Source organism: Burkholderia lata, from assembly GCF_902499025.1.
In the GTDB taxonomy this organism is placed as follows: Bacteria; Pseudomonadota; Gammaproteobacteria; order Burkholderiales; family Burkholderiaceae; genus Burkholderia; species Burkholderia lata_C.
Genome location: NZ_CABVPW010000011.1, coordinates 112,806 through 217,841, shown reverse-complemented (window position 1 = coordinate 217,841; position 105,036 = coordinate 112,806). Strand labels below are relative to the sequence as shown.

The window sequence follows — 105,036 nt, the reverse complement described above, 5'->3', positions numbered from 1 at the left end:
GTCACGCTCGTGCTCGGCGACCAGGCCGGCGGCCTGCGCGCGCTCGCCGAAGCCGCGCGCGTGCTCGACGGCACGCGTTACCGGTTCCGCTGGGCCAACTTCCAGGGTGCCGCGCCGCTGTTCGAGGCACAGCGCGCGGGGGCGATCGATCTCGCGCCGGCCGGCGACCTGCCCGTGCTGACGGCCGCGCTCGGCGACCCGTCGTTGCGGATCGTCGCGACGCGCGTCGGCTCGCCGGCGTCGCTCGGCATCGTCGTGCAGCCCGAATCGCCGGTCCGCACCGTCGCCGACCTGAAGGGGCAGACCGTCGTCGTGTCGTCCGCGCGCGGCAGCATCTCGCAGTACCAGTTGTACGGCGCGCTGCGCGAACACGGCCTCGCGCCACGCGACGTCGACGTGCGCTTCGTATTGCCCGTCGATGCGTTCGCCGCGTTCGAGGCAAAGCGGATCGGCATCTGGGCGACGTTCGACCCGTACTACGGGCATGCGGTACGGCGCGGCGCACGCGTCGTCCGCGACGGCAGCGGCATCAATTCCGGGCTGGCCTTCCTCACGTCGCCGGTCGAAACGCTCGACGATCGCGCCAAGCGCGCGGCACTCGCGGACGTGCTGGCGCGGCTCGCCGGCGCGGGCCAATGGGCGCTTGCGCATCCGGCCGACTATGCGAGCGTCTATGCGTCGCTCACGCGCCTGCCACCCGACGCGGCCACCGACATCGCGCGCCGGGCCGCGCTCGCGCAGCGCAGCCTCAGCGGCGCCGACATCGACGTGCTGCAGCGTGTCGCCGACCGCGCGGCGGCCGACGCGATCCTGCCGCGACGGGTCGATGTCGCATCGATCGCGATCCGGAACGTGTCGGCCTGAACGATGCCGCAGCGTGGCTGCGTTCAGCGTGGCCGCGCCATGTCGAGATCCGGCACGTCGTCGCCGAACGTCGACGCGACGAGCGTGCGCATCGCGGCAACCAGCAGCGTCGGCCCGGACTGGCTGAACGTGCAGCGCTCGCCCGCGGCCGGCACGGCCCGGTGCAGCACGGCCCGCCACGCACCGCGCCCGCCGTCGCGCTCGAATGCGGCGAACGGCACACGCTCGACGATCGGGCCACCGTCGGCCCATGACGACGACGGTGCGAACGGCGTCGGCGCCCCGCCCGCCGCGCGAACCGACGTACATCCGGCTGCATCGGCACGCGGGGCGTCGTGGCCTTCCGCGACCGCGACCCAATAATCCAGCCGCGCACCTGTCAGATCCTGGACTTGCATGACTGTCTCCGTGACCATCGTCGTCAAGTCGACATGCTAACCGTTGCACTCGCGTCCGTTGCGGCCTCCGAGGGCGCCACGGCGCCCAGCCAGCGCACCGGCCATATGGCTGAAGCGTGACGCCCTGCATCCTCTGCACGGGGCGGCCAGCCACCGGAACCCGCCGCGTCACGCAACCTCGACGTGCCCGTCTACGCATCCGCCGCACCGGCATCGATTCGTGTTACGAATCCCCGATTCCTGCCTACAATGATCAGACGCCAGTCGTCCGGCCTGCAACGGACGGCAACCGGATCCATACGGTGCAGCACAGGCCGGATCTCTCGGGGGACGTATGTCCGCGCATACCAGAAAGCCACTGGTCTCGCTCGTCGTGCCGTTCCACGACGAGGACGAAGCAATCGACGCGTTCTTTGCAACAACGCTGCCCATTCTCGAATCGGTCGAGTCGGTCCGTTTCGAGATCGTCTGCATCAACGACGGCAGCCGCGACGATACGCTCGGCAGGCTGATCGACGTCGCGGCCGGCGACGCGCGCGTGCGCATCGTCGATCTCACCCGACGCTTCGGCAAGGAAGCCGCGCTCACCGCCGGCATCGACGAAGCCGCCGGCACCGCGGTGATCCTGATCGATGCCGACCTGCAGGATCCACCCGCGCTGATCCCCGCGATGATCGAACGCTGGCTCGCCGGCGCCGAGGTCGTTGCCGCGAAGCGCACCGATCGCCGGTGCGACCCGCTGATGCAACGCGTGGCCGCCTCGCTCTACTACCGCGTGCACAACCGGCTCTCCGAAGTCGAGATGCCCGAAAACGTCGGCGATTTCCGGCTGATGGATCGCCAGGTCGTCGACGCGCTGCGCGCGCTACCCGAGCGGCGGCGCTTCATGAAAGGCCTGTTCGCGTGGGTCGGCTATCGCACCGAGATCATCGAATACACGCGTGCGCCGCGCAGCGGCGGCCGCTCCAAATTCTCCGGATGGCGGCGCTGGAACTTCGCGCTCGAAGGCATCACGAGCTTCAGCACCGTGCCGCTGCGCGTGTGGACCTACATCGGTCTCGCGTTCGCCGCGCTATCGTTCGTCTACGGCACGTTCATCGTCATGCGCACGCTGCTGTTCGGCAACCCCGTGCACGGCTACGCATCGCTGATCTCCGTGATGCTGTTCGTCGGCGGCATCCAGCTGATCGGCATCGGCGTGATCGGCGAATACCTCGGCCGCATCTATCACGAGTCGAAGCAGCGCCCGGTCTATCTCGTGCGGTGGCGCTATCACGCGCAGCGGGACGCCGCCGCACCTCCCGCGTCGAAACTGCTGCAGTTCCCGCTCAAGCGCACGCACGTGGCCCGCCGCCGGACGGCGCTGCCCTCGGCTGCCGGCCACGGTGCTGCGCGGAAAGCGTCCGTCAAGTAACCGCGCACCCGACGCATGGATCTCATCCGGCAATCGATACGATCGGCGGACCATCCCGTCCGTGCCTGGCTGACACCCCGGCGCGTCGTTGCGTACAGTGCGGTCGCGCTCGCGTGCTACGCGCTGTTCGTCGCGATCTGGGTAGCCGTCGTCCGTCACGCGCCCGCCACCGCGCTGTCGCGCCCGGGCCCCGATTACGCCGTGTTCTGGACGGCGTCGCACGTGATGCTGCACGGCTCGCCGTGGCAAGCGTACGACTTGCCGACCTTCTCGCGGCTGGCAGCGGAACTGTTTCCGCAGTTCCGGCGCGAAGACCTCGTCGCGTGGCTGTACCCGCCCACCAACCTGCTGCTCGTGACGCCGCTGGCGTTGCTGCCGTATGCAGTCGGCTATCCGCTGTTCGTCGCGTTCGGCGTCGTCGTGTTCGGATTCGCCGCGTCCCGCGTATCGGGCCTCGGCGCGATCCCCGGCGCCTCGCGCATCGTCGGGTTCGCGCTGGTCGCCGCCCCGTGCGTGTTCGTCACGGGGATGTTCGGGCAGAACGCGTTCCTGACCGCGTCGTGCGCGGCGCTGGCCGTCTACTGGGCGGATCGCCGGCCCATGTGGGCGGGCCTCTGCATCGGCCTGCTGTCGGCCAAGCCGCAGATGGCGTTGCTGTTCCCGTTCGTGCTGGTCGCCACGCGCGCATGGCGCACCATCGCGTGGGCCGCGCTGGCCACCACCGCATTCGCCGCGTCGAGCGTCCTGATCTGCGGCGTCGAGTCGCTACGCCTGTTCGTCGCCGGCACGGCGCTCGCGCGGTCACTCCTCCTCGAGCAAGGTGTCGTGTTCTGGCTCGCGTCGCCGGCGCCGTTCGCCGCGTTCCGCCTCGCCGGCCTGCCGCCGGGCGTCGCGTATGCCGCGCAAGCGTGCATCGCGGCACTGGCGATCGCGGTCGCGTGCCTCGTGTGGACGCGCTCGCGCGACATCCGCTTGCGCGCGGCGGTGCTGGCGGTCGCGACGCTCGCGGCGAACCCGTACGTGTGGCACTACGAGCTCGCCTGGCTCGGCATCGCGATCGCGTGCATGCTGGCGATCGGCTGGCAGGTCGGCTGGCTGCGCGGCGAGCAGACCGCGATCGCGCTCATGTGGCTGCTGCCGGCGGTCGAATACCTGAACCCGTGGCTGCACTGGCCGCAGATCGGCCCGGCCGTGACGCTGTTCGCGCTCCTCGTGCTGCTGCGCCGCGCCGGCCCCGGGGCTCAAAACGCGAGCCGCGGCGGCACGTATATGCCGTAGTACGGCCCGACGCCGGTCGCGACGCCCGTCATCTTCACGCCGGCGACGAAGTGGCCCTGGACGTACTTGTAGGTGCCGCCGAGCGACACGTCGATATGGAACGGCGCGAACGCGACGATCGGCACGGTGGTGCTGGTCGAGGTCTGCGTGACGACCGGCAGCACCACCGTCGTGCCGACCGGCACCGACGTATAGAGCGTCGCCTTCACGCCGGTCGCGAGATTGATGCTGTCGCCGATGTTGAGCGTCGTCGGATTGCCGGTCACCATCAGGCCGCCCATCGTCGTCGTGTCGGTCGCGGTCGACTGGAACGACGTCCACTGCCCGCCCATGCACAGCAGGCCGTAGACCTGGCCGTTCGTGATCGAGAATTCAAACGGCTGGCCCGTCAGCGGATTGATCAGCGGCTGGTTGGTCGCCGCGTTCCAGTACAGGTTGTACACGCACTGGTCGATCGCGATCGGAAACAGCCCGCCTGCCCCGACCCCGCCCGGCGCCGCCAGCACCGCCACGGCGGTCGCGCTATCGGATGCGCCGGGAATCCCCAGCAGCCCGCCGAGCAGCAGTGGAATCGAGCCGCCGTTCACACCGGGTGCGCGCGACACGGTGACCTGCACCGCCGGCACGTCGTACTGGCCGGGCGTGATGGTCGTCGGCTGCATGGATGCAGGGGTGCGCGTGACGTTCCAGTATCCGGCGGTCACCGTGCCGGTCGACAGCGCCGCACCGGCCGCCGAATTCTGCGCGATCACGCCATTCGCCGCCGGCGCGGCCTGCGACCAGTTCACCGCGCCGCCGCTCGGCGACATCATCGCATCGGCCCCCGCGAGCGCGGCCGCGTCGGCCGCGTTCTGCAACTGGTTGTTCACCGTGACCACCCACGCGATGTCGATCGCCAGCGCGCCGAACGACAGCAGCGGAATCAGGAACAGCAGGAAGAACAGCGCGACCGAACCGCGCTGCCGCACGGGGCCGTCGGGTTGCGTGGCGGTCACGTCATTCATAGAGCATCACCGACGTCGCCGAGACCGTCACCGGGCCGGTGAGCGCGCTGAACGCGGAACCCAGCACGAGCCCCGAATACGTGTAGGTCACGGTCACCGTCAGCGCGGTACCCGACGTCGTGCCGTTCGCCTGCGTCACGGTCACCGCCGGTGTCGTCGCGGCACCGCCGGTGATCAGGCTGTTCTGCATCGCGTTCTGCGCAATGCCGGCGATCTGCGTCGTGGTCAGCATCGGCACGCGCAGCATGACGCCGGCGCGCGCCGCCTCGCGGCTCGCGTTCGTGATGACGGCCTTGTCGCACAGGAGCAGGCTCGTATCGATGATGCCGATCAGCACCATCAGCAGGAACGGCAACATCAGCACGAATTCGAGGGACACGACGCCGCGCGCGTGGCGGGCGCCCGTCGCCCCGCGTGTCATTTTGCGGCCCCCGCACCCGGTGGTACGACGCCCGGCTCCAGCGCGGCGCCGGACAACGGCGGCGCGCTACCAGCCCCCCCGGCAACCCCGGCGCCCCCGCGTGACGCGAGCCGCGCGCGCACCGCCTGGTAGAAGCGCAGGTTGTCGGCCACCGCCGACGCGGGCATATCCGCGGACAGCAGCTTCTTCGCCGAATCGGTGTTGCCGAGCACGCCGTACGCGAACGCGAGATTCTGGCGCGCCTGCCACGGCGCGGACGGCAGCCCGGCGACGTCGAGCAGCACGTTCACGCCTTCCCGCGGCCGGTTGCTCAGCACGAGCGACAACCCGAGGTCGACGCGCAGCCCCTGCGCGTCCGGATGCGCGCGCAGCGCGTCGCGATACACGACCTGCGCATCCGCATGACGCCCCTGCAGGTCGAGCACGGTGCCGAGCCCTTCCGCCGCGAGCGGATGGTTCGGCTCTGCGGCCAGCAGATCGCGATAGCGCTGCGCGGCTTCGTCCAGGCGCCGCTGCCGCAACGCGACGCGCGCCAGCCCGAGCCGCGGGCCGAGCTCTGCCGGTGCCTGCCGCTGCGCTTCGTCGTACAGGATCCGCGCGCGCTCCAGGTCGCCGGCGCGGTAGTTCACGTCGCCGAGCCCCAGGCGCGCCGCAAGCGAATCGGGATGCTTCGCGAGCACCTTCTCGTACAGCGTCGACGCGAGATCGACGTTGCCGCCGGCGAGCGCGCTGTCGGCGATGCGCAACTCGGCCTGCGGGTCGTCGCTCTTGTGCGACAGCACCGGCCGCGTCTGGATGCCCGGCGCGCCGCAGCCGCCGGCCAGCACCGGCAGCACGGCCGCGAGCGCGAGCGTGCGTACGACGGATCGTGTCATCTGAATACCTCGAGCAGGCGAATCGCCGCCGGGCCCGCCGCGATCAGGCAGACCGTCGGCAGGATGAACAGCATCATCGGCAGCGTGATCTTCGGCGCAAGCTTCGCGGCCCGTTCCTCGAGCGCGACGATCTGCTCGGTGCGCTCGGTGCGCGACAGCGTGCGCAGCGCCTGCGTGATCGGCGTGCCGAACCGCTGCGACTGCGTCAGCGTTGTCGCGAGCGAGCGCGCCGACGTGAAATCGACGCGCGTCGCGAAATGCGCGAGCGTCGCGGACACGTCGCCGCTCAGCGTCAGCTCGTCCGCGCACACGGTCAGCTCGTCGGCGAGCGGCGGGCAGATGCGCGCCAGTTCGTGCGCGACGCGCCGGATGCCCGACGCGAGGCTGTTGCCGGCCATCGTGCAGATCACCAGCAGGTCGAGCGCATCGGGAAAGCACGCGGCGATGACGCGCCGCCGCCGCCGGATCATCGCGCCGAGCACGTATTCCGGCACGATCACGCCGATCACGAATGCGGCGATCATCGCCAGCGCGCGGATCACGAAGTATTCGCCGAAGCGCGGAATCAGCGGGCTGAACACGATCGCGCCGCACGCGAACAACACGCCGCAGCTCAGCTTGATCCCGATCATCACCGACACCGCGCGGCGTTCGCGAAAGCCCGCGCGCGTCAGCTGCAAGCCGAGTTTCACGCGCTGCATCGGGTCGAGCACCGGCAGCCGTTCGCCGAGCTGCGCGAGCCGTCGCGTGAGACCCAGGCGGACGCCGCCCGGCTGCAGCCACCCCGCCACCGGTGCCGGCGGATGCTGCCCGGCGGCCAGCCGCACGCGCGCGGCGATCCGCTGGCGGGTACTGCCGCCGGGTGTGGCGAGCGCCACCGCGACACAGCCGAGCAACAACAGCAACTCGAAGGCACGGGCGGCCAGTATCGACATCGTCATCGCGCGGTATCCAGTTTCGAGATCTTGCGGATCACCAGCAGGCCGACCGTCAGCAACCCGGCGGCGAGCGTCAGCATCGTGTGCCCCGGGTGCGTCGTGAACAGCAGCATCACGTAGTCGCGGTTCACGAGGAACAGCGCGCCGATCATCACGAACGGCACCGCCGAAATGATGTTCGTCGTGATGCGCCCTTCGGCGGTCAGCGCGCGGGTCTTCAGGCGGATGTCGCGGCGCGTGCGGATGATGCTCGACAGCTCGTCGAGCGTTTCGCCGAGGCTGCCGCCGGTCTCGCGCTGCAGCAGCAGGTAGACCGTGAAGAACGAGAAGTCCGCGATCATCAGCCGATCCGCCGCCTGCGTCAGCACGTCCTTGAGATCCGCGCCGACACGCAGGCTGTCGCCCATCGAGCGAAACGTCGCGCGTACCGGCTCGGCCGCGCTGTCGCCGACCATGCTGATCGCCTGCGTGACCGGAATGCCCGCGCGCACGGCCCGTACGATCACGTCGATCGCGTCCGGGAACGCTTCGAGAAAACGAATCCGGAAGCGCTCCACCAGCGCGCGGTAGCTGGCGCGCATCGCGACCAGCGGCAGCCCGGCGTAGATCAGCGGACGCAGGAAGCCCGGTGGCCCGATCAGCTTCACCGCGACGATCGCCGAGATCGCGCCGGCGATCGTGCTCGCGATGACGATCCTCACGCCGCCCTTGCCGCCGACCGCGCGCACGCGCGTCACGCGGCGCTGCAGCCACGCGCGCAGGCGGCCTTGCCGGCGCTCGAGGTTGAACAGCGCGACACCGGGCGTGGCGGACGCGTGCCCGTCGTGCCCGGCGAGCGACGGCGACAGCCGGCGCATCCGGGCGCGGATGCGCTGGGCCGGCGTGTGGCTCGCGCGATCGAACCACGACGACAGCGCGAGCCCGATCGCGAGGATCATCACGAACGCGCCCGCCGCGAACAGGTCGGCGGCCCTCATTGCCGGAACACCTCGGCGAGCGCATCCTCGACGCCGTAATACGCGGCGCGCGCCGCGAATCCCGGCCGCAATGGCGACGCGTCGAACACGCCCTTCACCGCGTCGCGCGTCGTATCGCCTTCCTGACGGAACATGAACAGGTCCTGCGTGATGACCACCTCGCCTTCCATCCCGACGATCTCGGTGATCCGCGTGACGCGCCGCACGCCGTCGCGCATTCGCTCGATCTGCACGAACAGGTGCACGGCGCTCGCGATCTGGCGCCGGATCGACAGCAGTTGCAGGTTCGCGTTCGCCATCATGACCATGCTCTCGAGCCGGCTGATCGCGTCGCGCGGCGAATTCGCGTGAATCGTCGTCATCGAGCCGTCGTGCCCCGTGTTCATCGCCTGCAGCACGTCGAACGCCTCGGGGCCGCGAATCTCGCCGAGGATGATGCGGTCGGGCCGCATGCGCAGTGCGTTGCGCACGAGATCGCGCTGCGAGATCCCGCCGAGCCCTTCGGTATTCTCCGGTCTCGTCTCGAGGCTCACGACGTGCGGCTGCAGCAACTGCAGCTCGGCCGCATCCTCGATCGTCACGATCCGTTCGTGCTGCTCGATGTGCTGCGACAGCGCGTTGAGCAGTGTCGTCTTGCCCGAGCCGGTGCCGCCCGAGATCACGATGTTCAGCCGGCACGCGCACGCCACCTTCAGTACCTGCAGCATCGGATGCGAGATGTTGCCCTGCTGCGCCATCCGCGCGAGCGTGATGTCGCGCTTCGCGAACTTGCGAATCGAGATCGACGGGCCGCGCATCGCGATCGGCGGCAGCACGACGTTCACGCGACTGCCGTCGGCGAGCCGCGCATCGACCATCGGGCTGCTCTCGTCGACGCGACGCCCCACCGCCGCCGCGATCCGCTGCGCAACGCTCGCCACGTGCGCATCGTCGCGGAACTTCAGCGACGTGAGTTCGAGCCGGCCCGCGCGCTCGACGTAGACCTGGTCGGGCCCGTTGACGAGGATGTCGGTGACCGTGTCGTCGGCGAGCAGCGGCTCGATCGGCCCGACGCCGAACATGTCGTTCAGGATCGCATCGACGATCAGCACCTGCTCGCCGGCGGTGATCTTCAGGCGCTCGCGCTCGACCGTATGCGCGGCCACCTGCTCGATGCCCGTGCGCACTTCGTCACGCGTCTTCATCAGCGCCGCCGACATGTTCATCGACGCAAACACCGCACTGCGGATCGCGTCGAACTTGCTCGACCGGATCAGCGCTTCGTGGGTATCGGCGGCCACCGGTGTGCGGGTCGGGGTCGGGGTCGGGGTCGGGGTCGGCGCAGACGCGGGCGAAGGCGCGTCCACCGGTGCCGGGTCAGGCTCGCTCGCCACGGCGGGCGTCGCGGCCTGCACCGGGGCCGCCGGCGGGCGGTTGCGGGTACCGAAACTCACGATCCCTTCCTCCACTTGACGAGCCGCGCGTACCACGGCTCGGCGACGACCATCGGCTCGCCGGTGATGCCGTTCGCGAGCTGCCGGATCTGGTCCACGAAGCCGTTCCGCTTCGCGCCTTCGATCGGCTCGCCGAGGTTCTCGGCAACGGCGAGCGTCTGCGGCTCGTGCGGCAGCTCGTGCAGCTTCGCGCCACCGAACGCGTCCTCGAAATCGACCGGCTCGACACGGCCCGCGACCGGCGCGAGCGGATTGTTCAGCACCATCGACAGCAGCCGCTCGCCGGGCAGCTCCCGCACGAAACGCACGAGCCGCGCAGCTTCGTACGCGGCGTGCACCGAGCGGTCGACCACGACATGGACGAGATCGGACGCCGCGAGCGCGTCCTCGAGCAGCCTGCCGGCGCCGCTCCCGACGTCGAACAGCACGTAGTGGAAGCGGTCCTTCAGCATGTCGACCAGGCGCGCGACGGCCTCGTCGCCCACCGGCGCGTCGGCGCCATAAGCCAGCTCGGCGGACAGCACGTGCAACCGGTCGCCCTTCGTCACGAACATGCGCTCGAACAACGCGTCGTCGGGACGCTGCCCCATGTTCAGCAATTCGATCAGCCCGTTGTTGCTGGACAGCCCGAACATCGAGTTCGCGCCGCCGCCATGCAGGTTCAGGTCGACGTAGGCCACGCGGCGGCGCTTCTCGCTCGCGAGGAAGCGCGCGAGGCTCACCGTGATCGTGGTCGCACCGACGCCGCCGCGCGCGCCGACGAAGCTGACGACCTTGCCGGTGCGCGCCTGGACGACCGATTCCGTCGCGGTCAGCGCACGCCGCATCAACTCGACGGTCAGCGGCTTGACGATGTAGTCCTGCACGCCGATGCCGAGCAGGTTGCGAAACAACCCGACGTCGTTCTGCGTACCGATCGCGATGACCCGCACCGACGGATCGCACACGTCGGCGAGCCGCATCAGGTCCGACACCGGCAGCACCGAATCCGACACGTCGATGACGAGCTGGCGTGGCGAACGCTCGTACTGCTGCAGCAGCCGGATCGCATCGTCGCAGGTGCCCGCCTGCAGGTGGGTGCGCGTGATCGACAGCTCCTGCGTGACGCGGCGTATCACGTCCTCGCTGCCCGAATCGGCGACGACCGCGACGAGATCGGCCGCGCCCGCGGTCACGGCGCGCCGGGCGTTCTGACGGTCGAGGAGGTTCATGGGCGGCATCGTGATGGCATCCGGGTCCGGTCAGTGGCTGGGCGAGCCGGTCGTCAGCGTCTTGCCTGGCGTCGGCTGCTTCACGCGATCCTCGACGTAGCGGCGCACCGCGTCGGCCGCGGTCTGCGCATCCGCGCCGCCGTACGGCACGGGCGCGACGAGATCCTCCGGCCGCGCGAGCATCGCCGCGAGGTTCGAGTAGGTCGCGCAGCCGAACGGCATGCCGGGCCGCGCAAAACCCGCGTCGACGAGATGCGACGGCTGCATCAGCTTCGCGCAATCGGGCGGCACCGCATGCGCGCCGTCGAAGCCGATCGACCGCGCATCGGGCAGGTTGACCGGCGGCGGCGCCGACAGGCAGCCCGCGAGCACCAGCGGCAGCAGGACGGCAACGGTCGATCGGGTTCGCATATGCGCTCCTCCGGTTCAGTACACGAAGCCCGCCGCGCCGACGAGGCGCGGCGTGTCGCCCGACAGCAGGTCGAGCCCCAGGTTGTGCTGCACCGCGAACTCCAGGTCGCTGCTCGGCCGCGCGACGGTGTCGATCGCCTGCTCGAGCTGGCCGGGCCCGGCCGGCTGCACGATGTACGGCGTAACGATCACGACCACCTCGGTCTTGCTGTCCTGGAAGTTCTTCGACGAAAACAGTCGGCCGATGATCGGCAGCCGGCCGAGCCCCGGAATCTGCGACACGGTGTCGGCCGTCTGGCTCTGCAGCAGCCCGCCGATCGCGAAGCTCTGCCCGCTCGACAACTCGACCGTCGTCTCGACGCGCCGCACCGTGAGCCCCGGCACCTTGACGCCGCCGGTCGTCACGCTGTTGTTCGCATCGACCTCGCTCACCTCCGGCCGGACCTTCAGGCTGATCCGGTTGTCGGCGAGCACGGTCGGCGTAAAGTCGAGCGACACGCCGAACGGCTTGAACTCGACCGTGATCGCGCCGGTCGACGAACCGGCCTGCGCAACCGGGATCGGAATCTCGCCGCCCGCGAGGAAGCTCGCGGTCTCGCCGGACATCGCGGTGAGGTTCGGTTCCGCGAGCATCGTGATCAGGCCCTCCTGGTCGAGTGCGTCGAGCACGACGTCGATCGACCAGCGCCCCGCGCGGAACCCGCCGAGCACCGAGAAGGCGCCCGTCGGCGACAGGTTGAACAGGCCGCTCGTCGGATCGAACAGCGTGCGTCCGTTGAACAGCCCGCCGACGAAGTTGCCGGCACCGCCCAGCGAACTCCAGTTGATGCCGAGCTGCTGCGTGATGTTGCGGCTCACCTCGGTCACCCGCACGCGCAGGTTCACCTGGATCGGACGCGACAGCGTGAGCCGGTTGACGATCTTCTCCTTGTCGTGCAGGTACGGCGTGAGCGACTGCATCACGGCGTCCGCGTCGGCCGCGCTCGGCACCTTGCCCGACACCATCAGCGAGCCCGGCGCACCGGACACCGACAGCTTCAGCTGCGGAAAGCGGCTGTCGAGCACGCCCTGCAGCGACGCCGTATCGACCTGCACGATCACGGTCTTGCGCAGGATCGGACGATGGTTCGCGCCAAGTGCGATCAGCGTGGTCGTGCCCGCCTTCTTGCCGAACACGAACACGGTGCGCGGCGACGGCACCTGGATGTCCGCGATGGCCGGATCGGCGACGAACATCGCGGTCGCGGGCTCGGGCAGCGACAGCAGTTCACCCTTGCCGGTCGCGATCGACAGCGCCGCGCCCGCGTCCGGCGCGCGCGCGACCTGCGCGAACGCGCCCCCGGACGCGACGATGCAGGCCAGGCACCCCGAAGCGATCCAACCAACCATGCGCACCATGCGTGTTCCCGTCAAATGCCGGCCGCCGGGCGGCCGGCCCGAATCGTCAATCCGTCACTGCGCCGCCGCGCCTGCCGGCTGCGCAGTGGCATCCGCCGCGACATTGGCGCCGCCCGTCGTCGTGGGCATCGCGGGCATCGCCGGCCAGGCCGACAGCCCGGACGGCAGCGGCGGCAGGCCCGGAGTGCCGGTGCCGCCGCCACGCGATCCGTCGTCGACCGACGAACCGCGATAGATCACGACCGCGTTGCTCCGCCACGCCGGCCGCGCGCCCGTCTCCGGCCCGGCGGACGGTTCGCGCGCGACCTCGCGGGCCGCGCGCGACACGTCGCCGGCCCACACGGGCTGCGTATCGGGCTCCTGCTCGTCGCCGCCCGCCGGCTGCCGCCGGTCGCTCGTCGCGAAACTGCGCAATGCGAGCGACAGCGAGCCGAGGCGTGTCGCCACCAGCACGACCTGCGCGGTGCGCGGCGCGACCTCGAGCGTGACCGTGCGTGCGCGGGCCGTCGCGTCCGGCGCGCTCGCCGGCGCCTTCGTGCGCTGGAATTCGGAGCCGACCGCGAGCACGCGTGCGCGCCGCACCACCGTCTCCGCTTCGAACGTGCCGGGCGACGTCGCCGAGCCGCCGATCTGCTGCGTCAGCAGCACGTCGACGAAGTCGCCCGGCTGGATCAGGCCCGCGTTGCCCGACACGTCGTCGACCGGCACCGAGATCGCGCGCATGCCGGGTTGCAGCGCGGCCGCGAGAAAATCCGGCGCACCGGCCGGTATCACGTTCTCGACGCGAATCGGTGCGCCCACGCCGACGTGGTTGCGCAGCAGCGCGCCTTTCAGGTCCGCGCCCGGCTGCGACTCGACGAACGCGCCAGCCGGCACCTGCGCGCGCGGCATGCGCTTCCACGCAAGATCGTTGTCGCGCAGCAGCAGCCCTTCCGGCAGATCGGCCGCGGCAACCCGCACGCGCGCCTGATCCGTTTCGGCGGGCACCGATGGCGTCGACGCGGCGACGTACAGTTCGCGCAGGATGAACGCACCGATGCCGGCGGCAACGACGAGCACGGCCAGTCTCAGCGGTTTGGGCATGGCAGCGTGCGTCCCCCCGGCTAGGTCAGCGAAACCGTGTGCGGAAACGATACCCAGACGGCCAGCGTGCCGCCGAGCGCGAGCGCAACGCCATACGGCACGCTGCGCGCGGCGACCGCGCGAACCGACGCGGCACGCCGCGGCCGCGACGCGAGCAACGCGAGGCCGCACAACGCACCGCCCGCGCCGATGCCCGTCAGCACCGGAACCACCAGTGCCGGGCCGGCCCACAGGAATACCGCCGCCGCCAGCTTGACATCGCCTCCGCCGATCCAGCCCGCATGGCGCATGCCGCCGAACAGCAGCAGCATCGCCGCGCCGGTCGCGACATGGCCGGCCAGCGGCGCGAACCCGTCGCGGGCGAGCGCCGCCGCGACGAAATACAGCGCGGCGAACGCCAGCACCACGCGATTGGACAGGCGCCGGTCGCGCAGATCCTGCGCGGCGAGCGAGGCCAGCAAGACCGTGGCCACAGACTGCACGAGCGTGAGCATGGGAGAGCCGTCCGTCGACACGCCCCGGCCGGATACGTTCTACCGCTGCGGATCCCGGTGTTCGTCGGTGGCGCGCGGGTTCAGGGGATCAGATCAGGCTCGTCACCTTGTTGATCAACGTCGTGAACACGCTCGGCAAACCGCCGCTGGTGCTGCTGAGGATCACGCCGACCGCCGCCAGCGCGACCACGACGATTCCGGCCAGCACCGCGTATTCGAGCGAGCTGACGCCACGTTCGTCACGCAGCAGGGACTTGACGTATTGCAGCATGGCAACCTCCGTGTAACGGGGTCGGTGACCGACCGTTGAACGCAAAGACGCTCCGTTGCTCCGGTGGTTGCGCAGGACATTCGCCCATTGCGATCCATGCGCGCGACCCTGGCACGACGTCGCCCGCATCCCCCGGAATCCTCTCGATCACTACGTCACGCGGCGTGCAACGACGACTTCGATCGTTGCGTGCATGCATCCGTACTGCCCCATTTCGCACGATGCCAACCGCGCTGATTCGTCTAGGGTATAGACAATTTTTCAGGCGAATTCAAATTATTTGGCGTCGGAATGTATTTATGGATGACACGCTGCAACAGTGAAAGCGATCGCGTTCATTTGCCGTCATTTCCTTGCGTCTTTTTTACATCGTCCGCGTAGCGAAGCAGTCGCATTGACTGTTGCGCCGCATTATTTACCGACCGGCGACTGAACCGTTTCCATTCGATTTATCGGCATGCCGGAACGATTCACATTCATGCGCTTCGCCGCGCCCGGCCTGCCGTCCAGGCAATCATGATGAATGGGAATCTCGCTCCCCGATTATCCGGCGCCGTCACTATTCCCTGATTCGACAAGCGATCTCCACGCGAATCCACGCTCGTCACCGTCGTGATTTTCCAATCGGCATTTGCCTGATTCCGTGTCCGGATTAAATCAACAGGATTGGAATCCTGATTGAATTTCAGATGCATGTGAATGCGCTTCGCGTTCGTATGGAACGGTGTGCCCGGCGCGGCAACCCGCAAAGCGGCGATAAGCATAGTTCAAATCGTTTCTTGTCCGGCCCCGGCACGCCATCGAGAATGCGTCGACGGGCTGCGGCCCGGCCTTGTTCCCCCAACGTTCCGGATCCATCGATTCATGCTTCCACTGCGCCTGCTGCGATCGCTGCTGATCGCGTCCCTCATTGCGTTGCCGGCCGCCGCCGCGCACGCCGACAAGCCTGCCACCATCCGCATCGGCGTCGCCCAGCAAGGCGCCGGCGATCCGCCGACCTTCGGCGGATCGAGCGCCGCCACCGCGCAGCTGCAGCAGCTGGTCGAAAAGGAATTCGCGGCCGACGGCATCAAGGTGCAGTGGCTGTTCTTCAAGGGCGCGGGGCCGGCCGTCAACGAGGCGATCGCCAACAAGGCGCTCGACTTCGCGTACCAGGGCGACCTGCCCGCCGTGCTCGCGCGGGCGAACGGGATCAAGACGCGCCTGCTGCTCGCCGCGAGCGTGCGCTCGGGCGTCAAGATCGCGGTGCCGCCCGACTCCACGATCCGCTCGATCAAGGACCTGAAGGACCGTCGCGTGTCGATCTTCCGCGGCACCAACCTGCAGCTCGTCGCCGACAACGCGCTCGCGAAAAACGGCCTCAACGAACGCGACCTGCGCGTGATCAACCTCGACTCCGCGAGCGCGCTCGCCGCCCTCGCGTCGAAAGGCATCGACGCGTCGGTGGGCGACTATCAGCTGTACAAGCTGCGCGACGCGGGACTCGCGAAGATCATCTACGAATCGCAGAACGACGGCCCGCAGCTCACGCGCCAGACCCACCTGCTCGTGCTCGACGATTTCGAGCGCGCGCATCCGGACATCGTGCAGCGCGTCGTCAACGCGCTCGTGAAGGGCGCGCAATGGTCGTCCGACGAAGCGAACCGCGACGCGCTGTTCAAGCTGTGGGCAAAGAGCGGCGTGCCGGTTTCGTCGTGGCAGGCCGACTATGCGAACCAGCGCCTGAAGGATCGCTTGTCGCCGCTGATCGACCCGTTCGTCATCGCGCGCTACAAGTCCGTCGCGCAGGATGCGCTCGCGCTGAAGCTGATCCGCCAGCCGGTCGACGTCGACGGCTGGTTCGAGCCGAAGTATCTCGACAACGCGCTGCGCACCCTGAAGCTCGAAAGCTACTGGCAACGCTACGACGCGGCCGGCAAGCCCCTTTCCTGACCCGGACCCGCCCCGATGAGCGACACCGCGTTTTCCATCCCGTCGTCCGAGCGCCACGCGCTCGCCGCGCCGCCGCACCGTGCGCAGGTTGTGAAACGGTGGTCGTGGCGGCTCGCGCCGTGGCTGCTTCCCGCGCTGCTGTTCACGCTGTGGAGTGTCGGCAGCGCGCGCGGCTGGATCGCGCCGCAAATCCTGCCGCCGCCCGAACGCGTGTTCGATGCGCTCGAGGATCTCGCGACGAGCGGCGATCTCGTGCGCCACACGCTGATCAGCCTGCAGCGCGTGCTGGTCGGGTTCGCGGCCGGCACGCTGCTCGGCTTCGCGACCGGCGTCGCGCTCGGCCTGTCGCGCACGCTGGAAGCGTACGTGCTGCCGAGCTTCAACGCGCTCGTGCAGATTCCGGTGCTCGGCTGGCTGCCGTTCCTGCTGCTGCTCGTCGGCGTCGGCGAACCGCTCAAGTACCTGCTGATCGCGCATGCGGCGCTGGTCCCCGTCACGCTGAGCACGTTGCAAGGGTTTCGCCAGACACCGCCCGCGCTCGACGAAGTCGCCCGCGTATTCGGCTACACGCGCCGGCAACGCATCGTGCACGTCGTGCTGCCCGCCGCGATCCCGACGCTCGCAACCGGCGTGCGGCTCGCGTTCACGAAGTCGTGGCTCGCACTCGTCGTCGTCGAGCTCGTCGCATCGTCCGAAGGGCTCGGCTACCTGATCGTGTACGGGCGGCAACTGTTCCAGCTCGATCTCGTGATGGCGGCCGTGATCGTCGTCGGCGCGGTCGGCCTGCTGATCAACCGGCTGCTCGACGCGCTCGAAGCGCGCCTGCGCCGCGGCGTGCCGTCCGCGTTCCGCGGCTGAACCACCCGCCCTGCCCGCGCCACCGAAGGAGTCCTGCCCTTGACGTATCCTGCTGCCGCGCCCGATGCCACCCCGCATGCCACCCCGTCCGCCCGTCGCCTGCGCGCACCCGACTGGCGCGGCTTCGTGCTGCCGCTCGTCGCGTTCGCGCTGTGGTGGGCGATCGCTTCCGCCCACCTCGTGAGCAGCGGGCTGCTCGTCGGCCCGGCCGACGTGCTGCGCACCGCATGCGCGCAAGCCACGAGCGGTGCACTCGGCCGTGCGCTGTCCGCGTCGCTCGCGCGTGAAGCGTGCGGTTTCGCGCTCGGCGCGACCGGCGGGCTGCTGCTCGGCGCCGCGCTCGGGCTGTCGCGCGTCGCCGCGCGAATGGTCGGCCCGAGCTTCGACACGTTCAAGCAGATCTCGCTGTTCGCGTGGATTCCGCTGATTTCCGTGTGGTTCGGCCTCGGCGACGTCGCCAAGGTCGTGTTCCTGTCGCTCGCCGCGCTGCTGCCCGCCGCCGCGCATACCTGCGACGGCATTCATGCGGTGCCGCGCGCGTATGTCGACGTTGCCCGCGCGCTGCGCTACTCGCGGCTCCAGCTCGTCCGCTACGTGATCCTGCCGGCCGCGCTGCCGTCGATCTTCACCGGGCTGTATCTCGGCCTGATCTATTCGTGGCTCGCGACGCTCGGCGCCGAATACCTGCTGGTCGCCGGCAGCGGGATCGGCAACACGCTGATCGACGGCAGCGAGCAGTTCCGGATGGATCTCGTGCTGTTCGGGATCATCGTCGTCGGCGTGACCGGCTGGGCCCTGAACGCGATCGCGCGTGCGATCGAGCGCAAGGTGCTGGCCCGGCGCGGCGACCTGACGCGTTGATCGCCCTTTCCTTCCTCGACATCCACTTCCTCGCCCTGCCATGACGACCCTCGCCTCCGATTCGCTCGACGTCCTCCACGTGAGCAAGCACTACGCGCAACGCGGCGCCGCGCTCGCCGTACTCGACGACGTGTCGCTGCACGTGCGCGCCGGCGAATTCGTCACGATCGTCGGTGCGAGCGGCTGCGGCAAGTCGACGCTGCTGCGGCTGATCGCCGGTCTCGACACCGACTACGCGGGCGAGATCCGCGCCGGTGCCGAACGCGTGCGCGACACGTCGCTGCAGCGCGGGATCGTGTTCCAGGATCACCGGCTGTTCCCGTGGCTGACCGTCGCGCAGAACATCGAGGCCGCGCTGCGCAACGCGCCGCTCGACGCGGCCGCGAAACGGCGCGCGGTTGCCGATCACATCGCACTCGTCGGGCTGAACGGCTTCGAGCACGCGTATCCGAACCAGCTGTCGGGCGGGATGGCGCAACGCGTCGCGATCGCGCGCGGCCTCGTGAACCGCCCGCGCGTGCTGCTGCTCGACGAGCCGTTCGGCGCGCTCGACGCGCAGACGCGCGCGCGGATGCAGAATGAACTGCTGCGCATCTGGGAACAGGAGCGCATCACGATGATCCTCGTCACGCACGATGTGGACGAAGCCGTGTATCTCGGCGACCGCGTCGTGACGATGGCGCCGCGCCCGGGGCGCATCGAACGCATCGTCGATGTCGCGTTGCCGCGCCCGCGACGGCGCGATTCGCCGGAATTCGCACGATTGCGCGACACCGTGCTCGCCGATTTCGACGACAGCGAACCGCCGGGCGACGGTCCCCCGGGCGGCAAGCGCATCGACCCGCCGCGCCCGCACCGGATCGGCGAATGGCGGCTTGCGTGGTAGCCCGCATGTCGTGTCGATTTGCTCAGCATGACGATGCATATCGATCATCGCTGCGCACACGCTAAGGTTGTGACGATTCATCGGTTCCGATTGCGCGCGGTCCCTGCTTGAATGGAGACTCGACCGACCCGACTCCAGGAGACTCCCGATGTCCGAAGTCCAGCACGCCGCTCACCCGTCTTCGCATGCTTCGCACGCCGCGCCGCGCACGGCCACCGCCCCGCTCCAGATTCGCCAGGTCGCCGGCCGGATCGGCGCCGAGATCGCCGGCGTGCGGCTGTCGGGCACGCTCGACGACGCGACGTTCGATGCGATCCAGGCCGCGCTGCTGCGCCACAAGGTGCTGTTCTTCCGTGGCCAGCACCATCTCGACGACACGACGCAGGAAGCGTTCGCGCGCCGCTTCGGCGATACCGTCGCGCACCCGACCGTGCCGTCCGTCGACGGCAGCGCGCACCTGCTCGAACTCGATTCCGCACACGGCGCGCGCGCCAATTCGTGGCACACCGACGTGACGTTCGTCGATGCGTACCCGAAGATCTCGATCCTGCGCGCGGTCGTGATCCCGCCGTTCGGCGGCGACACGGTATGGGCCAACACGGCCGCCGCGTACGCGAACCTTCCCGACCCGCTGCGCGCGCTCGCCGACACGCTGTGGGCACTGCATACGAACGCATACGACTACGCGTCGACGCACGTGCATGCCGACGATACGCAGCTGAAGCGCTACCGCGAAGTGTTCACGTCGACCGTCTACGAAACCGAGCACCCGGTCGTGCGCGTCCATCCGGAAACCGGCGAACGCACGCTCGTGCTCGGGCATTTCGTGCAGCGGCTCAAGGGGCTGTCGGCACAGGATTCCGCGCACCTGCTGCAGGTCTTCCACGAACATGTGACGCGCCTCGAGAACACCGTGCGCTGGAACTGGCAGGAAGGCGACGTCGCGATCTGGGACAACCGCGCGACGCAGCACTACGCGATCAACGACTACGGCGATGCGCGCCGCGTCGTGCGCCGCGCGACCGTGCACGGCGACGTGCCGGTCGGCATCGACGGCCGCCAGAGCGTCGTATTGAAGGGGCCGGGCGCGACGCTGCAATAACGCCCGCATTCGGGCCGGCGGCGCCTTGTGCGCGCCGCCGCCCCTGCGCGGCTTTCCGCCACCGGACACCCGACCATGCCTATCCCGCCTCCGGACCGACGCCCGCACGCGCAACGATGTCGGCCCTTCGCCCCGTTCACTTCCGCCAGGAGCGACGCATGAGCGCCCTACCCGAACCCGCCGCCCAGCCGGTCGACGTGATTCCGCTGTCTGCCCATATCGGTGCGGAAATCCGCGGCGTCGACCTCACGCAACCGTTGACCACGCCGCAGATCTCGGCGATCCGCACCGCGCTGCTGAAATGGCGCGTCGTCTTCTTCCGCGAGCAATTCCTCACGCACGAGCAGCACGTCGCGTTCTCCGCGCAATTCGGCGAGCCGACGGTCGGCCACCCGGTGTTCGGGCACGTCGACGGGCATCCGGCCGTCTACTCGGTCGCGAAGCATCGCAAGGCCACGCGCTTCGAAGGCGAACCGGTGCGCCGGCCGTGGACCGGCTGGCATACCGACGTGACGGCCGCCGTGAACCCGCCGTGGGCGTCGATCCTGCGCGGCGTGACGATCCCGCCGTACGGCGGCGACACGCACTGGACGAACCTCGTGCGGGCATACGAAACGCTGTCGGCGCCGCTGCGCGGCTTCGTCGACGGCCTGCGCGGCGTTCATCGCTTCACACCGCCGGCCGGTGCGCGTGCGACCGGTGCGTTCGACGACGCGGTCGAACGCCGCCCGCTCGTCACCGAGCACCCGCTCGTGCGCGTGCATCCGGAGACCGGCGAACGCGCGCTGTACGTGAGCCCGAGCTTCCTGAAATCGATCGTCGGGCTGACGCCGCGCGAGAGCCAGGCGCTGCTCGAACTGCTGTGGGAACACGTGACGCGGCCGGAATTCACGATCCGCTTCAAGTGGGAGCCGCGCAGCATCGCGTTCTGGGACAACCGCGCAACCGCCCACCTCGCGCCGGTCGACATCTTCGATCTCGACTTCGACCGCCAGCTCTATCGCACGACGCTCACCGGCGATGTACCGGTCGGCCCCGACGGCCGGCCGTCGGTCGCGCTCGAAGGGTCGCCGGTCGAAGCCGCGGCGGCGGCCGCGCTCAACTGAACTGACCTGACGGCACAGCCGGCGCGCACTGCATCGCGCCGGCCTTTCCTGGCTCCTGTCACACCACGCGGACGAAAGTGCAAGGCGCTGGCCGCGCACGTCCGCGCGGCCCGTCCGTCAATCCAGCCAGACCCCGTCGAAGCGGTGCCCGCCGAGCGGCGAGAACGTCAGCCCGTGCACGCGCTTGGACACGGGCAGCGACACGATCGACGTCGCGATCGGCGTGAACGGCACCTGGTCCTTGAACACGACCTGCGCCTGTTCGTAAAGCGCCGTGCGCTTCGCGACGTCCGCATTGGAACGCGCCGCGTCCACCAGCTTCTCGAAATCCTGGTTGCACCACTTCGCGAGATTGCTGCCGTGCACCGCGTCGCAACCGAGCAGCGTGCCGAGCCAGTTGTCGGGGTCGCCGTTATCGCCAGACCAGCCGTACAGGATCGCGTCGTGCTGTCCGTCGTGCTTCGCGCGGCGGTTGTATTCGCCCCATTCGTAGCTGACGATCTTCGCGCGCACGCCGATCTTCGCCCAGTCCTGCTGGATCAGCTGCGCCATCAACTGCGCATTCGGGTTGTACGGGCGCTGCACCGGCATCGCCCACAACGTCAGGTCGAAACCGTTCGGGAACCCGGCCTGCGCGAGCAGCGCCTTCGCGGCCGCCGGATCGCGCGGCGCATCCTTCAGGCGCGGGTTGTACGACCATTGCGCGGGCGGCATCGGATTCGTCGCGATCTTCGCGTCGCCGTTGAACACCGTCTTCACGATCGCCGACTTGTCGATCGCGATATCGAGCGCGCGCCGCACGTCGACGCGATCGAGCGGCGCATGCTGCGTGTTGTACGCGACGAAGCCGACGTTGAAGCCCATCCCCGAGAACAACGTCAGCTTCGGGTCGCGCCGCACCGTATCGAGGTCGGCCGGCCGCGGGAATACCGATACCTGGCACTCGCCGGCCACCAGCTTCTGCAGGCGCGCGGCCGGATCGGGCGTGATCGCGAACACGAGACGGGCGAGCTTCACGTCGTCCGGCTTCCAGTAGTCGGGATTCGCGTCGTAGCGGATCAGCGCGTCCTTCTGGTACGTGCGCAGCAGGAACGGCCCGGTGCCGACCGGGAACTGGTTGATGTCGGCCTCGCGATGGCGCGCCGCGAGCTGCGACGCATACTCGGCCGACAGGATCGACGCGAACGCCATCGCGAGATTGCGCACGAACACGACGTCGGGCGTCTTCAGCACGAAGCGCACCGTGTAGTCGTCGACCTTGTCGATACGCTCGACATTGCGGTCGAAGCCGAGGTCGCTGAAATACGGGAAGCTCACCGGGTAAGCCTTGCGGAACGGATCGTCCGGATCGAGCATCCGGTGGAACGTGAAGACGACGTCGTCGGCCTGGAACGGCCGCGTCGGCTTGAACCACGCGGTCGTCTGGAACTTCACGCCCCGCCGCAGGTGGAAGGTGATCGTGCGCTGGTCGGGCGACACGTCCCAGCTCGTCGCGAGCGCCGGCTCGAGATCGAGCGTGCCGCGCTTGAATTGCACGAGCCCGTTGTAGACCGGGTACGTGCTCGCGTCGAAATCGGTGCTCGTCGTATGCTGGCCCGGATCGAAGCCGGCCGGGCTGCCTTCGGTGCAATACACGAGCGTCTTGCCGGACGGCGCGGCCAGCGCCTGCGTGGCCGCGCCGGCGAGCAGCAGCGACGCCGCGATACAGCGCAGGGCCGTCGCGGCATGGGGTATGCCACGCGCACGACGCGCGGCTGACGAAACGAAAGCGTTCTTCATGGTGGCGGAGAAGGAAGATGGCTGTCATGCAAATGACGACGGCCGATCTTCGCGCGCCTCCCGCCGATCGCTTACCAATTAATTTCGCGTTGCTTATCGTCGTGGCTGCATCCCGCTGCCCGTGCATGAAAACGTCCACGCAAGCGCCGGGCGGCCTTCTCGCGCCGCCGTCTTCCGGCCCCCTGCAGACTGGCGCGAAATGGCGCATCGTATCGGCTGGCCAACGCCGGCACGGGCGCGCCGGGATCCTCCCGGCGCCACCGCGCCGCCGATACCAGGAGGACTCACGATGCCTGTCAGCTCCGATACGTCCGCTCGCCCGGTGAAGACGCCGGGCCCCGATCACCCGATCACGGTCGAACCGCACCCGCGGCGCGTCGTCGTCAAGGCGGCCGGCAAGGTCGTCGCGGATACGCGCCACGCGCTGGCGCTGCGCGAAGCCGCTTACCCGGCCGTGCTCTACATCCCGCGCGAGGACGCCGACCTGACGCTGCTACAACGCACCGATCACGCGACCTACTGCCCGTACAAGGGCGACGCCGCCTACTACTCGATTCCGGCCGGCGGCGCGCGCGCGGTCAATGCCGTCTGGACCTACGAGGCGCCGTATCCGGCCGTCGATGCGATCCGCGGGCATCTCGCGTTCTATCCGGATCGCGTCGATTCGATCGAGGAAAGCCCGGCCGGCTCCGATTGAGCATCGCGGCAGCCGTTCATCGAATGCCGGGCGGCCGCGCGTGCAACGTCGCGATTTCGCCGACGCGTCCCGTCGTGCCGGCGCGTTCCGGCGGATTCCGGCCGGTTCTTGCGCGGATCACCGGCTCGAACAACGACAACGCGTCCGCCGCTGATTTGCATATGCGGATTCGTTGGTTGGCCGCCGGCCCACGCGGCCGTATCGTCCTGAATCCGGCGCGGGCCGGCCCGTGGCGCGCATCGCCCGCATCGGGCCCCACCCTGCGCCGACCGCGCCGCTTTTCGCGCGCGGCCCGTGAACCCGCACGCAGGACGCCTCGATGAACGACACACCGCACGCAGACGTTGAACCGACACCGCCGAACCCGCATCGCCGCCAGTGGCTGCAAGGCGCGGCCGCCGGGCTGGCCGGGCTCGCGCTCGGCCCGCTCGCGGGCCTGCCTGCACACGCGCAGGACAGCGGCACGCGGCTGCGCATCGGTTTCCAGAAATACGGCAACTTCGTCGTGCTCAAGGCACGCGGCACGCTGGAGAAGCGGCTCGCGAGCCAGGGCGTCACCGTGCAATGGCTCGAATTTCCGGCCGGCCCGCAATTGCTCGAGGGCCTGAACGCCGGCGCGATCGACGTCGGCACGGTCGGCGAGACGCCGCCGATCTTCGCGCAGGCGGGCGGCGTCGATTTCGTCTACATCGGCAACGAGCCGCCCGCGCCGCAGGGCGAGGCGATCGTCGTGCTGCCCGATTCGCCGATCCGCACCGTCGCGCAGCTGCGCGGCAAGAAAGTCGCGTTCAACAAGGGTTCGAACGTCCACTACCTGCTCGTGAAGGCGCTCGAACACGCGGGCCTGACGTATGCCGACATCCAGCCGATCTACCTGACGCCCGCCGACGCACGCGCCGCGTTCGTGCAGCGCAGCGTCGATGCGTGGGTCATCTGGGATCCGTACCTGGCCGCCGCCGAACGGCAGATCGGTGCGCGCGTGATCGCGAACGGCGAAGGGCTCGTGCGCAATACGCAGTACTACCTCGCGGCGCGCAAATACGCGGCCGCTCACCCGCAGGTACTGCGCGCGCTGCTCGACGAAGTCGACGCGGTCGACCGCTGGGCGCGCGACCATGCGCCGGAAGTCGCCACGCAACTGTCGCCGCTCGTCGGCCTCGACGCGCCGACGCTCGAAGTCGCGCTCAAGCGCGCCGGCTACGGCGTGCAGCCGATCACCGACGCAACGCTCGCGTATCAGCAGAACATCGCGGACGCATTCAGCACGCTGAAGCTGATTCCCGGCAAGCTGTCGGTCGCGAGCGCACGCTGACGCATCGCGGCCGACGCGCGGCGCGGAACGCGTGCATCAGCGCGCGGGTGCCGCGCCGATGCGTCGCCATTCGTCGTAGTCGGTCACGAGGCCCGCTTCGTCGACCGCGATATCGGCCGCATACGTGCCGCTTTCGTAGCGGTACACGTGCGCCGCCGTGCGCGTATAGCGCTGCTCGCCGCGCACGAATTCGAAATCCGGAAAGCGCAGCCACGCGGTATGGATCACGGCCGCCTCGCCGACGGCCAGCCCGAGGCGCCGGATCGGCAGCGTATTCGTCGACGGGCTGAAGCCGAGATCGAGATCGGTCGCGCCCGCGAGCGCCGGTGCGTCGACGCCGTCGATCGTCCATCGCCCCGCGTCGCACGCGATCTCCCGTTGACGCGGCGGCAGCGTGCCGCCCCACTGCGTGATGCGTGCCGAACGCGTGAGCCAGTCGGCGCCGCATGCGATCGCGTAGTCGATGCGAAACGGCGCCCCGTCGATCGCACCCGACACCGACCCCGACAGGTCGATTCCCGTTCGCGACTCGACGAGCCTGCACCATTCGGCCGCCTGCCACGTCTGCACGATCTGCCATGCGACGCAGCGCGTGCGCGCCGCTTCATCCTGTTGCGTCATGTCATCGTCTCCAGTCGATCGCACGGAAGCCGATTGTCGCCGATCGCACCCGCGGACACACGCGGCGTCGGCACCCGATGGTCAGTATCGGTTCGCCGCGCACCCTCGGGCAGCGTCGCTTTGGTACCATCCGTCGATCGGCATCAACCGGAACCGGACAAGGGGCGCGACTTCATGGATTTGCTGGCGACGATGCGCATCTACGTCAGGGTCGTCGAGCGCGGCACGATGTCCGGCGCGGCGCGGGATCTCGACCTGGGCCAGCCGGCCGTCAGCGAACGTATCGAGCGACTCGAGAAGCATCTCGGCACGCGGCTCCTGATGCGCAGTGCGCGCACCCTCGTGTGCACGGAAGAAGGCCGGATCTTCTACGAACGCAGCAAGGCACTGCTCGAAGCGGCCGACGAAGCCGTCGCATCGGTCTCGAAGACGGAACACGCGCTCGACGGCACGATCCGGCTCGCGGCGCCGCAATGCTTCGGCGAGATCGTGCTGCCGCGCGTGCTGATGCATGTCCGCACCGCGTATCCGGGCCTGCACATCGATCTGGTCCTGAACGACGACATCGTCGATCCGGTCACGGAAGGCGTCGACATCTCGATCCGCGTCGGCCAGCTCGGCGACGGCGGGTTCGTCGCGCATCCGGTCGGCGCGGTCGGCCGCCGGCTCGTCGCCGCGCCGTCGTATCTCGAGCGGCACGGCCCGATCGATGCGAAGGCCGATCTCGCGAACCACCCGTTCATCCGCGTGAAAGGCGTGTTCGCGAGCGAACGGCTGCCGCTGCAGCGCGACGGCGACGCGCTCGAATACGCGCGCATCCGTACGATCATGACGACGAGCCACTGGCGCCCGATGTTCGACACGATCGCGGCCGGCGGCGGCATCGGCGTGGTCCAGCACCCGGCCTGCGCGGATGCGCTCGCGGCCGGCACGCTCGTCGAGCTCCTGCCGCAGTACGTGATTCCCGACTTCGCGCTCAACGTGCTCGTACACGCGCAGCGACCGCTGCCGCCGCGCGTGCGGGCCGTCGTCGACCTGCTGAAGCAGGACATCCCGCCGCTGCTGGCCCGCCCTGCCCGATAACGGCGGCCAGCGCCGCACCCATCACGCCTGCAGCGACTTCCCCGGCTCCTTCACGTGGGCGTCGACTTCCATCTGGTAGAAGCGCGCGCTGACGAAGCCGAACAGCGTCCAGCCCAGGAACACGCACAGGCCGCCGAGCATCAGCGCCTGCTCGCCCGAGCTGAACAGCGCATAGAAGCTGTACGCGGTGGCCACCATCGCGATCGCGTTGGTCAGCAGCGCCTTCGCCGGCGGCACCTTCGCAACCTTCTGGATCGTGATCAGCGCGGCCATCGACATCACGTAAGGCACGAGGTTCGTGACGACCGCGAGATCCACGATCTTCTGGAACTGGCTGCTCAGCTCCGGGCTGATCGTCATCAGCGCGAGCGCGACCTGTGCGACGAGCAGGATCACCATCCCGACGATCGGCGTGCCGGTGCGCGTCGCACGCGCGAACACCGGCAGGAAGTAGCCGACGTCCGCCGAGCTCTTGAACACCTGCGCGACCGTGAACTGCCAGCCGAGCAGCGAGCCGATGCACGCGATCACCATCAGCGCGGTGACGATCGTGCCGACCGTCGGCGTGAACATCGTCGCGAACGCGATGCCGAACGGCGCATTCGATTTCGCGAGGATCGCGTTGGGCACGATCCCCGCGATCACGTTGGTCGACACGATGTAGAAGATCGCCGATGCGATCGTGCCGCCGAGCACGGCGATCGGCACGTTGCGCTCCGGATTCTCGACGGCGTCCGAGTTCGCGCACGCCGATTCGAGCCCGAGGAACGCCCACAGCGTCACCGCGATCGAGCTGCCGACGGCCGGCCCGAACGGCATGTTGTTCGGGTTCCACGCGGCGCCCCAGGTTGCGCCGCTGAACCAGAACCAGCCGATCAGCGACACGACGACGACCGGGATGATCACGCCCCACACCGTCACCGCGCCGATCCGGCCGGTGATGCGCGAGCCGCCGAAGTTCGCGACCGTCGTGAGCACGAGCAGGAAGATCGTCCACAGGCCCGTCTGCAGCGGCGACAGCGTCGCGTCGAACAGCACGGTGCCGTAGCCGACCGCCGTGACGCCGATCGCGACGTTGGCGATCACGAGCGACAGCCCGTACGTGTAGTTCGCCATGTAGTTGCCGGCCTTGCCGAACGCATACTCCGCATAGCCGCCCATCCCGCCCGGCTTGCGGCTCAGCATCCCGCAGCGCGCGAACGCATAGGCCAGCGCGAGCGAGCCGCCGGCCGTGACGATCCACGACAGCAGCGAGATCGTGCCGACCTGCGCGAGCTTCGACGGCAGCAGGATGATGCCGGAGCCCATCATGTTGACCGCCGTGAGGATGGTCAGCTGCCAGACGTTCATCCGGTTCTTCGGCGCGGCCGCGGTGGCCGCGCCGGACATGCGCGCTGCGTTTTCCATGATGTCGATCCCTCGATGTGAGGCCGCCGCGCGGCCGGTCGCTCGTTCAGGCCGTCAGGCAATACACGCGGTACGTGCCGTCCTCGACTTCCACGCCGTGCGTGTCGTGCGCGAAGCCCGGGAAGCGCCGGTCGTACGCTTCGAGCGCCTTCAGGTAGCCGAGCACCGGGCCGCCGGCCGGCCCCGCGTTCTCGCCCGGCATCAGCAGCGGGATGCCCGGCGGATACGGCACGACGCCGGTGGCGACCGTGCGCCCGGCCAGTTCCTCGAGCGTGACCTGCTCGACGCGGCCCTGCACCAGATGCTCGTACGCGCGCACCGGGCTCATCTCCGGCTTCGGCAGGATCGAGAATGCTTCCGACATCAGCCGCGTCGTGCCGAGCTGCTCCATCGCCGCGAACATCGTGTCGGCCAGGTCCTTCAGCCCCATGCCCGCGTAGCGCGAGCCGTGTTCCTTCGCGAGCGACGGAATCGCCATGTCGAGCGGCAGGTTCGCGTCGTAGTCGCGCTTGAAGTCGCACAGCGCGCTGACGAGCGAGCCCCACTTGCCCTTCGTGATGCCGATCGAGAACAGGAACAGGATCGTGAAGTCGGTGGTTTTCTCGACGACGATCCCGCGCGCATCGAGATACGCGGTCACGACGCTCGCCGGAATGCCAACCGGCATCAGCCCGCCGGCCGGCGCGACGCCCGGCGTGACGATCGACACCTTGATCGGATCGAGCATGCAGTAGCCGTCCTCGATATTGCCGAAGCCGTGCCATTGCGCGCCGGGGCGCAGCACCCAGCACGACGGGTCGCTCGCGAGCAGTTCCGGCGGCGCATCGTGGAACGGCAGCGTGCGGCCCGTGCGCGTCTCGAGCACGGTGTCCGGTTGCCAGCATTCGAAGAACCAGTCGCCCTTCGCGCCGAACTCGCTGTTCATCCGCGCGATCATCTGCCGGAACGCGACGGCCTCCTCGATCGACTCGTGCGTGAGCGCCGCGCCGCCGGGGCCGTCCATCATCGCGGCCGCGACGTCGTTCGACGCGATGATCGCGTAGTTAGGCGACGTCGACGCGTGCATCATGAACGTTTCGTTGAACTGGCCATGCGGAATCGGGTTGCGACCGTCGCGCACGTGGATGTACGACGCCTGCGACAGCGCGGTGAGCAGCTTGTGCGTCGACTGCGTCGCGAACACCGTCGGGCGGTCCGCACGATGGTCGCGCGGGTCGCCGTGCATCGCATGGCGATCGCGGTAGATCGGGTTGAAACGCGCATAGCCGTACCAGGCTTCGTCGAAATGCAGCCGGTCGACGCTCGCGCCGAGCAGTTCCTCGACACGCGCGACGTTGTAGCACAGGCCGTCATACGTCGAGTTGGTGACGATCGCATGCTTCGGCTGGCGATCGGCGAGCCCGGCCGTCAGCGGGTTCGACGCGATCGCCTCGCGGATCGCCGCCTGCGTGAGGCGCTCGGACGCGATCGGCCCGATGATCCCGTAGCGGTTGCGCGTCGGCACGAGGTAGGTCGGGATCGCGCCCGACATCGTCATCGCATGCTCGGCCGACTTGTGGCAGTTGCGGTCGCACAGCGCAATCTGGTCGCGGCTCACGCTCGCCATCAGGATGATGCGGTTCGACGTCGACGAGCCGTTCGTCACGTGATACGTGCGATGCGCGCCGAACACACGCGCCGCGTAGCGCTCGCTTTCGCCGATCGGGCCCGAGTGGTCGAGCAGCGAGCCAAGTTCGCCGACCGAGATCGACAGGTCGGAACGGAACAGCGCTTCGCCGAAGTATTCGAAGAACGCGCGGCCCACCGGCGATTTCAGGAAGCCCGTGCCGCCCGTGTGGCCGGGCGTATGCCACGAGTATTCGTAGACGCGCGAGAATTTCGCGAGCGCGCCGAACATCGGCGGCAGCACGGTGGCGCGATAGCGTTCGATCGCCGCATGGATGCGCCCGCCGATGAAGTCGGCCGTATCCTCGAGCAGCCACACGAAATCGTCGACCTGGCCCATCACCCTGGACGGCACCGACGACGCAACGCTGCGGTCCGCCAGCAGGAAGATCGGCACGTTGCCGTTGCGAAGCCGGATCGCATCGACCACGGCCTCGGACGGCCCGTGGCCGTCCACGCCGAGATCCCAGTCGAGCAGCACGCACTGGATCGACGGATCGGAACGGACCAGCATGATCGCATCGTCGGCCGACGTTGCCGTGAGCACGTCGATGTCGCGCTGCACGAGCTCCGCGCTCAGCGTGCGGACCGCGCGACCGGTCGCCGTTTCCTGCGTGATCTCGTCGTCGACCAGAAGCGCGCGCATGCCGAGACGACGAATGCCACCGACGGACGTATTCATGGTGTTGCCCTCGTTGATCCGATGCTTCGTTGGGTTTCATTCGTCTCACGAGCACGCGGACAGCAGGCCACGGGCGGCGGCATGAGACGCTCGCAAATCCGGTTTGATTCGCCATCCAATTCGGAGCCGACTATGCCATAGATGCCTTTTGATGAAAAGCAGACGAATCGGTGAAACTGTCGGCCGTTTTCAAATCGCCTTTCACAATCGGTTCATTTTGATGTGCATTGCAACACACCAATTCCCGATTATTCGATCGTTCTCACCCGGTAATCCGATGGTCGATTCCGGTCGATTGAATTCGCCGGGTTTTGTTGCTACGATCGGCTGCGCCGTGCATCGACCGGTGGCGGCCGGAAGCGCCGCACAAGGCTTTTTCGTGCGACGCGCGATTCGGCATTCAGCATTCGCGGGAGCGTTTCAATCGGCTGCGGCGCGTGTCGGATTACACGGATTACGCGCCCGTGCGAATGCCGCTCCCGTTTCGCACATTTACGGGAGAGTTCGCGTGAGCCTGTTGAAAATCGCAGTCGAGCCGGCGCTGATTGGCGCCTTCCTCACCACGCACGAACAGGTCGACGTATTCCAGACCGATTTCACGAATATCGCGGCAATCGTCGTCGGAATCGAGTCGGCGCAACAGGTGCTTGAAACCGTCGAAAGAACCGGGTTCGCGATTCCGTTCTTCGTCGCGGTCGAGCCCAACCAGGAAGTGCCGCCGTCGATCCTGCCGAGCGCGAGCGGCGTGATCCAGCTCCGCCACGGCGGGCGCCACTACTACGGCCGCCAGATCTCCGCCGCCGCCGACATCTACAGCGAGAACCTGCTGCCCCCGTTCTTCAAGGTGATGCGCGAATACGTGCAGCGCGGCTATGTCGAGTTCGACTGCCCCGGCCACCAGGGCGGCCAGTTCTTCTCGAATCACCCGCTCGGCCGGATGTTCTTCGACTTCTTCGGCGAGACGATCTTTCGCGCCGACCTCTGCAACGCCGACGTCCGCCTCGGCGACCTGCTGATCCACGAAGGCCCCGCGCTGGAAGCGCAGCGCAATGCCGCCCGGATCTACAACGCGGACAAGACCTGGTTCGTACTGAACGGCACGTCGACGTCGAACAAGGTCGTCACGAGCGCGCTGCTCGCGCCCGACGATCTCGTGCTGTTCGACCGCAACAACCACAAGTCGGTGCACCTCGGCGCGCTCGTGCTGTCGGGCGCGCGGCCGGTCTACCTCGAAACCGCGCGCAACGCGTGGGGCCTCATCGGCGGCGTCGACAGCGCGGCGCTCGACGAAGCGCGCATTCGCGACGCGATCCGCGACGTCGCGCCCGAGCGCGCCGACCGGCCGCGCCCGTTCCGGCTCGCGGTGATCCAGCTCGGCACCTACGACGGCACGATCTACAACGCGCGCGAGATCGTCGACCGGATCGGGCATCTGTGCGACTACATCCTGTTCGATTCGGCGTGGGTCGGCTACGAGCAGTTCATCCCGATGATGCAGGACTGCTCGCCGCTGATGCTCACCCTCGGCCCCGACGATCCCGGCATCTTCGTCACGCAGTCGGTGCACAAGCAGCAGGCCGGCTTCTCGCAGACATCGCAGATCCACAAGAAGGACAGCCACATCGAAGGCCAGAAGCGCTTCTGCGATCACCGGCGCTTCAACAACGCGTACATGATCCATGCATCGACGAGCCCGTTCTATCCGATGTTCGCGGCGCTCGACGTCAACGCGCAGATGCACGCGGGCCCGGCCGGCAAGCGCCTGTGGCGCGACTGCGTCGCGCACGGCGTCGATGCCCGCAAGCTGCTGCTGAAGACCTGCCGCCAGATCCGACCGTTCGTTCCGCAGAACATCGACGGCCGCCCGTGGGCCGACTACCCGACCGAGCAGATCGTCGACGACCTGCGCTTCTTCCGTTTCCACCCGTCCGACACGTGGCATGGCTTCGAAGGCTACGCGGACGACCAGTATTTCGTGGATCCGTGCAAGCTGCTGCTGACGACGCCCGGCATCGATCGCGACACGCACGAGTACGCAGCGTTCGGCGCACCGGCGCCGATCCTGGCACGCTACCTGCGCGAACACGGCGTCGTGCCCGAGAAGGCCGACCTGTACACGATCCTGTTCCTGCTGACGCCGTCGGAGAGCTTCGGCAAGCTGCAGCACCTGGTCGCGCACCTCGCGCAGTTCGAACGCCATCTCGACCAGGACACGCCGCTGCGCGAAGCGATTCCGTCGCTGTGCGAAGCGTATCCGGAGCTGTACGGCAACATGCGCCTGCGGCAGCTGTGCCAGCGGATGCACGACTTCTACCGCAGCCACGACATGAAGCGTCTGCAGAAGCTGATGTTCCGGCGCGCGCAATTCCCGAAACAGGCGATGCTGCCGCAGGCCGCGAATGCCGAGCTGATCCGCAACAACGTCGAGCTCGTCACGCTCGATCGCATCGAAGGCCGGATTGCGACGGAGGGCGCGCTGCCCTATCCGCCGGGCATCTTCTGCGTGGTGCCCGGCGAAACATGGGGCGGCCCGGCGCTCGACTACTTCCGCGCACTCGAAGCGGGGATCAACGCGCTGCCGGGCTTCGAGCCGGAAATCCAGGGCGTTTATCTGCAAACGCGGCCGGACGGCACGAAGCAGGCTTCGGCCTACGTGGTGGCGGCCGGCGCCGACGCGTCACGCGGGTAAGCCGGGTTGGCGGGCGGCCGCGCGCCGCTCGCGATCCTGAGCGCATCGCGAAACATCACGGGCGGCGCGACGCGCCCGCCCGCCGCGTCACCATGCCTGCCGGTAAATCTCCAGCGCATCGGCCTCCGTTACCTCGCGCGGGTTGTTCACGAGCAGGCGCGTCTGCAGCATCGCATCCGACGCCATCCTCGGCAGGTCGCCCTCGCCGATCCCGACCTCGCGCAGCGTGCGCGGGATGCCCGTCGCGACGATCAACCGGTCGATCTCGCCAATCAGCGCGTGCGTGCGCGCTTCGTCGCTGCCCGTCGCCGACGGTGCGACGATCGACGCGAGTTCCGCATACAACGGCGCGGCAGCCGGTGCGTTGAAACGCAGCACATGCGGAAGCACGAGCGCATTCGACAACCCGTGCGGCACATGGAAGATCCCGCCGACCGGATAGGCCAGCGCATGCACGGCCGCGACCGGCGCATTCGCGAACGCCTGCCCCGCGAACATCGCGCCGACCAGCATCGCCTCGCGCGCGTGACGATTCCGGCCGTCGTCGCACGCCGCGAGCAGGTTGCGCGACAGCAGCGTCAGCGCGTGCACGGCCAACATGTCGGACACCGGGTTCTTCAGCCGCGCGGACGTGTAGGCCTCGATCGCGTGCACCATCGCGTCGATGCCCGTCGCGGCTGTTGCCGCGCGCGGCAGGCCGAGCGTGAGCTCGGCGTCGAGGATCGCGACGTCAGCAAACAGGTGCGGCGACACGACACCCATCTTGCGCGCCTCGCCGACCGTGACGATCGACACGGCCGTCACTTCGGAGCCGGTGCCGGCCGTCGTCGGCATCTGCACGAGCGGCAGCCGCGCGCTCGTGACCTTGTCGACGCCGTACATGTCGGCCAGCGCCTGCCGCCCCGGCGCGAGCACCGCGATCAGCTTCGCGACGTCCATCGACGATCCGCCGCCCAGGCCGAGCACGATCTCGGCATCGGCCGCGACGGCCCGTTCGGTCGCGTCCAGCACCACATGCTCGGGTGGATCGGCGATCACGTCGTCGATCACGGTGACCTGCCAGCCATGCGCGGCGAGACTCTCCAGCGCGGGCGCAAGCACGCCGCTGCGATGCAGGAACGCGTCGGTGACGACACACAGCCGCACGAGCGCCGGAAAGCGCTCGCGCAACAGCGTGCCGAGCCGGCGCGCGGCGCCGAATTCGACGACCTGCGTCGGAACGGTACGGAATTGAAACGGGTTCATCGGGTGCCTCCCGGTGGCGTCGCCGTGCCGGTGTCCGGCTGCACCATGTAGCGCGACACGTCGCGGCGATCGAGCAACGGAATGATCGCGCCGATCCCGATCCGCTGGAAATGCGGCGTTTCCCGATGCACATCGAGACCGTCAGCGTCGCGGTAGCGTTCGAGGATCACGATGTGGTCCGGGTCCTCCGGCGACCGGAAATACCCATAGTCGAGATTCTTCGGCTCGGCGCGCGTGGCCGGCGCGAGCTCGGCGAGCAATTCGATCACGCGGTCGCCGTTGCCGGGTTTCGCGTAGTAATGCGCGATGACCTGAAGGTAGGGTTCGTTCATGTTGCGCTCCGGGTTCGACTGGGGGCCGTCACGACGGGGACGCACGCCAGGCGCGGCGAACCGGAGGGATTCGAACGCGACGGCGCTACGCCGTGTCACTGGCGGGTCGTCGCATTGTATTGAATCGGCACGGCATTCGCAGCGCCGCCACCGCGCCGCGAACAACCCCGCGGATCCCGCGCCCCGTTCACGGCCCCGAGGATCGCAACTGGCCGCTACCCGCCGCGCGATGTGCCGATGCGACGATCACCACGGCACCGTCCTCCCCAGATAGTCGAGATACTCGAGCCCCGGGCGCACCCGCTTTGCGATCAGCACGTTCACGAGACTCGGCACGCTTTCCTCGATCGTCAGGCGCGCATCGGGCCCGCCCAGCTCCGTGCGGACCCAGCCGGGCGCCATCAGCACCATCGCGCGCCGCGTATCGGCCTGGCGCGCCGCGAAGCTGCGCATGAACTGGTTCAGCGCGGCCTTGCTGCCGCGATACACCTCGCGCATCCCGCTGACGTTGTTCGCGACGCTGCCCTGCCCCGACGACATCGCGCCGATCAGGCCGTCCGCGGTCACGAGATCCTGCAGCGTCTCGATCACGCGCATCGGCGCCAGCGCATTCGTGATCATCACGCGCACGAACTCGTCGGTCGTCACTTCGCCGATCGTTTCGGTCGGCTCGTTCGTCGTGCCCGCATTCACGAACAGCATGTCGAAGCGCCGGCCCGACAGTCGCTCGCGCAGCGCGGCCAGTTGCGTCGGCTCGCAGACGTCGAGCGTCTCGATGTCGAGCCGGCCGTCGAACCGGTCGGCGAGGTCGTGCAGCTTCGTGCGCCCCGATCCTGCGCGGACGGTGCCCGTTACGCACCAGCCTTTGTCCAGGAACGCGTCCGCCATCGCGAGCCCAAGGCCGCGCGACGCCGCGACGAGCAGGATCGCGGGCACATTTCCGTTCGATTCAGTTGATTGCATGGTTTCCGCCTTTGCCGGGATTCGTCATGCAGCCACTATAGGTGCGCATCACGACAGGCGCCAGACGCACCAAACTCAACACTTAGTTGCATCGAACGCCATACCAATCCGCGCAGAGGCGTATCCTGTCGCCATGGAAGACATCGACCTGAACCTCGTCACCGCGCTCGACGTGCTGCTGTCGGAAGGCAGCGTGACCGGCGCCGCGCGCCGGCTCGGCCTGAGCACGTCCGCGATGAGCCGCACGCTCACGCGGCTGCGGCTGTCCACCGGCGATCAGTTGCTCGTGCGCGCCGGGCGCAAGCTCGTGCCGACGCCGCACGCAGCCGCGTTGCGCGACCGCGTGCACGCGATTGCAAGCGAGGCGCGCGCGGTGCTGCAACCGGCGACGGCCGACGTGGACATGGCGACGCACGCGGCCACGTTCACCCTCCGCGCGGCCGCATCGTTCATGGAAATGCTGTCCGGCCCGGTGGTCGCCGCCCTCGGCGAAATCGCGCCGCAGGTGCGCATCCGCTTCGTCCCGAAGCCGGACCGCGATCCGCAAGCGCTGCGCGACGGCGCCGTCGACCTGGAAATCGGCAAGCGCGGCGACGATGCGCCCGAACTGCACACACGCATGCTGTTTCACGACTGGCACGTCGCGGTGGCACGCACCGGGCATCCGTTGTTCGCTTCGGGCAGGATCACACCCGCGCGTTATGCAGCCTGCCGTCACGTGATCGCGTCGCAGCTCGGCGATTTCGGCGGGCCGGCTGACGACTCGACCGACAAGGGCGGCTCGGGCCACACCGTGCACGTCGTGGTACCGGGCTACCCCGATGCGATGCGGGTCGCGGCCAGCACCGACCTGATCGCGCTCGTGCCGCGCTCGAGCCTCGGCAACGCGTTCTCGCCGGGGCTCACGGAGGCCCTCGGGCTGCGCAGCTTCGAGATCCCGGTGCAACTGCCCGAGATCCTCGTGTCCGCGCTGTGGCACCCGCGCATGCACGGCGACCCCGTGCATCGGCGCCTGCGCGATGCAGTCATCGCCGTCTGCCAGCGCGCGTATCCGGATGGCCGCGCGCCGCGCACACCGGTGCGCCGCACCGGCACGCGCGCGACAGGCTGACGCGCCGCTCAGACCAGCCGGCCGCCGCCGTCGATGTGCAGGATCTCGCCATTCATGAAGCCGTTGCCCAGCAGGAACGCGATCGCTTCCCCCACCTCATCGGCACGCCCCACTCGGCCGCCGGGCAGCGACGACGCGGCGCCCGCGAGAATCGTGTCGCGTGCTTCCGGGCCGAACGCGTCGTACAGCGGCGTCTCGACGAAGCCCGGCGCGACGACGTTCACGCGAATCGGCTTCAGCTCGAGCGCGAGCGACTGCGCCAGCGCCTCGACGCCGCGCACGGCGGCGGCAATGACGGATACGCCCTGCGCCGGACGATCCGACAGTTGCCCGCCGGTCAGCACGATCGAGCCGGTCGCGGGCATCAGCGGCAACGCGGCGCGGATCGCGTAGACCGGCCCGGCGATACGCTCCTGCAGCGCGGCGAGCAGTTGATCGGGGTCGGTCTCGTTCAGCTTGCCGGCAATGAACCGGCCGGCCGTGACGACCAGGTGATCGACGCGCGCGATCGTGCCGAACACGGCCTCCACGGCATGCCGGTCCGCGATGTCGGCCACCTCGATGCGCGCGCCGCCGATCGCTTGCGCGGCGGACTCGAGCTTCGCGCGGGTCCGGCCGACCAGCGTGACGCCGGCGCCTTTCGCCTTCGCGGCCGCTGCAGCCGCGAGGCCGATGCCGGAACTCCCGCCGAATACCACGACGTGTGCACCGTCCAGTGCAGAAGATTGCGTTGCCTCGTTCATGTCGACTCCTCATCAGGGATTGAAGGTTCGAGAACGTTAGGTCATTCTCCATTGCGCAGGAACATGGGACACTTGAATAAGGTTCATGCCATAAAGGAATAAGATGGATTCGCTGCGATCCATGCGCGTGTTCGTCCGCGCCATCGAGTTGGGCAATTTCTCGGCGGTCGCGCGCGAGGAAGGCACCGGCCAGCCGACGATCAGCAAGATCGTCGCCGCGTTCGAAAAGGAACTCGGCGTACGCCTGCTCGAACGCTCGACCACGAGCCTCGCGCCCACCGACGAAGGCCGCCGGTTCTACGATCGCTGCAAGCGCGTGATCGACGAATACGCGAGCGCGGTGGCCGAGGTGCGCGGGCAAACGGTGCGGCCGGTCGGCAAGCTGGTCGTCAACGTGCCGCTGGGGCTGGGCGAGCTGAGGCTGAACGCGCTCGTCCTCGAATTCCTCGCCGCGTGGCCGGAGATCGAAGTCGAGCTGCAATTGACCGACCGCGTGATCGACCTGGTCGAAGAAGGCGTCGATGTCGCCATTCGCCTCGGCCACCTGCTGCCGCCGGATGCCGTGGCGCGCCACATCGCGTCGTCGCCGCGCCTGCTGGTTGCCACGCCGGGGTACGTGGCGCACGCACCGAAGCTGCGCCGGCCGGAAGACCTGGCGAAGCACGAGTACGTCGGCTACGCGCGTGCGGACATCGGCAACGAACTGGCCTTCGCCCGCGGCGACGAGCAGGTCGCCGTTCCGGTGCGCGGCCGGTATCGCGTGAACAGCTCGATGGCGCTGCGTGAATGCTTCCTGGCCGGAAACGCGGTGGGCAGCGGGCCGGCGTGGCTCGTTCAGGACCTGATCGACAGCGGGCAGCTCGTCCGGTTGCTGCCGAAGTGGGACATGGTGCCGCCGCATGCGCTGCACCTCGTGTATGCGTCGCGCCGGTATCTGCCGCTGCGGACCCGCACGTTCCTGCAGTTCATGGAGCGGCGGATTCCCGAGCTGCCCGGGTTCCATGCGACCACCGCCCCGACTGCCACGCCGACCGCGCCCGCACCGCGGCAGGCCCGCTGACCGACGCACGCCGCGGCCACGGCCGGCCCGGATGCCGATCCGCCACCGTTTTCCCGATCGGTCGAATCCCCGCCATTGCAGCGGCGCCGGCGGGCTGTTCGGCTAAAATGCCGCACTTTCCACCTTGTCCGGCCCGCTCGCCATGCAACCCGCCTCCCCCGCCCAACCCGCCGCCCACGGCGCCGACGTCGCAGATTCGGCCCGCGACCTCGTCTACGGCCCGAACGACCGGCCGGCGCCGATGGTCGCCTTCGTCGCCGCGCTGCAGCACCTGCTGGCGATCATCGTGCCGATCGTCACGCCCGGCCTGCTGATCTGCCAGGCACTCGGCGTATCCAGCCGCGATACGACCCTGATCGTGTCGATGTCGCTGGTGATTTCCGGCATCGCCACCTTCGTCCAGTGCAAGCGCTTCGGCCCGCTGGGCGCCGGCCTGCTGATCGTCCAGGGCACGAGCTTCAACTTCGTCGGCCCGCTGATCGCCGGCGGCAGCCTGATGGTCAAGCAAGGCACGCCGGTCGAAACCGTGATGGCCGCGATCTTCGGCGTCGTGATTGCCGGGTCGTTCGTCGAGATGGGCGTGTCGCGCATCCTGCCGTTCGTGAAGCGCCTGATCACGCCGCTCGTCACCGGCATCGTCGTGCTGCTGATCGGCCTCACGCTGATCAAGGTCGGCCTCATCAGCATGGGCGGCGGCTACGGTGCGATGGCCAACGGCACGTTCGCGAGCGCGGAGAACCTGACGCTATCAGGCCTCGTGCTCGGCACGATCATCCTGCTGAACCGCGTGCCGATCGTGTGGGTGCGCAGCACCGCGCTCGTCATCGCGCTCATCATCGGCTATCTCGCGGCCGCGTTCCTCGGCCGCCTCGACTTCACCGGCATGCACCAGGCCGCGCTGTTCCAGGTGCCGACGCCGCTGCACTTCGGCATCGGCTTCTCGTGGTCGCTGTTCGTGCCGATGCTGATCATCTACCTCGTCACGTCGCTCGAAGCGATCGGCGACGTCACGGCCACCAGCAAGATCTCGAACGAGCCGGTCGAAGGCCCGGTGTGGATGCAACGAATCAAGGGCGGCGTGCTCGTGAACGGCGCGAACTCGCTGCTGGCCGGCGTGTTCAACACGTTCCCGAGCTCGGTATTCGCGCAGAACAACGGCGTGATCCAGATCACCGGCGTCGCCAGCCGCTACGTCGGCATCTGGATCGCGGGGATGCTGGTGGTGCTCGGCCTGTTCCCGGTCGTCGCCGGCGTGCTGCAGGCCGTGCCGGAGCCCGTGCTCGGCGGCGCGGCCATGGTGATGTTCGGCGCGGTGGCCGCATCGGGCATCAACATCCTCGCGGGTGTCCATCTCGATCGTCGCGCACTGCTGATCATCGCGGTGTCGCTCGCGCTCGGCCTCGGCGTGTCGCAGGTGCCGGACATCCTCAACAGCCTGCCGCACGCGCTGAAGAACGTGCTGGAATCGGGTGTGGCGACGGGCGGCATCTGCGCGCTCGTGATGAACTGGTTCCTGCCGGAAAAGAAGTAATGGAGCTGGCGGTGCGAACCGCCTGACGACGCGGCGCCCGACGGGCCGCGCCGCCCGCCGTGTCACAGGGCTACCGCCCGCACGGCGGCGGCGATCGATCGTTAAACCCGGTCATATCGGCTTTGCCGATCGATCCGCGCTGGTTAGAATTGCTTCATGTCCTCAATCCCCGCACCCAACACCGCCCCCGAAGCGAGCGACGTCCCGGTCAAGGAACGCGCGACCGTCGTTTGCTATCGCGACGAGCAAGTCCTGCTCGTCGCCCGCGCGGCGTCGCGCTGGGCCCTGCCCGGCGGCACGATCAAGCGCGGGGAAACGCCGCTCGAAGCCGCACATCGCGAGTTGTGCGAAGAAACCGGCATGACCGGCCAGCATCTCGTGTACGCGATGCAGTTCACCGGGCTCGCCAAGATCCATCACGTGTTCTTCGCGGAAGTCACCCCGGAGCAGACGCCGCAAGCGAACAACGAGATCGAGAAATGCAAGTGGTTTCCGATCGACAGCGTCGACGGATTGCGCGCCAGCATTCCGACGAAGCGAATCGTCGAGCTCGTTTACCAACACGAAATCACCAAGGCGTAGCGCGCTAAGGACGAGCGCACTCATGGGCCGGCCGCCGGCCCTGATCGTCGTGCGTGAATCGGCGGCGCGCGAACGCTCAGTGCGCGCGCCTTCTGCGTAATTCGCGGGTGGAATAGACGACGAGGAAGATGCCCAGCATCGCGGCACCGGACGCCATGAAGTCGTTCGCGCTTCCCGAATTGCGCAGGACTTCGGGGAACATGCCGAGACTCAATCCTGCACCAGCAAGAAGCAATCCCGTCGCCACGCCCCAGATCGGTCCCGTGGTCTTGTCGATTTTATTTTTCATACAGCACCCGTCTACAGTCATTACCTGAACGGTATCGGCAAAGGACGCCGTATCTACCTTCAGTGATTCGACTATAGCCGGGAAATAATTCGCAGACCTTTAGTAATTTTCCCGATCAAGTTTCGGCAAGCGCAATCGATGGCACTGTCGCGCAATTGCACGTCGGTTGAAGCGTGCCGTGCCGAAAAGATGGAACGGGGTGGCGGAAGGCAGCAGGAGTCGAACCTACCCGGGAGTGTCTGACACCCCCAACTGGATTTGAAGTCCAGCCGTACCACCGGATACGAATGCCTTCCGTGGGAAAGAGAACCAGAAGAACAACGAGCGCCTACGCCTGAATACCCGCCCAACCGCTGTCAGGCCGCAGGAAGTGAAGATCGCGGTGGAAGCGAGTATACCCAACCCGGTCGAAGAACTCGAGAATCTGGATCGCGCGCTTGCGGCCGAGCCCCGTCGCGTCACGGAACGTCGCCGCATCGAGCCCGCCGCCGCGCGACGGCGCGAGACACGCGACCAGTTCCGTCAGCTCGCGCACGACGTCCGCGTGATAGAACAGGTCGCGCACGACCTGGTGCACGTCCCCACGCCGCGCGAGCTTGCGCAGCAAGGTACGCACCGCGTCTTCGGCGGCGCCCGTGTCGCGGGCCAGGTCGCGCACCCACGGCGGATCGAAGCGCCCCGCATGAAGCAGCGGCAGCAGTTGCTGCGCCAGCGCTTCCTCGCGCGGCTCGAGGTTCACCGCATGCGACGGCAGGTGCAGCCACGGCCCGCTTCGCGCGACTTCGCCACCGGCCACCAGCGCATCGACGAGCGCGCGCCACAGCGCATCGCCGGCGAGCGGCGCGGCCATCCGCCTCAGGCGCGCGGTGTCGAGCCCCTGCTCGTCGGGCATGCGCTCGTGATACTCGCGCAGCGTATCGATCGCACGCGTTTGCAGCGCACGCCAGTGCGCATGCGCAATCACCGCGCCGTCGTTCGACGCGGCGTCGCGCTGCCCGATCGCCAGCGCGTCATCCGGCAACGCCAGCGCGTTCGGTGCAAACCCCGTCAGATGCGTGAGCGTCGCGCGCGGGATGCCGAGCGGCGCCTGCGCGAGCAGCGCCTCGAGACGTCCTTCGTCGAGCCATTCGGCCAGCGCGTCGAGCCACGCGCGGCGCTGGGGCGTGCGACGCTTGCGCGCCGGCCCGAACGGGTCGAGCACGCGGCCGCCGCCGACCGTGCGCGTCGCCTGCGGATTGCGGACGATGAACCGGTCGCCCGGCAACGCAAACACCGGCTCGTCGAATACCAGTTGCACGCGCATCCGCTGACCGGCCGCGAGCGTGTCGCCGTCGAGCAGCGCGACATGCGCGACGCGATGCAACGTGCCGATATGCACGTGCAGCGGCGCCCAGTGCGTCAGCGTGAGCCCGGCATCCTCGAGCAGCGTCAGGTCGACGTCGAGACGCGGTGACGTCGCGACGAGCCGCGCATCGGCGACGGTGTCTCCTCGCTCGACATCGGCCTTGTCGACCCCGGCGAGATTCAGTGCGCAACGCTCGCCCGCGCGGCCGGCCTCGACCGGCCGGTTCTGCGCATGGATGCTGCGCACGCGCGCCGCGCCGCCCGTGCGCACGATCGCGAGCGTGTCGCCGGTCGCGACGCGGCCCGCGAACGCGGTGCCCGTCACGACGGTGCCCTGCCCCGCGAGCGTAAACACGCGATCGACCGCGAGCCGGAACAGCCCGTCGTCGCGCCGCGCGCGCCACGCGATCGCCGCGTCCGCCAGGTAACGTTTCAACGTGGCGACGCCCGGATCGTCCACAGCCGTCGCACGCGTTTCGAAGATCGGCACGCCGGCCAGCGTCGAATCGTGCAGCCAGGTGGCGATCTCGTCACGCACCTCGGCTACCCGCGCGGTGTCGACGCGATCACACTTCGTCAGCGCGACGGCGCCGTGCGTGACGCCGAGCAGTTGCAGGATCGCGAGATGCTCGCGTGTCTGCGGCATCACGCCATCGTCGGCGGCAATCACGAGCAGCGCGAAGTCGATCCCGCACGCGCCGGCCGCCATCGTATGAATCAGCTTCTCGTGGCCCGGCACGTCGATCAGGCCGAGCACGTCGCCATTGTCGAGCGGTGTATACGCATAACCGAGCTCGATCGAGATGCCGCGCGCCTTCTCTTCTTTCAGGCGATCGGTATCGACGCCCGTCAGCGCGCGCGCCAGCGTCGTCTTGCCGTGATCGATGTGTCCGGCGGTACCGACGATCATGCAGCGGGCCCCGCGAGCGGCACGCATTGGGCGACGAACACCGCCTCGTCGGCGGCTTCGAGGCAGCGCAGGTCGAGCCGCAGTGCATTGTCGGCCACGCGACCGATCACCGGGCGCGGCCATTCGCGCAGCCGCTTCTCGAGCTGCGCCAGCGCACGACCGCCGCGCTTGCCGTCCGCCGTGCGGACGACGAGCCCGGCGCTCGGCAACTGGTCGACCGGCAGCGCGCCGCTGCCGATCTGGCTGAACATCGGCTCGACCGTCACGTCGAACCCGCTGCCGAGCGTGGCCTGCAGCGCCGGACGCACGCGTTCGGCGGCCTCGGCGATCTCGCGCTGCGGGCGCGTCAGCAGGCGCAGCGTCGTGAGCCGGTCGCGCAGGAACTCCGGTGACTGGTAGAGGCGCAGCACGGGCTCGAGCGCCGCGAGCGTCAGCTTGCCGACGCGCAGCGCGCGCTTGAGCGGGTGTTTCTTGATCTTCGCGATCAGCGCGCGATCGCCGACGATCAGGCCGGCCTGCGGCCCGCCGAGCAGCTTGTCGCCGCTGAACGTGACAACGTTTGCGCCGGCGGCAACGGTTTCCTGCACGGTCGTCTCGTGCGGCAGGCCCCATTGCGACAGGTCGGCGAGCGTGCCGCTGCCGAGATCGACGGCAACCGGCAGCCCATGCTCGCGCGCGAGCGGCGCGAGTTCGGCAAGCGTCGCCTCCTTCGTGAAGCCGCTGATCGCGTAGTTGCTGCAGTGCACCTTCATCAGCAGCGCGGTGCGCGGGCCGATTGCGTCCGCGTAGTCGCGCAGATGGGTGCGGTTGGTCGTGCCGACTTCGCGCAGCCTGGCGCCCGCGCGGCTCATGATGTCGGGAATGCGGAATGCGCCGCCGATCTCGACCAGCTCGCCGCGCGACACGACCACTTCCCGCTTCGTCGCAAGCGCCGACAGCGCCAGCAGCACGGCCGCCGCATTGTTGTTGACGACGGTCGCGGCTTCCGCGCCCGTCAGTTCGCACAGCAGATCGTCGATCAGGTCGTCGCGATCGCCGCGGCGGCCCGTGGCGAGATCGAATTCGAGGTTGACGGGGCGCGTGAGCGCGTCGACCACCGCGCGCACCGCGTCGTCGGGCAGCAGCGCGCGCCCGAGGTTCGTGTGCAGCACGGTGCCGGTCAGGTTGAACACCGCGCGCACCGCGCCCGCGCTCTGTGCGGCCAGCGTATGCGCGACGGCCGCGGCGATGCGGGGCTCGTCGAGCGGCTCGGCCGACGCCGGATCGTGCTGCGCGGCGGACCGCCAGCGCTCGAGTTCGGCGCGCACCGCGCTCAGCACGCGCGTGCGGCCATAGTCCGCGATGAGCGGTTGCAGCGGCGCCGACGACAGCACGCGCTCGACGGACGGCACGCGCGCCAGCACGGCATTCAGTTCATTCACACCCGGTTCGGTCACGTAGTTGTGGCTCCAGTCTCATGCTTCGCAGTGGGCCGGCGCCAGTGCTCGCGCCCCGGCCCCTGCCGTCAATCCGCGTCCCGCGAGACATCCGGCCACAGCAGCGGGTTCGGCGAACTGCGCTGGTAGCCGGCCTCGTTCATCAGCAGGTCGAGCGTGAGACTCGCGAGATCGTCCGCCAGCGGCTCGAACTCGTAGTCCTTGTCCTGATAGCCGATCTTGCGATAGGTCTTGCACTCGTCGCACGATTCGGCCTTGACGGCTTCGCTGCCGCCCTCGATCCCGTGATACGCGATGCCCTTCGTCGAATCGCAGTGCGAGCACTTCGTGCGCACCATGTGCCACTCGGTCGTGCACAGCCCGCATTGCAGGAAACGGTAGCCCTGGTACTGGCCGCCGACCCGCACGACGCTTGCGACCGGATGCGTGCCGCACACGGGGCACAGCCCCGGCTGGTCGAGATACGGGACGTCGGCCGGTGAAACGCGGCTGGCGAGATCCGTCCAGACGACCTGCAGTGCCGCCATCAGGAACGGCGCGGTGGCCGGATCGACTTCGGCGAAGCGCAGCGCGAGGATCGCGTCGGCTTGCGCGTCGAGCTCGGCGGGTGCCATCAGGCGCAGCCGGTCGAGCAGCTTCGCGAGCTGCGGGTTGACGAGCCCGGCGCCTTCGACGCGGTCGAACAGTTCGTACAGCACGGCACGCCAGCGCGGATCGCGCTCGCCGTCGAGCGCCGGCACGAGCGGCATCGAATGCTGCTGCGCACGCGCGATCGTTTCCTTCGACGGCAGCGGCAGCTCGAGCGTTTGCAGCGTCGCGTGCTGCGCATCGGCGACGGTGGCCATCAGCCGCAGGTAGCCGCTGATCGGGTTCAGGTCGGCCAGCTTGCGCAGCCGCGCGGCGCGCGCCGAAAACGCGGTGGCGCGCTCCGGCAGGCGAAAGCGCGGGATGGCCGAATGATCGAGTGTCGAGATCTCGGTCGGTTCGAGGATGCGTTGTGTCACAAATATGTCTTCCAAAAAAACAAGCGCCGACGCATCGGCGCTTTCGGGCGGTTCCGGCGAAGGAGTGGACCGGCCCGCCGTGATCGGCGAGCCGCCCCGCTCCGGTGCGTTACTTCACGCTTTCACGGAACCACTTCGGGTGATGCTTGCGAGCCCAGCCCAGCGTGACGGTGCCGCGCACCATCGCGCCGATCGAGCCCTTCACCCACAACGCCGCGTAAATGTGCACGATGATGCTCGCGATCAGCACGAAGGCCGCCACGGCATGCACGACAGCGGCCGCGCGGATCACCCCGATCGGGAAGTAGAACGAGAAGTAGCGCCGCCAGATCACGACTCCCGACAGCAGGAGCAGCAGCAGGCACGCCACCAACGTAAAGAATAGCAGCTTCTGCCCGGCGTTATAGCGCCCGACAGGCGGCAGCTTGTCTTCCTGGTTGGTCAGCACGTCACCGATCTGCTTCAGCCACTGCCGGTCGTCCGCGTCGAGCGCGTTGTGGTGCCAGAAACGCACCACCAGGATCGCGAACGACACGAACATCACGAGGCCGACGAACGGATGCAGGATCCGCGTCCACTGGCCGCCGCCGAACAGCGCGGTCAGCCAGAACATCGACGGATGAAACAGCGCGAGCCCGGACAGCGCGAGCAGCACGAACGTGATCGCGGTGATCCAGTGGTTCGTGCGCTCGTTCGCCGAGTAGCGGACGATCAGGTTGGGGTCGTCGTGTTTCATTTCGCGTCCTCCTTGATGCGTCGCGCCTCGTCGCGCGCGGCGTTTTCCTCTTCGTCGCTTACCTCGTTCGGACCGACCCGGACATAGTGGAAGAACCCGGCGAGCGCGGTCAGCGCGATACCGGCGACCGCGAGCGGTTTCGCGATCCCCTTCCACAGCTTCACCATCGGGCTGATCGACGGGTTGTCGGGCAGCCCGTGGTACAGCGACGGCTTGTCCGCGTGGTGCAGCACGTACATCACGTGCGTGCCGCCGACGCCCTGCGGGTCGTACAGCCCCGCATGCTCGAAGCCGCGCTCCTTCAGGTCCTCGATCCGCTCGGCCGCGTGCTGCTTCATGTCCTCCTTGGTGCCGAACACGATCGCGCCCGTCGGGCAGGTCTTCACGCAGGCCGGTTCCTGGCCGACCGCGACGCGGTCGGAACAGAGCGTGCACTTGTATGCGCGATGATCCTTCTTCGAGATCCGCGGAACGTTGAACGGGCAGCCGGTCACGCAATAGCCGCAACCGATGCAGTTCTCCTCGTGGAAATCGACGATCCCGTTGTTGTACTGCACGATCGCGCCCGGCGACGGACACGCCTTCAGGCAGCCCGGATCCTCGCAGTGCATGCAGCCGTCCTTGCGGATCAGCCACTCGAGGTCGCCCGCCGGGTTCTCGTATTCGGAGAACCGCATGACCGTCCACGAATGCTCGGTCAGGTCGGCCGGGTTGTCGTACACGCCGACGTTGGTGCCAACCTCGTCACGCAGGTCGTTCCACTCCATGCACGCGGTCTGGCATGCCTTGCAGCCGATGCACTTCGATACGTCGATCAGCTTCGCGACACTCCCGGTCACCGGTTCGCGCACCGTGGGTGGTGGCGTCGTGGTGGCCGAGACGCGCTTGATATCCAGCGATTGCAATGCCATCTCTTCCCCCTTACGCCTTTTCGACCTTCACCAGGAACGACTTGAATTCCGGTGTATAGGAGTTGCCGTCACCCACGGACGGAGTCAGGGTATTGGCGAGATAGCCGGGCTTCGTCAGACCCTTGAAGCCCCAGTGCAACGGGACGCCGACCGTCTGGACCTTCTTGCCGTCGACCGTCAGCGGCTTGATCCGCTTCGTGACGAGGGCGACCGCGATGATGTAGCCGCGCTTGGACGACACCTTCACGCGCTCGCCATGCGCGACGCCGACTTCCTTCGCGAGGTCTTCGCCGATCTCGACGAATTGCTCGGGCTGGATGATCGAATTCAGCCGCGCATGCTTGGTCCAGTAGTGGAAATGCTCGGTCAGCCGGTACGTCGTCGCCACGTGCGGGAACTCCGCCACCTTGCCGAACGACGCACGGTCGTCCGGGAACACGCGGGCAGCCGGGTTGTTCAGCGCCTGCGGATTGTTCGGGTGCAGCGGGTTCGCGTCGAGCGGCGTCTCGAACGGCTCGTAGTGCTCGGGGAACGGACCTTCGTTCATCCCCGCGCGGGCGAAGAAGCGCGCGACGCCCTCCGGGTTCATGATGAACGGCCCCATCCCGTTTTCGGGCGATTCATCCACCTTGAAGTCGGGCACGTCGGCCCCCTTCCACGCGCTGCCGTTCCAGCCGATCAGCTTGCGGGTCGGGTCGAACGGCTTGCCGGCGACGTCGCACGATGCGCGGTTGTACAGGATCCGCCGGTTCGCCGGCCACGCCCACGCCCAGTTCAGCGTCTGGCCGATGCCGGTCGGGTCGGCGTTGTCGCGCCGCCCCATCTGGTTGCCGGCCTGCGTCCATGCCCCGCAGAAGATCCAGCAGCCGCTCGCGGTCGTGCCGTCGTCCTTCAACTGCGCGAACGCGGCCAGCTGCTCGCCCTTCTTCACGAGCGTCTTGGCCGGATCCTTCGGATCGGGCAGATCGGCGAGCGCCTTTCCGTTGAACTCCATTGCAAGCTCTTCGGGCGTCGGGCTTTCCGGGTTCGCGTACGGCCAGGTCAGGTTGACGATCGGATCCGGATACTTGCCACCGTCCGTCTGGTACATCTTGCGCATGCGCAGGAACAGCCCCGACATGATCTCGAGGTCGCTACGCGCCTCGCCCGGCGGCTCCGCGCCCTTCCAGTGCCATTGCAGCACGCGGCTCGAACTCACGAGCGAGCCGTTTTCCTCCGCGAAGCACGTGGTCGGCAGACGGAACACCTCGGTCTGGATCTTCGACGCATCGACGTCGTTGTAGTCGCCGTGATGCTTCCAGAACTCGGAGGTTTCGGTCGCGAGCGGATCCATGATCACGAGCCACTTCAGCTTCGCGAGGCCGGCTGCCGTCTTCACCTTCGAAGGCGACGCCGCAAGCGGGTTGAAGCCCTGGCAGATGTAGCCGTTCATCTTGCCGGCATTCATCAGCTCGATCACCTGCAGCAGGTCGTACTGCTTGTCCAGCTTCGGCAGGTAGTCGTAGCCCCAGTTGTTCTCCGCGGTCGCCGCGTCGCCCCACCAGGACTTCATGAAGCTGACGTGGAAGGCCTTGTAGTTCTTCCAGTAGCTCAACTGGTTCGGCCGCAGCGGCAGCTGCACGCGCTTCTTGATGTAGCCGTCGAAATCCTGCTCGGACTGCATCGGCAGCGTCATGTAGCCCGGCAGCAGGTTCGACATCAGCCCGAGGTCGGTCAGCCCCTGGATGTTCGAGTGGCCGCGCAGCGCGTTCATCCCGCCGCCGGCGATGCCGATGTTGCCGAGCAGCAACTGCACCATCGCGCCGGTGCGGATCATCTGCGCGCCGACCGAGTGGTGCGTCCAGCCGAGCGCGTACAGGATCGTGCCGGCGCGGCCGGGAACGGCGGTGGTCGCGAGCATCTCGCACACCTTCAGGAATTTCTCCTTCGGCGTGCCGCAGGTCTGCTGGACCATGTCCGGCGTATAGCGCGCGTAGTGCTGCTTCAGCAGGTTGTACACGCAGCGCGGATGCTGCAGCGTCGGATCGACCTTCACGAAGCCGTCGTCGCCGCGCTCGTAGTCCCAGCTCGATTTGTCCGGGTACGCATGCTTCTCCGCGTCGTAGCCGGAATAGATGCCGTCGTTGAACGCGAAATCCTCGCGCACGATGAACGAGAAGTCCGTGTAGTTCTTCACGTACTCATGCTGGATCTTGTCGTTCGTCAGCAGATAGTTGATGACGCCGCCCAGGAAGACGATGTCGGTGCCGGTGCGGATCGGCGCGTAGTAATCGGCCACCGAGGCCGTACGCGTAAAGCGCGGGTCGACGACGATCAGCCGCGCCTTGCGGTGCGCCTTCGCCTCCGTTACCCACTTGAAACCGCACGGATGGGCCTCGGCTGCATTGCCGCCCATCACGAGAATCACGTCCGCGTTCTTGATGTCGACCCAATGGTTCGTCATCGCTCCACGGCCAAACGTCGGGGCAAGACCTGCCACCGTCGGGCCATGTCAGACACGCGCCTGATTGTCGAATGCGAGCATCCCGAGGCTGCGGACAGCCTTGTGCGTCAGGTAGCCGACTTCGTTGCTGCCTGCCGACGCGGCGAGCATGCCCGTCGTGAGCCAGCGGTTGACCTTCGAGCCGTCGTCCGCCGTCTCGACGAAGTTCGCGTCGCGGTCGGCCTTCATCAGCTTCGCGATGCGGTCGAGCGCGTCATTCCACGAAATCGGTTCCCACTTGTCCGAGCCGGGCGCACGATACTCGGGGTGCGTCAGGCGGTTCGGGCTGTGGATGAAGTCGATCAGGCTCGCGCCCTTCGGGCACAGCGTGCCGCGATTGACGGGATGGTCGGGATCGCCTTCGATGTGGATGATGCTCGGCCGGGCGTTTTTCGCGCCGTCTCCGAGGCTGTACATCAGGATGCCGCAACCCACTGAACAGTAAGGACAGGTGTTGCGCGTTTCGACTGTGCGCGCCAGCTTGTACTGTCGGACTTCGGCAAGCGCTTCGGATGGAGAGAAGCCCATCAGGGCTAGACTCGATCCGGCAAGCGACGTAGCCGTCACCTTCAGGAACTGGCGCCGGGACATTTGTAGCATGGCTGGTCTCGGCGTTATTGTGGGGGTGGGGAAACTGAAAGGAATTATAGACAGTTCGCGCAACTATGTTCGAATCCTCGGATCAATACTGAATTGTCTGATTACCAACGATGATCCGCGTTCCACGCGCACCCGAACCGTCATGAAACGACAGATCACCTCCGAAGCCACCCGTCTCGCGCAACAACAGGCCAACTGGGCCCTCACCGCGTTCAAGCGCTTCTCGTCCGACCGCTGCTCCGCGATGGCCGCCGGCATCGCATTTTTCTCCGCGTTCTCGCTCGCGCCGATGCTCGTGATGGTGATTGCCGTGGCCGGCTGGTTCTACGGCGACGATGCCGCGCGCGGCCAGGTGTTCGAACAGGCGCACCAGCTGATCGGCGACGACGCGGCGGCCAGCATCCAGACGATCGTGCAGAACGCGCACCGCGCGGGCGAGCGCGGCGGCCTCGCAACGCTGATCTCGTTCGCCGCGCTCGCGATCGGCGCGTCGGCCACCTTCGCGTCGCTCAGCGCCGCGCTCAGCGTGATCTGGCCGGCCACCGAAAACCGCTGGTCGAGCATGCTCGGGCTCGTGCGCGTGCGGCTGATCTCGTTCGGGCTCGTGCTTGGCGTCGCGTTCCTGCTGATCGTGTCGCTCGTGCTCGACACCGCGATCACGTTCGTCGGCACCTGGCTGCTGGGCAATTCGCCGTACGTGATCGTCACGAACCTCGTGCAGTTCTTCGTGGGCATCGCGGTGCTCGCGGCCGCGTTCGCGTCGTTGATGAAGTTCCTGCCCGATGCGCGCGTCGCGTGGCGCGACGCCGCGATCGGCGGCGTCGTGTCCGCGATCCTGTTCTCCGGCGGCAAGAAGCTGTTCGCGCTGTACCTCGCGCATGCGGGCACCGCCAGTGCATTCGGTGCAGCCGGATCGTTCGCGGTCCTGCTGATGTGGCTGTACTTCTCCGCGATCGTGCTGCTGCTCGGCGCGGAATTCGCGGCGGCCCGCGGCAATGCGCATCGGCCCGCCGCTACCACCGCACCGGCCGCTTCGGCGCAAGCCGATCGCCCCATCGACCCCATGCGCGACGACTGACTCGCCCCTGTTCGCAACACCGTCGCGCGCACCGCGGCACGCCCCGCACACCCGTCCGCCGCTTTGCAACCACGCTGCCCGTCGCGCATTCGCGCGGCGTTGACACGTTCTTTGCATGCCCGCGCATTCGTTGCCGCAACCGCAAACGTTTGCAGGCATCCGTTTCCGCGCGCCAACGGGCCGAAACAGGCTGCCTGCCGCAATGCGCATCAACTAGCGAAACAATCGCACCGCAGCAATTGTCAACTTTTTCAAAAACAGAAACAGTCGTTAATGTGCTTGATATATATAGACTTTTTCTCGCTGTTACCTTTTCGAGACACTTTATTTTTTAAGCTTTCTTGCGTCGATGGCACTGAGCTATTCTCCAATCCGCAACAAATAACGATGAATCACTTGCGTGGAGATACTCAACGATGAAGAAACTCGCTCTCTCGACCCTCTCGCTCGCCCTGCTGGGTGCCGCTGGCGCTGCTCACGCTCAATCGAGCGTGACGCTGTACGGCGTGATCGACACGTCGATCGCCTACGTCCACGGCAACAACGGTCAAGGTAACAACTCGTGGCAAATGCTGTCGGGCAACCTGCAAGGCAGCCGCTTCGGCCTGAAAGGCGCTGAAGACCTCGGCGGTGGCCTGAAGGCGATCTTCCAGTTGGAAAACGGTTTTGATCCGGGCACGGGCCACCTGAACCAGGGCGGTCGCATGTTCGGCCGTCAGGCATTCGTCGGCCTCGAAAGCAACCAGTACGGCACGCTGACGCTCGGCCGCCAGTACGACCCGATCGTCGACCTGGTCCAGGCAGTCACGGCTGACAACTACTTCGGCAGCACGTTCGCAACGCCGGGCGACGTCGACAACAACGACAACAGCCTGCGCGTGAGCAACGCGATCAAGTACACGTCGCCGGTGTTCGCAGGCTTCCAGGCTGAAGGCATGTACGCCCTCGGCGGCGTGGCAGGCAAGACGGGTGCTGGCCAGACGTGGTCGGTCGCAGCGGCATACAACAACGGCCCGGTCGGCGTTGCTGCAGGCTACTTCTACGCGAACAACCCGTCGCCGACGGCCGCCGGCCTGCGCTCGGGCTGGGGTTCGACGACGTCGGACAACATCATCGACGGCCCGATCAACGCGGGTTACGTGACGGCGAAGTCGATCGCGATCGCTCAGGTTGCAGGTCAGTACGTGATCGGCCCGGTGACGGTCGGCCTCGGCTACAGCAACGCACAGTACAAGCCGGACGCATTCTCGGGCTTCAGCGCGACCCAGAAGTACAACACGGGTCGTGGCTTCGTGACGTACCAGGTCACGCCGCCGCTGCTGCTGGGCCTCGGCTACTCGTACACGAAGGCAAGCGGCAACACGGACGCCAAGTACCATCAGGTTTCGATCGGCGGCGACTACTCGCTGTCGAAGCGCACGGACGTCTACCTGGTTGGCGCTTACCAGCACGCGAGCGGCACGCAACTCAACGCGGACGGCACGACGTCGGCAGCGCAAGCTTCGATCGGCTCGTACGGCATCGCCGGCACGAAGTCGCAAGAGCTGGTCGCACTCGGCCTGCGCCACAAGTTCTAAAAACGACGTACCCGGCGTGCATGGCGTCTTCGGACGCCTTGCCGCCGAACTGGAAAGCCAGTCATCGGTTTCGGCCGTGGCTGGCTTTTTTTTCGTCCGTCGCCGGCGGGCCGCACGGCCTGCACCGGCCGACGGCCGACGCCCGGGCACCCGAACCACGTCAGCCGGCCGGCAGCGGCGCCAGGCGGCTGCTATACGCCGGCAACACGATTTCCCGATGCAGGGCGCTCTCGCTGTGTGCGCGCCGGACGACTACCATCCGCACTGTCGGTGCCATGAATCCGGTGCGACGGCCGTTCGTCCCGGCGTGTCGATTTCGACGGCCTTCATGCGTCGTATCGAGGTCGGCACGCGATCTGCGCCCCGGCCACTACAGACAGGAGATACGCCATGACGATTCAGAAGATCACGCCTTTCCTCTGGTACGCGGCGGAAGCGGAAGAAGCCGCCGCCTTCTATGCACGCATCTTTCCGGATTCGCGGATCGTGCGCGTCACGGCGGTGCCCGGCACCGACGGCACGCGGATGGTCGAGTTCGAGCTGTTCGGGCAGCCGTTCTTCGCGATGAGCCACCCGCGCACCGATACGTTCAACCACGCCATTTCGCTGCTGGTCAGCTGCGCCGACCAGGCGGAACTCGACCGCTACTGGAACGCCCTGCTCGACAACGGCGGCACGGCCGACGCCTGCGGCTGGCTGCGAGACCGCTACGGCGTCTCGTGGCAGATCGTTCCGGAAGCGCTGATCCCGATGATGTCCGACCGGGACCCGGTCAAGGCCGCGCGCGTGTCCGCTGCGATGATGCAGATGATCAAGCTCGACGACGACGCGCTGAAGGCCGCCTACGCCGGTACGGCGGGCTGACGACGCAGCACGTCGCACAGCGCGTGTGCGATGGCACGCCGGCTCGTCGACAGGCATCCGGCTCGACCGTGTGCGACGGTCGCGCCGATGCCCCTGATCTTCATCGGCGTCGCGCGCAAGCCGATCGCGTGCGCGGCATCTGCCGCTATGTCGACAGCATCGATTCAACCGTTCGCCGCGCGTAGCCGATGAATGCGGCAAGGGGTGCGCCCGACAGAATCGCCGCGTCTCCTTCACCGCCGAGATAGGCGGCACGCGCCGCCGCGACAACCGGCCGGTATGTTTCCGGCAGGCGCTCCAGCACCCATGTCGCGGCGACGTCCTTGGGCGCGATCCTGCCGGTCGCGGCGCTATACCAGATGCGCGCGAGCGCGAGCACCACGTTGCACTCGTCGCCGCGCCAGTCCGGTTCGGCATGCCACTGCGCAACGGTCGCCAGCAGCGCGGCGACAAAATCCCGTGCGGGCACCGGTTCGAGCAGCGTAGCCGCCGGCGGGCCGGCCAGCACGACACTGTGCTGTCGCACCTTCGTCAACAGGATCGCCAGATCGTGATCGACGAGCGGCGGTTCGACGATGCCGGCCTCGAGGTCGCGACGCAGCCACTCGCCGAACTGCAGTTCGCGACGCGCCGGGTGACGCCACGGCAAGACTGCCTCGTGCGCGACGATGGTCACTTCCAGTGCGCGCATGCCGTCGGTACGACCGGGCGGCGCCGACACGGCAAGCAGGTCGAGCATCAGCGCGCGCCGCGTCGGCTCGTCGGGACGGGCCGATACGGTCACCAGCAGGTCGATGTCGCTGCGCGGTTTCAGTCCGCCGTCGAGCGCCGATCCGAACAGGTGGATTGCCGTGAGCGTCGCGCCGAGATGCCGCTCGATCGCGTCGCACGCGGCAGCGACCTGGGCTGCGATTTCGTCGGGCATGGGTTCAGTCACGATGCGTGTGTCTCGCACAATGCGCACGCAACCGTCGCAGCGAGCGCGACGGGCAGCGGCTGATCCACTGCAAGCGCGGAATGCGGATCGCCGTCCGTCATCGCGCGTGCACCGCACATCATCCTGCGTGCGTCATGTGTCGAACCGGACCTTCCACCATTTCGCTGCTTCGCTGCTTCGCTGCTTCGCTGCCGCGCGATTTGCGCAGCGCAATAAAAATCCCCGCACGCTTTCGCGTACGGGGATCGTCGGACATCGCAGCGGTTGCCGACATGCATTCGGCAACCGCTGCGCGGCATTACGCCGCCGCGTCCTTCAGCTTCTTCAGCGCACGTGCCTTCACGCGCACGCTGGCCGGCTTCGCCGGGAACCAACGCTCTTCGCCCGTGAACGGATCCTTGCCGAAGCGCTTCTTCTTCGCCGGCACGACTTGTGCCGTGATCTTCAGCAGACCCGGCAGCGTGAACTCGCCCGCGCCCTTCTTGTGGACCGAGCCCAGCACGACGTTCTCGAGTGCGACGAGCACTGCCTTGACCGCCTTCACTTCGACAGCTGCGCGCTCAGCGATGTGCGTTGCGAGCGATGCCTTCGTGAACTTGTCCTTCAGCGGCGTCGGAGCGGCCGGTGCCGCCTTCGCGACAACCTTCTTGGCCACTACTTTCTTCGCGGGCGCAGCCTTTTTGGCAGCCACTTTCTTGGTGGCCGGTGCGGCAGCCTTCTTGGCCACCTTTTTTGCGGAAGTCGCCATGTTTCTCCTACCAGGTGTGGTCGTTGGATACACGAAGCGTGCAACGCGCGCGCTTCAACGCCGGATTCTACAAGCGCCTTGACGCTTCGTGCAGTACTTTTGTGCGTTTTCGCGGGGTTTCCCGCAGGTTTTTTTGCATGCGACCGATTTCATCGACGCTCCAGCATCAAAAAACGCCTTCACGTATGCACCCGAATGCGAATTACGTTCGATATTTGCGCACCTATACTGGGCTCGCTCAATGCCCGGATGCCTCCATGCGCGAAGCCAGATACGTCAAAGGACTCGACGGCCTGCGAGCCCTCGCCGTCATCCTCGTTTTCCTGTCCCACAAGGGCCACGTCCTTGCCGTCGACGTCGGCAAGCTTGGCGTGTGGACGTTTTTCCTCATCAGCGGATTCCTGATCGTCGGCGAGCTGCATCGCAACCGCCAGGCGGTCGAGTGCGGCGCCATGACGCGCCGCCATGCGCTCGCGCTGTTCCTCGCGAAGCGCGCGCTGCGGATCTTTCCCGTGTATTACCTGCTGCTCGCCGCGCTCGCGATCGCGCACGCACTGTTCTACCAGCGCGGCGTCAATCTCGGGCTCGCGTGGCACGCGGTGTTCCTGTCGAATTACTGGATCGGCGTCGTCAAGGACGGCTGGCCGGGCTCCACGTCGCATTTCTGGAGCCTCGCGGTTGAACAGCAGTTCTATCTGATCGCGCCGCTCGCGCTGCTTGCGGTGCCCGCCGCGCGACACGTCGCGCTCGGCATCGCGGCCGTCGTGCTGTGTGCGCTCGCGCATCTCGCGCTCTACCTGTCCGACGCGTCGCCGGTGCTGATCTACGCGTTTTCCCCGTGGAATTTCGCACTGATCGCGCTCGGCGGCGTCGGCGCGATGGCGCTCGCCGACCGTGGCACGGCCGCCGTGCGCCGCGTTCCGCCCGGCTGGCTCGGCGCGGCGGGCGTCGCGTTCTTCCTCGTGCTGCCCGCGTGCACGGCATTGCCCGACGCGATCGCGGGGCTCGCGGATCTCGGCCTGTCCGCATCGCTCGGCGCGCTGCTGCTGTGGATCGTCAGCGAACCCGAGCATCCGGTCGTGGCGCTGCTCGACTGGGCGCCGCTCGTCTATCTCGGCACGATCAGCTACGGCTTCTACCTGTTCCACAACCTGATTCCGACGCGCTTCGGCGTGCTGCCCGCGCACGTCGCGCACGTGGCCGTACCGGAAATCGTCCGCGACACGCTACCCGAGATGCTGCAGTTCGCGCTCGCCGTGCTGCTCGCGCACCTGTCCTGGCGCTATCTCGAAAAGCGGCTGCTCGACTTCAAGAAGCCGGTCGCCGCGATGCTGGCCCGGCATTTCGTCACGCGGCCGAGCACGTCGGCACGTTGAACGCCGCATGGACGCGGCAACGATCGAACGGGAAAGCGGCGTTTCAGGCCACACCCCGGAACGGAAGCTCGGCAAGCGAGGCGTCGCGTCATCGACCGGCGCCGGCACAACCGGTGCGGTCACGAACGTCGATGTCCATCGCGCAGCGGAACCGCCGATCCAGCCACCCGGTCGCCCGCGGCGGCACCGGTTTCAGGCGTGACGCAATTTCTTTGTCGGAGCGCCCCGCTCCGCACACGGCACCGCTTTCGACGCCAACCCGATGCAGCACACTCGCCGACCGCGCGCACCACGATCACGCACCGGGCACCCACACACGCAAAAAAGCCCCGGCGCGCGAGCGGCCGGGGCCAACGGAACAACCACCACCTGAAACAACGGAGCGCGCGGCTGCTTAGGCGACAGCAGCCAGCGCGGGCAAGCAGGTACGCAGGTAGGCCTCGAATTCGCGGCTCACTTCCGGATGCTGGAGCGCGAGCTCGACGGTGGCCTTGAGATAGCCGATCTTGCTGCCGCAGTCGAAGCGCGTGCCGTAGTAGCGATACGCGAGCACCTGCTCGTTCGCGAGCAGCGACTGGACCGCATCGGTCAGCTGCAGCTCGCCGCCGGCGCCCGGCTTGAGCTTGCGCAGGTGATCGAAGATCGTCGGCATGAACACGTAGCGGCCGACCACGCCGAGATTCGACGGCGCATCTTCCGGTGCCGGCTTCTCGATGATGCCCGACAGCTTGATGATGTCCTCTTCCCATTCGCGGCCTTCGACGACGCCGTACGAACGGCTGTCCTCGCGCGGGATCGTCTCGACCCCGATCACCGAGCTGTGATAGTGGTCGAACACGTCGACCAGCTGCTTCAGCACCGGCTGTTCGCCGTGCAGCAGGTCGTCGGCGAGGATCACCGCGAACGGCTCGCCGTGCACCAGCTTCTCCGCGCACAGCACCGCGTGGCCGAGGCCGAGCGCTTCCGGCTGGCGCACGTAGAAGCAGTTCACGTGGCTCGGCTTGATGCCGCGCACGAGCTCGAGCAGCTTTTCCTTGCCGCGTGCCTCGAGTTCGGCCTCGATCTCGTACGACTTGTCGAAGTGATCCTCGATCGCGCGCTTGCTGCGCCCGGTGACGAAGATCATCTCGGTGATACCTGCGTTGATCGCTTCCTCGACCGCGTACTGGATCAGCGGCTTGTCGACGACGGGCAACATTTCCTTCGGGCTCGCCTTCGTTGCCGGGAGGAACCGCGTGCCGAGACCGGCAACGGGGAACACGGCCTTGGTGACTTTCAACATGTTCGCATCCTGATTGCGTTGACTGCGCCGCGTTGACCAGCGACCCGGCGCGATTGTGTTCCGAACGGCATATCGAGAATCGACGGTCCTGCCAATTCGACTCCGCTCATTTTCGATATGGACTGATTGCCCAATGATTCCGGAAAAAATATAATCCCTTCAACCCGGTCGATATTGCCGAGCCGAGTGTCGAAGCAGAAACAAATTACCGATTTTCCAGATACAAATTCTTACGATTCGAATTCCTCGATATAGGGCACGCCGCCCCGTTCGAGACCCGGGCGAATCGGTTCGTTCTTCAGCGCCTCGCGGTACGCCGACAGCACGGCCATGACCAGCAGTACTGCAGCGCTCGCGATCCAATGCATGTCCATCTTGCCGCTCCTTGCATCAATCAACTGGAGCTTCAAACTATCAGAAAAAAATCGGCAAATAATTGACCCGCCTCGCGGAACCGCTTTCTGAACGCGATAAAACCATGATGTGGAATTCCGATATTTCCCGGCGATATTTTTTTATTCATTGATCGAATTCTTGCGCATTACGATTGGATGAAACTTTCCGTCCATCCGTCGCAAGGAATCGAATCGCATGCAAGCTCTCAGCGGATCGTCTCTGACCGCGCCGCCCGTCGCCGATCACAAGGAACACGTAATCGACGCGATGCGCGGCTTCGCGGCGCTGCTCGTTGCCTACTTCCACTGCCGCCAGGTCGTCTGGGTCGGCATGCAGAGCTTCCATCACGCTTACGGTCATGCGCTCACCCCGAGTGCGATCGCCGGCTACCTGACCTTTCCGTTCGCGTGGGGCTCCGCCGGCGTGCCGATCTTCTTCGTGATCAGCGGCTACTGCATCCACCGCAACGCGGCGCTCAAGCTCGCGGCCAATCCCGCGTACCGGCTCGACGCGCCGAACTTCTGGGTACGCCGGTTCGCGCGCATCTACCCGGTGCTGCTCGCCGCGCTGCTGTTCACGCTCGCGCTCGACTCGGTCAGCCTGCAGATCGAGCCGGTCAGCCACAAGATCCGCGACGTCGGCCTCGTCGCCTTCCTCGTGAACCTGTTCTCGCTGCAGGGCGTCGCCGGCTACACGTACGGGTCGAACGGCGCGCTGTGGACGCTGTCGCTCGAAGTGCAGTTCTACGCGATCTACCCGCTGCTGTTCGCGATCCGCCGGCGCATCGGCATGCCGGCGGTCGTGGCCGCGGTCGCGCTCGTCAACGTCGCGTCGGCGTGGCTGCTCGAACGGCACGACCTGCAGTTCTTCACGTCGTACTGGCTGTCCTGGACGATCGGTGCGTGGATCGCCGACGTGCGTGCGCAGCAGGCACGCGGCGCGGCCGTCGTGCCGTCGCGCGCGTGGTATGGCGCAGCCGCCGTGCTGCTGGCCGCCGGCTGCGGCGCGTTCCATTTCGGCCAGTACGGCGCGTTCCAGCTGTGGTCGGCCGGCTTCGCGTGCTTCCTGTACCGCGCGCTCGCCCGCCCGCCGCGCCCGACGACGCCGCTGCGCGTGCTGAGCTGGTTCGGCGACTTCAGCTACTCGCTGTACCTGATCCACCTGCCGCTGTTCGTCTGCCTCGGCTCGGTGCTGTTCCATTCCGAGCTGCAGCTGTCGATCTGGCCATCGTTCGCGTTCATGGCCGCCGCGATCCCGGTCGCGTACGTGTTCTACCGGATGTTCGAACGGCCTGCGATGACGTGGTCGGCCAGCTTCAAGCCGGCCCGGCCCGCCCGCGTCGTCACGCCGGCGCCCGAGCGGGCCGCCTGACCCGGCCGGAACGCGGTCCCGAGCCCCCGCGCGGCGTCCCGCTGCGCGGGGGCTTTTTCATGGCCTGAGCGCGCCGGCACGCCGGGTTGATGCGGACGGGCAGTCCCGCGGCGGGCGGCCGCGCTACGGCCTGCCTGGGCCGTCTCCGACCGGTTTTCGCCACCGGGGCTGCGTGGGCGCGGCCTTCTGGCATCACCTTCTGGCATCACCTTCTGGCATCACCTTCTGGCATCACCTTCTGGCATCACCTTCTGGCATCACACTCTGGCGTCACCCTCTGGCATCGCCCTCTGGCATCGCCCTCTGGCATCACCCTCTGGCATCACCCTCTGGCATCACCCTCTGGCGTCGCCTTGTCCCGTCGCCAACCACTCCCTCCCAATCGACGACCGGCCAAGCGCCCGCCCGACACGGCGCACAACAACCTGCCCACCACCCGCCCGACACACACCCCGGCGCCGAAAGACAAAGCCCCCACGCAGCGCATCGCCGCATGAGGGCTCGTTTCCCGCCGGCTCGCGCCGCTTACGGCTTCTTCGCCTTCGCGGCCTTCGCCGTATCCGCGAGAATCTTCTCGACCCGCTCCACATAGGTTTCGGTGCCGAACCGGCGCACCGCCGTCGCGCGCCCGCTCGCGACGAGCCGCTCGCGCAACGCGCCGTCGCGCTTCAGCGTATCCAGCGCATCGGCCAGCGCGGTCGCATCGCCCGGCGCGCAGAGCAGCCCGTTGTCGCCGTCCTCGATGATCTCGACGACACCGCCCGCGCGGGCCGCGACGACCGGCCGGCGCGCGAGCATCCCCTCGACGATCACGCGCCCGAACGGCTCGGGCGTGATCGACGTGTGCGCGACGACGTCGACCGCCGTCATGCACGCGGCCACGTCGCGCTGGAACCCGAGGAAATGCACGCGCCCGCCCATCCCGTGCCGCGCGACGTATTCGTGCAGCTGCGCGGCGTATTCGTCCTCGCCGAACAGCGGCGCGCCGACCAGCACCACGTGCATGTCGGGATGCCGCGCGGCGGCCTCCAGCAGCACGTGCTGCCCCTTCCAGTGCGCGAGGCGGCTGAACGAGCCGACCAGCCATGCGTGCTCGGGCAACCCCAGCCGCGTGCGCAGCGCGGCCTGGCTGACGCCTTCCAGCGCATCGAACGGTTCGGCCGAAATGCCGTTGAACACGACGTCGACGTGCTGCGGCGTGAAGCCCGTCAGCGCGCGGAACGCCTGCGCGGACGCGTCGGAGTTCGCGATCACGCGCGTGACGCCGAGCCGCGCGCAGTACTTGATCGCCAGCAACTGCTTGCTGCCGAAATGGTCGGTGCTGACGATGTCGCGCAGATGCCACACCACCGGCTTGCGCGCAAGCCGCCCGGCCAGCGCGGCGACCACCATCGCGCGCTGCGTGTTCGCGTAGATCACCTCGGCGCGGCGCGCGCGCCGTGCGACGTCGCGCACCAGCCGCACGAGCTGTTTCACCGCGCCGACCGATACGCCGCCCTGCTTGCGCACGCCCGCGAGCGCGCCCTGGTCGACCACGTCGACACGCGCGCCGATCTCGTCGAGCGCCGCACGGAACGGGCCGTCGTCGAACAGCAGCACGTCGGCGTTCGCGCGCATGTGCTTCATGATCTCGAGCAGCGACAGCTCTGCGCCGCCGAGCACGCCGCTCTGGTCGAGCACGAGCGTCGCCGGGCCGCGCGCGACCGGCATCGGCGTGACAGCCGTGCCGCGCTGCGCGGTCGAGCCGGGCAGCGCGGCTTCCACATAGTCGAGAAAGCGCCGGCGGAATTTATCGGCGGAAAATCGCTCCGCATTCGTGCGGCATGCGTTCGGCGTGAAGCGCTGCGGCGCGCGCTCGAAATCGTCGACGGCCGCGACGATCGCATGCGGTGTCTGTTCGTCGAAAAAGAGCCCGGTCGGATTCAGGTTCGATTGCGGGTCGAGCACGGTTTCGAGCGCGCCGCCCTTGCCGTACGCGATCACCGGCGTGCCGCACGCCTGCGCCTCGACCACCGAGATCCCGAAATCCTCCTCGGCCGCGAACACGAACGCCTTCGCACGGCGCATCCGGTCGTGCAGCACCGCGAACGGCTGGTAGCCCATGATCTCGACGTTCGGGCCGGCCTTCGCACGGATCTTCTGCATCTCGGGGCCGTCGCCGATCACGACGAGCTTGCGCTCGGGCGTGCGCGAGAACGCGTCGACGATCAGGTCGATCTTCTTGTACGGCACCATCCGCGACGCGGTCAGGTAGAAATCCTCTTTCTCCGCGTTCAGCGAAAACGCGTCGACGTCGACCGGCGGGAAGATCACCGCCGCGTCGCGGTGGTAGACCTTCTTGATGCGCCGGGCGATGAACGCGGAGTTCGCGACGAAGCCGTCCACCGCGTTCGCGGTGCGCGTATCCCAGTTGCGGATGTAATGCAGGATCATCCGCGCGAGCAGCGATTTCGGCCCGCGCGTGAGGTTCGACTGCTCCAGGTACTGATGCTGCAGGTCCCATGCGTAGCGGATCGGCGAATGCACGTAGCTGATGTGCACCTGGTCCGGCCCCGTCAGCACGCCCTTCGCGACCGCGTGGCTGCTCGAGATCACCAGGTCGTACTCCGACACGTCGAGCTGCTCGATCGCGAGCGGCATCAGCGGCAGGTAGCTGCGGTACTTGGTGCGCGCGAACGGCAGCTTCTGGATGAACGATGTCGTCACCGGCTTGCCGCGCACGAACGCGCGATCGTCGAGGAAGTCGACGAGGCTGAACAGGTCGGCGTCGGGAAAGCACGCGACGATCTGCTCGAGCACGCGCTCGGCGCCCGCATAGGTGACGAGCCAGTCGTGGACGATCGCCACGCGCATCGTGCGCGATGCATGGCGCGTGCCGGCGCGTTCGGCCGGCACGGACCGGCGCAGCGCGGCGGCGTCGCCCGCTTCGGCCACCGCGGCATCGGCGGTGGCGAGATTCAATACGGCGTGTTCCGCCAGATCGCGATTCATCAGTCGCTCCATGAAACCCTGCCATTGATGGCGGGAAGGAACGGAGTGCCGTTGACAGGCGGCAATCCAACGTTAGAGTGACCGGTATGATTCTTGTCTACCGCTACCGGGTGAAATCGCTTAACGGACTGCTTAACAAGCAGAGCCGTGCGGTGAACTACGTCTGGAACTTCTGCAATGACACGCAAAAGCACGCGCTCAAGTGGCGCAAGAAGTGGCCGACGGGTTTCGACCTGAACGTGCTGACGACCGGTAGCAGCAAGGAGCTCGGTATCCACTCGGGCACCGTCAACGCAACGTGCGAGCAATTCGCGAAGTCGCGCAACCAATACCGTCGGCCTTTCCTGCGTTATCGCGGCAAGAAATCGCTTGGCTGGGTGCCTCTGAAGGGCCGCGACCTGAAGCGTGAGGGTGACGCGTTTCGCTTTGCCGGCAATACCTTTCGCGTGTTCAACAGTCGCCCGCTTCCCGACGGCAAGATCAAGGACGGAACCAATTTCGCACAGGACGCGCGCGGCAACTGGTTCCTGAATATCGCGATCGAAATGCCCGATGTCCGGGCGCGCCCGATCGGTGCCGGCGTGGGTATCGATCTCGGCCTGAAAGATTTCGCCACACTTTCGACCGGCGAAAAGCTGCCCAACGACCGGTTTGGTCAGCGTGCGGCCGAAAAGCTGGCGAAAGCCCAACGCGCGCGAAAGCACAAGCGGCATATCGCGAAGCTGCACGCCAAAGTTGTGAATGCCCGGGCTGATTTCCAGCACAAGCTCGCGCTCGATCTGATTAGACGCTTCGACTACATCGCGGTCGGCAACGTGTCGGCTGCCACGCTCGCCAGAACCAGGATGGCGAAGAGCGTCTACGACGCAGCCTGGTCGTCCTTCCGAAACAAGCTCCGCTACAAGGCGATCGCGCACGGAGCCACGTTCGAGGAAGTCGACGAAAGCGGTTCTACCCAGTCCTGTTCGGCGTGCGGGTCGAAAGACAGCACAACGCGGCCGAAAGGTATCGCGGGACTGCGAATAAGAGAGTGGGCATGCGGTGACTGTGGTGTCGTACATGATCGTGATACCAACGCTGCTTTGAACATTCTCCGATGCGGACGTGCATCGCCAGGTGTGGGAATCTCCCGCCGTTAGTTGGGGGAGGACGTCAAGCAGTTTTCCTCGCATTGAGACGGACAAACAAGTCGCGCACCAGCGCACGCAACCCCGGTGTCATCGTGAGCGACCACGCAACATTCAACAGCAGCACAGCCGCGCACATGCCGATCGACTCGACGAGCCCCGGCCACGCTTGCGCCAGAAACAGGCTCGCCAGCAGGAACGCGAGGTGCGCGAGCATGTCGAGCACGATCGCGCGCATCCGGATCGCCGACAGGTACAGCAGCACGCCGTAGTCGACGAACGCGCGCACCGCGACGACCACCGCCGCGCCGATCAGCCCGAAGTGATGAATGCCGAACCACAGGCCGCCGACGAAGAACGGCATCTCGACGAGCCCGGCAAACGCCGCGCGGGCCGGGTTGACCTGCGACTGGATCAGGATCCGCGTGACGCTCGCCTGGCCGACGAGCCACACGCTGATCACCAGCACGCGGCCGACCGGCGCCGAATGGGCGGCGAGATCGGCGCCGACCCACAGCGTGAGGAACGGTGCGAGCGCGAAGATCGCGACGATGCCGACCGGCGTGAACACGCCGTTGAGGAATTCGAGCGACTGGCGCGCGAGCGTGTCCGCATGATCGCGGCCCACTGCCGACAGGCGCGGGAACAGCGTGCGCACGAGCGCGTTCGGCAGCATGTTCAGGCGCGTGACGAGGTTCTGCGGCACCGTGTAGTAGGTGACGAACTTCGCGCCCATGCCGGCGCCGAGCATCACGCGGTCGAGCGTGTCGGCGATCATGCTCGTCGTGCTCGCGATCAGCATCCAGCCGCCGAAGTTGAACAGCCCTTTCGCGGTGCCCCACTGCGGCGGATCGATGCGCCGGATCCCGAGCACCTTGATGCTGGCGTGGCCGAGCATCACCGCCGCGACCAGGCGCGCGACGACCGCCGCGGCGAGCACCGTCTGCAGGTTCGGCGCGATCCACCATGCGGCGCCGAGCGGCAGCAGCTGGAACAGGAACGTGCCGATCGTCTGGTTCGTGTTGAACACGCCGAAGCGTTCGGCGCCGTTGATCGCGCCCGCGAACACCCACGACACGTTCGCCAGCGGAATCGCGAGCGCGAGCCACGGCAGCGCGAGATACACCTCGTGCTGCATCGCCGCCGACACCTTCGTGAAGTACGCGGTGTAGATGAACGCGCCGAAATAGATCAGCAGCCCGCCCACGATGCCGGTGCCGAGATTCAGCCAGAACGCGCTCCAGAACACGCGCGCGCTTTCGTCGGCGTTGCCGCTCGCGAGCGCCTTCGAGATGTGGTTCTGCGCGGCCATGCTCATCCCGAGATCGAGGATCCCGAAATAGCCGATCAACGTCCACACGAGGCTGACGACGCCGTAGCGTTCGACGCCGAGCGCGTGAATATAGGCGGGCACCGTCACCAGCGACACGAAGGTCGGCAGGATCAGCCCGATGAAGTTGATCGAAACGTTCTTGAGTATGCCTTTGTCCATGCTTCTGCCTTGTGTGACGCTGCCCGTCACGGTTTCCAGCGATACATCAGCACCTTGCCGCGCGCGTCTTCCTCGACGAACACGAGGTACTCGCCGTTCTCGCGCCGGAACGCGCTGATGCCGAAGGGCACGTCGACCCAGCCGGATGCCTTGCCGACTTCGGCGCCCGGGCTCATCACGCCCACTTCCTTGCCGGTTTCCTTGTCGTACACGTGGATCTTGCCGACCGGCTCCACCCCGAACAGGTAGCGGCCCTCGGCCGTGAGCCCGATCAGGTCGAAGATCGGCTTCGCGTCGAGCTGCCACGGCAGCGCGACCTGGTAGCGCACGACCGGCGAGCCCGTCGACCACTTGTCGAAGCGGATCAGCACGCGACCCACTTCCTTGTTGATGCCCGGCGCCGGCGGTGCGTCGGCCGTGTAACCGGTCACGTACAGCGTGTCCGTCTGTGCGTCGTAGATCGAGCGGCGCAGTTGCGTGAACGGCTGCGGCATCGGGTAGGTCGTGACCTTGTCGTATAAGTAGACCGGGTTGCCGGCCTTGTCGACGCCGCCATAGCGGAAGCGGTGGATGCCGCGCACGTCGCTGGTGCGCCAGATGTCGCCCTTCGTGTCGACCCACCAGCCCCAGCCGCCCGCCTTCGCCTTGCCCGTCGTGTTGATCTCGAACTCGTCGGCATCCAGCCGGCCGTTGCCGTTCGCGTCGCGCCACAGCCAGTCGCCGCCCGGCGGCTTGTTCGGCACGTTGTCGACCGGCCGTGCGCGGCCCGCGATCAGGCCGGACGGGATCGCGACTTCGCCGTCGCGCTTCGCGTCGAAGCGGTAGATCTTCAGGTGATCGGCGTACATGTCGGTCAGGTACAGGAACGTGCGGCCGTCGACACGACGCGCGATCGGCATGCCGGGCCACTGGTCCGTATGGAACACGGGGTCGTCCGGATACTTGAAGCGGTTCGACAGGAAGCCGGCGTATTTCCAGTCCTGGCCCGGCGGTTTCGACAGGTCGAGCTCGAAGCGCTTGTTGCCCGTGTACACGCTGTTCGGCCGCGCCGGGTCGAGCCACGCGCCGTCGACGAACAGCAGCCCCTGCACCTGCCAGCGCTGCTTGCCGTCCGGCGTGTAGCTTTCGAGCACCGCGCCGAGCCCTGCGCCGATCGTGTCGTGGCGCGGCCCGATGCCGTTCATCGACACATAGATGTTGCCCGCGCGGTCGACGCCGACGCCCGTCAGCCCGTTGAAACGCTGCTGCCCCGGCCGGCCCGGCACCGGGCCCGCGAAGATGCCGCCGCGCTCGCCGAGCGTGCCCGATTGCGCATAGCCCTTGCCGCCTTTCGAGAAGATCAGGATCTGCTGGCGCGGCCCGTTGTCCGCGACGAGCACGCGCCCTTTCGGGTCGACCGCCACGTCCACCGCGTCGGTGCCTTCGGGCAGCGCGGGCGCGTCGTCGAGCTTGCGGCCGTCCGCGCGCACGTGCACCAGGTGCGCGGGCCCGTTGATCGTGTCCGTGAGCAACCACAGCGTGCCGTCGCCCGCGAGCGCGATGCGGCCCGGCTCGTGCGCGCTCCACGTGCCCTTCTGCTGCATCGTCTCCGCGTCGTACACGTCCACCGCGTCACGCGACGGATTCGTCGCGAACAGCGTCTTGTCGTCGGCCGCGAGGCCGCCGACTTCCGCCTTCTGCTCGCCCACTTCCGAGCGCGCAGGCGCCGCCACCTCGTTCATCATCATGAAGCTCGCGGCCATCCGTGCGCGGCCGGTGTCCGCGCGGCCGCCCGGCGCGACCTGCGGCGCCGCGCGGAACGGCGCGGGCTGCTTCAGGTCGCCGATCGTGCGGCGCGAGATGCCGAACCACTGCTTGCCCTTGTCCGGCCAGATGCCGGGCGACTGCAGGTGGCCGCGCTCGTTGCCGACACCGATCGCGACGTACGCGTACTTGCTGTTCACGGCGATCGCGCTGCCGCCGAGGTTGCCCCAGCCGTGCGTGCCGCCGGCGAAGCCGAGCATCTTCCCGTCCTGGTAGACGCTCGCCTCGGCCCCGCTCTCGTCCCACGGCGCATTCGTATACACCTTGCCTTCAGGCGTCACCGCGATCGCGCGAATGTCGATCTGCGTCCAGCTGCCGTCGCCATAGCCGAACGTATTGCCGATCCACGACGTGGTCGCGGGCAACACCGTTTCGGCCGGTGCGGCGCTCGTCAGCAGCGTCGCGCATACCGTCATGCCTACCAGAATCAGACGTCGCAATGCGCTTCTCCAGACTTGATGCAACAGCGACCGGGCCGTCGAAAGGACGGCCGCCGGCGCACCCTGTCGCCAAATGGGTTTCAAACGTCGCGATGCAGGTTACAAGCAAAAATAATCACAAGAAATTTGGAAATATTTGGGGATGTTTCCGCCTGAAATATCGAACCTGAACAGGTTCGAAAAGGCACGCGAAAGCGGCAATAACGACCGCCTTTCGCTTCCCGGCCTGTAGAAAATGCCGCTTCGCGCCGCCTGCCGGGGCTGTCCGGGCGGCAACCTTTCATTCCTCGACCGGAATAATCGGCATTTGAATGTTTTCCATCAGATAAATGACGCGCGTTTTTTTGCCGATTTCTTTTCCCTAGAATCGATTTCGATTCGATATTTCATTTAATGGCATGCATTACGTTCACGTTTACGCATCGGATGTGCGACTCGCCCCGGCTCACGCTGCGCGTCGCGAAGGAGCGGCGCGATGACGGGCATCTCGCGACCCGCGGACCTCACCCCGCCGCACCACGGCCGCATCGTGCAGCTCGACGGGCTGCGCGCAATCGCGGTGGGCGCCGTGTTCCTGCAGCACGCGCTGAAAGCGCCGCTCTGGATGGGCGTCGACCTGTTCTTCGTGCTGAGCGGGCTGCTGATCACCGGCATCCTGCTCGATCGCAAGGCGCGCGGGCAGTCGTACTTCAGCCACTTCTACGCACGCCGCGTGCGCCGCATCCTGCCGCCGTACGTGCTGCTGCTCGTGGTGTCGACGATCCTGTTCGGCGCGAGCTGGCTGCCGCACTGGCCGTGGTTCGCGTTCTTCTCGACCAACATCGGGCTGTCGCTCGGCAGCATCGGCCATGACAGCCTGAACGTGCTGTGGTCGCTCGCGGTCGAGGAGCAGTTCTATATCTTCTGGCCATTCGTCGTGCTGTGGTGCTCTGAACGCGCGCTGCTGTGGGTCGCCGCCGCGCTGATCGTCGCGGCCCCCGTGCTGCGTGCGATCGCGACGCCGTGGTTCGACTCGTTCTGGCCGATCTACTACCTGACGCCGTTCCGGATGGACCTGCTCGCCGCGGGCGCGCTGCTCGCGATCGTGCTGCGCCGGGACCGGCGCGCGCTGGAGCCGTTCTATCCGCTCGCGATCGTCGGCGCACTCGTGTCGCTCGCGATCCTCGGCTGGCTGCACCTGTCGTTCCCGCGCTTTCGCGCCGCGAACACGCCGCTGTCGAATGCGGCGCTCTACAGCATCTCGCTGCTGCTGTGCACGTCGATCGTCGTGATCGCGCTGCGCGGTCGCGGCATCGTGCAGCGCGTGCTGACGAACCCGATGCTCGTCTACGTGGGCACCGTCAGCTACACCGTGTACCTGATCCACCTCAGCGTGCTGTACGCGCTGTGGCCGCTGCACCTGAACCGCTTCGTCACGGCCGCGCTGGCGCTTGCGATCACGCTCGCGTACGCGACCCTGAGCTGGTACGGCTTCGAACGGCGCCTGACGCGCGGCCCCGCACGCCGCGCGCTGCCGGCCGCCGCCGGCACGACCGCCTGAATTTCACCATCCATCGTTTCTACCAGGACAACGTCATGAGCCAAACTCGCAAGAAGGCCATCATTACCGGGATCTCGGGGCAAGACGGCGCCTACCTGACCAAGCTGCTGCTCGACAAGGGCTACGAGGTCACCGGCACCTACCGCCGCACCAGCTCGGTGAATTTCTGGCGCATCGCCGAGCTCGGCGTCAACACGCACCCGAACCTCACGCTCGTCGAGCACGACCTGACCGACGCCGGCTCGAGCCTGCGCCTGCTCGAACGCACGCAGCCCGACGAGCTGTACAACCTCGCCGCGCAGAGCTTCGTCGGCGTGTCGTTCGACCAGCCGGCGACGACCGCCGAAGTGACGGGCCTGGGTCCGTTGAACCTGCTCGAGGCGATCCGCGTCGTGAGCCCGAAGACGCGCTTCTACCAGGCGTCGACGTCCGAGATGTTCGGCAAGGTGCAATCGATTCCGCAGACGGAAGCGACCTCGTTCTATCCGCGCAGCCCGTACGGCGTCGCGAAGCTGTACGCGCACTGGATGACGGTGAACTACCGCGAGTCGTACGGCCTGTTCGGCAGCAGCGGCATCCTGTTCAACCATGAATCGCCGCTGCGCGGCCGCGAGTTCGTCACGCGCAAGATCACCGACACCGTCGCGAAGATCAAGCTCGGCAAGGCAACCCGCCTCGAGCTCGGCAACCTCGACGCGAAGCGCGACTGGGGCTTCGCGCTCGAGTACGTCGAAGGCATGTGGCGCATGCTGCAGGCCGACGAGCCCGACACCTACGTGCTCGCGACCAACCGCACGGAGACCGTGCGCGATTTCGTGCGGATGGCGTTCGCGGCCGCGGGCTACCAGATCGAATGGACCGGCAAGGGCGAGCAGGAACGCGGCCTCGACGCGTCGAACGGCAACGTGCTCGTGGAGGTGAATCCGAAGTTCTACCGCCCTGCCGAGGTCGACCTGCTGATCGGCTGTGCCGACAAGGCGAAAAGCCAGCTCGGCTGGGAACCGAAGACGACGCTCGAACAACTTTGCCAGATGATGGTCGAAGCTGATTTGACGCGGAATCAACACCATGACACGTTCTGAAGCCGGACGCCCGTCGCGCCGTGCGTTCGTCACGGGCCTGACCGGTTTCACGGGCCGCTACATGGCCGAGCGCCTGCAGGCGGCCGGCTATGAGGTCTGGGGGACGGTCGCGCCCGGCACGGCACGACCCGACGATCCGGCCTTCGCGCACTGCACGCTGCTGCCCGTCGACCTGCTCGACGCGGAGGCAATGCGTGCGGCGGCTGCCGACGCTCGCCCCGATGCGGTCATGCATCTCGCCGCGCGCGCGCACGTCGCGCAGGACGAGCCGTCGCAGACTTACGCGGTCAACATCGTCGGCACGCGCAACCTGCTGGCCGCGCTCGCGGGCCTCGACCGCCGCCCGTCGGCCGTGCTGCTCGCCAGCAGCGCGAACGTCTACGGCAATTCGACGGCCGGCGTGCTCGACGAAACCGTCGCCCCTGCCCCGGCGAACGACTACGCGGTCAGCAAGCTCGCAATGGAATACGCGGCCAAGCTGTGGGCCGACCGGCTGCCGATCGTGATCGCGCGGCCGTTCAACTACACGGGTGTCGGCCAGAGCGATGCGTACCTGCTGCCGAAGCTCGTCGCGCACTACGCGCGCAACGAACCGCGGATCTCGCTCGGCTGCCTCGACGTGAGCCGCGATTTCTCCGACGTGCGCGACGTGACGGCCGCGTACCTGAAGCTGGTCGAAGCCGCGCCGGCGGGCGAGACGTTCAACGTCTGCTCGGAGCGCGCGTATTCGCTGAAGGAAGTGCTGGCGATGCTGTCGCGCATCGCCGGTTACGTGATCGACGTGACGATCGATCCGCGTTTCATGCGGCACAACGAGGTGAAGAGCCTGAGCGGGTCGCGCGACAAGCTGCGGCGCGCGGTGGGCGAGCTGCCCGTCACGCCGCTCGACGAAACGCTGCGATGGATGGTGGATGCGATGCGCGACTCGCCGCACGGGCACGCCGCCTGATTCCGGCGGCGCACGTTCCTCGCCAGCCTGAAAAGAAAACGGGCCGCTCCTTCGAGCGGCCCGTTTTCATGTCGACCTTGAAACCTGAAACCGGTCGCCGCGCTCAGCCTTCGAGGCCGCGCGCGAGGTCGTTGCGGATGTCGCCCGCGTCTTCGAGGCCGACCGACAACCGGATCAGCCCTTCGCTGATCCCTGCTGCCGCCCGCGCTTCCGGCGTGATGCGGCCGTGCGTGGTCGTCGCCGGATGGGTAATGGTCGACCGCGTGTCACCGAGGTTGCCGGTGATCGAGATCAGCTTCGTGCTGTCGATCACGCGCCACGCATTCGCGCGCTGCTGCTCGGGCGTGTCGCCCTTCAGCTCGAACGACAGGATCGACCCGCCCGCCTTTTGCTGACGCTTCGCGAGTTCGTGCTGCGGGTGCGATTCGAGGCCCGGATGAAACACGCGTGCGACGGCCGGATGCGAATCGAGCCAGCGCGCGATCTCCAGAGCGTTCGCCGATTGCTTCTCGACGCGCAGCGACAGCGTCTCCATCCCCTTCAGCAACACCCACGCGTTGAACGCCGACAGCGTCGGACCCGCGCTGCGCACGAACGGGAACACCTTGCCCATGATGAATTCCTTCGAGCCGACCAGCGCGCCGCCGAGCACGCGGCCCTGGCCGTCGAGGAACTTGGTGGCCGAGTGCATCACGACATCCGCGCCGAGCTTCAGCGGCTGCTGCAGCACCGGGCTGCAGAAACAGTTGTCGACGACGAACAGCGCATTCGATGCCTTCGCGATCTTGCCGATCGCCTCGATGTCGGCGAGTTCGGTCAGCGGGTTCGACGGCGTCTCGAGGAAGAACATCTTCGTTTCCGGACGCACGGCGTCCTTCCATGCGTTCAGGTCGGTCGGGTCGACGAAGGTCGTCGTGATCCCGAACTTGCTGAAGATCTGCGAGAACATCCCGAGTGTCGAGCCGAACAGGCTGCGCGAGCTGACGAGGTGGTCGCCGGCCTGCAGCGCTGCCATCACGACCGACATGATCGCGGCCATCCCCGACGCGGTGGCGATGCATGCCTCGCCGCCCTCGAGCGCCGCGAGACGCTCCTGGAACATGGTGACGGTCGGGTTCGTGAAGCGCGAATAGGTGAAGTAGTCTTCCGAATTCGCGAAGCGCTCGGCTGCGTCGGCCGCGCTCTGGAAGCAGAAGCTCGACGTGAGGAACAGCGCTTCCGAGTGCTCGTTGAAGTCGCTGCGCAGCGTGCCCGCGCGCACGGCAAGCGTGTCGAAGTTGAGGGAGTCGTCCATGTTCCGTTTTCCGTATTCGATGGCCGCGCGGGTGGCGCGAACCCAGTCAAAACCAGGCCAAAAACAAAAAGCCCGCTATGCGTCGGCATCAGCGGGCTTCGGTGCGGTACGACAGCGATCGACTCGGGCCGGTTGCCACCGGCCTTCGCTTTAGCTGTTTTGGGAAGTCGCCCCGCGTCCGCAAGCTGATATCAAATCGACGCAAGGCCACATCCTATCACGCCTCGTCAAAAGCGTGCGCCGGTGTCACTCGACCGACAACTGCAGGTTCATCTGCGAGCGTTCGGTGTCGCCGGCCGTGTCGCGATCGGCCTGCGATGCCGGCGTGAGGCGCGCACGCTCGATCGCATCGAGATACTCGGGCGTCACGTCGCCGGTGATGTAGTTGCCGTCGAAGCACGACGCCTCGAAGCGTTCGAGCTTCGGGTTGATGTCGCGCACCGCGCGGCGCAGGTCGTCGACGTCCTGGTAGATCAGGTGGTCGGCGCCGATGATCTTCGCGACGTCTTCGTCGGTGCGACCATGCGCGACGAGTTCGCCGCGCGTCGGCATGTCGATGCCGTACACGTTCGGGAACTTCACGGGCGGCGCCGCCGACGCGAAGATCACCGACTTCGCGCCCGCATCGCGCGCCATCTGCACGATTTCATGCGAAGTGGTGCCGCGCACGATCGAATCGTCGACGATCAGCACGTTCTTGTCCTTGAACTCGATGCTCATCGCATTGAGCTTCTGGCGCACCGACTTCTTGCGCACGGCCTGGCCCGGCATGATGAAGGTACGGCCGACGTAGCGGTTCTTGAAGAAGCCTTCGCGGTACTCGACGCCGAGCTTCGCGGCGACCTGCATCGCAGCCGGGCGCGACGAATCGGGAATCGGCATCACGACGTCGATCGGCACGTTCGGCAGCTCGCGCTTGATCTTCTCGGCCAGATAGTCGCCCATGCGCAGACGCACGTTGTAGACCGGCACGCCGTCGAGGCAAGAATCCGGACGCGCGAGGTACACGTATTCGAACATGCACGGGTTCAGCGTCGGCTGCTCCGCGCACTGCTGGCTGTGGAAGTTGCCGGCCGGGTCGATGAAGATCGCTTCGCCCGGCTGCACGTCGCGGACGAATTCGAAACCGATGCCTTCGACGGCCACCGACTCCGATGCAACCATCCACTCGGTGCCGTGCTCGGTTTCGAGCTTGCCGATGCACAGCGGGCGAATGCCGAACGGATCGCGGAACGCGAGCAGGCCGTAGCCGGCGATCAGCGACACGATCGCGTACGAGCCCTGCAGGCGGCGATGCACGCCCGCGACAGCCTTGAACACCGACGCCGGATCGAGCTCGAGGCCCGTGGTCGACAGTTGCAGCTCGTGCGCGAACACGTTGAGCAGCACTTCGCTGTCGGAATTGGTGTTGAGGTGCCGGCGGTCGATCCGGAACATCTCGTCCTTCAGTTGCTGCCAGTTCGTCAGGTTGCCGTTGTGCGCGAGGATGATCCCGAACGGCGCGTTCACGTAGAACGGTTGCGCCTCGGCTTCGCTCGACGCCGAGCCGGCGGTCGGGTAACGCACCTGGCCGATGCCGTAGGTGCCAGGCAGGCTGCGCATGTTGCGCGTGCGGAACACGTCGCGCACCATGCCGTTCGCCTTGTACATGTGGAAATTGCTGCCGTCCGCCGTCGCGATGCCCGCCGCGTCCTGACCGCGATGCTGCAGCAGCAGCAGGCTGTCATAGATCAGCTGATTGACCGGGGATTGGGAGATAACGCCTACGATGCCGCACATGGCATGTCCTTCAGAATGACAAAATCGGTTCCGTCCTGCCCGGCCGCGTCGTCACACGCGTACGTACTGGGCCATGCCGTCGGGCAGGAGCTGCTTGAGCTCATGCACGCCCTGCTCGGCGAAAGGACGCAATAGCGCATTGCGCCAGAAATCCTGTTTGGGCAGCTCGGTCAGCCCGGCCGCCGCGACCAGCAGCACTACCAGCACGCAGCCGCGGACGAGCCCGAACATCATGCCCAGCGAGCGGTCGACGCCGCCCAGGCCACTCGCCTGGGCGATCCGCGACAGCAGCGCGTTCGCGACACCGGCGACCAGCACCACGCCGATCACGAGCAACGCGAAGGCGATCACCCACTGCGTCAGCGCACCGCCCGGCCAGTTCGCCGGGATATACGGCACGACCAGTCCGACGTAGCGGCCCGCGATCACGATCGCCGCAATCCAGCCGATCAGCCCGAAAATCTCGGACACGAAGCCGCGCCACGCACCGCGCAGCGCCGACAACACGATCACCGCCAATACAGCGTAGTCGAAAGCCGTCAGCATCGTGCGTTACTGCGTCAGACCGGCTTCGCGCACCTTCGCGATCGCGGCGGAAGCCGCCGATCGATCCGCGAACGGGCCGGCACGCAACAGTGTAGCCGTGCTGCCGTCCGCCTGCTTGCGATGCTCGACATATGCGGGCACACCCGCCGATTTCAATTTGGTGGCCCACGAACGGGCCGTCGCGTCGTCCTTGAACGAACCGAGCTGCACCGCGAAGCGCGCACCGGCCGGCGACGACGGCGACGAAGCGTCGCTGCTGTCCGGGCTCGCGGCGTCGGTATTCGCGACGGCGGCGGGCGCGGGTGCAGGCTTCGGCGCAGCCGGCTTCGCCACGGGGGCGGCCGGTTTCGGCGCGGGCTTCGGCGGCGTCACGCTCGCCGTGGTCGCGGTATCGGGTTTCGCGGCCGGCTTGTCGGCATCCTTCGGCGCGGGCGCCGGTGCAGCCGCAACGGCCACATCGGATGCCGGCGGTTCGTCGTGCGCGACGCCGGCCTGCACGTCGGATGCATCGTCGTCACGCGGTGCGACCGCCTGGTGCGCGGGCCGGTTCGGAATGTCGATTGCGATGTCGTCCGTTACCGGCTTCGGGTGCGAGTCGAGCACCATCGGCAGCACGATCACGGCGGCAACGACGAGCGCGATTGCGCCGACGAGGCGACGTCGCGCGCGTTGCTTTTCTGGAAGGGTCGGATCGAGGAGCAGTGCGTCCGATTCCGGACGCTCGGTGCGGCGTGAGCGTCGCTCGACGCGTTCAGTGCGCTCCGTGCGCACGTTCCGGGAGGTCCCGGTGCGACCGCCGCGCCGCGGGGGCGCGTCGTCGTCTTTTTTGCCGAACGAGAAAATTCCCATGAATGGCTGAGTCCGAAACTGCCCGTCAGTCAGTGTTGCTGCGATTTACGGTAGGCCAGCACGCCGGCAACCGTATGGAAACTGCCGAAAATCACGATTCTATCATTCTCGGATGCTCTTTTTAGTGCATCGCGAAACGCTTCGGCAGGCGACGTGTAACGCGTGACGCTCGAATCGGGCCCCTCTTCCACGCCAGCCTTGCGCAGCGCGGCTTCAAGCTGCTCCGCGGAGGCCGCGCGCGGCAGCGGCAGGTCGGTCACGCACCAGTGGTCGATCTCGCCCTTCAGGTGCTGCAGCACGCCGTCGATGTCCTTGTCGTGCATCGCGCCGAATACCGCGTACGTGTACGGGAAGAAGCCCATGTTGCCGAGGTTCTGCTCGAGCACGGCCGATGCATGCGGGTTGTGCGCGACGTCGAGCACGATCGCCGGCTTGCCGGGCAGCACCTGGAAGCGCCCCGGCAATTCGACGTTCGCGAGGCCGAGCCGGATGTCTTGCGCGGACACCGGCAGCACCGGGCGCAGCGCTTCGAGCGCGGCGAGCGCAGCCGACGCATTGATCAGCTGATTCGCCCCGCGCAGCGCGGGGTACGCAAGCGCCGGATAGCGCTTCTCGCGGCCGAGGTAGCTCCACTGCTGGCGCTCCGCACCTGCCTGCGCCTCGTAGCGGAAATCGCGGCCGACGAGCCACAGGTCGGCGCCGATCGCTTCGGCGTGGTCGATCAGCGTTTGCGGCGCGGCCGGATCGCCGCAGATCGCCGGCTTGCCGGCACGGAAGATCCCGGCCTTCTCGAACGCGATCTTCTCGCGCGTGTCGCCGAGGTATTCGGTGTGGTCGATGTCGATGCTCGTGACGATCGCGCAATCGGTATCGATGATGTTGACCGCGTCGAGCCGGCCGCCGAGGCCGACTTCGAGGATCACCGCGTCGAGCCCGCGCGACGCGAACAGGTGCATGATCGCGAGCGTCGTGAATTCGAAGTACGTGAGCGACACGGGCTCGGGCAACGACGTGCGCGCCGCTTCGACGGCCTCGAAATGCGGCAGCAGTTCGTCATCGGTGACGTTCTGCCCGTTCACGCGTACGCGCTCGTTGAATTCAAGCAGGTGCGGCGACGTGTGGCAGCCGACCTTGTAGCCGGCGCGCACGAGGATCGTCTCGAGGAACGCGCAGGTCGAGCCCTTGCCGTTCGTGCCGCCGACGGTGATGACGGGGCACGCGAATTCGAGCTGCAGCGCCGCCTTGACCTGCCCGATGCGGGTCAGGCCCATGTCGATGCCGACCGGGTGCGCGCGTTCGAGATGCGAAAGCCACGCGTCGAGAGTGGGAAAAGTGCTCATCGGTTCAAATCTGGATCGGGACCGCCACTACGCCAAAAAACGAAGCGCGCCGCCCGGCGCTGAAGCCAGGCGACGCGCAGTGTTCACAACCTTGCGCCGGTCAGGCCAGCGCGTCGGCCGGCTGTCGCTGCAGCAGCGCGAGCAGTTGCGCGATCTCGTCGCGCAGCTTGCGGCGGTCGACGATCATGTCGATCGCGCCCGTCTTCAGCAGGAATTCGGCGCGCTGGAAGCCTTCCGGCAGCTTCTCGCGAACCGTCTGCTCGATCACGCGCGGGCCGGCGAAGCCGATCAGCGCCTTCGGTTCGGCGATCACGACGTCGCCGAGGAAGGCAAAGCTCGCCGACACGCCACCCATCGTCGGGTCGGTCAGCACCGAGATGAACGGCAGCTTCGCTTCGGCCAGCTTGGTCAGCATCGCGGTGGTTTTCGCCATCTGCATCAGCGACAGCAGGCTTTCCTGCATCCGTGCACCGCCCGAAGCGGTGAAGCAGATGAACGGCACCTGCTGTTCCAGCGCGTTCTGCGCGCCGCGCGTGAAGCGCTCGCCGACCACCGAGCCCATCGAGCCGCCCATGAACGAGAACTCGAAGCAGGCCGCGACCACCGGCAGCGTGTGGATCGCACCGCCCATCACGACCATCGCGTCAGTTTCGCCCGTGTCGTCCATCGCTTCCTTCAGACGATCGGGGTACTTGCGGCTGTCCTTGAACTTCAGCGTGTCGACCGGCACGATTTCCTGGCCGATCTCGTAGCGGCCTTCCGGATCGAGCAGCCCGTCGAGACGCTCACGCGCACCGATGCGCATGTGGTGATCGCACTTCGGGCAGACGTGCAGGTTCGCGTCCACGTCGTTGCGGTACAGCACGGCCTCGCAGGACGGGCACTTGACCCACAGGCCTTCCGGAATGCCCTTGCGGCTCTTCGGGTCGGTCTGCTTGATCTTCGGCGGCAACAGTTTGTCGAGCCAGCTCATCGTATGGTTTCCTGTTCCGTGGCGGGGCGGGCCGTGTGGCCCGTTCCCGCTTCCTGTGTTGTGTTTATCGCGCCGTCTTGCCCGCGCCGTCCAGGGCGGCGCGCAGCTCGGCGATGAAAGTCTTCAGCGCGGCGGCGGCACCCTCCGGCGCAGCGCTTTCGAGCAGCTGCACGAGGCGGCTGCCGATCACGACGGCGTCCGACACTTCGGCCACCGCGCGCGCCGTTTCGGCGTCGCGGATACCGAAGCCGACGCCTACCGGAACCGGCACGCGCGACTTGATGGCCGGGATTTTACCCGCAATGCTCGAAACATCCAGATTTCCTGCGCCGGTCACGCCCTTGAGCGACACGTAATACACGTAGCCGCTCGCGATCTTGCCGACGTCGGCGATGCGCTCGTCGGTCGACGTGGGCGCGAGCAGGAAGATCGGATCGATCTGCACGGCGCGCATTTTCTCGGCGAACACGCCCGCCTCTTCCGGCGGATAGTCGACGACGAGCACGCCGTCGACCCCGGCCGCCTGTGCTTCGGCCGCGAACGTGTCGACGCCCATCCGCTCGATCGGGTTCGCATAACCCATCAGCACGACGGGGGTTTTGGGGTCGGTTTCGCGAAACCGCTTCACGTCGGCGAGCACGCTCTTCAGCGTGACGCCGCGCGCGAGTGCGCGTTCCGACGAGCGCTGGATCACGGGGCCGTCGGCCATCGGATCCGAGAACGGCACGCCGAGTTCGATCACGTCCGCGCCGCCTTCGGCGAGCGCGTGCATGAATTCGACGGTCTTGGCGGGATCGGGGTCGCCGGCCGTGATGAACGGGATCAGGCCCTTACGGCCTTGTTCGGCAAGTGCGGCGAAGGTCTGCTGAATACGATTCATGGCAATTTTCCTTTGTCGACCGGAGTTAGCGCTTTAGCGCTTACTCCGGTCCCATGCAAAGCAGCGATCGGCGACACGGGCGGCGCGATTCACGCGCACGCCGGCGCAGCGAGCGCGTTCACGCGCTCATGCGCGATCGCGCAATAACTTTCGTTGATCTCGTAGCCGACGAAGTCGCGCCCCTGCCGTGCGCAGGCCACCGCGGTCGTGCCGCTGCCCATGAACGGATCGAGCACGCGGCCGCCCGGCGGGCAGCTTGCGAGCACCATCCGCTCGATGATTTCCAGCGGCTTCTGGGTCGGATGATCGACGCGCTCCGCGTGCTGCCGGTGCAGGCGCGAGACCGACCAGACGTCCTTCGGGTTGTAGCCCATCTCCAGCCACTTGCTGCCTTCGAACAGCTTGCGCGAGCGGGCCTTCTTCGTGTCGGCGTCGTACGGGATGCGGACCGGATCGAGATCGAAGTAATACGCCTTGGAAACCGCGAAAAAGCCGATGTTGTCGTGCACCGACGTGAAACGGCGCGTCGTGCCGCCCATGCTCGGCACGCGTCGGTCCCAGATGATCTCGTTGACCATCGTGAGTTGCGTCTTCAGGAAACTGAAGATTTCCGGCGCGTACTGCCACGTGCAGAAGATGTACATCGACCCGCTCGGCTTCAGCTTCGGAATCGCGAGCTCGAGCCACTCGCGCGTCCACGCGAGAAAGTCGTCGCCCGAACGCTTGTCCGAGTCGTTGCCGTAGTCCTTGCCGAGCCCGTACGGCGGATCGGCGACGATCAGGTCGATCGACGCGTCCGGCAGGTGCGCGGCATCGGTCAGGAAATCGCGGTTATGCAGTTCGATACCGGACGGCAGCGCGCGCGGCACGGCAGCGGCGGGCTGAACCGCCCCCGCCTCGCTCGCGGCACCGCCGCCCGGTTCTTCGATCAGGTCACGCATCGGTCGGGGTCAGAGTTCGATGCCCGATCGCTCGGCGACCGTGTGCATGTCCTTGTCGCCGCGGCCCGACAGGTTGACGAGCAGGATCTTGTCCTTCGGCAACGTCGGCGCGAGCTTCACGCCATATGCAATCGCGTGGCTCGACTCGAGCGCGGGAATGATCCCCTCGATCCGGCAGCAGTCGTGGAACGCCTTCAGCGCTTCCTCGTCGGTGATGCCGACGTACTGCGCACGGCCGCTGTCCTTCAGCCATGCGTGCTCGGGGCCGACGCCCGGATAGTCGAGGCCTGCCGACACCGAATGCGTCTCGATGATCTGGCCGTTGTCGTCCTGCAGCAGGTAGGTACGGTTGCCGTGCAGCACGCCCGGGCTGCCGGCGATCAGCGACGCCGCGTGATGGCCCGTGTCGAGGCCGTCGCCGGCGGCTTCGACGCCGATCAGCTGCACCGACGTGTCGTCGATGTACGGATAGAAGATGCCCATCGCGTTCGAACCGCCGCCCACGCAGGCGATCACCGCGTCCGGCTGCCGGCCGGTCATTTCCGGCATCTGCACCTTGCACTCGTCGCCGATCACGCGCTGGAAGTCGCGCACCATCATCGGGTACGGGTGCGGACCCGCGACCGTGCCGATGATGTAGAACGTGTTCTCGATGTTCGTGACCCAGTCGCGCATCGCTTCGTTCAGCGCGTCCTTCAGCGTGCGCGAACCCGATTCGACCGGCACGACCGTCGCGCCGAGCAGCTTCATCCGGTAGACGTTCGCGGCCTGGCGGCGCACGTCTTCCGAACCCATGTAGACCACGCACTCCATCCCGAAGCGCGCGCAGATCGTCGCGGTCGCGACGCCGTGCTGGCCGGCGCCCGTCTCGGCGATCACGCGCTTCTTGCCCATGCGCTTCGCGAGCAGCGCCTGGCCGATCACGTTGTTGATCTTGTGCGCGCCGGTGTGGTTCAGGTCTTCGCGCTTCAGGTAGATCTGCGCGCCGCCGAGCGTCTCGCTCCAGCGTTGCGCGTGGTAGATCGGCGACGGGCGGCCGACGAAATGCTTCAGCTCGCGCTCGAATTCGGCGACGAAATCGGGATCGTTCTGGAATTTTTCATACGCCGCGCGCAGTTCGTCCAGCGCGTGAATCAGCGTCTCGGCGACAAACGTGCCGCCATACGGGCCGAAGTGGCCGCGATCATCAGGAAGGTTGTACATGGTGTCTCTCTCGATCGGTCGGTGCGCCCCGCTTTCGGGGCCGCACCGGCTTGCATCACCGGGCGTCCGCTTCGCGCACCGCGCGTACGAACGCCGCCATCCGGGCGTGATCCTTCACGCCCTTCGCGCCCTCCACTTCGATGCCACTCGAGACATCGACAGCAAACGGGCGCAACTGGCGAATCGCATCACCGACGTTTTGCGCGCTCAAGCCACCACTCAAAACGGCCCGATGCGCGAGCTCTGCGGGAATAAGAGACCAATCGAAGACCTTGCCGCTACCACCGTAATCCGGCACCAGGGTGTCGAACAGGAGGCCGCGCGCTTTCGAATAATGAAGCCCCGATTCTACCAAATCGGCCGATTGCGTCGAGGGGCCGACGCGCACCGCGCGCAGCCACGGCAGGCGTGCCGCGCGCCCGAGCGCGTCGCACTGCTCGGGCGTCTCGTCGCCATGGAACTGCAGCAGCGTGAGTGGCACGTCGCGCACGACGGCCTCGATCTCGGCTTCGGTCGCATTCACGAACAACCCGACCACCGATACGAACGGCGGCGCGAGGCGCGCCAGCTCCGCCGCCTGCGCGATCGTCACCGCGCGCGGGCTCTTCGGGTAGAACACGAGGCCGATCGCATCGGCGCCGAGCGTCGCGGCGTGCAGCACGTCCTCGGGGCGCGACAGCCCGCACAGCTTGATGCGCGTGCGCGGCGGCAGGCCGGCCGCGGCGGGAGTCGAGGAAGACACGGCGTGATCCGTCATGATTGCGGGTCCAGATCGGCCCAGACGCTGCTCCACGGCACACTGCCGAGCTGCGCGGGCGGGACGGCGAATTCCGCCGGGTAGCCGACGTGGGCGAGATACAGCCCGTCGGCCATGAACGTGGGCGCCGCAAGTTTGCGGTCGCGCCCGGCCAGCACGTCGGCGAGCCAGTCGGCCGGATAGCGGCCACGACCGACCGCGACGAGGCAGCCCATCAGGTTGCGCACCATGTGGTGCAGGAACGCGTTGGCGCGGAACCGGAAATGGATGAAGTGGCCCACGCGCCGCACGTCGATCTGGTACAGGTGTTTGACCGGCGTCTTCGACTGGCATTCCGACGACCGGAACGACGAGAAGTCGTGCTCGCCGATCAGGTGCGCGGCGGCGGCGCGCATCGCATCGTCGTCGAGCGGCGTATGGATCCAGCCCGCGCGCCCCGCCAGCATCGGCGAGCGCACGGGATGCACGTACAGCGTGTAGTAATACGTGCGTTCGAACGCCGAGAAACGCGCATGGAACGTCTCCGGCATCGGCTGCGCCCATTGCACCGCCACGGTCGGCGGCAGGAACGCGTTGGTGCCGCGCACCCACGAGAACACCTCGCGATCGAGGTCGGTATCGAAGTGCACGACCTGCCCGAGCCCGTGCACGCCCGTGTCAGTGCGCCCGGCCACCGTCGTATGCAGCGGCACGCGCGCGAACTCGGCCAGCGCGCGCTCGAGGCGATCCTGCACGGTCTTGCCGTGCGGCTGCGCCTGCCAGCCGCAGAACGCCGCGCCGTCGTACTGAATGCCGAGCGCGATCCGCATCACGCCTCGTCCGCCAGTTTCGCGAGCAGCGCGCGCGCATCGTCGCGCGTCGCGGTGTCGTTCGCGTCGACCACTTCCTGCAGCAGCGTCCGCGCGCCGGACAGGTCGCCCAGTTCGACGTACTCGGACGCGAGATCGAGCTTGTTGCGCGCGATGCGGGCGAGCTCGTCCGGCGTCAGTGCCGGCAACGCGGCGCCCGGCGTGGGCGGCAGGTCGAGATCGAAATCGAGCTTCAGCGCGCCGAACTGCGCGCCGCCAAGCGGCGGCAGCGACGACGCCGCGAACGGGCTGCCCGCGTGGCTCGCAGGCGTCGCTGCGTCCGGATCCCAATCGAACTCGTCGTCCTGGTCGGCAGGATGTTCCGGGGCCGGATCGATCGAGCCAATCGGCGGGTGCTGGCCGACTTGACCGTTAGTTGCGATTTTATCGGTATCCGACTGCCCCGCTCGTGCAGCCGGCTCATCCGCCGTCGGCGACGACTCGTCCGGCGTGCGCGGCGGCAGCGGCATGTCGAGGCTGCTGAGCGCGCTGATCGCGTTCTGCATCAGCGCCGCATGCTGCGCGTCGGGTGCCGCGGGTGCGATCGGGGGTTCGGCCGGCTTTTCCGCCGGCTTCTCGGCAGCGACCTGCTCTACCGGCTCGGCATCGTGCTGAATCGGAGCCACCTCGCTCGCGGTCGGCACTATGGCGTCCGCGGCCGGCAATTCGGGCTCCTCGTCATGCGCCTTCGCCACTTCCGGCACCGGCGATGCTTCCGTATCCGGCGTCTCGACCGTCTCCGCCGCTGCGGCAGTCGCCGCTGCAAGGCTCAAGTCGGAAGCCGCATCGCGTGCGACCGGCATCTCGGGCCGGATCGGCAGCTCAGGTTCGACGAACGGCGCGGCTTCGACTTCCGTAGCCGCGGCACCACCCGCTACGGCCGCGGCAGCCGACGTACTCGCACCTGCTCCCGCATCCGTATCGTCCGCGCGCCGGCCTTTCCGGCGCTTGCGCCACGCGAAACCTGCCGCGAGGACGATCACGGCCGCACCGGCCACCGCGGCCGGACGCCAGTCCATCTGCTCGGTACTGCGCGCAGGCGCCGCCACCGGGGCGGCCGGTTGCGCAGGCGCCGACACCGAGGCCGGCTGAACCGCGCTGGCGGCGACGCCGGACGCGGCTTCGCCTGCCGTCGGCGCAGCAGCCGACGCACCCGCATCGTTCGCAGCCGGACGCGGGGCGACCGGTGTCGGCGCCGGATTCGGCGCAACCTCGTTCGTCGTGCCCGGCTTGCCGATGCCGTGCTTCTGCAATTCCATCAGCACACGATTCTTCAGCGCCAGCAGTTGCTGCAGGCTCGACGGCCGCGGCTGCGACGCGCCCGTGACGGGCGCAGCAGCGGCCGGTTCGCTCATGCCCGAAACCTGGCTACCCGGCGCAGGCGGGATCGCGGCGCCGCTCGCGGACGACGGCACCGACTGGATCGTGCCGCTCCACACATGCGGACCGCTTGCACCGGCAACGGGCGCCGCCGGCTGCATGCTTTCGGCCGCCGATGCGCCGTGCGCCGCCGAAGCACCGATCGATGCCGATGCGCCGGCGGCCGTCGCGACACTCGCTCCGCTCACCGGGGCCGCATGCACGGCCGGCGCCACCAGCGCGGCTTGCACGGTCGACCCCGGATGCGGTGCGGACGCACCATGCTGCACGACCGCCGTGCCGCCCGATGCCGCGGCAGGTGCGGACGCGGCCGCCGTACCCGATGCACCGGATGCACCGACCGGCACGAGTGCCGCGCCTGTCGCGTCGAGCGCCGGCACGTTCAGCGTCGCGCCGACTTTCAGGCGACTCGCGTCGTGCTTCATGAACGCCTGCGGATTGGCGTCGAACAGCGCGCGGCCGGCGCGCGCGAGCACACCGGGATCGCGCGACTGCGTGGCCGCTTTCGCGATGTCGTTCAGCGACTGGCCCGGCTGGACCGTCACGGTAAGCGGCGCTGCACCGCCGGCAGCGGACGCCGGCGTTTCGCCGGTGCCGGCCGCCCAGGCCGATGCGGTTGCGCCGAGCGCCAGGATCGCCAGCGCGCCACGCACGGCGCGCGACAGACGGGACTGACGCGGAAACAAGGAAATTCGGGACATCGTTGGCTCTATCGCCGCGCACGGGCGCGGCTCGGATTCGCGGTTGAAAGCGTCAATAAAGTTGCCGCAGAAATGCAAAAGCGTCGCGTGGAACGCGACGCTTTCGGCGGGTCTGTGCGTCGTAACCGCGTAGTTTACTTCACGCGATCGGGTTCGGGCCGAATTCGTCGCCGACGGGTGCAACCGATCGCGTGCGCGTGTCGTTGCGGCCGGCGACCGGGCCGCAACAACGCCCGGTCGAGCACACTGCGACCGGCGCCCGCGATCGATCGGAAGCACGTCTCTCACCGATGAAAAAAACGTCCGACCGCTTCGCGTCCCGAACGCATGTCGCGCCTGTGCTCGCCCGACGATGCGGTTCGCACAACCCGGGCCCCGACACACAGCCACGACCGGGAAATCAGGCACGTTTGCTCAATAATTCACGCCGCCTGCCGTTAATGGATTAACAGGCATCAATCAAAATAAATCCCGCCAGCCATCCACTCCATTCAAATAAATTTCAATTGATCGATAAGAGGCCAATTCCCCTCTCTTATCGTCGAATTGAACATTTCCGCCACCAAACCCCCGCCCCATAAGGCTTTCCAGCCTCACCACCGTTTCATTGCTCATACGAAACCAGTTATTTCGACAGCAATTCAATTACATTACACAAAATTACACAGATCAAATAATTGCCGTCGCTAGGATCGTCTTCAAACAAGAATCGGCGCAGTTCGACCATCGCGCTCGCACCCGCCGCACAAGCGGGAACGCGGTCGGCCGGGTTGACGCCGTGAGGTGCCAGGGAGGCATCGCGCAGTCGCACGACTGCATTTACTCACCAGCTCGTTACGGGGATCGAACATGGGCTATCAACAGGGTTTGAGCGGGTTGGCCGGCGCGGCGAACCATCTCGACGTGATCGGCAACAACATCGCGAACGCAAACACGGTTGGCTTCAAGCAGGGTCGCGCGAACTTCGCCGACATGTATGCGAACTCGGTCGCGACGTCGACCAACACGCAGATCGGCATCGGCACGCGGCTCACGTCGGTGCAGCAACAATTCGGCCAGGGGACGATCAACACGACGAAGTCGTCGCTCGACATCGCGATCAACGGCAACGGCTTCTTCCAGATGTCGAACAACGGCGTGACGACGTACTCGCGTGACGGCGTATTCCACCGCGACAAGAGCGGCGCCATCGTCGACGCGCAGAACCGCAACCTGATGGGCTATGCGGCCGGCCCGGGCGGCGCCATCAACACCGCGGCGACCGTGCCGCTGCAGGCGCCGACCAACAACATCTCGCCGCAGGCGTCGACGAAGATTACCGGCCAGTACAACCTGAACTCGCAGGACAAGGTGCCGGCCAAGACGCCGTTCAACGCGGGCGACAACAGCACGTACAACTACAACTCGTCGATCCAGGTGTACGACACGCTCGGCGGCGCGCAACAGGTCTCGATGTATTTCACGAAGAACGCGGCCGGCACCTGGCAGGCGTACGCGGGCGTGCAGGGCCAGACGCCGACGAATCTCGGCACCGTCACGTTCGACGCATCGGGCCGGATCAACTCGACCACGTCGGCCGCAACCGGCCAGCCGACGCCGAGTCTCGGCCAGTTCGCGTTCTCGATCCCCAACGCGTCGGGCGGCGCCAATCCGCAGAACCTGACGCTCGACCTGGGCGGCACGACGCAGTTCGGCGGGAAAAGCGGCGTGACCAATCTCGCGCAGGACGGCTTCGCGAGCGGCACGCTGACGACGTTCTCGATCGGCGCCGACGGCAAGCTCACCGGCAATTACTCGAACGGCCAGAGCGCGGTACTCGGCCTGATCGCGCTCGCGAACTTCAACAACCCGAACGGGCTCGAGAACATCGGCGGCAATCAGTATGTGGAAACCGCCGCATCGGGTGTGCCGCAGATCTCCGCGCCGGGCAGCACGAACCACGGCACGCTGCAGGGGAGCGCACTGGAAAACTCGAACGTCGACCTGACGACCGAGCTCGTGAACCTGATCAAGGCGCAACGCGATTACCAGGCCAACGCGCAGACGATCAAGACGCAGCAGACCGTCGACCAGACGCTCCTGAACATGCGCTGACCCGCGCATGAAAAACGCGCCGCGCCAGCCTTGACATCGTCAAGGCCGACGCGGCGCGCAATCTTGTGCACCGCGGCCCGCGTCTCGCGGGCCGGACACGCAACTTCTTACTTGTCGAGCAGGATGCGCAGCATGCGGCGCAGCGGCTCGGCCGCGCCCCACAGCAGCTGGTCGCCGACCGTGAACGCCGACAGGTATTCACCGCCCATCGCGAGCTTGCGCAGGCGGCCGACCGGCACCGTCAGCGTGCCCGTGACGTTCGCCGGCGACAGGTCGCGCATCGACGCTTCACGCTCGTTCGGCACGACCTTCACCCAGTCGTTCGCCGATGCGAGGATGCCGTTGATCTCGTCGAGCGGCACATCCTTGTTCAGCTTGATCGTCAGCGCCTGCGAGTGGCAGCGCATTGCGCCGATCCGCACGCACAGGCCGTCGACCGGAATCGAACCCGGCTCGCCCATGGCCGGCTTGCCGAGGATCTTGTTGGTTTCCGCTCCGCCCTTCCACTCTTCCTTCGACATCCCGTTGCCGAGATCCTTGTCGATCCACGGGATCAGCGAGCCGGCGAGCGGCACGCCGAAGTTGCTCGTCGGCATTGCATCGCTGTTCATCGCGGCCAGCACGCGGCGGTCGATGTCGAGAATCGCGGAAGCCGGATCGGCGAGCTGTTCCTTCACCGCGCCGTTCAGCGTGCCCATCTGCGACAGCAGCTCGCGCATGTTCTGCGCGCCCGCGCCCGATGCGGCCTGGTAGGTCATCGCCGTCATCCAGTCGACGAGGTTCTCGCGGAACAGGCCGCCGAGTGCCATCAGCATCAGGCTGACCGTGCAGTTGCCGCCGATGAAGTTCTTCTGGCCCTTGACGAGCGCGTCCTTGATCACGTCGAGGTTGACCGGATCGAGGATGATGACCGCGTCGTCCTTCATCCGCAGCGACGATGCCGCATCGATCCAGTAGCCGTTCCAGCCGGCCGCGCGCAGCTTCGGGAACACGTCATTCGTGTAGTCGCCGCCCTGGCACGTGATGATCACGTCGCACTTCTTCAGCTCGTCGACGTTGGTCGCGTCCTTGAGCGTAGTCTCGTTTTTCGCGAACGACGGCGCTTTGCCGCCCGTGTTGCTGGTGCTGAAAAACACCGGTTCGATCAGGTCGAAATCGCCCTCTTCCTGCATGCGCTGCATCAGGACGCTGCCGACCATGCCGCGCCAACCTACGAGACCTACGTTCATGACTAACCCTTTGATGGAGCTTCCCCGCCATTCCGTCCCCGGTGTGACCGCGCGGGGAAATAGGCGGGCACGACGGACGATCAGCGTTTAATGATCGTTTTCGTGGTAATGGTTTTCGTGATGACGATGGCGCGCGCACCCGCACGGGCTGTGTTGCCGTGGAGTTTCAAGACCGGGGAGATCAGGGAAATAAGCGCCATCGTTCGAGTCTACACAAAGCCGGTGGCCCGCACAACGGCCAACCGCATGCGAACCGGCCGATTTCGCGGCCCGTTCGCACCCTTTCTACATGATTGCGTTACAGCGCCGCGCGCACCGCGTCGCCCATCGCCGTCGTGCCGACCTGCTTGCAGCCCGGCGTCGCGATGTCGCCCGTACGGTAGCCCTGTTCGAGCACCGTTTTCACCGCGCGCTCGATGCGATCGGCCTGCTCGGCGCGATTCAGCGAGTAGCGCAGCATCATCGCGGCCGACAGGATCGTCGCGAGCGGGTTGGCGATGCCCTTGCCCGCGATGTCCGGCGCCGAACCGTGCGACGGCTCGTACAGGCCCTTGTTGTTCTTGTCGAGCGACGCCGACGGCAGCATGCCGATCGAGCCCGTCAGCATCGACGCTTCATCCGACAGGATGTCGCCGAACATGTTGCCGGTGACGATCACGTCGAACTGCTTCGGCGCCTTCGCGAGCTGCATCGCCGCGTTGTCGACGTACATGTGCGACAGCTCGACGTCCGCGTATTCCTTCGACACGTCGATCATGATGTCGCGCCAGAACTGCGACGTCTCGAGCACGTTCGCCTTGTCGACCGACAGCAGCTTCTTCGCGCGCTTGCGGGCCGCCTGGAACGCGACGTGCGCGATGCGGCGCACTTCCGGCTCCGAATAGCGCATCGTGTCGAAGCCTTCGCGCTCGCCGGCGAACAGGCCGTCCGGTGCAGCGCGCACGCCGCGCGGCTGGCCGAAGTAGATGTCGCCGTTCAGTTCGCGCACGATCAGGATGTCGAGGCCCGCGACCAGCTCGGGCTTCAGCGGCGATGCATCGACGAGCTGCGGATAGCAGATTGCCGGGCGGAAGTTCGCGAACAGCTCGAGGTGCTTGCGCAGCCCGAGGATCGCCTGCTCCGGGCGCAGCGCGCGCTCGAGCGAGTCGTACTTCCAGTCGCCCACGGCGCCGAACAGGATCGCATCGGCTTCCTTCGCGAGCTTCAGCGTCGCGTCCGGCAGCGGATGGCCGCTTGCCTCGTAGCCCGCGCCGCCGACCGGCGCCTGTTCGAGTTCGAACTTCTCGTCGAGTGCGTTCAACACCTTTACGGCTTCATTGACGATTTCCGGACCGATGCCGTCGCCGGGCAGCACTGCAATCTTCATGCGAAATTCCTGACTGGGTAGGTTTTTATGGAGGCAGGCCGGCGAACGCGCCGCCGGCGCGCCCGCCCGAAAGGTGCTGTCAGCCGACCAGCTTGGTGTTGAGCCACGGCTGCTTCACGAGGCGCTCGGCCTCGAACTGGCGGATCTTGTCCGCGTGGCGCAGCGTGAGGCCGATGTCGTCGAAGCCGTTCAGCAGGCAGTACTTGCGGAACGCGGCGATCTCGAACGGATACTCGCGGCCGTCGCCCGTACGCACGACCTGCGCGTCGAGGTCGACCGTCACCTCGAAGCCGTTGAACGCGACTGTCTCGTTGAACAGGTGATCGACCTGCTGCTCGGTCAGCACGATCGGCAGCAGGCCGTTCTTGTAGCAGTTGTTGAAGAAAATATCAGCGAAGCTCGGCGCGATGATCGCGCGGAAGCCGTACTGCTGCAGCGCCCACGGCGCGTGCTCGCGCGAGCTGCCGCAGCCGAAGTTCTTGCGCGCGAGCAGCACGGATGCGCCCTGGTAGCGCGGCTGGTTCAGCACGAAGTCGGGATTCAGCGGACGCTTCGAGTTGTCCTGGCCCGGCTCGCCGTGGTCGAGATAACGCCACTCGTCGAACGCGTTCGGGCCGAAGCCCGTGCGCTTGATCGATTTCAGGAACTGCTTCGGGATGATCGCGTCGGTGTCGACGTTTTCGCGATCGAGCGGCGCCACGACGCCGGTATGCACTGTGAATTTTTCCATGATCCGTCTATCCGGTTGAAGGGCCGGCGTTCAGCCGGCGCACATCGACAAATTCTCGGTGGGGGACGTCACTCCGCCGCGCGCTTCAGCGCGCTGCCGGCGGCGTTGACGTCCTGCCCGAAGCCCTGGACGGTATTGCAGCCCGCGAGGCCGAAGCCCAGCCCTGCGAGCGCCAGCGCGGCAACCAGCCGCGCCACGCGTTTCGATGCCGTCACGCGTTACCCCAGCTGGCGAATGTCGACGAAGTGGCCTTCGATCGCCGCGGCTGCCGCCATCGCGGGGCTCACGAGGTGCGTACGACCGCCCGCACCCTGCCGGCCTTCGAAGTTGCGGTTCGACGTCGACGCGCAGCGCTCGCCCGGATCCAGCCGGTCGGCATTCATCGCGAGGCACATCGAGCAGCCCGGCTCGCGCCATTCGAAGCCGGCATCCGTGAACACCTTGTCGAGCCCTTCACGTTCGGCCTGCGCCTTCACGAGGCCCGAGCCCGGCACGACCATCGCGAGCCGCACGTTCGACGCGACGCGACGGTTCAGCTTCTTCACGACATACGCGGCTGCGCGGATGTCTTCGATTCGCGCGTTGGTGCACGAGCCGATGAAGATCTTGTCGACCTTGATCGATTCGATCGGCGTGTTCGGCTCGAGCGCCATGTAGGCCAGCGCACGCTCCATCGCGTCGCGCTTGACCGGATCCTTCTCGCGCTCGGGATCGGGCACGCGACCGTCGATCGACGTGACCATTTCCGGCGACGTGCCCCACGTGACCTGCGGGACGATCTCGGCTGCGTTCAGCTCGACCACGCGATCGAACTGCGCGCCTTCGTCCGACTTGAACTGGCGCCAGTATTCGACAGCCTGGTTCCATTCCGCGCCGGTCGGCACGAACGGACGGCCCTTCAGGTAGTCGATCGTCGTATCGTCGACGGCAACCATGCCTGCGCGCGCACCGGCCTCGATCGCCATGTTGCAGACGGTCATGCGGCCTTCCATCGTCAGCGCGCGGATCGTCGAGCCGCCGAATTCAATCGCGTAGCCCGTGCCGCCGGCCGTGCCGATCTTGCCGATGATCGCGAGCACGATGTCCTTCGCGGTACAGCCGCGCGGCAGCGTGCCCTCGACCTTCACGAGCATGTTCTTGCTCTTCTTCTGCAGCAGGGTTTGCGTCGCGAGCACGTGCTCGACTTCCGACGTGCCGATGCCGTGCGCGAGCGCGCCGAATGCGCCGTGCGTCGACGTATGCGAATCGCCGCACACGATCGTCATGCCCGGCAGCGTCGCGCCCTGCTCCGGCCCGATGATGTGGACGATGCCCTGGCGCACGTCGTTCATCTTGAACTGCGTGATGCCGAACGCATCGCAGTTCGCGTCGAGCGTGTCGACCTGCAGTTTCGAGACGGGATCGGCGATGCCGTGGCTGCGATCGGTGGTCGGCACGTTGTGGTCCGACACGGCCAGGTTCGCGCTGATGCGCCACACCGGACGCTGCGCCATCTTCAGCCCTTCGAACGCCTGCGGGCTCGTGACTTCATGCAGCAGCTGACGGTCGATATAGAGCAGCGTCGTGCCGTCTTCCTCGGTGTGGACCACGTGGGTGTTCCACAGTTTGTCGTAGAGAGTCTGTGCCATGGGTATGCGGGGTCGTTGTGACTACAAGCCTTACGGATGCGGTCGATTATGCCACGCAGAACGCACCACGGCGCAGGCCGGATGCGAAAAAACCCATTAAAAACAGTGGTTTGGCTGGTAGTGCCAATACCTGTATCGGCATTACCCGGCAAACGGGGCACGCGGGATCCGGCGCAGCGCGATGGCGAATCGCGTATCGCGCCACCGGGATCGCGCGCGCCGATGCCTCGCGGCTTCAGCCGTTCGGGTACTCGCGAGCGATCAGGTCGAGCCGCAGCATGCCGAGCTGCACGCCCGCGTTGCTCAGCAGGTAGAGATCGCGCCGTCGCAAAGCCGGCATCAGCGCCGACGTGTCGTAGAGCGACGGCAACGCGAGGCCGGCCGGCACCGCAGCCTGCATCCCTGCCGCAGTCGACACGCGCACGGCGATCGATGCCTGATCGGAATGCGTGACGACGCCGACCTTGCCGAGCGCCGCGGCCGAGCCGGCCTGCTTGACGATCGCGGCGGCCACGCCATCGGGCGTCGGTATCGGGCTGCCGGCAGCCAGGGCCGGGGTCGCGATCGACGTCACGCCGGCCGTCAGCCCGTATTTCGACGCGAGCACGCTCGCGACTTCCTGCTGCGCATGGATCGGCACCGAGACTTTCTGTCGAAGCTGGAACACCGCGTCGGCGATCGCCTCGTTCACGGGGCCAGGTACCGGCGTGGTGCCGGATGTCGCGGCACGACTGCCGAAGCCGAACGCGACAATCGTGTTGATGCCGGCAGCGTCGACGGTCGGCGGCGTCCACGAGAAAAACGTGTCGAACAGGTAGCCGGTTTCGTCGGTGGCGGTCGCGCGATCGTTCAGTTCGTTCGTCAGCTTGCCGAGCATCTGGCGCTGCAATTCCGCATCGGAAACGGGGGCGTCGCTCGCGAACGCGGGAGCAACGGACGCGCACGAGGCGGCGAGCAATGAAGTGGAAGCCAGGAAATGGCGGCGGGTCGTCATGGTCATGGGATTCGAAATGGGGAGCGGAAGGCGTCAGCCCTTCGGGAACGCCTGCATCGTCGCGGTCATCGCGCGGCCAAGCATCTGCGCATACATGTCGTGCACGAGATAGAGGCTGCGGTTGCGCGTCCACGGCTGGCCCGATTGCGGGTCGTACATCGTCGGCAACGACACCTCGGCCACCGCGGCGGCCTTCATGCCCGCCTGCTGCGAGGTCTGGATACAGCGCTTCGCATGATCGCGATGGCCGACCACCGCGACCGTACCCATTGCGGCGGCGCCACCCGCGCGCGACACGGCTACGGCCGCGACGCCGGCCGTGCTCAGGTACACGATCGAGCCGTCGCTCGCGATCACCGGCTCGACCGACGACAGCACGTCGGCACCCATTCCGTACTTCGACACGAGAAAGCGCGCGATCTCCCACTGCGCGTAGACCTTGACCGGTTTCAGCTGGCGAATGCGGTACACGGCGTCCGCGAGCGCTTCGTTGACGGGCCCCGGGTCGGGCAGCGCGGACTGATTGCCGCCGGTGCTCGACGTGTTGCCGCTTGCCGCGTTCGGGCGATTGCCGAAGCTGTACGCGACGATCGCGCCGATCTGCGCGGCGGGCACCGTCGGCAGGTCCCACGTGAAGCCGACATCGGTCAGCGCCGGCACGATCGCGTTGACCGTCGCCGCATCGCCGAGCTGCGCATTGAGCTTCGCGGACATCTGCGCGGCCAGCGCCGCATCGGTGACAGGTGCCGACGTGACGTCGTCGCCGCCGCATGCGCTCAGCAGCGGCGCCACGGCGACCGCGGGTGCGGCAGCAAGGAATTTTCTGCGTAAAGAAGCCGACGGATTCCGATTCATGAGAAATACGAAATGATGCGAGCAACGCCGGCAGCCAGCCACGGCGTTGCAAATCGCGGGTTCACGGGAAATGACAACCTGACGCGTCGCGCGGTCGGACGATGGATGCCACCGTCGACGCTCGAATCGAATCGCTGCGCATCGGTCGATCGACGATGCGGGATCGTAGTGGGCGTTTATTAAATCGTGGTGAACCTGTCGATCGAATACGCACGATCGTCACGCCGTTTCATCGATGGACGCGTATGTTTCATCCATGGCGAGCGCGTGCGTCCGTTGTTTCATCGGTGGCGAGCGACGTGATTCGCGAGCATCGTCGCGCACTGAACGTCGCGCCTCTGATTTCGAGATACGATGGCGCAACGCGCATGCCCACGTCCCCACGATCCGGATCCGGAGCCCCCGCCATGAAGCTCGGCCTGAACGAATCGCTCGCCCGCCTCGACAACGAAGGCACGCTGTTCACGACGCTGTTTCACCACGGCACGCTCGACATCGAGCTGTACCGGCCGCGCGTCGAGGACCACCAGAAGCCGCATGCGCGCGACGAGGTCTACGCGATCGCCACCGGTACGTCGCGCTTCGTCGTCGACGGACGCGAATGCGAAGTCGCGGCCGGCGACGTGCTGTTCGTCCCGGCACACGCCGAGCACCGCTTCGTCGGCTTCTCCGACGACTTCTCGACGTGGGTGTTCTTCTACGGCCCCGAAGGCGGCGAGCGCAACGCGTAGCGCGCGGCGCCCGCGGCACTTTTCCTGCGATCGCCTAGACTGTCTATTCGCAACGGGTGACACCCGACGCGCGGCCACACTGTCGTCACGATGCCTGTGGCAGCCGGTTCAACGAACGGGAAAACAGCATGCGATACGAACTGTATTACTGGCCCGAGATCCAGGGCCGAGGCGAGTATGTGCGGCTCGCGCTCGAAGCGGCCGAAGCCGACTATGTCGACGTCGCGCGCGAATCGGGGCGCGGCATGGGCGTATCGGCAATGATGCGCATGATGGACAGCACGAAGGCGGAATGCGTGCCGTTCGCGCCGCCGTTCCTGAAAGCCGGCGACCTGGTCGTCGGGCAGACCGCGAACATCCTGCTGTTTCTCGGCACGCGGCTCGGGCTCGCGCCGGATGACGAAGCCGGCCGGCTGTGGGTGCACCAGCTTCAGTTGACCGTCGCCGATTTCGTCACCGAGATTCACGACACGCACCATCCGATCGCAAGCGGCCTCTACTACGAGGATCAGCAGGCGGAAGCCGCCGAGCGCGCGGCCGATTTTCTCGCCAACCGGCTGCCGAAATTCCTCGGTTACTTCGAGCGTGTGCTCGAACAGAATCCGCACAAGAGCGGCTACCTCGCCGGCCACGCACTCAGCTATGCGGACCTGTCGATGTTCCAGTTGATCGAGGGCCTGCGCTACGCGTTTCCGAAAGCGATGAAGCGCGCGGAGCGGAAAATCGCGGCGCTGGTTGCACTGCACGACCGCGTCGCACTGCATCCGCCTGTCGCGCTCTATCTCGAGTCGGAGCGCCGCATCCCGTTCAACGACATGGGCATCTTCCGGCACTATCCGGAACTGGACAAGTAACGCCGAAGCGGCATCCGCGCTGCTTCATGCACGGCGGAAGATGCGCCCGCTCACGCGACGACAGGTGTTTCGTGCAGATGGCGCCACACGATCAGGCCATCCGCCTCGCGCCGGAACACGACCGTCGAGCGCCGCACCGTGCGCCGCCCTTGCGCGTCGGTCTGCGTCTCGCGATAGCCGATCGTCGCGCCATCGGACCACACGGCAAGCCCGCGCAATTCGTCGATCTCGATCGCCAGCCCCGGGCGCGCGCCGTGCCCGTGTGAAAACAACGCATCGACGCCCGAGTAATCGAGCACCGTGCCCGACATCGCGATCATCGAAAATCCCGGCGAGAAACGCGCCATCAGCGTCGCGAGCCGCTCGGGGCCGGCACGGCCGGACAACCAGCACTCGATATCGGCAATGGTGTCGACGACTTCCTTGAAATACGGATTCGGCAAATTCATCAGGTTCTCAGGTTCTCAGGAGTGGGATGAAACGGGCTGCGCGACTGGCGCAGGGTGCGCGGGAAGCCGCGCGATCAGGCCGAGCGGCAGCAACGTCAGCAGGACCGCCAGCCCGAAGCACCAGCGGTACGGTGCGAGTGACGGGCCGCCCGCAGTGAATGCCAGCAACGCATTGAGTGCGCTGCCGAGCACGGCCACGCCGACGCAAAAGCTCAACTGGCGGTTGATGTTCCACAGCGCGCTCGCGTCGCCCATCCGGTCGGCCGGCACGTCGACGAACGCCGCGCTTTGCGACGTGCTCGTGCACAGGCTCGCGCCGAACCCCATCGCCGCGAACGCCGCGATGCGCACGGCTTCGACGCTGGCCCACGGCGTCGCGAGCAGTGCGATGCCGACACAATCGATCGCGATCCCGCACGCGAACAACGGCTTCGCGCCATGGCGCGGAAAGCAGCGGCGCGTGGTCGCGATCGCGAAGAACGCCGCGATCGCCCACGGCAGCATCAGCGCGCCGGCATGCGCGGCGCTCAATCCGAGCGCGTTCTGCAGATAGAGCGACGCGACGAGGTTGACGCCCGTAAAGACGCCCGGCACGCACAGATAGACCACCACGCCGATCCGCAGCAGCGGCTGTGTGAGCAGGCGCAGGTCGACCACCGGCGCGACGGCCCGACGCGCATGCGCCGCATAGCCGGCGCCTGCTGCTACCGCGACGGCCAGCATCGCGAGCGGGAATGCCGCGCCCCCGGGCTGCCCCGCAGCGGTCAGCCCGAGCAGCAGCGCGACGAGCGCCACCGCACTCAGTCCGAACCCCGGCCAGTCGAGCCGTGGTGGCCGGTCGCGCGCGCCGTCACGCGGCAGCCAGGTGAACGCGAGCGCACCGGTCGCGGCCGCGATCGGCAACATCGCGAAGAAGATCGCGCGCCACGACCCGCGATCGACGATGGCCCCGCCGATCGCCGGGGACAACGCGGGTACGAGCAGCGCAACCATCATCACGACCGACGTGAGCCGCGCCCGTGCCTGCGGCGGATACGCGCGATAGGCCATGGTCTGCCCGACCGGGATCAGCAGTCCGCCGCCGAGCCCCTGGACCAGCCGCCACGCGAGCAGCGCGTCGATCGACGGCGACGCGCCGACGCCGGCGCTGCCGAGCCCGAACAGCAGCAACGATGCGGCGAACACGCGCCGCTCGCCGCAGCGGCGCGCGAGCCACGTGCCGAACGGAATCACGACGGTCAGGCCGAGCACATATGTGTTGCCGACCCACGCAAGCTGCGCGACCGACGCATGCAGCTCGCGCTGCAGCGCCGGATACGCGGCGTTCAGCATGAACATGTTCGCGAGATCGATCGCGAAACCGAGCAGGTAGACGGCGGCGATTCTGGAACGGTCGGACATGGCGGCGGAAACATCACGAAACGCCGCAGTGTAGAAGCCGGCTCGCCCATCGGTAAGCGGCCGGATTCGACGAGTCTCGTCGAATTTTTTTGACAATCGGATCATGCGGCGACAACGCCGCCCATCCGCTGCAACACACCGCACGCCGCGCGCGGCCGCGCATTCGGGTACCCTTCGAGCGATCCAACGCATAGACAGGACCCACGCCCCAACCATGGTGAGCCTCGATCGTTTCGCCGTATTCCGTGCCGTGGTCGAAGCCGGTTCGTTCACGGCCGCCGCAACCGCGCTGAACCAGGCGCGGGCGGCCGTCAGTTTCAACGTGAAGCAGCTCGAAGCCGAGCTCGGCGTCACGCTGCTCACGCGGACGACCCGGCGTGTCGAGCTGACCGACGCCGGCGAGCGCTTCTACCAGCGTTGCCTGCGCGTGCTGGAAGAAGCCGAAGGCGCGATCGACGAGGTGCGCGGCGAGCATGGCGGGATGCAGGGCATCCTGCGCGTGACGTCGACGGTCGAGTATGCGGCGCGCGTCCTCGCGCCGATGCTGCATGCGTTCACCGCGCAGCATCCCGCGCTGCGCGTGCGGCTCGAAACGCATACGTCGCAGGCCGATCTCGTGCGCGACCGCTTCGACGTCGCGATCCGGCTCGGACGCCACGAGCACTTTCGCGACCTGCCCTATCGCGGCGTCTGCCTCGCCACCTACGACGTACTCGCCGTGATGGCGCCCGACCTGCCCGCGAAGGCCGGGCTTCCGCGGCCGGCGTCGCCCGGCGACCTGGCCCGCCTGCCGCAGCTCGGCCACAGCCGGCTCGAGCGAATCGCCGAATGGGCGCTCACCGATCGCGCGGGTAACGAGCACGTGTTTCGACCGGGCACGAAACCTCGCGTCGTCGTCGACAATGCGTCGGTATTGAGTGAACTCGCGCGCCAGGGCAGCGGCGTCGCACTGCTGCCCGAATGGCTCGTGCGCGACGATCTCGAAAGCGGCGCACTGGTCGATGCACTGCCCGCCTACCGGTTTCCGCAGCAGAACGTCTACGCGCTGTATGTCGCGACGCGGCACGTGCCGCAGAAAGTGCGCGCGTGGGTGGATTTCATGAAGATGCACCTCGCGCGAGCAGGCTGACGCAACGTGCGCGCACCCGGCCTTACGCTTGCGCCGCGCCCGAGCGCCGCCCCATCAGCAGTACACGCAGCAACGCCGGCAGCACCAGCAGCACGAGCGGCAACTGCACGATCAGCCCCGAAATGATCGCCACCGCGAGCGGCTGCTGCATCGCCGAACCCTGCCCGAGCGCGAACGCGAGCGGCAGCAACGCCAGGATCGCGGCAATCGTCGTCATCGCGATCGGCCTCAGCCGGTTGCGGCCGGCCGCAAGCAGCGCGGCATCCGGCGCCATGCCTTCGTCGCGCACCAGCCCCTGGAATTCCGACACGTAGAAGATCGCGACTTCCGTCACGATACCGACGATCATCGTCATCCCCATCATCGCGGAGATGTTCAGCTCGATGCCGGTCACCCACAGCCCGATGAACACGGCTCCGGTGGCGCACAGCGGCATCGCCATCACGGCAAGCGCCACGCGGAACCGCTCGTAGAGGAACAGCAGCAGGCCGAACACCAGCGCAACGGCCGCGCCGAACACCGCGATGAGCCCGCGAAACGCGATCTGCTGCTGCTGATACAGACCGCCCAGTTCGTAATAGACGCCCTGCGGCAACAGGTTCGCGTCGCCGAGCGAGCGCTGCACGTCCGCGATCGTCGAGCCGAGATCGCGGCCGTCGATCCGAGCCGTGACGGACACCATCCGCTTCAGGTTGTCCCGGCTGATCTCCGGCTGGCCGCTGATCGTGATGCGGTCGGTCACGCGATCGAGCGGAAACAGGTGCCCGTCCGGCGCGCGGATCTGCAATTCGCCGAGCCCCGTGCCGTTCATCCGCATCGCGTCCGCCATGCTCACGCGCACGCCGACCGTCTTCGGTCCTTGCTGGTACTGCGTCGCGACGCTCCCCTCGAGCAGGTCCGACACCTGCTGCGCGATCGACTGCGGGTCCATCCCCTCGGCGGCGGCCGCGTCGGGACGGATGTGCAGGTCGAGCGCGTCGCCCGCCGGATTGATGCCGTCGTCGACGTCGACGATGCCCTGGATCTTCCCGATGCGCGCCGCCACGCGTCGCGCGGTCGCCTCGAGCACAGCCGGATCGTCCGAATAGATCTTGATCTGCACGGGCTGCGGCACCGCGGTCAGGTCGCCGATCAGATCCTCCATCAATTGCGCGAGCTCGATGTTCACGCCGGGAACGTTCGTCTCGACCTTCGAACGGATCTCTTCCATCACGGTATCGATCGGCTCGCGCGACCCGGATTTCAGGCGCACGAAGAAGTCGCCCTTGTTCGGCTCGTTGAGGTCACCACCCAGGCCCGCACCGGTGCGCCGCGAATACGTCGCGACGTTCGGGTTCTCGCGGATGATCGTCTCCACCTCGCGCATCAGACGATCCGTCTCGGTGATCGAGGTCCCGGGCGCCGTATGGTAGTCGAGCACGAATCCCCCCTCGTCCATCGACGGCATGAACCCGCTGCCGACGCGCGTGAACGCGAACGCGGCCACGACCAGCAGCGGCACGACGCCCGCCAGCGCCAGTACGGGCTTGCGACTGACGCGCTCGACGAGCGCCGCGTAGCGCACGTTCAGCCAGTGCGCGAAACGCGACTCGCGATGCTCCGCCGCGTCGGCCGGCGTGAGCCAGTGATCGCACAGGATCGGGATCGCGAGCCAGCTCACGATGAACGAAATGAACAGCGCGCTCGCCATCGTGATCGACAGCGCCTTGAAGAACGCGCCGGTTACGCCCGACAGGAACGCGAGCGGCACGAAGATGATCAGCGTCGCGGCCGACGACCCTGCGAGCGGCCGCGTGAATTCGAGCGCCGCGCTCATCACGCGGCCGTGGAATGCGTGAGCGCCGGCTTCGCGCATGCGCCGCGCGATGTGTTCGATCATCACGATCGCGTCGTCGATCACGAGCCCGACCGCCGCCGCCATCCCGCCGAGCGTCATGATGTTGAAGCCCATCCCGAACACGTCGAGCAGCAGGATCGTCGTGCTCATCACGATCGGCACCAGCGCGACCGCGATCGCGGTGACCTTCCAGTTGCGCAGGAAGACGAACAGCGTGATCGCGGCCAGCACGACGCCGATCAGGATCGCGTCGCGCACGCTCGACGCGGACGCGATCACGAGCTGGCTCTGGTCGTACCAGTTCGCGAGATGCACGCCGGGCGGCATCTGCTTCTGGAAATCGGCGAGCTTCGCGCGGATCGCCGCGGCCATCGCGACACTGTTCGCGCCCGGCTGCTGGAATACGTTGACGAGCACCGCGTCCTGCCCGTCGGCCGTCACGCGGATCCATTGCGGAACCGTGCCGCGCGAGACCATCGCGACGTCGCCCACGCGCACCTGGTTGCCGCCCGCCGACGATACGACCGCGTTGCGCAGCGTATCGAGCGACGTGATCGTCGTATCGGCGACGACGAGATACAGCTTGTAGTGATCCTCGATCCGCCCGGTCGCCATCAGCACGTTACCGGCGCCGATCGCCTTCGACACGTCCTCGACCGACAGCTTGTACGCGGCGAGTCGCGCGGGATCGATCGCAACCTGCAGTTCGTCCTGCGCGCCGCCCGTCACCTCGACCCGCGCGACACCGTCGACCGACGACAGCAGCGGCCGCAACTGGAACTGCGCGAGATCGCGCAGTGCCGACAGCGACTGCCGCGACGACGTGAGGCTGTAGGCAAGCACCGGGAACACGGTCGGGTCCATCCGCTTCACCTGCATCGTCGTACCGGCCGGCAGCGACGGCAGGATTTCGGCGATCGCCGACTGCGCCTGCAGCGTCGCCTGCGACATGTCGGTGCCCCAGTCGAAGTTCAGCGAGATCTCGGCCGACCCGCGGCTCGTTTTCGACTCGACGTCGCGCACGCTCGGCACGCGCCGCAGCGCCTCTTCGACCGGCATGGTCACGAGCGTCGCCATCTGCTCGGCCGGCCGGTCGCCCGCGTCGAGCGACACGACCGCACGCGGGAACGACACGTTGGGAAACAGCGAGATCGGCAGCCGGAACGCCGTCAGCGCACCGGCAACCGCGAGCAGTGCGACGACGAACAGCAGCGATCGCCGGTGCATCTGCATCCATTGCCCGAAGTTCATTGCCGCACACCTCCGGCAAGACGCACGGCCATCCCGTCCTGCAATTCATAGTTGCCGGTCGAGACGAGCGGCTCGGCCGCATTCAGCGGACCGTCCACGCCGTAGCGATCGCCGCTTTCGACACGCACCGCGACGTCGACACGGTGCGCGGCGTGCTTCGGCGTCACCTGGAACACATATGCACCCTTTGCGTCGCGCAGCACCGCCGAGCGCGGCACCACCCACCAGGTGCCGGCCTGCGTCGCGATGTCGGCGCTCACGCGCGTGCCGGGGATGAACGCCGTGCCGCCGAGCGGCACGTTCGCGCCGACGTTCACGAGCTGGCTCTGCGGATCGATCGACGCCCCCGCGACGACGACCTGCCCCGCCGGGTTCGCATGCGCAAGCGCGGTCGACAACCCGTGCAGCACGACAGCGTCGCCAGCGTGGATCGACGCGGCCGCGGACGGATCGACGCCGAGCGTCACGTTCGCCTGGCGGCTCGACGTGCCGGCGGTCGCCGCAAGCTGCGCGATCGTCGCGCCCGCTTGCAACTGGTCGCCAGGCAGCGCCGACAACTGCGACACGACACCCGCTAACGGCGCCGCAATCGTCACGTCGCCGCCGTGCACGCCCATCTGCCGCTGCGCGGCCTCCCCCTGCTGCGCATCGTCGAGCGCCTTCTGCGCGGTGGCCAACTGTGACTGCGTCGCGAGGCCGTCGTCGTACAGCGATCGCGTGCGCGCGAGTTCGCCGCGCGCGAGCGTCAGCGCGCTCGACGCCTGCGACGCAGCCAGCACCGCGGCGGTGTCGGCCTGCACGACGACGAGCGGCGCGCCGCGCGCGACCGTCTGTCCGGGCAGCACCAGCACCTTGCGAACGCGTGCGGTGTACGGCAGGTTCACCGACGTCACGCTCGCCGACGACGCGGCGACGATGCCGTACGCGCGCACCTGCTGCGAGATCGGTGCACGCTGAACGCGCACGGCTTCAACCGAGGCGGTCACGGGTTCATCGGCGCGGGCGGGGCCGACGCACGGCGCAAGCGCGGAAAGCGCCACGACGAGTACGGCCGCACGGCGGCGTGTGAGGCAAGTCAGGACGGCTGGCATGAGGTCAACGCTGAGTGGAATCGGTGGAAAAGGCATCCGGGACGGCGCTGCCGAGCAGCGCCTGCAGGCCGATGCGCTGCTCGGCCAGCGCATCGCGCTGCGTCGCCGCGTCGATCCGCTTCGTCAAGGCGGCGAGCTGCGCGTCGGTGTACTGACCAAGCGCGATGTCGTGCGCGGCGTACGCATGCCGCGCATGCTCCGCGGCCAGTTCGAGCGCGGGCAGCGCAGCCTCGTCCTGCGCGAGCTGCTCCGTCGCGAGACGGGAATCGGCACGCAGGTGCGCGATATCCGCATAGGCGGCGTTCAGCCGGGTCTGGTATTCATCGCCCAGCCGCTGGCGGGTCGCCTGCTCGATCGCAACGTTGCCGCGATTGCGGTTGAAGATCGGCAGACTCAGCGCGATCTGGAAACCGGTCGTATAGATGCCGGACGTGTCGCGTGCGCGATTGAAGCCGACATTCAGGCTCGGAAACTGGTTCAGGATCGCCGCGCGATATTTCTGTTCCTGCGCGTCGTAGCCGGCCTGCAGCGCAATCAGGTCCGGACGCCGCTTCGGCAGCGCGGCCACTGCGGCGTCGAGCGTCGGGTCGGAAAGCGGCACTGCCTGGTCGGAGCCCGCAAGCCGCAACTCGACGTCCGGCGCGAGCCCGAGCAGCTCATTCAGGTCGTGATGCGTCTGCTCGCGCGCGCGAACCATGTCGTCGTATTGCTTGCGCGCATCGCCGTAGGCAGTCGACGCGGCGACGACAACGTCATCCGTCACGTTGCCGGCCTGACGCGCATGTGCGATCCGCTCGTGGCGCGCGGCGTCGAGTTCGCGCGCCTGCGCGAGCAGCGGTAACGCGGCGTCCTCGTAGCGCGCCTTCGTGTACAGCTGCTTCGCCTGAGCGACGACCTGCCACTCCTGCCACAGCAGGCCGAGGTCGGTCTTGCGCACGGTTGCATCGGCAGACCGCTTGTTCGCATTGCGCGTGACGATCGCCATTACGTCCATGCTCAGGCCGTAGTTGAACGCGCGCCCGAGGCCGGCCGCGCCGGGGAAATCGCTCGATACCGACAGTTGCGGATCGGGCAGCAGGCCCGCGGAAAATGCCTGCGCCTGCGCGATCCCGAGATCGTCGCGTGCGAGCTTCAGATCGGGATTGTTCGCGACCGCGAGCATCGCGATTTCCTCGATGTCGAAGCCGTCGGACGGATCGAAGCGATGCGCGGCCAGTTCCGGCAGCGGCATGGTGGCGGGATCGATGCGAAGCCGGTTCAGCGCGTCGGCGGTCGTCAGCGTCGCATGCGCGGTCAACGGCTGCGGTTGGTAGGTCGTGCAACCGCCGAGCGCGATGGCACATGACACTGCGCCGGCAAGCGCGGCGTGCACGGCACGCGGACGGAAAACGGAGAGCGACGACGAAGCAAGCGGAGAGCGGAACAACAGTCGCTCCTGGTCGGATGAACGTGAAAGTGGACACGTCCGCGACAGGTCGAAGCGAACGCTGCGCCATTATCTTGACCGCTTGCTTAAGGGTTGATTAAGCAGCCGCAGAACGGGCTGCTGAAGGGTGGCGCGTGAGGGACGGACACGACATGAAAGCGTCATGCATCGATGCCGCGCGCAAACCGAAAGGGAACCGACAGGAAGAAACGCACACCGCCACGCAACCACGCAGTCAGCACACATACGACGCCGGGCGGCCGCATCGACCGCCCGGCATCGTGCTTGCAATCGCTCAGTTGCCCCGCTCGGGCAAGCTCGCCGCAGCATCGACCGCGTCGACCGAACGCGTCAGCCACGGGCCGATATCCATCTCCTCGTATCGCACGAGCCGGGCCTTGCGCGCACGGCGATACGCCCACCAGATCGCGACGAACAGCGGAATCCACACGTAGATCGACAGCACTTCCATCCAGTCGATGCGGGCCGAGAAGAACGCCTGGTAATCCTGGCCGAGCGAGATCACGATGCAGATCGCGATCGCGAACAGCGGCCCGAACGGAAACCATTTCGCGCGGTACGGCAGCTGATCGAGCCGGTAGCCCTGCTTCAGGAACCCCTTGCGGAACCGGTAATGGCAGACCGCGATGCCGAGCCACGCGATGAAGCCCGTGATGCCGACGGTATTCAGCAGCCACAGATAGATGCTCTGGTTGTTGGTCAGCGACGTGAGGAAGCACAGCCCGCCGACGGCCATCGTCGCGTACAGCGCGTTGCGCGGCACGCCGCCCGGCGACAGCGTCGCGAACATCGCCGGCGCGCGCCCTTCCGCCGCGAGGTTGTACAGCATCCGCGTGGCCGCATAGGTACCGGAATTGCCGGCCGACAGCACGGCCGTCAGGATCACGAGATTCATCGCGCCGGCCGCGAGCCGGAAACCCGCGTGGCTGAACACCAGCGTGAACGGGCTCACGCCGATGTCGGTCACGTCGCTCTTC

Annotated in this window: 91 protein-coding genes and 1 tRNA gene (1 of these 92 cut by a window edge); 30 read left to right on the top strand and 62 right to left on the bottom strand. The window is 67.3% G+C overall.

The features are described from left to right. Positions 1-864: ABC transporter substrate-binding protein (locus BDI24065_RS13855; protein ID WP_254609750.1), on the top strand; the 864-nt coding region annotated here is incomplete at its 5' end. A 23-nt stretch (positions 865-887) separates the two neighbouring features. Here the strand turns inward: BDI24065_RS13855 and BDI24065_RS13850 are convergent. Next, positions 888-1,262: a phage protein NinX family protein gene (locus tag BDI24065_RS13850; RefSeq protein WP_175031746.1), complete on the bottom strand. Its 375-nt coding sequence runs from the start codon at positions 1,260-1,262 to the stop codon at positions 888-890. 334 nt (positions 1,263-1,596) lie between these two features. On the opposite strand from BDI24065_RS13850, the gene BDI24065_RS13845 reads away from it, so the two are divergent. Both BDI24065_RS13845 and BDI24065_RS13840 read left to right on the top strand, forming a co-directional pair. Beyond that, positions 1,597-2,676 (top strand): glycosyltransferase family 2 protein, encoded by a 1,080-nt coding sequence (locus tag BDI24065_RS13845; RefSeq protein ID WP_175031745.1) that lies wholly within the window; start codon positions 1,597-1,599, stop codon positions 2,674-2,676. 15 nt (positions 2,677-2,691) lie between these two features. Continuing rightward, a complete protein-coding gene (locus BDI24065_RS13840) occupies positions 2,692-3,954 on the top strand; it encodes a glycosyltransferase family 87 protein (RefSeq protein ID WP_175031744.1) in 1,263 nt (420 codons plus the stop codon). On the opposite strand, the gene BDI24065_RS13835 is transcribed toward BDI24065_RS13840, so the two are convergent. From BDI24065_RS13835 to BDI24065_RS13775, 13 genes are all read right to left on the bottom strand, one after another. Then, positions 3,918-4,958, bottom strand: a complete 1,041-nt coding sequence (locus tag BDI24065_RS13835) for a TadG family pilus assembly protein (RefSeq protein ID WP_175031743.1) — start codon at positions 4,956-4,958, stop codon at positions 3,918-3,920. The two genes, BDI24065_RS13840 and BDI24065_RS13835, sit on opposite strands and share 37 nt — an antisense overlap. After that, on the bottom strand, positions 4,951-5,379 hold the full coding sequence (locus tag BDI24065_RS13830) for a TadE/TadG family type IV pilus assembly protein (RefSeq protein WP_175031742.1): 429 nt from the start codon (positions 5,377-5,379) through the stop codon (positions 4,951-4,953). Before BDI24065_RS13830 ends, BDI24065_RS13835 begins: the two co-directional genes overlap by 8 nt. Further along, positions 5,376-6,254: a tetratricopeptide repeat protein gene (locus tag BDI24065_RS13825; protein WP_175031741.1), complete on the bottom strand. Its 879-nt coding sequence runs from the start codon at positions 6,252-6,254 to the stop codon at positions 5,376-5,378. The genes BDI24065_RS13830 and BDI24065_RS13825 overlap by 4 nt, the downstream gene beginning before the upstream one ends. Next, positions 6,251-7,195, bottom strand: a complete 945-nt coding sequence (locus BDI24065_RS13820; protein ID WP_175031740.1) for a type II secretion system F family protein — start codon at positions 7,193-7,195, stop codon at positions 6,251-6,253. Before BDI24065_RS13820 ends, BDI24065_RS13825 begins: the two co-directional genes overlap by 4 nt. Further along, complete coding sequence (locus tag BDI24065_RS13815; protein WP_175031739.1) at positions 7,192-8,169, bottom strand: type II secretion system F family protein; 978 nt, start codon at positions 8,167-8,169, stop codon at positions 7,192-7,194. The genes BDI24065_RS13820 and BDI24065_RS13815 overlap by 4 nt, the downstream gene beginning before the upstream one ends. Further along, on the bottom strand, positions 8,166-9,602 hold the full coding sequence (locus BDI24065_RS13810) for a CpaF family protein (protein ID WP_175031738.1): 1,437 nt from the start codon (positions 9,600-9,602) through the stop codon (positions 8,166-8,168). Before BDI24065_RS13810 ends, BDI24065_RS13815 begins: the two co-directional genes overlap by 4 nt. Continuing rightward, the gene (locus BDI24065_RS13805) at positions 9,599-10,822 is read right to left on the bottom strand and encodes an AAA family ATPase (protein ID WP_175031737.1); all 1,224 of its coding nucleotides are present in this window, start codon (positions 10,820-10,822) and stop codon (positions 9,599-9,601) included. The genes BDI24065_RS13810 and BDI24065_RS13805 overlap by 4 nt, the downstream gene beginning before the upstream one ends. Before the next feature lie 21 nt (positions 10,823-10,843). Further along, positions 10,844-11,224: a CpaD family pilus assembly lipoprotein gene (locus BDI24065_RS13800; RefSeq protein ID WP_175031736.1), complete on the bottom strand. Its 381-nt coding sequence runs from the start codon at positions 11,222-11,224 to the stop codon at positions 10,844-10,846. A gap of 15 nt (positions 11,225-11,239) precedes the next feature. Next, the gene (locus BDI24065_RS13795) at positions 11,240-12,622 is read right to left on the bottom strand and encodes a type II and III secretion system protein family protein (protein ID WP_175031735.1); all 1,383 of its coding nucleotides are present in this window, start codon (positions 12,620-12,622) and stop codon (positions 11,240-11,242) included. Positions 12,623-12,676: 54 nt separating this feature from the next. Next, on the bottom strand, positions 12,677-13,705 hold the full coding sequence (gene cpaB, locus BDI24065_RS13790; protein ID WP_175031734.1) for a Flp pilus assembly protein CpaB: 1,029 nt from the start codon (positions 13,703-13,705) through the stop codon (positions 12,677-12,679). Between the two features lie 20 nt (positions 13,706-13,725). Next, entirely contained in the window at positions 13,726-14,199 is a 474-nt protein-coding gene (locus BDI24065_RS13785) for an A24 family peptidase (protein WP_175031733.1), read from the bottom strand. Positions 14,200-14,287: 88 nt separating this feature from the next. Then, the gene (locus tag BDI24065_RS13780; protein ID WP_041493341.1) at positions 14,288-14,470 is read right to left on the bottom strand and encodes a Flp family type IVb pilin; all 183 of its coding nucleotides are present in this window, start codon (positions 14,468-14,470) and stop codon (positions 14,288-14,290) included. Between the two features lie 476 nt (positions 14,471-14,946). Beyond that, positions 14,947-15,234, bottom strand: a complete 288-nt coding sequence (locus BDI24065_RS13775) for a hypothetical protein (protein ID WP_175031732.1) — start codon at positions 15,232-15,234, stop codon at positions 14,947-14,949. Positions 15,235-15,334: 100 nt separating this feature from the next. Here BDI24065_RS13775 and BDI24065_RS13770 point away from each other — a divergent pair, with 100 nt between their 5' ends. From BDI24065_RS13770 to BDI24065_RS13745, 6 genes are all read left to right on the top strand, one after another. After that, positions 15,335-16,402: an ABC transporter substrate-binding protein gene (locus tag BDI24065_RS13770; RefSeq protein ID WP_175031731.1), complete on the top strand. Its 1,068-nt coding sequence runs from the start codon at positions 15,335-15,337 to the stop codon at positions 16,400-16,402. 15 nt (positions 16,403-16,417) lie between these two features. Next, positions 16,418-17,260: an ABC transporter permease gene (locus BDI24065_RS13765; RefSeq protein WP_175031730.1), complete on the top strand. Its 843-nt coding sequence runs from the start codon at positions 16,418-16,420 to the stop codon at positions 17,258-17,260. A 39-nt stretch (positions 17,261-17,299) separates the two neighbouring features. Then, a complete protein-coding gene (locus tag BDI24065_RS13760; protein WP_175031729.1) occupies positions 17,300-18,121 on the top strand; it encodes an ABC transporter permease in 822 nt (273 codons plus the stop codon). A 40-nt stretch (positions 18,122-18,161) separates the two neighbouring features. After that, entirely contained in the window at positions 18,162-19,007 is an 846-nt protein-coding gene (locus BDI24065_RS13755) for an ABC transporter ATP-binding protein (protein WP_175031728.1), read from the top strand. A gap of 148 nt (positions 19,008-19,155) precedes the next feature. Beyond that, positions 19,156-20,109 (top strand): TauD/TfdA dioxygenase family protein, encoded by a 954-nt coding sequence (locus tag BDI24065_RS13750; RefSeq protein WP_175031727.1) that lies wholly within the window; start codon positions 19,156-19,158, stop codon positions 20,107-20,109. Positions 20,110-20,267: 158 nt separating this feature from the next. Further along, positions 20,268-21,215, top strand: coding sequence for a TauD/TfdA dioxygenase family protein (locus BDI24065_RS13745; protein ID WP_175031726.1), 948 nt, complete (start codon positions 20,268-20,270; stop codon positions 21,213-21,215). Positions 21,216-21,332: 117 nt separating this feature from the next. Here BDI24065_RS13745 and BDI24065_RS13740 read toward each other — a convergent pair whose 3' ends face one another. Continuing rightward, positions 21,333-22,994, bottom strand: a complete 1,662-nt coding sequence (locus BDI24065_RS13740) for an ABC transporter substrate-binding protein (protein WP_175031725.1) — start codon at positions 22,992-22,994, stop codon at positions 21,333-21,335. A gap of 289 nt (positions 22,995-23,283) precedes the next feature. On the opposite strand from BDI24065_RS13740, the gene BDI24065_RS13735 reads away from it, so the two are divergent. Continuing rightward, positions 23,284-23,691, top strand: coding sequence for a DUF427 domain-containing protein (locus tag BDI24065_RS13735; protein WP_175031724.1), 408 nt, complete (start codon positions 23,284-23,286; stop codon positions 23,689-23,691). Between the two features lie 319 nt (positions 23,692-24,010). Then, positions 24,011-25,003, top strand: coding sequence for a sulfonate ABC transporter substrate-binding protein (locus tag BDI24065_RS13730; RefSeq protein ID WP_175031723.1), 993 nt, complete (start codon positions 24,011-24,013; stop codon positions 25,001-25,003). A gap of 36 nt (positions 25,004-25,039) precedes the next feature. On the opposite strand, the gene BDI24065_RS13725 is transcribed toward BDI24065_RS13730, so the two are convergent. Further along, positions 25,040-25,624, bottom strand: coding sequence for a putative glycolipid-binding domain-containing protein (locus tag BDI24065_RS13725; protein ID WP_175031722.1), 585 nt, complete (start codon positions 25,622-25,624; stop codon positions 25,040-25,042). A gap of 174 nt (positions 25,625-25,798) precedes the next feature. Here BDI24065_RS13725 and BDI24065_RS13720 point away from each other — a divergent pair, with 174 nt between their 5' ends. Next, positions 25,799-26,707, top strand: coding sequence for a LysR family transcriptional regulator (locus BDI24065_RS13720; RefSeq protein WP_175031721.1), 909 nt, complete (start codon positions 25,799-25,801; stop codon positions 26,705-26,707). A 21-nt stretch (positions 26,708-26,728) separates the two neighbouring features. Here BDI24065_RS13720 and potE read toward each other — a convergent pair whose 3' ends face one another. Beyond that, complete coding sequence (gene potE, locus BDI24065_RS13715; RefSeq protein ID WP_175031720.1) at positions 26,729-28,114, bottom strand: putrescine-ornithine antiporter; 1,386 nt, start codon at positions 28,112-28,114, stop codon at positions 26,729-26,731. Between the two features lie 46 nt (positions 28,115-28,160). Then, positions 28,161-30,461: an Orn/Lys/Arg decarboxylase N-terminal domain-containing protein gene (locus BDI24065_RS13710; RefSeq protein ID WP_175031719.1), complete on the bottom strand. Its 2,301-nt coding sequence runs from the start codon at positions 30,459-30,461 to the stop codon at positions 28,161-28,163. A 508-nt stretch (positions 30,462-30,969) separates the two neighbouring features. Here BDI24065_RS13710 and BDI24065_RS13705 point away from each other — a divergent pair. Beyond that, positions 30,970-33,150, top strand: coding sequence for an ornithine decarboxylase (locus BDI24065_RS13705; protein WP_175031718.1), 2,181 nt, complete (start codon positions 30,970-30,972; stop codon positions 33,148-33,150). 87 nt (positions 33,151-33,237) lie between these two features. Here the strand turns inward: BDI24065_RS13705 and BDI24065_RS13700 are convergent, their stop codons facing one another. The 3 genes from BDI24065_RS13700 to BDI24065_RS13690 all read right to left on the bottom strand — a co-directional run bounded on the left by BDI24065_RS13700 (position 33,238) and on the right by BDI24065_RS13690 (position 35,690). After that, positions 33,238-34,395, bottom strand: coding sequence for an iron-containing alcohol dehydrogenase (locus BDI24065_RS13700; RefSeq protein ID WP_175031717.1), 1,158 nt, complete (start codon positions 34,393-34,395; stop codon positions 33,238-33,240). Next, a complete protein-coding gene (locus tag BDI24065_RS13695) occupies positions 34,392-34,727 on the bottom strand; it encodes a putative quinol monooxygenase (RefSeq protein WP_174958473.1) in 336 nt (111 codons plus the stop codon). Before BDI24065_RS13695 ends, BDI24065_RS13700 begins: the two co-directional genes overlap by 4 nt. A gap of 246 nt (positions 34,728-34,973) precedes the next feature. Beyond that, entirely contained in the window at positions 34,974-35,690 is a 717-nt protein-coding gene (locus BDI24065_RS13690; RefSeq protein ID WP_175031716.1) for an SDR family oxidoreductase, read from the bottom strand. Positions 35,691-35,823: 133 nt separating this feature from the next. Between BDI24065_RS13690 and BDI24065_RS13685 the strand changes: the two genes are divergently transcribed. Beyond that, positions 35,824-36,801: a LysR family transcriptional regulator gene (locus BDI24065_RS13685; protein ID WP_175031715.1), complete on the top strand. Its 978-nt coding sequence runs from the start codon at positions 35,824-35,826 to the stop codon at positions 36,799-36,801. Positions 36,802-36,809: 8 nt separating this feature from the next. Here BDI24065_RS13685 and BDI24065_RS13680 read toward each other — a convergent pair whose 3' ends face one another. After that, entirely contained in the window at positions 36,810-37,544 is a 735-nt protein-coding gene (locus BDI24065_RS13680; protein ID WP_175031714.1) for an SDR family oxidoreductase, read from the bottom strand. 103 nt (positions 37,545-37,647) lie between these two features. Between BDI24065_RS13680 and BDI24065_RS13675 the strand changes: the two genes are divergently transcribed. The 3 genes from BDI24065_RS13675 (at position 37,648) to BDI24065_RS13665 (ending at position 40,717) form a co-directional block, all read left to right on the top strand. Continuing rightward, a complete protein-coding gene (locus BDI24065_RS13675) occupies positions 37,648-38,604 on the top strand; it encodes a LysR family transcriptional regulator (RefSeq protein WP_175031713.1) in 957 nt (318 codons plus the stop codon). Positions 38,605-38,746: 142 nt separating this feature from the next. After that, positions 38,747-40,135, top strand: coding sequence for a nucleobase:cation symporter-2 family protein (locus BDI24065_RS13670; RefSeq protein ID WP_175031712.1), 1,389 nt, complete (start codon positions 38,747-38,749; stop codon positions 40,133-40,135). A gap of 156 nt (positions 40,136-40,291) precedes the next feature. Further along, entirely contained in the window at positions 40,292-40,717 is a 426-nt protein-coding gene (locus tag BDI24065_RS13665; protein WP_175031711.1) for an NUDIX hydrolase, read from the top strand. Positions 40,718-40,793: 76 nt separating this feature from the next. On the opposite strand, the gene BDI24065_RS13660 is transcribed toward BDI24065_RS13665, so the two are convergent. From BDI24065_RS13660 to fdnG, 8 genes are all read right to left on the bottom strand, one after another. After that, entirely contained in the window at positions 40,794-41,006 is a 213-nt protein-coding gene (locus BDI24065_RS13660) for a hypothetical protein (RefSeq protein ID WP_175031710.1), read from the bottom strand. A gap of 200 nt (positions 41,007-41,206) precedes the next feature. Further along, positions 41,207-41,302 (bottom strand) — tRNA-Sec (locus BDI24065_RS13655). Between the two features lie 32 nt (positions 41,303-41,334). Beyond that, complete coding sequence (gene selB / locus BDI24065_RS13650) at positions 41,335-43,260, bottom strand: selenocysteine-specific translation elongation factor (RefSeq protein WP_175031709.1); 1,926 nt, start codon at positions 43,258-43,260, stop codon at positions 41,335-41,337. After that, positions 43,257-44,696, bottom strand: a complete 1,440-nt coding sequence (selA, locus tag BDI24065_RS13645; RefSeq protein WP_175031708.1) for an L-seryl-tRNA(Sec) selenium transferase — start codon at positions 44,694-44,696, stop codon at positions 43,257-43,259. Before selA ends, selB begins: the two co-directional genes overlap by 4 nt. A 68-nt stretch (positions 44,697-44,764) precedes the next feature. Further along, entirely contained in the window at positions 44,765-45,700 is a 936-nt protein-coding gene (gene fdhE / locus BDI24065_RS13640) for a formate dehydrogenase accessory protein FdhE (protein WP_175031707.1), read from the bottom strand. Positions 45,701-45,809: 109 nt separating this feature from the next. Continuing rightward, positions 45,810-46,436, bottom strand: a complete 627-nt coding sequence (locus tag BDI24065_RS13635; protein WP_039370262.1) for a formate dehydrogenase subunit gamma — start codon at positions 46,434-46,436, stop codon at positions 45,810-45,812. Continuing rightward, complete coding sequence (fdxH, locus tag BDI24065_RS13630; RefSeq protein ID WP_175031706.1) at positions 46,433-47,347, bottom strand: formate dehydrogenase subunit beta; 915 nt, start codon at positions 47,345-47,347, stop codon at positions 46,433-46,435. The genes BDI24065_RS13635 and fdxH overlap by 4 nt, the downstream gene beginning before the upstream one ends. A 10-nt stretch (positions 47,348-47,357) precedes the next feature. Then, positions 47,358-50,429 (bottom strand): formate dehydrogenase-N subunit alpha, encoded by a 3,072-nt coding sequence (gene fdnG, locus BDI24065_RS13625; protein ID WP_175031705.1) that lies wholly within the window; start codon positions 50,427-50,429, stop codon positions 47,358-47,360. A 142-nt stretch (positions 50,430-50,571) separates the two neighbouring features. Here fdnG and BDI24065_RS13620 point away from each other — a divergent pair, with 142 nt between their 5' ends. The 3 genes from BDI24065_RS13620 (at position 50,572) to BDI24065_RS13610 (ending at position 53,948) form a co-directional block, all read left to right on the top strand. Further along, entirely contained in the window at positions 50,572-51,507 is a 936-nt protein-coding gene (locus tag BDI24065_RS13620; RefSeq protein ID WP_175031704.1) for a YihY/virulence factor BrkB family protein, read from the top strand. A gap of 416 nt (positions 51,508-51,923) precedes the next feature. Beyond that, a complete protein-coding gene (locus BDI24065_RS13615) occupies positions 51,924-53,084 on the top strand; it encodes a porin (protein WP_175031703.1) in 1,161 nt (386 codons plus the stop codon). 390 nt (positions 53,085-53,474) lie between these two features. Then, on the top strand, positions 53,475-53,948 hold the full coding sequence (locus BDI24065_RS13610; protein ID WP_175031702.1) for a VOC family protein: 474 nt from the start codon (positions 53,475-53,477) through the stop codon (positions 53,946-53,948). Positions 53,949-54,093: 145 nt separating this feature from the next. On the opposite strand, the gene BDI24065_RS13605 is transcribed toward BDI24065_RS13610, so the two are convergent. Continuing rightward, positions 54,094-54,885, bottom strand: coding sequence for an AadA family aminoglycoside 3''-O-nucleotidyltransferase (locus BDI24065_RS13605; protein WP_175031701.1), 792 nt, complete (start codon positions 54,883-54,885; stop codon positions 54,094-54,096). Positions 54,886-55,183: 298 nt separating this feature from the next. Beyond that, positions 55,184-55,633, bottom strand: a complete 450-nt coding sequence (locus BDI24065_RS13600; protein WP_011355701.1) for an HU family DNA-binding protein — start codon at positions 55,631-55,633, stop codon at positions 55,184-55,186. A gap of 257 nt (positions 55,634-55,890) precedes the next feature. On the opposite strand from BDI24065_RS13600, the gene BDI24065_RS13595 reads away from it, so the two are divergent. After that, positions 55,891-57,009 (top strand): acyltransferase family protein, encoded by a 1,119-nt coding sequence (locus tag BDI24065_RS13595; RefSeq protein WP_175031700.1) that lies wholly within the window; start codon positions 55,891-55,893, stop codon positions 57,007-57,009. A gap of 394 nt (positions 57,010-57,403) precedes the next feature. Here the strand turns inward: BDI24065_RS13595 and galU are convergent, their stop codons facing one another. Beyond that, complete coding sequence (galU, locus tag BDI24065_RS13590; protein WP_011548079.1) at positions 57,404-58,291, bottom strand: UTP--glucose-1-phosphate uridylyltransferase GalU; 888 nt, start codon at positions 58,289-58,291, stop codon at positions 57,404-57,406. 230 nt (positions 58,292-58,521) lie between these two features. After that, positions 58,522-58,665, bottom strand: coding sequence for a hypothetical protein (locus BDI24065_RS13585; RefSeq protein ID WP_006479318.1), 144 nt, complete (start codon positions 58,663-58,665; stop codon positions 58,522-58,524). A gap of 217 nt (positions 58,666-58,882) precedes the next feature. Here BDI24065_RS13585 and BDI24065_RS13580 point away from each other — a divergent pair, with 217 nt between their 5' ends. Then, positions 58,883-60,058, top strand: a complete 1,176-nt coding sequence (locus BDI24065_RS13580; protein ID WP_175031699.1) for an acyltransferase family protein — start codon at positions 58,883-58,885, stop codon at positions 60,056-60,058. 525 nt (positions 60,059-60,583) lie between these two features. On the opposite strand, the gene BDI24065_RS13575 is transcribed toward BDI24065_RS13580, so the two are convergent. Further along, on the bottom strand, positions 60,584-63,049 hold the full coding sequence (locus BDI24065_RS13575; RefSeq protein WP_175031698.1) for a glycosyltransferase family 4 protein: 2,466 nt from the start codon (positions 63,047-63,049) through the stop codon (positions 60,584-60,586). An 86-nt stretch (positions 63,050-63,135) separates the two neighbouring features. On the opposite strand from BDI24065_RS13575, the gene BDI24065_RS13570 reads away from it, so the two are divergent. Next, positions 63,136-64,188: an RNA-guided endonuclease InsQ/TnpB family protein gene (locus BDI24065_RS13570; RefSeq protein ID WP_175031697.1), complete on the top strand. Its 1,053-nt coding sequence runs from the start codon at positions 63,136-63,138 to the stop codon at positions 64,186-64,188. Between the two features lie 13 nt (positions 64,189-64,201). On the opposite strand, the gene BDI24065_RS13565 is transcribed toward BDI24065_RS13570, so the two are convergent. Both BDI24065_RS13565 and BDI24065_RS13560 read right to left on the bottom strand, forming a co-directional pair. Further along, entirely contained in the window at positions 64,202-65,668 is a 1,467-nt protein-coding gene (locus tag BDI24065_RS13565) for an oligosaccharide flippase family protein (RefSeq protein ID WP_175031696.1), read from the bottom strand. Between the two features lie 26 nt (positions 65,669-65,694). Then, entirely contained in the window at positions 65,695-67,887 is a 2,193-nt protein-coding gene (locus tag BDI24065_RS13560) for a hypothetical protein (RefSeq protein WP_175031751.1), read from the bottom strand. Between the two features lie 499 nt (positions 67,888-68,386). Between BDI24065_RS13560 and BDI24065_RS13555 the strand changes: the two genes are divergently transcribed. Genes BDI24065_RS13555 through BDI24065_RS13545 form a run of 3 tightly spaced genes read left to right on the top strand, consistent with a single transcriptional unit; the run spans position 68,387 to position 71,482 of the window. Further along, on the top strand, positions 68,387-69,451 hold the full coding sequence (locus BDI24065_RS13555; RefSeq protein ID WP_175031695.1) for an acyltransferase family protein: 1,065 nt from the start codon (positions 68,387-68,389) through the stop codon (positions 69,449-69,451). A gap of 35 nt (positions 69,452-69,486) precedes the next feature. Beyond that, positions 69,487-70,533, top strand: a complete 1,047-nt coding sequence (gene gmd / locus BDI24065_RS13550; protein ID WP_175031694.1) for a GDP-mannose 4,6-dehydratase — start codon at positions 69,487-69,489, stop codon at positions 70,531-70,533. Next, a complete protein-coding gene (locus tag BDI24065_RS13545) occupies positions 70,520-71,482 on the top strand; it encodes an NAD-dependent epimerase/dehydratase family protein (RefSeq protein WP_175031693.1) in 963 nt (320 codons plus the stop codon). The genes gmd and BDI24065_RS13545 overlap by 14 nt, the downstream gene beginning before the upstream one ends. 103 nt (positions 71,483-71,585) lie before the next feature. Here the strand turns inward: BDI24065_RS13545 and BDI24065_RS13540 are convergent, their stop codons facing one another. The 12 genes from BDI24065_RS13540 to BDI24065_RS13485 form a co-directional block, all read right to left on the bottom strand. Further along, on the bottom strand, positions 71,586-72,776 hold the full coding sequence (locus BDI24065_RS13540) for an O-succinylhomoserine sulfhydrylase (protein ID WP_175031692.1): 1,191 nt from the start codon (positions 72,774-72,776) through the stop codon (positions 71,586-71,588). A 246-nt stretch (positions 72,777-73,022) separates the two neighbouring features. Further along, positions 73,023-74,555 carry an amidophosphoribosyltransferase gene (gene purF / locus BDI24065_RS13535; RefSeq protein ID WP_175031691.1) on the bottom strand — a complete coding sequence of 511 codons (1,533 nt, stop codon included), beginning with the start codon at positions 74,553-74,555 and terminating at the stop codon, positions 73,023-73,025. Between the two features lie 51 nt (positions 74,556-74,606). Next, on the bottom strand, positions 74,607-75,101 hold the full coding sequence (locus BDI24065_RS13530) for a CvpA family protein (RefSeq protein WP_027782633.1): 495 nt from the start codon (positions 75,099-75,101) through the stop codon (positions 74,607-74,609). Between the two features lie 6 nt (positions 75,102-75,107). Next, the gene (locus tag BDI24065_RS13525; protein WP_175031690.1) at positions 75,108-75,950 is read right to left on the bottom strand and encodes an SPOR domain-containing protein; all 843 of its coding nucleotides are present in this window, start codon (positions 75,948-75,950) and stop codon (positions 75,108-75,110) included. 29 nt (positions 75,951-75,979) lie between these two features. Further along, positions 75,980-77,290: a bifunctional tetrahydrofolate synthase/dihydrofolate synthase gene (gene folC, locus BDI24065_RS13520; protein ID WP_175031689.1), complete on the bottom strand. Its 1,311-nt coding sequence runs from the start codon at positions 77,288-77,290 to the stop codon at positions 75,980-75,982. 100 nt (positions 77,291-77,390) lie between these two features. After that, complete coding sequence (accD, locus tag BDI24065_RS13515) at positions 77,391-78,263, bottom strand: acetyl-CoA carboxylase, carboxyltransferase subunit beta (RefSeq protein ID WP_174949236.1); 873 nt, start codon at positions 78,261-78,263, stop codon at positions 77,391-77,393. A 64-nt stretch (positions 78,264-78,327) separates the two neighbouring features. Then, positions 78,328-79,143, bottom strand: a complete 816-nt coding sequence (gene trpA, locus BDI24065_RS13510; protein ID WP_175031688.1) for a tryptophan synthase subunit alpha — start codon at positions 79,141-79,143, stop codon at positions 78,328-78,330. Positions 79,144-79,232: 89 nt separating this feature from the next. Then, entirely contained in the window at positions 79,233-80,084 is an 852-nt protein-coding gene (locus tag BDI24065_RS13505; protein WP_175031687.1) for a DNA-methyltransferase, read from the bottom strand. Between the two features lie 9 nt (positions 80,085-80,093). Next, positions 80,094-81,287, bottom strand: coding sequence for a tryptophan synthase subunit beta (trpB, locus tag BDI24065_RS13500; RefSeq protein WP_011355719.1), 1,194 nt, complete (start codon positions 81,285-81,287; stop codon positions 80,094-80,096). 55 nt (positions 81,288-81,342) lie between these two features. Further along, on the bottom strand, positions 81,343-82,044 hold the full coding sequence (locus BDI24065_RS13495; protein WP_175031686.1) for a phosphoribosylanthranilate isomerase: 702 nt from the start codon (positions 82,042-82,044) through the stop codon (positions 81,343-81,345). Continuing rightward, positions 82,041-82,853 (bottom strand): tRNA pseudouridine(38-40) synthase TruA, encoded by an 813-nt coding sequence (gene truA, locus BDI24065_RS13490; RefSeq protein WP_175031685.1) that lies wholly within the window; start codon positions 82,851-82,853, stop codon positions 82,041-82,043. Before truA ends, BDI24065_RS13495 begins: the two co-directional genes overlap by 4 nt. After that, positions 82,853-84,973 carry a FimV/HubP family polar landmark protein gene (locus BDI24065_RS13485; RefSeq protein ID WP_175031684.1) on the bottom strand — a complete coding sequence of 707 codons (2,121 nt, stop codon included), beginning with the start codon at positions 84,971-84,973 and terminating at the stop codon, positions 82,853-82,855. Before BDI24065_RS13485 ends, truA begins: the two co-directional genes overlap by 1 nt. An 849-nt stretch (positions 84,974-85,822) precedes the next feature. On the opposite strand from BDI24065_RS13485, the gene flgE reads away from it, so the two are divergent. Then, entirely contained in the window at positions 85,823-87,067 is a 1,245-nt protein-coding gene (flgE, locus tag BDI24065_RS13480) for a flagellar hook protein FlgE (RefSeq protein ID WP_175031683.1), read from the top strand. Between the two features lie 107 nt (positions 87,068-87,174). Here flgE and asd read toward each other — a convergent pair whose 3' ends face one another. From asd to BDI24065_RS13445, 7 genes are all read right to left on the bottom strand, one after another. Further along, positions 87,175-88,296: an aspartate-semialdehyde dehydrogenase gene (gene asd, locus BDI24065_RS13475; RefSeq protein WP_174978881.1), complete on the bottom strand. Its 1,122-nt coding sequence runs from the start codon at positions 88,294-88,296 to the stop codon at positions 87,175-87,177. A gap of 298 nt (positions 88,297-88,594) precedes the next feature. Then, positions 88,595-89,662 (bottom strand): 3-isopropylmalate dehydrogenase, encoded by a 1,068-nt coding sequence (gene leuB, locus BDI24065_RS13470; protein ID WP_175031682.1) that lies wholly within the window; start codon positions 89,660-89,662, stop codon positions 88,595-88,597. A 79-nt stretch (positions 89,663-89,741) separates the two neighbouring features. Continuing rightward, entirely contained in the window at positions 89,742-90,392 is a 651-nt protein-coding gene (gene leuD / locus BDI24065_RS13465) for a 3-isopropylmalate dehydratase small subunit (RefSeq protein WP_039358292.1), read from the bottom strand. Positions 90,393-90,460: 68 nt separating this feature from the next. Then, entirely contained in the window at positions 90,461-90,607 is a 147-nt protein-coding gene (locus tag BDI24065_RS13460; RefSeq protein WP_175031681.1) for an entericidin A/B family lipoprotein, read from the bottom strand. A 3-nt stretch (positions 90,608-90,610) separates the two neighbouring features. Further along, complete coding sequence (leuC, locus tag BDI24065_RS13455) at positions 90,611-92,020, bottom strand: 3-isopropylmalate dehydratase large subunit (RefSeq protein ID WP_175031680.1); 1,410 nt, start codon at positions 92,018-92,020, stop codon at positions 90,611-90,613. 235 nt (positions 92,021-92,255) lie between these two features. Next, positions 92,256-93,014 (bottom strand): Tat pathway signal protein, encoded by a 759-nt coding sequence (locus BDI24065_RS13450; RefSeq protein ID WP_175031750.1) that lies wholly within the window; start codon positions 93,012-93,014, stop codon positions 92,256-92,258. A gap of 33 nt (positions 93,015-93,047) precedes the next feature. After that, positions 93,048-93,869 carry a hypothetical protein gene (locus BDI24065_RS13445; RefSeq protein ID WP_175031679.1) on the bottom strand — a complete coding sequence of 274 codons (822 nt, stop codon included), beginning with the start codon at positions 93,867-93,869 and terminating at the stop codon, positions 93,048-93,050. A gap of 407 nt (positions 93,870-94,276) precedes the next feature. Here BDI24065_RS13445 and BDI24065_RS13440 point away from each other — a divergent pair, with 407 nt between their 5' ends. Beyond that, on the top strand, positions 94,277-94,600 hold the full coding sequence (locus BDI24065_RS13440) for a cupin domain-containing protein (protein ID WP_175031678.1): 324 nt from the start codon (positions 94,277-94,279) through the stop codon (positions 94,598-94,600). Positions 94,601-94,728: 128 nt separating this feature from the next. Next, the gene (locus BDI24065_RS13435; protein ID WP_175031677.1) at positions 94,729-95,454 is read left to right on the top strand and encodes a glutathione S-transferase; all 726 of its coding nucleotides are present in this window, start codon (positions 94,729-94,731) and stop codon (positions 95,452-95,454) included. Positions 95,455-95,504: 50 nt separating this feature from the next. On the opposite strand, the gene BDI24065_RS13430 is transcribed toward BDI24065_RS13435, so the two are convergent. Continuing rightward, the gene (locus BDI24065_RS13430) at positions 95,505-95,903 is read right to left on the bottom strand and encodes a DUF4440 domain-containing protein (protein ID WP_175031676.1); all 399 of its coding nucleotides are present in this window, start codon (positions 95,901-95,903) and stop codon (positions 95,505-95,507) included. Between the two features lie 15 nt (positions 95,904-95,918). Further along, complete coding sequence (locus BDI24065_RS13425; RefSeq protein ID WP_175031675.1) at positions 95,919-97,304, bottom strand: MFS transporter; 1,386 nt, start codon at positions 97,302-97,304, stop codon at positions 95,919-95,921. A 214-nt stretch (positions 97,305-97,518) separates the two neighbouring features. Between BDI24065_RS13425 and BDI24065_RS13420 the strand changes: the two genes are divergently transcribed. Then, complete coding sequence (locus BDI24065_RS13420) at positions 97,519-98,433, top strand: LysR family transcriptional regulator (RefSeq protein ID WP_175031674.1); 915 nt, start codon at positions 97,519-97,521, stop codon at positions 98,431-98,433. A gap of 22 nt (positions 98,434-98,455) precedes the next feature. On the opposite strand, the gene BDI24065_RS13415 is transcribed toward BDI24065_RS13420, so the two are convergent. The 4 genes from BDI24065_RS13415 to BDI24065_RS13400 all read right to left on the bottom strand — a co-directional run. Further along, positions 98,456-101,521, bottom strand: coding sequence for an efflux RND transporter permease subunit (locus BDI24065_RS13415; RefSeq protein ID WP_175031673.1), 3,066 nt, complete (start codon positions 101,519-101,521; stop codon positions 98,456-98,458). After that, positions 101,518-102,507: an efflux RND transporter periplasmic adaptor subunit gene (locus tag BDI24065_RS13410; RefSeq protein WP_254609748.1), complete on the bottom strand. Its 990-nt coding sequence runs from the start codon at positions 102,505-102,507 to the stop codon at positions 101,518-101,520. Before BDI24065_RS13410 ends, BDI24065_RS13415 begins: the two co-directional genes overlap by 4 nt. Positions 102,508-102,616: 109 nt before the next feature. Next, positions 102,617-104,038, bottom strand: a complete 1,422-nt coding sequence (locus tag BDI24065_RS13405) for a TolC family protein (RefSeq protein ID WP_175031671.1) — start codon at positions 104,036-104,038, stop codon at positions 102,617-102,619. Between the two features lie 295 nt (positions 104,039-104,333). Beyond that, positions 104,334-105,036, bottom strand: the 3' portion of a protein-coding gene (locus tag BDI24065_RS13400; RefSeq protein ID WP_175031670.1) for an amino acid permease. Its footprint extends 830 nt past the window's final position; only the last 703 of its 1,533 coding nucleotides appear in the window; its start codon lies beyond the right edge, outside the window; the stop codon is at positions 104,334-104,336.

Coding starts and splice junctions, on each gene's coding strand:
- BDI24065_RS13415 (WP_175031673.1), bottom strand. CDS start 101,521: ATGAACTTCGGGCAATGGATGCAGATGCACCGGCGATCGCTGCTGTTC.
- BDI24065_RS13615 (WP_175031703.1), top strand. CDS start 51,924: ATGAAGAAACTCGCTCTCTCGACCCTCTCGCTCGCCCTGCTGGGTGCC.
- BDI24065_RS13445 (WP_175031679.1), bottom strand. CDS start 93,869: ATGAATCGGAATCCGTCGGCTTCTTTACGCAGAAAATTCCTTGCTGCC.
- trpA (WP_175031688.1), bottom strand. CDS start 79,143: ATGAATCGTATTCAGCAGACCTTCGCCGCACTTGCCGAACAAGGCCGT.
- BDI24065_RS13830 (WP_175031742.1), bottom strand. CDS start 5,379: ATGACACGCGGGGCGACGGGCGCCCGCCACGCGCGCGGCGTCGTGTCC.
- BDI24065_RS13805 (WP_175031737.1), bottom strand. CDS start 10,822: ATGCCGCCCATGAACCTCCTCGACCGTCAGAACGCCCGGCGCGCCGTG.
- BDI24065_RS13700 (WP_175031717.1), bottom strand. CDS start 34,395: ATGAACCCGTTTCAATTCCGTACCGTTCCGACGCAGGTCGTCGAATTC.
- BDI24065_RS13670 (WP_175031712.1), top strand. CDS start 38,747: ATGCAACCCGCCTCCCCCGCCCAACCCGCCGCCCACGGCGCCGACGTC.
- accD (WP_174949236.1), bottom strand. CDS start 78,263: ATGAGCTGGCTCGACAAACTGTTGCCGCCGAAGATCAAGCAGACCGAC.
- BDI24065_RS13735 (WP_175031724.1), top strand. CDS start 23,284: ATGCCTGTCAGCTCCGATACGTCCGCTCGCCCGGTGAAGACGCCGGGC.
- BDI24065_RS13695 (WP_174958473.1), bottom strand. CDS start 34,727: ATGAACGAACCCTACCTTCAGGTCATCGCGCATTACTACGCGAAACCC.
- BDI24065_RS13685 (WP_175031715.1), top strand. CDS start 35,824: ATGGAAGACATCGACCTGAACCTCGTCACCGCGCTCGACGTGCTGCTG.
- BDI24065_RS13815 (WP_175031739.1), bottom strand. CDS start 8,169: ATGAGGGCCGCCGACCTGTTCGCGGCGGGCGCGTTCGTGATGATCCTC.
- BDI24065_RS13840 (WP_175031744.1), top strand. CDS start 2,692: ATGGATCTCATCCGGCAATCGATACGATCGGCGGACCATCCCGTCCGT.
- BDI24065_RS13595 (WP_175031700.1), top strand. CDS start 55,891: ATGCGCGAAGCCAGATACGTCAAAGGACTCGACGGCCTGCGAGCCCTC.
- BDI24065_RS13825 (WP_175031741.1), bottom strand. CDS start 6,254: ATGACACGATCCGTCGTACGCACGCTCGCGCTCGCGGCCGTGCTGCCG.
- BDI24065_RS13555 (WP_175031695.1), top strand. CDS start 68,387: ATGACGGGCATCTCGCGACCCGCGGACCTCACCCCGCCGCACCACGGC.
- BDI24065_RS13755 (WP_175031728.1), top strand. CDS start 18,162: ATGACGACCCTCGCCTCCGATTCGCTCGACGTCCTCCACGTGAGCAAG.
- BDI24065_RS13710 (WP_175031719.1), bottom strand. CDS start 30,461: ATGAATACGTCCGTCGGTGGCATTCGTCGTCTCGGCATGCGCGCGCTT.
- BDI24065_RS13635 (WP_039370262.1), bottom strand. CDS start 46,436: ATGAAACACGACGACCCCAACCTGATCGTCCGCTACTCGGCGAACGAG.
- BDI24065_RS13675 (WP_175031713.1), top strand. CDS start 37,648: ATGGATTCGCTGCGATCCATGCGCGTGTTCGTCCGCGCCATCGAGTTG.
- leuB (WP_175031682.1), bottom strand. CDS start 89,662: ATGAAGATTGCAGTGCTGCCCGGCGACGGCATCGGTCCGGAAATCGTC.
- purF (WP_175031691.1), bottom strand. CDS start 74,555: ATGTGCGGCATCGTAGGCGTTATCTCCCAATCCCCGGTCAATCAGCTG.
- truA (WP_175031685.1), bottom strand. CDS start 82,853: ATGCGGATCGCGCTCGGCATTCAGTACGACGGCGCGGCGTTCTGCGGC.
- BDI24065_RS13780 (WP_041493341.1), bottom strand. CDS start 14,470: ATGCTGCAATACGTCAAGTCCCTGCTGCGTGACGAACGTGGCGTCAGC.
- BDI24065_RS13835 (WP_175031743.1), bottom strand. CDS start 4,958: ATGAATGACGTGACCGCCACGCAACCCGACGGCCCCGTGCGGCAGCGC.
- BDI24065_RS13720 (WP_175031721.1), top strand. CDS start 25,799: ATGGATTTGCTGGCGACGATGCGCATCTACGTCAGGGTCGTCGAGCGC.
- folC (WP_175031689.1), bottom strand. CDS start 77,290: ATGAGCACTTTTCCCACTCTCGACGCGTGGCTTTCGCATCTCGAACGC.
- BDI24065_RS13795 (WP_175031735.1), bottom strand. CDS start 12,622: ATGGTGCGCATGGTTGGTTGGATCGCTTCGGGGTGCCTGGCCTGCATC.
- BDI24065_RS13450 (WP_175031750.1), bottom strand. CDS start 93,014: ATGACGACCCGCCGCCATTTCCTGGCTTCCACTTCATTGCTCGCCGCC.
- BDI24065_RS13850 (WP_175031746.1), bottom strand. CDS start 1,262: ATGCAAGTCCAGGATCTGACAGGTGCGCGGCTGGATTATTGGGTCGCG.
- BDI24065_RS13770 (WP_175031731.1), top strand. CDS start 15,335: ATGCTTCCACTGCGCCTGCTGCGATCGCTGCTGATCGCGTCCCTCATT.
- BDI24065_RS13785 (WP_175031733.1), bottom strand. CDS start 14,199: ATGCTCACGCTCGTGCAGTCTGTGGCCACGGTCTTGCTGGCCTCGCTC.
- trpB (WP_011355719.1), bottom strand. CDS start 81,287: ATGTACAACCTTCCTGATGATCGCGGCCACTTCGGCCCGTATGGCGGC.
- BDI24065_RS13440 (WP_175031678.1), top strand. CDS start 94,277: ATGAAGCTCGGCCTGAACGAATCGCTCGCCCGCCTCGACAACGAAGGC.
- BDI24065_RS13435 (WP_175031677.1), top strand. CDS start 94,729: ATGCGATACGAACTGTATTACTGGCCCGAGATCCAGGGCCGAGGCGAG.
- gmd (WP_175031694.1), top strand. CDS start 69,487: ATGAGCCAAACTCGCAAGAAGGCCATCATTACCGGGATCTCGGGGCAA.
- leuD (WP_039358292.1), bottom strand. CDS start 90,392: ATGGAAAAATTCACAGTGCATACCGGCGTCGTGGCGCCGCTCGATCGC.
- BDI24065_RS13660 (WP_175031710.1), bottom strand. CDS start 41,006: ATGAAAAATAAAATCGACAAGACCACGGGACCGATCTGGGGCGTGGCG.
- BDI24065_RS13680 (WP_175031714.1), bottom strand. CDS start 37,544: ATGAACGAGGCAACGCAATCTTCTGCACTGGACGGTGCACACGTCGTG.
- BDI24065_RS13800 (WP_175031736.1), bottom strand. CDS start 11,224: ATGCGAACCCGATCGACCGTTGCCGTCCTGCTGCCGCTGGTGCTCGCG.
- BDI24065_RS13620 (WP_175031704.1), top strand. CDS start 50,572: ATGAAACGACAGATCACCTCCGAAGCCACCCGTCTCGCGCAACAACAG.
- BDI24065_RS13775 (WP_175031732.1), bottom strand. CDS start 15,234: ATGCTTATCGCCGCTTTGCGGGTTGCCGCGCCGGGCACACCGTTCCAT.
- BDI24065_RS13585 (WP_006479318.1), bottom strand. CDS start 58,665: ATGGACATGCATTGGATCGCGAGCGCTGCAGTACTGCTGGTCATGGCC.
- BDI24065_RS13560 (WP_175031751.1), bottom strand. CDS start 67,887: ATGACGGTATGCGCGACGCTGCTGACGAGCGCCGCACCGGCCGAAACG.
- BDI24065_RS13730 (WP_175031723.1), top strand. CDS start 24,011: ATGAACGACACACCGCACGCAGACGTTGAACCGACACCGCCGAACCCG.
- BDI24065_RS13665 (WP_175031711.1), top strand. CDS start 40,292: ATGTCCTCAATCCCCGCACCCAACACCGCCCCCGAAGCGAGCGACGTC.
- BDI24065_RS13725 (WP_175031722.1), bottom strand. CDS start 25,624: ATGACGCAACAGGATGAAGCGGCGCGCACGCGCTGCGTCGCATGGCAG.
- BDI24065_RS13580 (WP_175031699.1), top strand. CDS start 58,883: ATGCAAGCTCTCAGCGGATCGTCTCTGACCGCGCCGCCCGTCGCCGAT.
- BDI24065_RS13575 (WP_175031698.1), bottom strand. CDS start 63,049: ATGAATCGCGATCTGGCGGAACACGCCGTATTGAATCTCGCCACCGCC.
- BDI24065_RS13750 (WP_175031727.1), top strand. CDS start 19,156: ATGTCCGAAGTCCAGCACGCCGCTCACCCGTCTTCGCATGCTTCGCAC.
- BDI24065_RS13525 (WP_175031690.1), bottom strand. CDS start 75,950: ATGGGAATTTTCTCGTTCGGCAAAAAAGACGACGACGCGCCCCCGCGG.
- BDI24065_RS13420 (WP_175031674.1), top strand. CDS start 97,519: ATGGTGAGCCTCGATCGTTTCGCCGTATTCCGTGCCGTGGTCGAAGCC.
- cpaB (WP_175031734.1), bottom strand. CDS start 13,705: ATGCCCAAACCGCTGAGACTGGCCGTGCTCGTCGTTGCCGCCGGCATC.
- BDI24065_RS13745 (WP_175031726.1), top strand. CDS start 20,268: ATGAGCGCCCTACCCGAACCCGCCGCCCAGCCGGTCGACGTGATTCCG.
- fdxH (WP_175031706.1), bottom strand. CDS start 47,347: ATGGCATTGCAATCGCTGGATATCAAGCGCGTCTCGGCCACCACGACG.
- flgE (WP_175031683.1), top strand. CDS start 85,823: ATGGGCTATCAACAGGGTTTGAGCGGGTTGGCCGGCGCGGCGAACCAT.
- BDI24065_RS13740 (WP_175031725.1), bottom strand. CDS start 22,994: ATGAAGAACGCTTTCGTTTCGTCAGCCGCGCGTCGTGCGCGTGGCATA.
- selB (WP_175031709.1), bottom strand. CDS start 43,260: ATGATCGTCGGTACCGCCGGACACATCGATCACGGCAAGACGACGCTG.
- BDI24065_RS13820 (WP_175031740.1), bottom strand. CDS start 7,195: ATGACGATGTCGATACTGGCCGCCCGTGCCTTCGAGTTGCTGTTGTTG.
- galU (WP_011548079.1), bottom strand. CDS start 58,291: ATGTTGAAAGTCACCAAGGCCGTGTTCCCCGTTGCCGGTCTCGGCACG.
- BDI24065_RS13610 (WP_175031702.1), top strand. CDS start 53,475: ATGACGATTCAGAAGATCACGCCTTTCCTCTGGTACGCGGCGGAAGCG.
- BDI24065_RS13495 (WP_175031686.1), bottom strand. CDS start 82,044: ATGACGGATCACGCCGTGTCTTCCTCGACTCCCGCCGCGGCCGGCCTG.
- BDI24065_RS13565 (WP_175031696.1), bottom strand. CDS start 65,668: ATGGACAAAGGCATACTCAAGAACGTTTCGATCAACTTCATCGGGCTG.
- BDI24065_RS13425 (WP_175031675.1), bottom strand. CDS start 97,304: ATGTCCGACCGTTCCAGAATCGCCGCCGTCTACCTGCTCGGTTTCGCG.
- BDI24065_RS13540 (WP_175031692.1), bottom strand. CDS start 72,776: ATGGACGACTCCCTCAACTTCGACACGCTTGCCGTGCGCGCGGGCACG.
- leuC (WP_175031680.1), bottom strand. CDS start 92,020: ATGGCACAGACTCTCTACGACAAACTGTGGAACACCCACGTGGTCCAC.
- BDI24065_RS13485 (WP_175031684.1), bottom strand. CDS start 84,973: ATGTCCCGAATTTCCTTGTTTCCGCGTCAGTCCCGTCTGTCGCGCGCC.
- BDI24065_RS13505 (WP_175031687.1), bottom strand. CDS start 80,084: ATGCGTGACCTGATCGAAGAACCGGGCGGCGGTGCCGCGAGCGAGGCG.
- asd (WP_174978881.1), bottom strand. CDS start 88,296: ATGAACGTAGGTCTCGTAGGTTGGCGCGGCATGGTCGGCAGCGTCCTG.
- potE (WP_175031720.1), bottom strand. CDS start 28,114: ATGGAAAACGCAGCGCGCATGTCCGGCGCGGCCACCGCGGCCGCGCCG.
- BDI24065_RS13430 (WP_175031676.1), bottom strand. CDS start 95,903: ATGAATTTGCCGAATCCGTATTTCAAGGAAGTCGTCGACACCATTGCC.
- BDI24065_RS13600 (WP_011355701.1), bottom strand. CDS start 55,633: ATGGCGACTTCCGCAAAAAAGGTGGCCAAGAAGGCTGCCGCACCGGCC.
- BDI24065_RS13845 (WP_175031745.1), top strand. CDS start 1,597: ATGTCCGCGCATACCAGAAAGCCACTGGTCTCGCTCGTCGTGCCGTTC.
- BDI24065_RS13690 (WP_175031716.1), bottom strand. CDS start 35,690: ATGCAATCAACTGAATCGAACGGAAATGTGCCCGCGATCCTGCTCGTC.
- BDI24065_RS13765 (WP_175031730.1), top strand. CDS start 16,418: ATGAGCGACACCGCGTTTTCCATCCCGTCGTCCGAGCGCCACGCGCTC.
- BDI24065_RS13570 (WP_175031697.1), top strand. CDS start 63,136: ATGATTCTTGTCTACCGCTACCGGGTGAAATCGCTTAACGGACTGCTT.
- BDI24065_RS13545 (WP_175031693.1), top strand. CDS start 70,520: ATGACACGTTCTGAAGCCGGACGCCCGTCGCGCCGTGCGTTCGTCACG.
- BDI24065_RS13530 (WP_027782633.1), bottom strand. CDS start 75,101: ATGCTGACGGCTTTCGACTACGCTGTATTGGCGGTGATCGTGTTGTCG.